The sequence below is a fragment of the Bradyrhizobium sp. SZCCHNPS1003 genome (assembly GCF_032381555.1).
Taxonomy (GTDB): domain Bacteria; phylum Pseudomonadota; class Alphaproteobacteria; order Rhizobiales; family Xanthobacteraceae; genus Bradyrhizobium.
This window is the reverse complement of sequence record NZ_JAUHIU010000017.1, coordinates 1-112,850: the sequence shown is the minus strand read 5'-3', so window position 1 is coordinate 112,850 and position 112,850 is coordinate 1. Positions and strand designations below refer to the sequence as shown.

Annotated in this window: 108 protein-coding genes and 1 tRNA gene (1 of these 109 running past the window's edge); 63 read left to right on the top strand and 46 right to left on the bottom strand. The window is 65.8% G+C overall.

Annotated elements, in window-relative coordinates:
• Positions 1–487, top strand: the 3' portion of a protein-coding gene (locus QX126_RS25970; protein ID WP_315754567.1) for a DnaJ domain-containing protein. The gene continues 230 nt to the left of window position 1, outside the view; only the last 487 of its 717 coding nucleotides appear in the window; its start codon lies beyond the left edge, outside the window; it ends in the stop codon at positions 485–487.
• Between the two features lie 236 nt (positions 488–723).
• On the opposite strand, the gene QX126_RS25965 is transcribed toward QX126_RS25970, so the two are convergent.
• Positions 724–2,472, bottom strand: coding sequence for a D-alanyl-D-alanine carboxypeptidase (locus tag QX126_RS25965; RefSeq protein ID WP_315784569.1), 1,749 nt, complete (start codon positions 2,470–2,472; stop codon positions 724–726).
• A gap of 429 nt (positions 2,473–2,901) precedes the next feature.
• Between QX126_RS25965 and QX126_RS25960 the strand changes: the two genes are divergently transcribed.
• Complete coding sequence (locus tag QX126_RS25960) at positions 2,902–3,243, top strand: phasin family protein (protein ID WP_315718372.1); 342 nt, start codon at positions 2,902–2,904, stop codon at positions 3,241–3,243.
• 92 nt (positions 3,244–3,335) lie between these two features.
• Here the strand turns inward: QX126_RS25960 and QX126_RS25955 are convergent, their stop codons facing one another.
• A complete protein-coding gene (locus tag QX126_RS25955) occupies positions 3,336–5,111 on the bottom strand; it encodes a pilus assembly protein (protein WP_315784567.1) in 1,776 nt (591 codons plus the stop codon).
• 503 nt (positions 5,112–5,614) lie between these two features.
• Here QX126_RS25955 and clpS point away from each other — a divergent pair.
• The gene (clpS, locus tag QX126_RS25950; protein ID WP_006611275.1) at positions 5,615–5,947 is read left to right on the top strand and encodes an ATP-dependent Clp protease adapter ClpS; all 333 of its coding nucleotides are present in this window, start codon (positions 5,615–5,617) and stop codon (positions 5,945–5,947) included.
• A gap of 417 nt (positions 5,948–6,364) precedes the next feature.
• Complete coding sequence (gene clpA, locus QX126_RS25945; RefSeq protein ID WP_315784564.1) at positions 6,365–8,752, top strand: ATP-dependent Clp protease ATP-binding subunit ClpA; 2,388 nt, start codon at positions 6,365–6,367, stop codon at positions 8,750–8,752.
• Positions 8,753–8,838: 86 nt separating this feature from the next.
• Here the strand turns inward: clpA and QX126_RS25940 are convergent, their stop codons facing one another.
• The 5 genes from QX126_RS25940 to bla form a co-directional block, all read right to left on the bottom strand.
• A complete protein-coding gene (locus QX126_RS25940) occupies positions 8,839–9,585 on the bottom strand; it encodes a sulfite exporter TauE/SafE family protein (protein WP_315784562.1) in 747 nt (248 codons plus the stop codon).
• 23 nt (positions 9,586–9,608) lie between these two features.
• Positions 9,609–11,036 carry an MFS transporter gene (locus tag QX126_RS25935; RefSeq protein ID WP_315775248.1) on the bottom strand — a complete coding sequence of 476 codons (1,428 nt, stop codon included), beginning with the start codon at positions 11,034–11,036 and terminating at the stop codon, positions 9,609–9,611.
• A gap of 96 nt (positions 11,037–11,132) precedes the next feature.
• Entirely contained in the window at positions 11,133–11,459 is a 327-nt protein-coding gene (locus QX126_RS25930; protein ID WP_315740328.1) for a cytochrome c, read from the bottom strand.
• A 41-nt stretch (positions 11,460–11,500) separates the two neighbouring features.
• The gene (locus QX126_RS25925) at positions 11,501–11,662 is read right to left on the bottom strand and encodes a hypothetical protein (protein WP_315718376.1); all 162 of its coding nucleotides are present in this window, start codon (positions 11,660–11,662) and stop codon (positions 11,501–11,503) included.
• Positions 11,663–11,803: 141 nt separating this feature from the next.
• On the bottom strand, positions 11,804–12,703 hold the full coding sequence (bla, locus tag QX126_RS25920) for a class A beta-lactamase (protein WP_315784559.1): 900 nt from the start codon (positions 12,701–12,703) through the stop codon (positions 11,804–11,806).
• A gap of 94 nt (positions 12,704–12,797) precedes the next feature.
• Here bla and QX126_RS25915 point away from each other — a divergent pair, with 94 nt between their 5' ends.
• Positions 12,798–13,682, top strand: a complete 885-nt coding sequence (locus QX126_RS25915) for a LysR family transcriptional regulator (protein ID WP_315784557.1) — start codon at positions 12,798–12,800, stop codon at positions 13,680–13,682.
• Positions 13,683–13,760: 78 nt separating this feature from the next.
• Here QX126_RS25915 and QX126_RS25910 read toward each other — a convergent pair whose 3' ends face one another.
• On the bottom strand, positions 13,761–14,717 hold the full coding sequence (locus QX126_RS25910; RefSeq protein ID WP_315784556.1) for a helix-turn-helix domain-containing protein: 957 nt from the start codon (positions 14,715–14,717) through the stop codon (positions 13,761–13,763).
• 194 nt (positions 14,718–14,911) lie between these two features.
• Between QX126_RS25910 and QX126_RS25905 the strand changes: the two genes are divergently transcribed.
• The gene (locus tag QX126_RS25905) at positions 14,912–15,928 is read left to right on the top strand and encodes a carbon-nitrogen hydrolase family protein (protein WP_315784554.1); all 1,017 of its coding nucleotides are present in this window, start codon (positions 14,912–14,914) and stop codon (positions 15,926–15,928) included.
• 15 nt (positions 15,929–15,943) lie between these two features.
• On the opposite strand, the gene QX126_RS25900 is transcribed toward QX126_RS25905, so the two are convergent.
• Together QX126_RS25900 and QX126_RS25895 are read right to left on the bottom strand one after the other, a co-directional pair.
• Positions 15,944–16,405 (bottom strand): PEGA domain-containing protein, encoded by a 462-nt coding sequence (locus QX126_RS25900; RefSeq protein ID WP_315740324.1) that lies wholly within the window; start codon positions 16,403–16,405, stop codon positions 15,944–15,946.
• Between the two features lie 114 nt (positions 16,406–16,519).
• Positions 16,520–17,455 (bottom strand): glycine reductase, encoded by a 936-nt coding sequence (locus QX126_RS25895; protein WP_315784553.1) that lies wholly within the window; start codon positions 17,453–17,455, stop codon positions 16,520–16,522.
• A 142-nt stretch (positions 17,456–17,597) separates the two neighbouring features.
• On the opposite strand from QX126_RS25895, the gene QX126_RS25890 reads away from it, so the two are divergent.
• The 8 genes from QX126_RS25890 to nadC all read left to right on the top strand — a co-directional run bounded on the left by QX126_RS25890 (position 17,598) and on the right by nadC (position 24,817).
• Positions 17,598–18,614, top strand: a complete 1,017-nt coding sequence (locus tag QX126_RS25890) for a transglycosylase SLT domain-containing protein (protein WP_409999124.1) — start codon at positions 17,598–17,600, stop codon at positions 18,612–18,614.
• A 129-nt stretch (positions 18,615–18,743) separates the two neighbouring features.
• Positions 18,744–19,490 carry an AzlC family ABC transporter permease gene (locus QX126_RS25885; protein WP_315784549.1) on the top strand — a complete coding sequence of 249 codons (747 nt, stop codon included), beginning with the start codon at positions 18,744–18,746 and terminating at the stop codon, positions 19,488–19,490.
• The gene (locus tag QX126_RS25880) at positions 19,487–19,831 is read left to right on the top strand and encodes an AzlD domain-containing protein (protein ID WP_315784547.1); all 345 of its coding nucleotides are present in this window, start codon (positions 19,487–19,489) and stop codon (positions 19,829–19,831) included. The genes QX126_RS25885 and QX126_RS25880 overlap by 4 nt, the downstream gene beginning before the upstream one ends.
• Positions 19,832–19,909: 78 nt before the next feature.
• The gene (gene tsaA / locus QX126_RS25875) at positions 19,910–20,392 is read left to right on the top strand and encodes a tRNA (N6-threonylcarbamoyladenosine(37)-N6)-methyltransferase TrmO (protein WP_315784545.1); all 483 of its coding nucleotides are present in this window, start codon (positions 19,910–19,912) and stop codon (positions 20,390–20,392) included.
• A 15-nt stretch (positions 20,393–20,407) separates the two neighbouring features.
• A complete protein-coding gene (locus tag QX126_RS25870) occupies positions 20,408–21,367 on the top strand; it encodes an NrtR DNA-binding winged helix domain-containing protein (protein ID WP_315784543.1) in 960 nt (319 codons plus the stop codon).
• 68 nt (positions 21,368–21,435) lie between these two features.
• Positions 21,436–22,422, top strand: a complete 987-nt coding sequence (gene nadA / locus QX126_RS25865; RefSeq protein ID WP_315784541.1) for a quinolinate synthase NadA — start codon at positions 21,436–21,438, stop codon at positions 22,420–22,422.
• Entirely contained in the window at positions 22,419–23,972 is a 1,554-nt protein-coding gene (locus QX126_RS25860) for an L-aspartate oxidase (protein ID WP_315784539.1), read from the top strand. The genes nadA and QX126_RS25860 overlap by 4 nt, the downstream gene beginning before the upstream one ends.
• The gene (gene nadC, locus QX126_RS25855) at positions 23,969–24,817 is read left to right on the top strand and encodes a carboxylating nicotinate-nucleotide diphosphorylase (RefSeq protein ID WP_315784537.1); all 849 of its coding nucleotides are present in this window, start codon (positions 23,969–23,971) and stop codon (positions 24,815–24,817) included. The genes QX126_RS25860 and nadC overlap by 4 nt, the downstream gene beginning before the upstream one ends.
• Here the strand turns inward: nadC and QX126_RS25850 are convergent, their stop codons facing one another.
• From QX126_RS25850 to QX126_RS25835, 4 genes are all read right to left on the bottom strand, one after another.
• Positions 24,818–25,243, bottom strand: a complete 426-nt coding sequence (locus QX126_RS25850; RefSeq protein ID WP_315775233.1) for an HIT family protein — start codon at positions 25,241–25,243, stop codon at positions 24,818–24,820.
• A gap of 60 nt (positions 25,244–25,303) precedes the next feature.
• Entirely contained in the window at positions 25,304–26,512 is a 1,209-nt protein-coding gene (locus tag QX126_RS25845) for a GNAT family N-acetyltransferase (protein ID WP_315784535.1), read from the bottom strand.
• A gap of 115 nt (positions 26,513–26,627) precedes the next feature.
• A complete protein-coding gene (locus tag QX126_RS25840) occupies positions 26,628–27,380 on the bottom strand; it encodes a glycerophosphodiester phosphodiesterase (protein WP_315784534.1) in 753 nt (250 codons plus the stop codon).
• 75 nt (positions 27,381–27,455) lie between these two features.
• A complete protein-coding gene (locus QX126_RS25835) occupies positions 27,456–27,923 on the bottom strand; it encodes a RidA family protein (protein WP_315784532.1) in 468 nt (155 codons plus the stop codon).
• Between the two features lie 205 nt (positions 27,924–28,128).
• Here QX126_RS25835 and QX126_RS25830 point away from each other — a divergent pair, with 205 nt between their 5' ends.
• Complete coding sequence (locus QX126_RS25830; RefSeq protein WP_315784530.1) at positions 28,129–28,986, top strand: cell envelope integrity EipB family protein; 858 nt, start codon at positions 28,129–28,131, stop codon at positions 28,984–28,986.
• A gap of 8 nt (positions 28,987–28,994) precedes the next feature.
• Here the strand turns inward: QX126_RS25830 and QX126_RS25825 are convergent, their stop codons facing one another.
• Both QX126_RS25825 and QX126_RS25820 read right to left on the bottom strand, forming a co-directional pair.
• Positions 28,995–30,302 (bottom strand): DNA polymerase IV, encoded by a 1,308-nt coding sequence (locus QX126_RS25825; RefSeq protein WP_315784528.1) that lies wholly within the window; start codon positions 30,300–30,302, stop codon positions 28,995–28,997.
• Positions 30,299–30,598: a DUF3572 domain-containing protein gene (locus QX126_RS25820; RefSeq protein WP_315740308.1), complete on the bottom strand. Its 300-nt coding sequence runs from the start codon at positions 30,596–30,598 to the stop codon at positions 30,299–30,301. The genes QX126_RS25825 and QX126_RS25820 overlap by 4 nt, the downstream gene beginning before the upstream one ends.
• 217 nt (positions 30,599–30,815) lie before the next feature.
• Between QX126_RS25820 and QX126_RS25815 the strand changes: the two genes are divergently transcribed.
• From QX126_RS25815 to QX126_RS25785, 7 genes are all read left to right on the top strand, one after another.
• Positions 30,816–31,181: a response regulator gene (locus tag QX126_RS25815; protein WP_008964019.1), complete on the top strand. Its 366-nt coding sequence runs from the start codon at positions 30,816–30,818 to the stop codon at positions 31,179–31,181.
• A 12-nt stretch (positions 31,182–31,193) separates the two neighbouring features.
• Entirely contained in the window at positions 31,194–32,615 is a 1,422-nt protein-coding gene (locus QX126_RS25810) for a PleD family two-component system response regulator (protein ID WP_315775224.1), read from the top strand.
• A gap of 1,258 nt (positions 32,616–33,873) precedes the next feature.
• Complete coding sequence (locus QX126_RS25805; RefSeq protein WP_315784526.1) at positions 33,874–34,305, top strand: hypothetical protein; 432 nt, start codon at positions 33,874–33,876, stop codon at positions 34,303–34,305.
• Positions 34,306–34,708: 403 nt separating this feature from the next.
• Positions 34,709–35,077, top strand: a complete 369-nt coding sequence (locus tag QX126_RS25800) for a DUF1127 domain-containing protein (RefSeq protein ID WP_315784524.1) — start codon at positions 34,709–34,711, stop codon at positions 35,075–35,077.
• A gap of 537 nt (positions 35,078–35,614) precedes the next feature.
• Entirely contained in the window at positions 35,615–35,953 is a 339-nt protein-coding gene (locus QX126_RS25795; protein WP_409999123.1) for a DUF1127 domain-containing protein, read from the top strand.
• A gap of 264 nt (positions 35,954–36,217) precedes the next feature.
• Positions 36,218–36,916, top strand: a complete 699-nt coding sequence (locus tag QX126_RS25790; protein ID WP_315784520.1) for an aspartate/glutamate racemase family protein — start codon at positions 36,218–36,220, stop codon at positions 36,914–36,916.
• A 102-nt stretch (positions 36,917–37,018) separates the two neighbouring features.
• A complete protein-coding gene (locus QX126_RS25785) occupies positions 37,019–37,243 on the top strand; it encodes a hypothetical protein (protein WP_315740303.1) in 225 nt (74 codons plus the stop codon).
• 110 nt (positions 37,244–37,353) lie between these two features.
• Here QX126_RS25785 and QX126_RS25780 read toward each other — a convergent pair whose 3' ends face one another.
• The 3 genes from QX126_RS25780 to QX126_RS25770 all read right to left on the bottom strand — a co-directional run bounded on the left by QX126_RS25780 (position 37,354) and on the right by QX126_RS25770 (position 40,552).
• Entirely contained in the window at positions 37,354–38,706 is a 1,353-nt protein-coding gene (locus QX126_RS25780; protein ID WP_315784518.1) for a globin-coupled sensor protein, read from the bottom strand.
• A gap of 232 nt (positions 38,707–38,938) precedes the next feature.
• A complete protein-coding gene (rpmG, locus tag QX126_RS25775) occupies positions 38,939–39,106 on the bottom strand; it encodes a 50S ribosomal protein L33 (protein ID WP_015666342.1) in 168 nt (55 codons plus the stop codon).
• Between the two features lie 120 nt (positions 39,107–39,226).
• Positions 39,227–40,552 carry an LLM class flavin-dependent oxidoreductase gene (locus tag QX126_RS25770; RefSeq protein WP_315784516.1) on the bottom strand — a complete coding sequence of 442 codons (1,326 nt, stop codon included), beginning with the start codon at positions 40,550–40,552 and terminating at the stop codon, positions 39,227–39,229.
• Positions 40,553–40,794: 242 nt separating this feature from the next.
• Here QX126_RS25770 and QX126_RS25765 point away from each other — a divergent pair, with 242 nt between their 5' ends.
• Complete coding sequence (locus tag QX126_RS25765; RefSeq protein WP_315784514.1) at positions 40,795–41,331, top strand: RidA family protein; 537 nt, start codon at positions 40,795–40,797, stop codon at positions 41,329–41,331.
• Between the two features lie 22 nt (positions 41,332–41,353).
• Here QX126_RS25765 and QX126_RS25760 read toward each other — a convergent pair whose 3' ends face one another.
• The 4 genes from QX126_RS25760 to topA are packed head-to-tail and all read right to left on the bottom strand — an operon-like array spanning position 41,354 to position 47,727.
• Positions 41,354–42,112, bottom strand: coding sequence for an NUDIX domain-containing protein (locus QX126_RS25760; RefSeq protein ID WP_315784512.1), 759 nt, complete (start codon positions 42,110–42,112; stop codon positions 41,354–41,356).
• A gap of 41 nt (positions 42,113–42,153) precedes the next feature.
• Positions 42,154–42,597, bottom strand: coding sequence for a DUF983 domain-containing protein (locus tag QX126_RS25755; protein ID WP_315740298.1), 444 nt, complete (start codon positions 42,595–42,597; stop codon positions 42,154–42,156).
• The gene (gene rnr / locus QX126_RS25750) at positions 42,594–44,969 is read right to left on the bottom strand and encodes a ribonuclease R (protein WP_315784511.1); all 2,376 of its coding nucleotides are present in this window, start codon (positions 44,967–44,969) and stop codon (positions 42,594–42,596) included. Before rnr ends, QX126_RS25755 begins: the two co-directional genes overlap by 4 nt.
• 4 nt (positions 44,970–44,973) lie before the next feature.
• Complete coding sequence (topA, locus tag QX126_RS25745) at positions 44,974–47,727, bottom strand: type I DNA topoisomerase (RefSeq protein ID WP_315784508.1); 2,754 nt, start codon at positions 47,725–47,727, stop codon at positions 44,974–44,976.
• A 225-nt stretch (positions 47,728–47,952) separates the two neighbouring features.
• Here topA and QX126_RS25740 point away from each other — a divergent pair, with 225 nt between their 5' ends.
• Positions 47,953–48,162, top strand: coding sequence for a hypothetical protein (locus tag QX126_RS25740; protein ID WP_315740362.1), 210 nt, complete (start codon positions 47,953–47,955; stop codon positions 48,160–48,162).
• 13 nt (positions 48,163–48,175) lie between these two features.
• Here QX126_RS25740 and QX126_RS25735 read toward each other — a convergent pair whose 3' ends face one another.
• Positions 48,176–48,619, bottom strand: coding sequence for a helix-turn-helix domain-containing protein (locus QX126_RS25735; RefSeq protein WP_315740295.1), 444 nt, complete (start codon positions 48,617–48,619; stop codon positions 48,176–48,178).
• 145 nt (positions 48,620–48,764) lie between these two features.
• On the opposite strand from QX126_RS25735, the gene QX126_RS25730 reads away from it, so the two are divergent.
• Positions 48,765–49,538 carry a glucose 1-dehydrogenase gene (locus tag QX126_RS25730; RefSeq protein ID WP_315775218.1) on the top strand — a complete coding sequence of 258 codons (774 nt, stop codon included), beginning with the start codon at positions 48,765–48,767 and terminating at the stop codon, positions 49,536–49,538.
• 75 nt (positions 49,539–49,613) lie between these two features.
• Here the strand turns inward: QX126_RS25730 and QX126_RS25725 are convergent, their stop codons facing one another.
• The gene (locus QX126_RS25725) at positions 49,614–50,225 is read right to left on the bottom strand and encodes an FMN-dependent NADH-azoreductase (RefSeq protein ID WP_315784507.1); all 612 of its coding nucleotides are present in this window, start codon (positions 50,223–50,225) and stop codon (positions 49,614–49,616) included.
• A 97-nt stretch (positions 50,226–50,322) separates the two neighbouring features.
• On the opposite strand from QX126_RS25725, the gene QX126_RS25720 reads away from it, so the two are divergent.
• Entirely contained in the window at positions 50,323–50,721 is a 399-nt protein-coding gene (locus QX126_RS25720; protein ID WP_315740292.1) for a helix-turn-helix domain-containing protein, read from the top strand.
• A 3-nt stretch (positions 50,722–50,724) separates the two neighbouring features.
• Here QX126_RS25720 and dprA read toward each other — a convergent pair whose 3' ends face one another.
• The 5 genes from dprA to QX126_RS25695 all read right to left on the bottom strand — a co-directional run bounded on the left by dprA (position 50,725) and on the right by QX126_RS25695 (position 56,349).
• Complete coding sequence (dprA, locus tag QX126_RS25715; protein ID WP_315784505.1) at positions 50,725–51,843, bottom strand: DNA-processing protein DprA; 1,119 nt, start codon at positions 51,841–51,843, stop codon at positions 50,725–50,727.
• A gap of 63 nt (positions 51,844–51,906) precedes the next feature.
• Positions 51,907–53,307 (bottom strand): patatin-like phospholipase family protein, encoded by a 1,401-nt coding sequence (locus tag QX126_RS25710; protein WP_315784503.1) that lies wholly within the window; start codon positions 53,305–53,307, stop codon positions 51,907–51,909.
• A gap of 136 nt (positions 53,308–53,443) precedes the next feature.
• A complete protein-coding gene (plsY, locus tag QX126_RS25705; RefSeq protein ID WP_315784501.1) occupies positions 53,444–54,040 on the bottom strand; it encodes a glycerol-3-phosphate 1-O-acyltransferase PlsY in 597 nt (198 codons plus the stop codon).
• 30 nt (positions 54,041–54,070) lie between these two features.
• Positions 54,071–55,372 carry a dihydroorotase gene (locus QX126_RS25700; RefSeq protein WP_315784500.1) on the bottom strand — a complete coding sequence of 434 codons (1,302 nt, stop codon included), beginning with the start codon at positions 55,370–55,372 and terminating at the stop codon, positions 54,071–54,073.
• A gap of 23 nt (positions 55,373–55,395) precedes the next feature.
• On the bottom strand, positions 55,396–56,349 hold the full coding sequence (locus QX126_RS25695; RefSeq protein ID WP_315740287.1) for an aspartate carbamoyltransferase catalytic subunit: 954 nt from the start codon (positions 56,347–56,349) through the stop codon (positions 55,396–55,398).
• A 106-nt stretch (positions 56,350–56,455) separates the two neighbouring features.
• Here QX126_RS25695 and QX126_RS25690 point away from each other — a divergent pair, with 106 nt between their 5' ends.
• The 3 genes from QX126_RS25690 to QX126_RS25680 are packed head-to-tail and all read left to right on the top strand — an operon-like array spanning position 56,456 to position 59,696.
• A complete protein-coding gene (locus tag QX126_RS25690) occupies positions 56,456–57,226 on the top strand; it encodes a M15 family metallopeptidase (protein ID WP_315784498.1) in 771 nt (256 codons plus the stop codon).
• Between the two features lie 23 nt (positions 57,227–57,249).
• Positions 57,250–58,893 carry an acyl-CoA dehydrogenase family protein gene (locus tag QX126_RS25685; protein ID WP_315784496.1) on the top strand — a complete coding sequence of 548 codons (1,644 nt, stop codon included), beginning with the start codon at positions 57,250–57,252 and terminating at the stop codon, positions 58,891–58,893.
• On the top strand, positions 58,890–59,696 hold the full coding sequence (locus QX126_RS25680; protein ID WP_315784495.1) for a CPBP family intramembrane glutamic endopeptidase: 807 nt from the start codon (positions 58,890–58,892) through the stop codon (positions 59,694–59,696). The genes QX126_RS25685 and QX126_RS25680 overlap by 4 nt, the downstream gene beginning before the upstream one ends.
• A 10-nt stretch (positions 59,697–59,706) precedes the next feature.
• Here the strand turns inward: QX126_RS25680 and QX126_RS25675 are convergent, their stop codons facing one another.
• The 3 genes from QX126_RS25675 to QX126_RS25665 form a co-directional block, all read right to left on the bottom strand.
• Positions 59,707–60,630, bottom strand: coding sequence for an AEC family transporter (locus QX126_RS25675; protein WP_315784493.1), 924 nt, complete (start codon positions 60,628–60,630; stop codon positions 59,707–59,709).
• A 4-nt stretch (positions 60,631–60,634) separates the two neighbouring features.
• Entirely contained in the window at positions 60,635–61,120 is a 486-nt protein-coding gene (gene ruvX, locus QX126_RS25670; RefSeq protein ID WP_315775206.1) for a Holliday junction resolvase RuvX, read from the bottom strand.
• Positions 61,121–61,267: 147 nt separating this feature from the next.
• Positions 61,268–62,110, bottom strand: a complete 843-nt coding sequence (locus QX126_RS25665) for an oxidoreductase (protein ID WP_315784491.1) — start codon at positions 62,108–62,110, stop codon at positions 61,268–61,270.
• Positions 62,111–62,159: 49 nt separating this feature from the next.
• Here QX126_RS25665 and QX126_RS25660 point away from each other — a divergent pair, with 49 nt between their 5' ends.
• Positions 62,160–62,759 (top strand): TetR/AcrR family transcriptional regulator, encoded by a 600-nt coding sequence (locus QX126_RS25660; RefSeq protein WP_315784489.1) that lies wholly within the window; start codon positions 62,160–62,162, stop codon positions 62,757–62,759.
• 174 nt (positions 62,760–62,933) lie between these two features.
• Here QX126_RS25660 and QX126_RS25655 read toward each other — a convergent pair whose 3' ends face one another.
• Together QX126_RS25655 and QX126_RS25650 are read right to left on the bottom strand one after the other, a co-directional pair.
• Positions 62,934–63,881: a cyclase family protein gene (locus QX126_RS25655; protein WP_315740280.1), complete on the bottom strand. Its 948-nt coding sequence runs from the start codon at positions 63,879–63,881 to the stop codon at positions 62,934–62,936.
• Positions 63,882–64,109: 228 nt separating this feature from the next.
• A complete protein-coding gene (locus QX126_RS25650) occupies positions 64,110–65,000 on the bottom strand; it encodes a LysR family transcriptional regulator (RefSeq protein WP_315740279.1) in 891 nt (296 codons plus the stop codon).
• Between the two features lie 104 nt (positions 65,001–65,104).
• On the opposite strand from QX126_RS25650, the gene QX126_RS25645 reads away from it, so the two are divergent.
• The 9 genes from QX126_RS25645 to QX126_RS25605 all read left to right on the top strand — a co-directional run bounded on the left by QX126_RS25645 (position 65,105) and on the right by QX126_RS25605 (position 73,332).
• On the top strand, positions 65,105–66,091 hold the full coding sequence (locus tag QX126_RS25645) for a nitronate monooxygenase (RefSeq protein WP_315740278.1): 987 nt from the start codon (positions 65,105–65,107) through the stop codon (positions 66,089–66,091).
• 9 nt (positions 66,092–66,100) lie between these two features.
• Positions 66,101–67,177 carry a nitronate monooxygenase family protein gene (locus tag QX126_RS25640; protein WP_315784487.1) on the top strand — a complete coding sequence of 359 codons (1,077 nt, stop codon included), beginning with the start codon at positions 66,101–66,103 and terminating at the stop codon, positions 67,175–67,177.
• Between the two features lie 108 nt (positions 67,178–67,285).
• Complete coding sequence (gatC, locus tag QX126_RS25635; RefSeq protein ID WP_315773127.1) at positions 67,286–67,573, top strand: Asp-tRNA(Asn)/Glu-tRNA(Gln) amidotransferase subunit GatC; 288 nt, start codon at positions 67,286–67,288, stop codon at positions 67,571–67,573.
• Positions 67,574–67,643: 70 nt separating this feature from the next.
• Positions 67,644–67,880, top strand: a complete 237-nt coding sequence (locus QX126_RS25630) for a hypothetical protein (RefSeq protein WP_315784631.1) — start codon at positions 67,644–67,646, stop codon at positions 67,878–67,880.
• Positions 67,877–69,352 (top strand): Asp-tRNA(Asn)/Glu-tRNA(Gln) amidotransferase subunit GatA, encoded by a 1,476-nt coding sequence (gatA, locus tag QX126_RS25625; RefSeq protein WP_315784485.1) that lies wholly within the window; start codon positions 67,877–67,879, stop codon positions 69,350–69,352. The genes QX126_RS25630 and gatA overlap by 4 nt, the downstream gene beginning before the upstream one ends.
• Positions 69,343–69,639, top strand: a complete 297-nt coding sequence (locus QX126_RS25620) for a hypothetical protein (protein ID WP_315740273.1) — start codon at positions 69,343–69,345, stop codon at positions 69,637–69,639. Before gatA ends, QX126_RS25620 begins: the two co-directional genes overlap by 10 nt.
• Positions 69,640–69,644: 5 nt before the next feature.
• Entirely contained in the window at positions 69,645–71,123 is a 1,479-nt protein-coding gene (gene gatB / locus QX126_RS25615; RefSeq protein WP_315784483.1) for an Asp-tRNA(Asn)/Glu-tRNA(Gln) amidotransferase subunit GatB, read from the top strand.
• Positions 71,124–72,515: 1,392 nt separating this feature from the next.
• Positions 72,516–72,782 (top strand): hypothetical protein, encoded by a 267-nt coding sequence (locus QX126_RS25610; RefSeq protein ID WP_315740271.1) that lies wholly within the window; start codon positions 72,516–72,518, stop codon positions 72,780–72,782.
• A 196-nt stretch (positions 72,783–72,978) separates the two neighbouring features.
• On the top strand, positions 72,979–73,332 hold the full coding sequence (locus QX126_RS25605) for a hypothetical protein (RefSeq protein ID WP_315784481.1): 354 nt from the start codon (positions 72,979–72,981) through the stop codon (positions 73,330–73,332).
• Between the two features lie 132 nt (positions 73,333–73,464).
• Here QX126_RS25605 and QX126_RS25600 read toward each other — a convergent pair.
• Positions 73,465–73,558 (bottom strand) — tRNA-Ser (locus tag QX126_RS25600).
• A gap of 746 nt (positions 73,559–74,304) precedes the next feature.
• Here QX126_RS25600 and QX126_RS25595 point away from each other — a divergent pair.
• Together QX126_RS25595 and QX126_RS25590 are read left to right on the top strand one after the other, a co-directional pair.
• Positions 74,305–75,834, top strand: a complete 1,530-nt coding sequence (locus QX126_RS25595; RefSeq protein ID WP_315784479.1) for a porin — start codon at positions 74,305–74,307, stop codon at positions 75,832–75,834.
• A 622-nt stretch (positions 75,835–76,456) separates the two neighbouring features.
• Positions 76,457–77,533 (top strand): hypothetical protein, encoded by a 1,077-nt coding sequence (locus tag QX126_RS25590; protein WP_315784477.1) that lies wholly within the window; start codon positions 76,457–76,459, stop codon positions 77,531–77,533.
• A 64-nt stretch (positions 77,534–77,597) separates the two neighbouring features.
• Here QX126_RS25590 and QX126_RS25585 read toward each other — a convergent pair whose 3' ends face one another.
• Positions 77,598–78,119 (bottom strand): MarR family winged helix-turn-helix transcriptional regulator, encoded by a 522-nt coding sequence (locus QX126_RS25585; RefSeq protein WP_315740267.1) that lies wholly within the window; start codon positions 78,117–78,119, stop codon positions 77,598–77,600.
• A 400-nt stretch (positions 78,120–78,519) separates the two neighbouring features.
• On the opposite strand from QX126_RS25585, the gene QX126_RS25580 reads away from it, so the two are divergent.
• Complete coding sequence (locus QX126_RS25580) at positions 78,520–80,049, top strand: porin (protein ID WP_315784475.1); 1,530 nt, start codon at positions 78,520–78,522, stop codon at positions 80,047–80,049.
• A gap of 666 nt (positions 80,050–80,715) precedes the next feature.
• A complete protein-coding gene (locus QX126_RS25575) occupies positions 80,716–82,245 on the top strand; it encodes a porin (RefSeq protein WP_315740265.1) in 1,530 nt (509 codons plus the stop codon).
• A gap of 136 nt (positions 82,246–82,381) precedes the next feature.
• On the opposite strand, the gene QX126_RS25570 is transcribed toward QX126_RS25575, so the two are convergent.
• Entirely contained in the window at positions 82,382–84,733 is a 2,352-nt protein-coding gene (locus tag QX126_RS25570) for a lytic transglycosylase domain-containing protein (protein WP_315784473.1), read from the bottom strand.
• A 310-nt stretch (positions 84,734–85,043) separates the two neighbouring features.
• Between QX126_RS25570 and dapA the strand changes: the two genes are divergently transcribed.
• The 4 genes from dapA (at position 85,044) to QX126_RS25550 (ending at position 87,527) form a co-directional block, all read left to right on the top strand.
• Entirely contained in the window at positions 85,044–85,934 is an 891-nt protein-coding gene (gene dapA / locus QX126_RS25565; RefSeq protein ID WP_315740263.1) for a 4-hydroxy-tetrahydrodipicolinate synthase, read from the top strand.
• 67 nt (positions 85,935–86,001) lie between these two features.
• Positions 86,002–86,418, top strand: coding sequence for a large conductance mechanosensitive channel protein MscL (gene mscL, locus QX126_RS25560; protein WP_315740262.1), 417 nt, complete (start codon positions 86,002–86,004; stop codon positions 86,416–86,418).
• A complete protein-coding gene (smpB, locus tag QX126_RS25555) occupies positions 86,418–86,891 on the top strand; it encodes an SsrA-binding protein SmpB (protein WP_315711387.1) in 474 nt (157 codons plus the stop codon). The genes mscL and smpB overlap by 1 nt, the downstream gene beginning before the upstream one ends.
• Positions 86,892–86,942: 51 nt before the next feature.
• Complete coding sequence (locus QX126_RS25550) at positions 86,943–87,527, top strand: peroxiredoxin (RefSeq protein WP_315784471.1); 585 nt, start codon at positions 86,943–86,945, stop codon at positions 87,525–87,527.
• 17 nt (positions 87,528–87,544) lie between these two features.
• On the opposite strand, the gene QX126_RS25545 is transcribed toward QX126_RS25550, so the two are convergent.
• Both QX126_RS25545 and QX126_RS25540 read right to left on the bottom strand, forming a co-directional pair.
• Complete coding sequence (locus QX126_RS25545) at positions 87,545–88,231, bottom strand: uracil-DNA glycosylase (protein WP_315784469.1); 687 nt, start codon at positions 88,229–88,231, stop codon at positions 87,545–87,547.
• Positions 88,212–88,862: an NYN domain-containing protein gene (locus QX126_RS25540; RefSeq protein ID WP_315740259.1), complete on the bottom strand. Its 651-nt coding sequence runs from the start codon at positions 88,860–88,862 to the stop codon at positions 88,212–88,214. The genes QX126_RS25545 and QX126_RS25540 overlap by 20 nt, the downstream gene beginning before the upstream one ends.
• A 347-nt stretch (positions 88,863–89,209) precedes the next feature.
• Here QX126_RS25540 and rpoZ point away from each other — a divergent pair, with 347 nt between their 5' ends.
• The 13 genes from rpoZ (at position 89,210) to QX126_RS25475 (ending at position 102,326) form a co-directional block, all read left to right on the top strand.
• Positions 89,210–89,602, top strand: coding sequence for a DNA-directed RNA polymerase subunit omega (gene rpoZ, locus QX126_RS25535; RefSeq protein ID WP_006612728.1), 393 nt, complete (start codon positions 89,210–89,212; stop codon positions 89,600–89,602).
• Between the two features lie 169 nt (positions 89,603–89,771).
• Entirely contained in the window at positions 89,772–92,072 is a 2,301-nt protein-coding gene (locus tag QX126_RS25530; protein WP_315784467.1) for a bifunctional (p)ppGpp synthetase/guanosine-3',5'-bis(diphosphate) 3'-pyrophosphohydrolase, read from the top strand.
• An 81-nt stretch (positions 92,073–92,153) separates the two neighbouring features.
• Entirely contained in the window at positions 92,154–92,936 is a 783-nt protein-coding gene (locus QX126_RS25525; protein ID WP_315740257.1) for a pyridoxine 5'-phosphate synthase, read from the top strand.
• The gene (gene acpS, locus QX126_RS25520; protein WP_315758597.1) at positions 92,933–93,352 is read left to right on the top strand and encodes a holo-ACP synthase; all 420 of its coding nucleotides are present in this window, start codon (positions 92,933–92,935) and stop codon (positions 93,350–93,352) included. Before QX126_RS25525 ends, acpS begins: the two co-directional genes overlap by 4 nt.
• 285 nt (positions 93,353–93,637) lie before the next feature.
• Positions 93,638–94,399: a signal peptidase I gene (lepB, locus tag QX126_RS25515; RefSeq protein WP_315740255.1), complete on the top strand. Its 762-nt coding sequence runs from the start codon at positions 93,638–93,640 to the stop codon at positions 94,397–94,399.
• Positions 94,396–95,463 carry a ribonuclease III gene (gene rnc, locus QX126_RS25510; protein ID WP_315775190.1) on the top strand — a complete coding sequence of 356 codons (1,068 nt, stop codon included), beginning with the start codon at positions 94,396–94,398 and terminating at the stop codon, positions 95,461–95,463. Before lepB ends, rnc begins: the two co-directional genes overlap by 4 nt.
• Complete coding sequence (gene era, locus QX126_RS25505) at positions 95,453–96,379, top strand: GTPase Era (RefSeq protein ID WP_315784464.1); 927 nt, start codon at positions 95,453–95,455, stop codon at positions 96,377–96,379. Before rnc ends, era begins: the two co-directional genes overlap by 11 nt.
• 2 nt (positions 96,380–96,381) lie before the next feature.
• Entirely contained in the window at positions 96,382–96,762 is a 381-nt protein-coding gene (locus tag QX126_RS25500) for a hypothetical protein (RefSeq protein ID WP_315740252.1), read from the top strand.
• 145 nt (positions 96,763–96,907) lie between these two features.
• Positions 96,908–97,648 (top strand): DNA repair protein RecO, encoded by a 741-nt coding sequence (gene recO / locus QX126_RS25495; RefSeq protein ID WP_315784462.1) that lies wholly within the window; start codon positions 96,908–96,910, stop codon positions 97,646–97,648.
• Between the two features lie 294 nt (positions 97,649–97,942).
• A complete protein-coding gene (locus QX126_RS25490) occupies positions 97,943–99,691 on the top strand; it encodes a phospholipase D-like domain-containing protein (RefSeq protein ID WP_315740250.1) in 1,749 nt (582 codons plus the stop codon).
• A gap of 30 nt (positions 99,692–99,721) precedes the next feature.
• The gene (locus QX126_RS25485) at positions 99,722–100,768 is read left to right on the top strand and encodes a DUF2278 family protein (RefSeq protein WP_315740249.1); all 1,047 of its coding nucleotides are present in this window, start codon (positions 99,722–99,724) and stop codon (positions 100,766–100,768) included.
• A 151-nt stretch (positions 100,769–100,919) separates the two neighbouring features.
• Positions 100,920–101,906, top strand: a complete 987-nt coding sequence (locus tag QX126_RS25480) for a glutathione S-transferase family protein (protein ID WP_315784459.1) — start codon at positions 100,920–100,922, stop codon at positions 101,904–101,906.
• 9 nt (positions 101,907–101,915) lie between these two features.
• Complete coding sequence (locus QX126_RS25475; protein WP_315784458.1) at positions 101,916–102,326, top strand: ACT domain-containing protein; 411 nt, start codon at positions 101,916–101,918, stop codon at positions 102,324–102,326.
• Positions 102,327–102,348: 22 nt separating this feature from the next.
• Here QX126_RS25475 and QX126_RS25470 read toward each other — a convergent pair whose 3' ends face one another.
• Positions 102,349–103,407, bottom strand: coding sequence for a LysR family transcriptional regulator (locus QX126_RS25470; protein ID WP_315784628.1), 1,059 nt, complete (start codon positions 103,405–103,407; stop codon positions 102,349–102,351).
• A gap of 154 nt (positions 103,408–103,561) precedes the next feature.
• Between QX126_RS25470 and QX126_RS25465 the strand changes: the two genes are divergently transcribed.
• From QX126_RS25465 to QX126_RS25455, 3 genes are all read left to right on the top strand, one after another.
• Complete coding sequence (locus QX126_RS25465; protein ID WP_315784457.1) at positions 103,562–105,223, top strand: acetolactate synthase large subunit; 1,662 nt, start codon at positions 103,562–103,564, stop codon at positions 105,221–105,223.
• Between the two features lies 1 nt (position 105,224).
• Entirely contained in the window at positions 105,225–106,826 is a 1,602-nt protein-coding gene (locus tag QX126_RS25460; protein ID WP_315784455.1) for an FAD-binding protein, read from the top strand.
• A 110-nt stretch (positions 106,827–106,936) separates the two neighbouring features.
• Entirely contained in the window at positions 106,937–107,560 is a 624-nt protein-coding gene (locus QX126_RS25455; RefSeq protein ID WP_315784453.1) for a glutathione S-transferase family protein, read from the top strand.
• A 3-nt stretch (positions 107,561–107,563) separates the two neighbouring features.
• On the opposite strand, the gene QX126_RS25450 is transcribed toward QX126_RS25455, so the two are convergent.
• From QX126_RS25450 to QX126_RS33605, 5 genes are all read right to left on the bottom strand, one after another.
• Positions 107,564–108,352 carry an IclR family transcriptional regulator gene (locus QX126_RS25450; RefSeq protein WP_315784451.1) on the bottom strand — a complete coding sequence of 263 codons (789 nt, stop codon included), beginning with the start codon at positions 108,350–108,352 and terminating at the stop codon, positions 107,564–107,566.
• A gap of 32 nt (positions 108,353–108,384) precedes the next feature.
• A complete protein-coding gene (locus tag QX126_RS25445) occupies positions 108,385–109,146 on the bottom strand; it encodes a glucose 1-dehydrogenase (protein ID WP_315784449.1) in 762 nt (253 codons plus the stop codon).
• Positions 109,143–110,876 (bottom strand): FAD-dependent oxidoreductase, encoded by a 1,734-nt coding sequence (locus QX126_RS25440; RefSeq protein ID WP_315784447.1) that lies wholly within the window; start codon positions 110,874–110,876, stop codon positions 109,143–109,145. The genes QX126_RS25445 and QX126_RS25440 overlap by 4 nt, the downstream gene beginning before the upstream one ends.
• Positions 110,877–110,886: 10 nt before the next feature.
• Positions 110,887–112,098 carry an ABC transporter substrate-binding protein gene (locus QX126_RS25435; RefSeq protein ID WP_315775178.1) on the bottom strand — a complete coding sequence of 404 codons (1,212 nt, stop codon included), beginning with the start codon at positions 112,096–112,098 and terminating at the stop codon, positions 110,887–110,889.
• Positions 112,099–112,352: 254 nt separating this feature from the next.
• Positions 112,353–112,850 (bottom strand): hypothetical protein (locus QX126_RS33605; RefSeq protein ID WP_409999122.1); only part of this gene is annotated, 498 nt, incomplete at its 5' end.

Below are 112,850 nucleotides of genomic sequence, written 5' to 3'. Positions count from 1 at the left end.
CGGCAGCATGTTCGGGCTGGGCGGGCAGCGCTCGTCCGGTCAGAACTCGCGGGTGCGCTCGCAATTCATCGAGATGGTGCTCGATCACGACAGCGGGCAGATGCAGGGCCGTTTCGTCGCCGGCGTCCATGCCGGCCGGTCGCTGGACGAGTTCGATCTGCCGCAGCTCGCCGCGATGACGCCGAGCCTCGATGCCGACAGCGTCGCTCTACTTGAAACTTATCTGGACCGCCGGTTTCCCGCTTGGCGTCAGCACGCGGAGCGCGATGCGGCAGGGCGGCAGGGACGCGCGGCGTCGAGCTCCAAAATGACGGAAGAGGAGGCCTATCAGATCCTTGGCCTGCAGCCGGGCGCGGGGCGAGACGAGATCGGTCGGGCCCACCGTGCGCTCATGAAGAAACTGCATCCCGACCAAGGGGGGTCGACGTACCTCGCCGCCCGGGTGAACGAGGCCAAGGATACTCTGCTTCGTACGCATCACGGCTAACTCCGGCAACGCCACCAACGCCACAACACCGAACCCGCTTTCAACGCAACTTTGTCGACGCCTGCGGCTCTCGCCCTTGCCAGGCACGATCGTTCGTCATGGTGAAAAAGTTCTAGCGGCAAATCCTTGACGAGTGGTTTGCGGCCGTGCGTCCCGATCATCGATCGCGTGGTCCGCAAACGAAAAGGCCCGCGCTGTGTCGCGCGGGCCTCATCGGAACAGGATCGGTGCCGACGTTAGTTGTGCACGGTCATGCAGGAGATGTCGGCGCGCTTCAGCTTCTTGCAGACGGCCTCGGCCTGATCACGATCGAGTCCTGCGAAGCGGGCGCGGATGAGGGTCTTGTCACCCTTCGCGACCGTCTCGGTGAAGGGATCGGCCTTGCTGAGGAGGCCTTGCGCCGAGCTGCGGGCCGCCTCGATCCGCTTCTGGGCCTCGGCCTCGTTGTCCAGCGCACCGACCTGGATGATCCAGCCGCTCCGCGTCACGGAAGGCTTGCTCGGAAGCTCCGCCGCAGCGCTCGCGGAGGCGATCTGCGTCGGTGCCGGCTGGGCCGGAGGCGCCGCATAGGCCATGGCCTGCGACGAGCCTGCCGGCAGGCTGGAGGCAGGCAGCACGCCGAGAATGCCGTTGCCGGTGCCATGGCCCGGCGGCTGCGGCGGCATGTCGGGACGGGAGGCCTCGGCGCGGGTGATCGGCGGCGCCGGCTCGATGGCCTCGACGCGCTGAGCGAAGGGCGCGGGAGCAGGGGCGGCCGGCTGCGGCGCGGCGGTCGCGAGCTTGACCGCGCCGGCCTTGACCTGGACCGTCCTGACCTTGACCGGCTTCATCGGCTCGGTCGAGCCGGGAACGATCGACATCGGCTGGCTCTGGATCACACCGGAGGTCATCGGCGCCGGCTCGACCTTGGCCTCTCGCGGTGCCGCCGGCGGCAGGGCCGCGGTGGCTTCCGAGAGGGTCGAGATGATCTTGGAGGCGCGGCTCGGGGCCGGCGTCTCCGGCGCCGCGGAGGCGAGCTGCACCGTGCCCTGGTTCGGATCGCCGCCGTCGGAGCCGCCGCGCTCGCCGATCGCCGCCACTGTGCGCCGGGTCGCGCCCTTGTCGAGGTTTTCGGCAAGCAGGTTGCGCATGATGGCGTCGCGCGAGCCGCCGCTGCGGCCGCCGAGCACGACGCCGACCAGGTGGCGGTTGCCGCGGCGCAGCGAGGTCACGATGTTGAAGCCGGAGGCGCGGGTATAGCCGGTCTTGATGCCGTCGATGCCCTCGACATTGCCGAGAAGATGATTGTGGTTGCGGATCGACTGGCCGCGATAATTGAACACCACCGTCGAGAAATAGCGATAGTAGCGCGGGAAGCGGTCTTGGATCGCGCGGCCCAGGATCGACTGGTCGCGCGCCGTCGTGATCTGCGCGTCGGCGGGGAGGCCGGAGGCGTTCACATAGGTGGTGCGGCCCATGCCGAGCGAGCGCGCCTTGCGCGTCATCATCTTGGCGAACTCGTCCTCGTCGCCGCCGATCGCCTCCGCGATGACCACGGCGGCGTCGTTGGCCGACCGCGTCACCAGGCCCTTGATCGCGTCCTCGACGCGGATCGTCTGACCGGGGCGCAGGCCGAGCTTGGTCGGCGACTGCTCGGAGGCGTGCTCGGACACCGGCATCTCGGTATCGAGCTTCATCTTGCCGGAATCGAGCCGCTCGAACAGCAAATAGAGCGTCATGATCTTGGTGAGCGAGGCGGGGTGCCGCGAGGCGTCGGGATTGGTCGCCGTCAGCGTCGCGCCGGAATTGCCGTCGACGACGATCGACGCGAACGCCGGGCTGTAGCTGCCCTCGTCATTATGGGGCGAGTGCCGCGCGTGATGCTGCCGATGGCGCCGACGCGCCTCCGCGCTGTCGACCGTGACCACTGCTGCCGTCGCAAGGGTGATCAGTCCGTAGACGCCGACTCGCAACAGGCGCGAGGAAGCCATTTGTTTGCGAAGCATGAAATCCCCGTCCAATTTCTGACGTGATCACCGGCTCGTAAGGCGAAATTGTGCCGAACGCCCCCGTAACCGTGCCTGTCGGACCTCCCGATCGCGCCATGACGCTGCCAAGCATCGAAGGGCTCGAACTGAGGTTTTGTTAAGACGCTGTTTTAGAACAGCTTTACGGTTCGGCCGACGCTGGCCGGGACCACCGGAGAGGTTAGGACGGTCGAGTTGCCAAAGGATTAAAGAAACCTTGCGCCGACGGTCGGTATTTCCGCCGAACTGGCCCGGGTTGGGGCGCCTGACGGTGCATCGAGACCGCAATGCCCGTGATGGTGCATTGCACAAGATTCTTGATTTTTTTGTGCGCTGCACTATATTATGGATGCGTCAGGGAGCCGGGGCTTCCCTGAGGGCGCTCAAAATCAGGGAAAGGAATGCCACATGTTTAAGGTTGAAGACTTTCAGAACTACGGCAAAGAGCAGTTCGAGACCGTCGTGAACTCTGCGACCACCGTGCAGAACGGGCTCCAAGCCATCGCCACCGCGTATGGCGACTACACCAAGAAGTCGTTCGAGGACACCAAGTCGTTCGTCGAGAAGCTCCAGGGCGTGAAGTCGCTCGACAAGGTGCTCGAGGTGCAGACCGAGTTCGCCAAATCGGCCTACGAGACCTTCGTCGCCGATTCGCAGAAGATCGCCGGGCTGTATTCGGATCTCGCCAAGCAGGCGTTCAAGCCGCTGGAAGGCATCGCCGCCAAGTTCACCCCGCCGGCCGCGCACTGACCGTTCGCGCCCTGTAGGGAGCACAAAGCCCGGCTTGCGCCGGGCTTTTTTGTTGGCTGAAGGCGGAGCGCTGTCGGTGCCCGGCGCTTCTGTTATTTGGCAACCCGCAGCTTCGACAATGCGGTGCCGATCGAGTTGAACGTGGTCACGATCTGGCTCGAACTCGTCAGCATGTAGAACTTGTCGGGACTGCTGGCGCAGTTCTGCAGCACGGCCGAGGTCGGATCGGCGGGCGAGCTCGTGTTCACCTGGATCGTGTAGATCGTGTACATCGCGTTGCCCTTCGAATCCTTGGTGTTCTTCAGGTTCGAGCAGAGCAGGGCCTGGCGCGCGTCGATCGGGTTGCCCGAGGCTTGCGACGAGCCGTTGCCGTACTCGGGCCAGCGGTCCTCGGTGTTCAGGCCGTCCGACAGCAGGATGACGACGCGATTATAGGTGGTGTTGACGTCCTCCGCCGGCGCGGCCAGCACGCCGTTCGGAATCAGCGACTGTACGGCCCAGGCAAGTCCGATCGCCTGATTGGTGCCGCCGGTGGGCTGCATGGCGTTGACGGCGCTCTTCAGCGAGCTCCAATTGTAGCTGAGCGGCACGATCTCCGCGAGCTTGGTCGAGGCCGTGCTGCTGCAGTACTGGGTGCTGTTCTCCATGTGCTGGTTGGCCGGGAACAGCGTCGTCACGTCGGAGGTCGCGGGCGACACGGCATTCGCGTCATTGGGCTGGGTGCGGTCGGCGACGCAGCCGGTCCAGGTGCTCTTGGTGTTGGCGATCCAGGTGTGCGTGAAGGTGTTGACCTTGCACACCGTGCTGGATCCGCTTCCCGTGCAACTGCACGTGTTGTTCGGAAGATTGCTGCCGCTGGTCGGGCAGCTGCAGTAGCTGCCGGTGCACCAGTTCACCCGCGTGCTGGTCTGCACGCTGTCCCAGCAGCCGTTGTAGTAGCTGTGCGAGGCGGAGTCGTAGCCCGGGCAGATGTACCCGTTGTAGGTCCCGCTCGACGGGATCTTGGAGGCGCTGGAGCTGCCGGTCGCCGGGCCGCTGGTGCAGGAGAAGTAGGGGAAGCCGTTGCCGGACTTGAACGGACAGGAAGATCCCGGTCCCACCATGTCCCATTGGGATTGCGTGAAACTGCCGTTCGGGATTGCGGCCTGATAGGAGCCATTGGCGGGCTGGATCGTGGGCGGATTCTGCCAGTCGGTCCAGTCGATCCAGTCCTTGGCGAAATTGCTGGCGCCGACGTTCACGACCTTGGCGAATGGAACGACCGAGATGTAGACGTCGCCCGGGGTCTTGGCGAGGGCGCTGAGCTGGTCGATCAGCCCGCCGCTGCCGGCCACGGCGTTCTGCAGCGCGGACATCTTGCCGCTGGACGCCATCGAGCCGGTATTGTCGAGCGCGAGCGCCACCCGCATCTTCACGTCGCCCCAGGTCGATGTCGTTTTGACGCCGAAGTCCATGGTCGGAAAGCCGGCGATCTTCATGAACTGGGTGACGATCTGACCGGAGGCCGACAATTGGATGTTGGAGGCCGATGAGCTGGTCGAGGAGGTATAGCTGGCCGTCACGGTGACGTTCTGCGCGTCCGTGCTGGTGTAGAGCGCCTTGAAATAGGCGCTTGCCTTGGTTCCGACGTCGGCTGCGCTGATGGTGCCCTGCGCCAGGTCGCGCGACAGCATCAGCGAGGTGGAGTCGAGCGCGGCCTGCATCGACGACCGCGCGGCGTTCAGCCGGCTGTAGTCGACGCCTGCGCCGACGAAGGCCAGGATAGGGACGAGCGAGATGGCGAACAGCACGGAGATGTTGCCACCGCGGTCGCAGGCGAACCGTCGGGCGGCGCGGCGGCAGAGTCGAATGAAGGAGACATCGGTCATGTCGCTCACCAATTATGGTTTTCTGCAGGTGTTTTCGGTTCGGCTTCGTCAAGGACGGGTAAATCGAAACCGCGAAACACCGGGCCAATGCCCGCAGCGTGGCGCCGCGCCCGCAACCGAGCTGGTTCCCTGTCAATGCCCGCTGAATGGGCTTTGTAAAATGCGGCCGGTTTGATTAACCTTGCACCTCATCGCCGGGGCAGGGAATCGGTCCTGCCGGAGCGTCGGTCCGTCCTGGGCCTGCGCTTGCGGCAAACCGGTCGCTGACCCATATTCCTGGCGTCGGTCCGACCGGACCGGTCGGCTGGGACAGGCGATCTGGAAAGCAGGACCGGGTGGCGGAAAGCGGCCCGGCAGGGGACAGGTCGGGGCAACCCTTATTGAGCAACCCTCCAAGTTGAGCGACCCTCCAAGGGAAACTCTTTATTGGGGGCCTCGCAGCCATATCTAACGCGTGCAAGATGTCGCAGCCAACTTCCAGATTGAACCGATCCGCGCCCAGGATGAGCAATAACGACAACAAGTCCGGTGGCACCGGTGGCCCGGCAACGTCCGTGATCACCAAGGTCAAGCCGAAGACCAAGCGCCCCAACCTCTACCGCGTCCTGATCCTGAACGACGATTACACGCCGATGGAGTTCGTCGTTCACGTCCTGGAGAAGTTCTTCAACAAGGACGTCGAGGCCGCGACCAAGATCATGCTCCACGTGCACCACCACGGCATCGGGGAGTGCGGCGTCTTCACCTACGAGATCGCCGAGACCAAGGTGACGCAGGTGATGGACTTCGCCCGCAAGCACCAGCATCCGTTGCAGTGTGTGATGGAGAAGAAATAGCCGGCTCCCTCCGCGAAGAGAGCCGCCGACGCGTGCAATAGCGAGCCAGAGGCCGGGGGCTCCGGCTGCTCGGGCGCGCCGGAGAAGTGGCGGTGGCGAATCGGAATCGCAAGTCGCCGCAGATGCAAATTGCTGCAGACGAGGTCGGCGCAATCCGGGCAGGTTTCACGTTTCGCCCGAAGAATTACGGCCGCTCCGGTCCCTATCTCTCCGCGCTGGACCGCCTGCGCCGTTCGGTTGTCGCAAGCCCGATTTGCCGCAATCGGAACGGGTTTTGCATTGACGATCCGGTGAACCCGTAATCGAGCGGCTCGGCCGGTCTTTTGTCGCACTCGGTTATAACTATATTTGACGAAGGTTGTTGTTGCCTGACCGGGCGGCGGCGATCATGATGGCAAGGGGCCACAGAGGACGCGCATGCCGACTTTTTCTCAAAGCCTTGAACAATCCCTGCATCGTGCGCTGGCGATCGCCAACGAGCGTCATCATCAATACGCGACACTGGAACACCTCCTTCTGTCCTTGATCGATGACTCCGATGCAGCGGCCGTGATGCGCGCATGCAGCGTCGACCTCGACAAGCTGCGCGGCAGTCTCGTGAACTACCTCGAAACCGAGTTCGAAAATCTGGTCACGGACGGCAGCGACGACGCCAAGCCGACCGCAGGTTTCCAGCGCGTGATCCAGCGCGCCGTGATCCACGTTCAGTCGTCGGGCCGCGAAGAGGTGACCGGCGCCAACGTGCTGATCGCGATCTTCGCCGAGCGTGAGAGCCACGCCGCGTATTTCCTGCAGGAGCAGGACATGACGCGTTACGACGCCGTCAACTACATCAGCCACGGCATCGCCAAGCGGCCCGGCGTGTCCGAGGCCCGCCCCGTGCGCGGCGTCGACGAAGAGACCGAGACCAAGGGCAGTGAGGACTCCAAGAAAAAGGGCGAGGCGCTGGAAACCTATTGCGTCAATCTCAACAAGAAAGCGCGGGACGGCAAGATCGATCCGGTGATCGGCCGCAACTCCGAGATCAACCGCGCCATCCAGGTGCTGTGCCGGCGCCAGAAGAACAACCCGCTGTTCGTCGGCGAAGCCGGCGTCGGCAAGACCGCGATCGCCGAAGGCCTGGCCAAGCGCATCGTCGACAGCGAAGTGCCCGAGGTGCTGGCGGCGGCGACCGTGTTCTCGCTCGACATGGGCACGTTGCTCGCGGGCACGCGCTATCGCGGCGACTTCGAGGAGCGCCTGAAGCAGGTCCTCAAGGAGCTCGAAGCGCATCCGAATGCGATCCTGTTCATCGACGAGATCCACACCGTGATCGGTGCGGGTGCGACGTCGGGCGGCGCCATGGATGCGTCCAACCTGCTCAAGCCGGCGCTGGCCTCGGGCTCGATCCGCTGCATGGGCTCGACGACCTACAAGGAGTATCGCCAGCACTTCGAGAAGGACCGCGCGCTGGTGCGCCGGTTCCAGAAGATCGACGTCAACGAGCCGTCAGTCGAAGATGCGATCGCGATCCTGAAAGGCCTGAAGCCGTATTTCGAGGACTATCACCGGCTGAAATACACCAACGAGGCCATCGAGGCCGCGGTGCAGCTGTCGTCGCGCTACATCCATGACCGCAAGCTGCCGGACAAGGCGATCGACGTGATCGACGAATCCGGCGCGGCGCAGATGCTGCTGGCCGAGAACAAGCGCAAGAAGACGATCGGCATCAAGGAGATCGAGACCACGATCGCCACGATGGCGCGGATCCCGCCGAAGAGCGTGTCGAAGGACGATGCCGAGGTGCTCAAACATCTCGAGCAGACCCTGAAGCGCGTGGTGTTCGGCCAGGACAAGGCGATCGATTCGCTGTCGGCCTCGATCAAGCTGGCCCGTGCTGGCCTGCGCGAGCCGGAGAAGCCGATCGGCTGCTATCTGTTCTCGGGTCCGACCGGCGTCGGCAAGACCGAGGTCGCCAAGCAGCTGGCGTCGACCCTGGGCGTCGAGCTGCTGCGCTTCGACATGTCGGAGTACATGGAGCGGCACACGGTGTCGCGCCTGATCGGCGCGCCTCCCGGCTATGTCGGCTTCGACCAGGGCGGCCTCTTGACCGACGGCGTCGACCAGCATCCGCATTGCGTGGTGCTGCTGGACGAGATCGAGAAGGCGCATCCGGATCTCTACAATGTGCTGCTGCAGATCATGGATCACGGCCGGCTCACCGACCACAATGGCAAGCAGGTCAACTTCCGCAACGTGATCCTGATCATGACCACGAATGCAGGCGCGGCCGACATGGCCAAGCAGGCGTTCGGCTTCCATCGCTCGAAGCGGGAAGGTGACGACCACGAGGCGATCAACCGGCAGTTCGCGCCGGAATTCCGCAACCGGCTCGACTCCATCGTCTCGTTCGCGCACCTCAACGTCGAGGTGATCGGCATGGTGGTCGAGAAGTTCGTGCTGCAGCTCGAGGCTCAGCTCGCCGACCGCGACGTCACGATCGAGCTGTCGGAGCCGGCCAAGGCTTGGCTGATCCAGCACGGCTATGACGAGCAGATGGGCGCACGGCCGATGGGCCGCGTGATCCAGGAGCACATCAAGAAGCCGCTGGCCGACGAGGTGCTGTTCGGCAAGCTGAAGGGCGGCGGGCATGTCCGTGTCGTCCTCGTCAAGGACGAATCCGGCGTCGAGGAGAAGATCGGCTTCGAGTTCGTCGAGGGCCCCGTCACGCCGAAGTCCGAAGTGCCGGCCGCGCGCAAGCGTAAGCCGAAGTCCGGCGGCGGCTCGAAGGGGCCGGCGCCGAAGGGACCGCTGGTCAAGGCGTAAGCCTGACGCTACGAGATGACTACGAAAGGCCGGCCATCGCGCCGGCCTTTTTCGTTGACGCGAGGTTCTTTGATGCGACGTCCGGCTCAGGCCGGCTTGACGAAGAAATACACCGTCAGGCCGCAGCCGACGGCGATGATGAAGCGGCGCACATGGGCCGGCGGGATGATCTGGCCAAGCCGCGCGCCGACGAAGCCGCCGACCATGGCAGCCCCCATCATCGTCAGCGTCTCCAGCCAATGCACGCGGCCTGAGAACGCAAAGATGGCGGAGGCCGTCATATTCATGAGCGCAGCGAGCAGCACCTTCATGCCGTTCATGGCGCGGATGTCGCGCATGCCGTAGAACACCAGGGCCGCCAGCATCAGGATGCCGATGCCGCCGCCGAAATAGCCGCCATAGATCGCGATCACGAACTGCACCGCCTGGATGGTCAGCGGCCCGAACCAGCGCGCGCCATCCTTCGGCGTAAAGCGCATGCCGAATGCGAACACGCTCGTGGCGAACAGCAACAGCCAGGGCACCAGCCGGCTGAAGGCGGCCGACGGTGTGACCAGGAGCAGCACGGCGCCGAGCGTGCCGCCGATCAGGCTGATGATCGACAGTCGCACGAGGTCGTGGCGCCAGGGCGCCTTTGCGTCGTTCAAGATCTCACGGGAGGCCCAAGCGCTGACGAACTGGCCGGGGCAGAGCGCGACGGTGCTGGAGGCGTTGGCGTCAATCGCGGGAATGCCGGCGGCGAGCAAGGTCGGGAAGGTCAGGAACGCGCCGCCGCCGGCCAGCGCATTGACGATGCCCGAGCCGAAGGCGGCGAGGGCGAGCAGGGCCAGCATCGTCCAGTCCGTTATCGCTGTCACTACTCGCCCTTCAGCCGCTGGCCGTCCTGGACGCGGACGCGCTCGGCGCCGCGGGCGCCGGCCGGCGACAGCCTGAGCATGCTCAGGAACGCGCCGACCAGCGCGAAACCGACCCCGGTCAAGAGCGACAGCCGCGTGCCGTCGGTCGAATCGATCGCGAGAAACATCGCGACCAGCGCCGCACCCGTGGTCTGGCCGAGCAGGCGCGCCGTGCCGAGCATGCCGCTGGCGCCGCCGGCGCGCTCGCGTGGCGCAGCGGCGATCATGGTGCGGTTGTTCGGCGTCTGGAACAGGCCGAAGCCGCAGCCGGCCAGCGCCATGCGCCAGACGATATCCCATGCCGACGGCTCGCGCGGCAGCAGGCCGAGCGCACCGAGCCCGCACGCGAAGATCACGAGACCGATGCCGCCGAGCAGCCCGGCTGGTACGCGCTCGACCAGCCGCCCCGCAATCGGCGCGGTCAGGCCGACCGCGATCGGCCACGGCGTGATCAGCAGGCCCATCTGCACCGGCGAATAGCCGAAATGGCTTTCGAGATAGAAGGGGATCGCGACGAAGGCGAGCATCTGTCCGCAGAACGACGAGATCGAGGTCGCGATCGACAGCGCGAACACTGGAATGCGCAGCAGGTCGAGCGGCAGCAGCGGCGAGGCCATATGGGTCTGGCGCCAGACCAGCCACACGCCGGCCGTGATGGCGACGACGAACTCGATCGCGCAGGTCACCAGCGCCTCGCCATGGCCGAGGCTGTCCACGGCGGCGATCAGGAAGCCGAAGGCGACCGCGCTCAGCGCCGCGCTCTGCCAATCGAACATGTGCGGCGCGCGCGGCGTATGCGGCAGGAAGCGGAAGCCGAAGACGAAGGTGACGATGCCGAGCGGCACGTTGATCGCGAACAGCCACGGCCAGTTGCCGACGGCGAGGATGCCGGCGGCGATGGTCGGACCGAGCGCGGCGGAGACCGCGACCACCATCGCATTGATGCCGATGCCGCGGCCGAGCAGAGCGTGCGGATAGGTGAAACGCACCAGCGCCGAGTTGACGCTGAGGATGCCGGCGGCGCCAAAGCCCTGCAGGATGCGCGCGAGCGTCAGCAGCAGCAGGCTGTCGGCCAGCGCACAGAAGGCGGAGGCAGCCGTGAACAGCACGAGGCCGGCGAGATAGACCCGCCGATAGCCGATGATCTCGCCGAGCGAGGCCAGCGGCAGCAGCGAGATCGTGACCGCGAGCTGATAGCCGTTGACGATCCAGATCGAAAAAGCAGGGCTCGCATTGAGGTCGCGGGCGATCGTCGGCAGCGCCACATTGGCGATCGCGCCGTCGATCACGGCCAGCACGATGCCGAGGGCGATCGTCACGATCGCCCAGGTGCGCTGCGGCAGCGGCAGTCCGTCGGCGTGCAGACCCGTGGTCGTCGGCGTCTTCATGCGGGCTCCGTCCGCAGCCGGGTCGCGGGCAATGGACGGGAACGGGCAACCGCGCCGCACAAGCCCCGTTCCACGCCGGCGGACCGCGCCGCCGCGTCACCGCCGTTTGGGGCGGGCCTGAATGGTCCTGAGATAATTGACCGCGGCTTCCGCCTCGGGCCGCTCGAACTGGAAGCTCGGCATGTCCTTGTGAATGGTCGACAGGCCGGTCTGCAGCCGCTGGGCAAAATCCTCGTCGTAGAGCTTGCTGTCACCGAAGGTCCTGAACGGGGGCGCGTCGGGGTGCCGGCTGGCGCCTGTGAGACCTACCGCATGGCATCGGCTGCAAAGGCTTTGCAAGAGCGCTTTTCCACGCTTCTGCTCGCTGTCCAGCGCATGGCTGGCGGTCGACGCGAACGCCAGCAGCAGGCAGGCGGACCCCATTCGTCGTCTCATGAACTCGTTCTCGCGTGTCTTGCGCCCGGCTACCAGCGGCCCTCGGCCTTGCTATAGGCATATAGGGCGATCAGCCCGATCGTCACCAGGGTCGAGCCGATCAGGACGATCCGGTCCCAGCGCAGCTGTGTCTCGTCGTCCCGCTGCAAGGTCAGCAGGGAGAACAGGGCCTTCATGGCAAAGCGGCGCATCGGATCGATCCCGGCAGCGGCCGCACATTCCGATGACGTGGGCCGGCCGCAGCTTAGCCTGCCCAATCGTTGCGCCGCCATGGCGAACATCTTGGGTCTGATGTCCGGCTTCCGGAGGGGCTCGGAAGCCGGATGGTCGAACTACCCAGCCTGTCCCATCACGACGTCTGCAACCGCCCGCGCGACTTTCGCGATCGTTGCGTTGCGATCCTCGGGAGACGCCTGTGAACCAGTCAGATAGGCCGTGACCAGAACCGGTTTGCGGCCCGGGGGCCAGAGAATGCCGACGTCGTTGGTCGTGCCGCGGTCCCCAGCGCCCGTCTTGTCGGCGACGCGCCAGTCACGCGGCACACCGGCGCGAAGCCGAGTGTCGCCGGTCTTGTTGGCGATCATCCAGTCCGTCAATCGCTGGCGCATATTCGTCGACAAGACCTCGCCAAGGAGCACGCGGCGCAGGTTCTGTAGCATGGCGGCCGGACTGGTCGTGTCGCGAGGGTCGTCGGCCAGCGCCTCGTTGAGCTCAACTTCCCAGCGGTCCAGGCGGCTGATCTCGTCGCCGATCGATCGGGCAAAACGCGTCAGACCCGCAGGACCGCCGATCTGCCGCAACAGGAGATTTCCCGCGGTGTTGTCGCTCTGGGTGAGCGCAGCTTCGCAGAGCTCGGCGAGTGTCATGCCGCGGCCGACGTGCTCCTTGGTCACCGGCGAATATGTTACGAGATCCTTCGCCTCGAACGGGGCGCGCGTGTCGAGATGCAGTTCGCCGGCGTCGACGCGCTTCAGGACAGCCGCGGAAGCCAGACACTTGAACGTGCTGCACATCGGAAAGCGCTCGGCCGAGCGCAGGCCCGCCTCGAACCCGCTTTCGGAGTCGAGGACGGCGATGCCGAGCCGTCCGAGGCTCTCGCGCTCGATGCGGGCGAGTTCCCCTTCCAGATGCGCCCTTCGGTCGGCCGCCGCCTTCGCTGCAGGTGATGGCAGCCCGCTCGCCGCAGCCGCTATCCCGAGGATTCCAAGACCCAGATGCCGTCTCGTCAGCATGTTCATTCTCCAGTGACTGCGCGAACCTGCCGAACGAGGTGACGACTGACAAACGATCATTTATTCGTCGAGCCATGAGCAGAACTTGGTCATCATGCCCATCCGCAGCCATCTCCCTTTGAACGCCTTGCGGGCCTTCGAAGCATCCGCCCGGCATCTGAGCTTCACCAAGGCAGGCTTGGAGCTCAGGGTCACGCAGACCGCGATCAGTCACCAGGTGAAACAGCTCGAGCAGATGTTGGGCGCTCACCTGTTCCGGCGCCTGCCGCGTGGCCTCACGTTGACCGACGAAGCCCTGGCTCTGTTTCCCGTCCTCAACGATGCGTTCAGTCGCATCAGCGGCGCGATCGATCGCATCGAAGCGAAGGGAACCCGCGAGGTCGTGACCGTCGGCTGTGTCGGCACCTTTGCAACGGGATGGCTGTTGCAACGCCTCGACGGTTTTCGAGATACGCACCCCCATATCGACCTGCGCCTCCTCACCAACAACAACCGCATCGATATCGCCGGAGACGGGCTCGACATCGCGCTTCGCTTCGGCGACGGCTCCTGGCACGGCACTGAGGCCATCCATCTGATGTCTGCCCCGCTGTCGCCCGTCTGTCATCCCGATGTCGCGAGTCGTCTGCGCGCGCCGTCGGACCTCGCGGACGAAAATCTCCTGCGGTCGTATCGCGCCGAGGAATGGCCATTATGGTTTGCAGTCGCGGGCGCTCTATGCCCGATGATCCAGGGGCCGATCTTCGACAGCTCCGTCGCGATGGCCGAAGCGGCCGCGCGCGGCGTCGGCGTTGGCCTGGTTCCGATCGCCATGTTCAGCTGCGAGCTCGAGACGGGTCGGCTGGTCCGGCCGTTTGCGGCTGAGGTCGCCGCCGGTTCTTATTGGCTGACCTGGTTGAAGTCGAAAGAACCGACGTTCGGGATGCGTGCCTTTCGTGACTGGCTGGTTGATGCCTTGCGCGCTGATCCGCCGCGCTGACGGCCGGTCGCCACCGCGCACAAGCTGAGGGCGCGAACAGCGCCACGAGGCGCGTGAGGCGGGCGCGTTGCGGCCAGCTCAGCGCTTTACGGCGCTGCGCCGCCACTCGCGCGGCGACAGGCCGAACTGCTCGCGGAACACGCGGCCGAAATGCGAGAGATCGTTGAAGCCCCAGGACAAGGCGATTTCGCTGATCTGACGATGCGCCAGCATCGGCGAGCCGAGATCGCGCCGGCACTGCTTGAGCCGCTCAGCCAGCACGAAGCGCTGGAACGACGTCTCCTCGTCCGAGAACAGATCGTTGACGTAGCGCGCCGATAGCCCGAGCTCGCGTGCGATCTCCGGCAGTGAGAGGTCGGCGTCGGGCAGCCGGGTGCGGATGTGCGCCTTGATGCGATAAAGCAGCGCTGCGCGATGGCTCGAGGCGGGCAGGGGCTGTGTGCGAAGCCGCTCGGCCAAGGTCATGGCGAGCAGGTCGGCAGCCTGGTCGGCCAGAGGTTCGGCATGCTCGGGGCCGATGTGCTCGGCGCGTTCGCAGAGCCTGACGATGAAATCATGGGCGAGCGGCTGCAGCGGGCTATCGGGGCCGAAGCTGATCGCCGTCACGGTCTCCGTCGGGCCGATCCGGCGCTGCAGCATCTCGCGCGGGAGCTTGAACACGATCTGCTTGAACGCGGCGTCGAACTGCAGCTCGTAGGGGCGGGTCGTGTCGTAGATCGCGAACTCGCCGGGCCGGATCACGGTGTCGCGGCCATCCTGAACGACGCCGCCGATTCCCTCTCGCCCGAGCGCGACGAGGACGAAGTCGGCATCCGCCCGCGCGATGCGCTGCGAGGTCCGGTGCACGCGCTGCCGGTCCGAGGCCACCTCGGAGCAGACGGCCCGTCCCAACGCGGTGTGGGTCACCGAGCCCCGAAACGCGCTGCCGAGATCAGACGTGCAGTCGAGGCCGACGTAGACGTCGCAGACGATGTCCTGCCACAGCGCCAGCCGGCGGTGGCCCGGGCTTCCTTCCGTGGTGAACAGGACCGGCATCGCTCCGTCTCCCTCCGCCTCTGTGTCGCGTGGATCGTCGGAAATGCAGCAAGTTCTGGGCCGGCTGGTCTCTCGCTGGCGGCCGCAGTCGAGTTTTCGTTCCCTCCAAGACGAGCGCGAATGATCGCCGAGGTCAATACTCCCCTGCGAATGCGGCGCGCGGCGCCGCCGATCCGGAAGAGGGGAGACGCGGGATGGGACTGGCACATCCGAAATACAAGGTGGCGGTGGTGCAGGCGGCGCCGGCCTGGCTCGACCTGGACGCCTCGATCAAGAAGACCGTCGGCCTGATCGAGGAGGCGGCCGACAAAGGTGCCAAGCTGATCGCATTTCCGGAGGTCTTCATCCCCGGCTATCCCTGGCACATCTGGATGGACTCGCCGGCCTGGTGCATCGGCCGTGGCTTCGTGCAGCGCTATTTCGACAATTCGCTGGCCTATGACAGCCCGCAGGCCGAGGCGCTGCGCGCCGCCGTGCGCAAGGCCAGGCTCACGGCCGTGCTGGGACTGTCCGAGCGCGACGGCGGCAGCCTCTACATCGCGCAATGGCTGATCGGCCCGGACGGCGAGACCATCGCCCGGCGCCGCAAGCTGCGGCCGACCCATGCCGAGCGCACCGTCTATGGCGAGGGCGACGGCAGCGATCTCGCTGTGCACGACCGGCCTGACATCGGCCGGATCGGTGCGCTGTGCTGCTGGGAGCATCTGCAGCCGCTGTCGAAATACGCGATGTATGCCCAGAACGAGCAGGTGCATGTCGCGGCCTGGCCGAGCTTCTCGCTGTACGATCCGTTCGCGCCGGCGCTCGGCGCCGAGGTCAACAACGCCGCCTCGCGCGTCTATGCCGTCGAGGGCTCGTGCTTCGTGCTGGCGCCGTGTGCCACCGTCTCGCCGGCGATGATCGACGAGCTGTGTGACCGGCCCGACAAGCACGCGCTGCTGCATGTCGGCGGCGGCCACGCCGCGATCTTCGGTCCAGACGGCTCTTCGCTTGCGGAGAAGCTGCCGCCGGAGCAGGAGGGGTTGCTGATCGCCGAGATCGATCTCGGCATGATCGGCATCGCCAAGAACGCCGCCGATCCGGCGGGACACTATTCTCGCCCCGACGTGACCCGGCTGCTGCTCAACAAGAAGCCGCTCAACCGGGTCGAGGCCTTCGCGCTGCCGGTCGACGCGGTCACGCCCGGCGAGGCGCAATCGGCGGCTGGCTGACAGGCTTGGTGGGCGCTAGGTCCCGGCCTCCGGTTGTGCCGGCGGCGGGGCCGACCGCCGCGGCGGCCGCTGCGCACGGCCTGCCGGCGCCGCCATGCGCGGCTGCAAGGTGACGATCACCGGGTTTGGCTTGTGGTCGGTCGCCGCGCCAGTCGCGGCGTCCACACCCATGCCGATCAGGCCGCCCGCTAAGATGTTGCCGGCGAAGCCGGCCGCGCCGGTCGCCGGGATGTCCTTGGTCAACGGGATGATCTGGGTCTCGTAGCCCGGCTTTTCGATGGTGACAGAGATGTCGGCATTGCGCTTGGCGACGAACGAGCAGGGCGTCGTGCAGGTCATCGGCGCTTCGAGACCGGCGATCGTGGCCTCGGCCCCGGACGGTGTCGACGCGACACTGATCGTCTCGGTTGTACCCCGCGTTACGGACGCGCAACCTCCCAGCGCGGCGCACAGCGCTACGAACGCTACAACTCTCATTTGGTACTGCCCCCTTGAAACCCGGGGGAACTCAAGCGCAACTGGAGCGGGACGGCAAGCGCAATCAGCATTATCCGAAGAAATTCCCGGGCGAGTTTCACGCGAGTGTGGCTTTCACACCTGCTTTCCACGAACCTGCCGTGCGATCGCCTTCTGCGCATCGAACTCGGCGCGCCGCCGCGCCAGCTCTTCCGGCGCGAGCATGGCCGGATTGCTGTAGTCGCGCTTCCAGCCGTGATCGTCGCTCCACTGCAAAGGCGATTGTACGGTCGTCCGTGCGGCTGGTGAACTCTCGAGGATACGCAAGGCGAGCTCGAGCGTGAAGGCCTGTGAGGCCGCGTCGTGCGGCTTGCCGGCGGAATTGCCGAGCGGAAAATCCGAGAACAGGAAGCGCGGTGCTGCGGCGTGCTCGACGATGTCCTTGGCGCAGCCCATGACGACGGTCGCGATGCCGTTCGCTTCGAGATGCCGGGCCACCAGGCTCACGGTCTGGTGGCACACTGGACAGTTCGGCACCAGCACGACGGCGTCGATCTCGTCGGTGCGGCAGCGCGCAAGAATCTCCGGCGCATCGGTCTCGATCGTCACGCGCTGGCTGCGATTGGTCGGCGCGCCGAAGAAGCGCGGTCCGACCGCGCCGATGCGGCCTTCACCTGCCAGCCTGATGAGCTGTGGAAGCGGAAACCAGGTGCCGGAATCCTCGGCCGAGGTGTGCGCGCGATCATAGGCGATGTGGGAAATGCGCAGGTCGTGCTGCGCCGACGTGTCGCCGTCATAGACGGAGTAGAACTTGGCGCCGCCATTATAGGGCGCGCCGGGGCCTTGATCGCCTTTGGCGGGATCGAACGGCGCGGCCGTGGTGACAACGGTGACGCGCGACTGCGCGAGCGGCTTGCGCAAGGGATGGAACGGCGCCGACGTGTAGTGAGCCCAGCGATAGGGCGTGTCATAGCCGATCGCGAGATAGTAGTCGCGCGTGCGCGCCATGTAGGACAAGGGCGCATCGCTTTCGGGCGCGAAGCCGAGTCTGTCGTCGGTCGGTGCGGTCATCCGTCGCGCTCCCTGCAGGATTTTCGGATTGCTAGCCCGCTCATTCGCTGTGTCAAGGCGCCGCGCGGTGGAACCCCGCATGGTCCTGGGCTTTGTCTGTCGGCAGAATTCCAACCATTGCACCGCGCTCACGATGCTTTCCATGGTTTCGATTGCTCGCATTGCCTGTCTCGGCCTTGCCCTGATCCTCACCGGGCCGTTGTCCGGCGTGGCGGCGGAGCAGGGCTCAGACCGTGACGTTGCCGTGCCGGCTGATCCGAAGGGCGGCGCGCAGCAGGACGCGCCGCACGAGACTGCGAAGCCGGCAGAGGCTGCGGCAGAGGGCCCGGAGATCAAGGCCGAGGAGTCCAAGGAGAGCGGCACCCGCGAGGCGATCTGCCTGATGATCGAATCCGCAGCCAAGGCGAATGATCTGCCGCTCGAATTCTTCGCTCGCGTGATCTGGCAGGAGAGCCGCTTTCAGAGCGATGCAGTCGGGCCGGTCACGCGCAACGGCCAGCGCGCGCAGGGAATTGCGCAGTTCATGCCGGGCACGGCGAACCAGCGCCAGTTGCTCGATCCGTTCGATCCGGTTCAGGCCCTGCCGAAGTCGGCGCAGTTCCTGGCCGAGCTGCGCGACCAGTTCGGCAATCTCGGGCTCGCGGCGGCGGCCTACAATGCGGGGCCGCGCCGGGTGCAGGACTGGCTCACCGGCAAGGGGCAGATGCCCTGGGAGACCCGCAACTACGTTTCGGCCATCACGGGCGCCACGATCGACGAGTGGGCGGCCGCCGGCAGCGGCGGCAAGACGCCGCCGAGCCCGCCGCCGACCTCGTGTCGTCAGCTGATGGCCATGTTAAAGCGCGCGCCGAATCCGTTCGTCACGGAGCTCGAGCAGCATGTGGCGCTGTCGGCCGCGAAACCATGGGGCGTCCAACTGGCTGCAGGCTTCGACCGCAACAAGGCGCTCGCGATGTATTCGCGGGCGATCAAGAGGCTTGGCCCGGTCATCGGCGACCGCGACCCGAGCCTGCTGTCGTCGGTGATGCGCTCGCGCGGCAACCACGCCTTCTACCAGGTGCGGATCGGCACCGAGACACGGGCCGAGGCCGACGCGCTCTGCAGCCGGATCCGCGGGGCCGGTGGCGCCTGCTTCGTGCTGCGCAATCGCTCCGGATAGAGCTCGTGCGGCGCCGCGCGTGGGGATGGTGGGAATGGCTGCGCCGGACGCAGACCCGCGCGCGCCTGATGGCGGTTGACGCGAGCGGCTTTCGCCAGCCTTATCGCGGTTCGTTCCGCTGGGCCGCCCGTGACACTTCCTCCGCTCGATTCGCCGCAATGGCATGGTTCACTGCGCGCCTTCGGCTGGGGGCTGCGCGCGACGTCAGCGACCATCCTGTCAGTGGTGCTGTTCGTCACCTTCATCGGCATCGGCGCGCTCGCCCACGATACCCGTTTCAGCATGCTCTGGGCGATCCTGAGCACGGTACTGGTTTGGGCCGGGCCGGCGCAGATCATCCTGGTCTCCACGCTCGGCTCCGGCCAGACCATTCTGCAATCGGCGATCGCGGTCACGATGAGCGCGATCCGGCTGTTTCCGATGGTGGTGGCGGTGCTGCCGCTGATCCGCTCGCCGCAGACCAAGCGGCGGCACCTGGTGCTGATCGCGCATTTCACCGCCGTGACCCTGTGGGTCGAATGCTATCGCTTCCTGCCGCATGTGCCGCGCGAGCGCCGCATCGCCTTCGTGCATGGGCTCGGTACCGGCCTGATGGGGATTGCGCTGATCGCGACCATCATCGGCTATCTTCTCGCCGCCAACCTGTCGCAGACCTTCGGCGCCGCGGTGCTCTTGCTGACGCCGCTGGCGTTCCTGTTCTCGACCCTGCGCAACGCCAGGGAGCTGGCCGACGTGCTCGCGCTCGGCCTTGGCCTCGTGCTGTATCCCGTGGCGGCCCAGCTCAACAGCGGCGTCGATATCCTGGTCAGCGGCGTCGTCGCCGGAACGCTCGCGTTCGGCGCGCACAAATGGCGCGAGCGGCGGGGGCCGGCATGAGCGACTTCATCGGCGATTGGCATGCGCTCGTGGTGCTGCTGGTGGCGGGCGTGATCCCCAACCAGATCTGGCGCCTGCTCGGGCTGTGGTTCGGCAGCGGGCTCGACGAGGGCTCGGACCTGCTGATGTGGGTCAAGGCGGTCGCGACCGCCATCTTGGCTGGGGTCATCGCCCAGATCCTGGTGCAGCCGCCGGGCGCGCTCGCCAGCGTGCCATGGGGCCTGCGCTACGGCGCGGTCGTTGCCGGCCTTGCGGCCTTCATGGCGAGCCGCCGCTCGATCTTTGCCGGTGTCGTCTGCGGCGAGGCCGTCATGCTGGCCGGCAAATGGTGGTTCGGCTGAGTTGCGCGATCTTGCGCAACCGCAATTGCGGTGAGCCGAGGTTCGGATAGATTGCCGGGAAGACCCAAGGACTCCGCAATGACCACTGATACCGATCTCCGCCCGGGAGAAGTCGCCGTCGACGCGCCCCAGCCGCGCGACGCCACGCTGTATTTCATCGGCCGCATCCGCACGCCCTGGACCTCGCGGCTCGAGACGCCGCGGCAGGGCAGCTTCGAGGGGCCGGTATGCCGGCTCGAGATTTTCGAGCCCTGGGTCCCGGCGCTGCAGGGCATCGACGCCTTCAGCCATCTCCAGGTGCTGTACTGGCTCAACCGGGCGCGCCGGAATCTCGTGAAGCAGAGCCCGCGCCATCATGACGGCGAGACCCGGGGCACCTTCGCGCTGCGCTCGCCGGTGCGTCCCAATCCGATCGGCGTGTCGACCGTCCGCTTCGTCGCGTTGGAAGGCAACACCGTGCTGGTGCGCGGTCTCGACTGCCTCGACGAGACGCCGCTGATCGACCTGAAGCCGGATCATTGCGCGTTCACGCCGGCGGCGGCTGGTGAGGATGACAAATAGGACCGACGGATCCGGATGTCGAAGGTGAACAAGCGGCCGCAGAAGACGGTGACAGCTCAGGATGCGATCACGGCGGACCTCGTCGCCGTGCTGGTGGCGGTGACCGACGGCCATCCGAAGATCATGACGATCGAGCACGCTGCGGCGCTGCCGAGCGGACCGTTTCAGTTCGCGCACCGCTCGCTGCAGATGGGCCTGCGCGCCTGGGTCAAGGCGCAGACCGGCCATCCGCTCGGCTATGTCGAGCAGCTCTACACCTTCGCCGACCGCGGTCGCGGCGGCGATCCCGAGGCGCCGCATCGTATCTCCATCAGCTATCTCGGCCTGACACGCGAGGAAGAGGGGCGCGAGGGCGCGGATGCGCAATGGTCGTCATGGTACGACTACTTCCCGTGGGAGGATCATCGCGACGGACCGCCGACGATCCTGGCCAAGATCATCGCGCCGAAGCTGAAGGCCTGGGCGCGAGCCGCCGACCAGCCGGCGCTGCAGAAGACAAGGTGGCAGCGCGCCGCGATCACTTTCGGTCTCGATGGCCGCGAGTGGAACGAGGAATTGGCGCTGCAGCGCTATGAGCTGCTGTACGAGGCTGCGCTGATTCCCGAGAGTACGCGCGAGAAGGAGGCCCGCCAGGCGGAGGTGCCCGGCCGCGCCATGATCGGTGATCACCGTCGGATTCTCGCTACCGGCATTGCCCGTCTGCGCGCCAAGATCAAATACCGGCCGGTCGTGTTCGAGTTGATGCCGGAAGAATTTACACTGCTGCAATTGCAGCGCAGCGTCGAGGCACTGGCCGGCCGGCTCGTGCACAAGCAGAACTTCCGCCGCCTCATCGAGCAGCAGGAACTGGTTGAAGAGACAGGCGCAATTGCTGCCGACACGATCGGTCGGCCGGCCAAGCTGTTTCGCTTCAGGCAGGGCGTTCTGGCCGAGCGGGCGGTGGTCGGAACCAAGCTGCCGCTCTCGCGGTCTTGATCTCCCGCTCTTGACAAGGCTTATGCTCAGGATAAGTATAAGGCATCTTATGCTCACGGAGAGTATAAATGGCCGAGCTTGTCCTGCCTGCCGTCGCGCCGAATGCACCGCTTGCTGAGCGTCTGAGGCGGGTGATCCCGCCGCCGGAATGGGCCGTCTTCGAGGACGACGTCGAAGCCATTCTGGCGCTGAAGCGCCAGCGCAATGCCGTGGTGCTGGCGCACAACTATCAGACGCCCGAGATCTATCACGGCGTCGCCGACATCGTCGGCGACAGCCTGCTGCTGGCGCGCGAAGCGACCAAGGTCGATGCCGAGGTGATCGTGCTCGCCGGCGTCCACTTCATGGCCGAGACCGCCAAGCTGCTCAATCCTGACAAGACGGTGTTGATCCCCGACGTAAAGGCGGGCTGCTCATTGGCGGAATCGATCACCGCCGACGACGTGCGGCTGATGCGCGCGCGCCACCCGGGCGTGCCGGTGGTCGCCTATGTCAACACGTCGGTGGCGGTGAAGGCCGAGTCCGACGTCTGCTGCACGTCCGGCAACGCACGCGCGGTCGTCGAGTCGCTCGGCGTCGATCACGTCATCATGCTGCCGGATGAATATCTCGCGCGGAACGTCGCCGCACAGACAAAGGTCAGGATCACGGCCTGGAAGGGGCATTGCGAGGTGCATGAGCGCTTCAGCGCCGATGACGTCCGCACGCTGCGCGACAACCATCCTGGTGTCACCGTGCTCGCGCATCCGGAGTGTCCGCCCGAGGTCGTGGCGGAGGCGGACTTCGCCGGCTCGACCGCGGCGATGTCGGACTTCGTCGGAGCAAGGAGGCCGGCCCGCGTGGTGCTGCTGACGGAATGTTCGATGAGCGACAATGTCGCCGTGCTCCATCCCGACATCGAGTTCATCCGCCCCTGCAATCTGTGCCCGCACATGAAGCGGATCACCCTGAAGAACATCCGCCACGCGCTCGAGACCAACACGCACGAGGTCACGATCGATCCCGCGATGGCCGAGCGCGCGCGGCGCTCGGTGGAAAGGATGCTGGCGTCATGAGCATCGATGTTTCGGCGTTGATCGGCCGTCCCGTGATCATCGGCGGCGGTGCCGCAGGTCTGATGACGGCGCTTGCGCTTGCACCCGAGCCCGTCGTGCTGTTGTCGAAGTCGCCGCTCGGCGCGGAGGCGTCGAGCATGTGGGCGCAGGGTGGACTGGCCGCGGCGGTTGGCGATGACGATGATCCGGGGCTGCATCTGAAGGACACGCTCGCCGCCGGAGCGGGATTGTGCGACGAGGCCGCTGCGCGCCGCATCATCGAAGCAGCTCCGGCCGCGGTCGAGCGCCTCGCGCAGCTTGGCGTTGCGTTCGACCGAGGTGCGGATGGACGTTGGCGTCTGGGCCTGGAGGCCGCACACAGCCGCAACCGGATCGTGCATGCGACCGGCGACGGCACGGGACGCGAGATCATGCGCGCACTGATCGTGGCTGTGCGGCGTTGTGCTTCGGTGACCTTGCTCGAAGGCGTCGAGGCGCGCCGGCTGATTGTCAATGACAACGCGATCCAGGGCGTGGCTGCGGCGCGCGGCGGTGAGGCTCTGATCCTCGGCACGACACGCGTCGTGATCGCAACCGGCGGCATCGGCGGCCTGTTCCTCGACAGCACCAATCCGGCCGGCTGTTTCGGCCAGGGCCTCGCGCTCGCGGCGCGGGCTGGTGCGGTGCTGTCCGACCTCGAATTCGTGCAGTTTCACCCGACGGCGTTCGACGGGCCGTCGCGGCCGCTGCCGCTGCTCACCGAGGCGATCCGCGGCGATGGCGCCGTCCTGATCGACGACACTGGCACGCGCTTCATGGCCGACGAGCCCGGCGCTGAGCTGGCGCCGCGCGACGTGGTGGCGCGGGCGGTATGGCGCCGCCGTGCGCAAGGCCACCGCGTGTTCCTCGATGCGCGCGAGAAGCCTGGCAAGGATTTCGCTGCGCGCTATCCCGTGATCAGCGCCTTCTGCCGCATGGCGGGCATCGATCCCGCGCGCGATCCGATCCCCGTGCGGCCGGCCGTGCACTATCATATGGGCGGCATCGCTGTTGACGCGATGGGACGCAGCACGGTCGAGGGCTTGTGGGCCTGTGGCGAAGCCAGCCGCACCGGCCTGCACGGCGCCAACCGGCTCGCCAGCAACTCGCTGATGGAAGCGATCGTCTGCGCGCAATGGGTGGCCGAGAGCGTGGCCGGCGCGCCGCAGCATGCGGGCAAGCCGTGCGAGGTGGCGGCAATTCCGCCGGCGTCCGATCCGTCCGCCGTGCGGTCGCTGTTGTCGCACGCGCTCGGCGTGATGCGTGAGCGCGGCGCGATCGCTGCTGCTGTCCGCAGCCTTCTTCCGCTGGCAGAGCAGGCCGGGCCCATGGCTGACCCGGCGCTGGTCGGCCTGATGCTCGCGGTCGCGGCCCATGCGCGGGAGGAGAGCCGCGGCGCGCATTTCCGCTGCGATCGTCCGGACACGCTGCGCGTCGCGCAGCCGTCCAGCTTCACTCTGTCCGAGGCGGTCGCCGTTGCACGCGACATTGTCGAGGCGGAGCAGACGCCGTTCAGGAGCGCAGTGCCATGACTCTCAATCCTCTCTCGTCCTTGCTCTACGAGCCGCTGGTGCGCATGGCTCTGCTCGAGGATCTCGGCCGCGCCGGCGACATCACCACCGATGCCATCGTCCCCGCCGAGCAGCGCGCCTCGCTGAAGCTGAGGGCGCGCCAGCACGGGGTGATCGCAGGTCTCGATGTGGCGCGCTGCGCCTTCCAGACCGTCTCGCCGGACGTGCGCATGGAGATCGTGCGACCGGACGGCAGCGTCGTGACGCCGGGAGACGCGATCGCGACCATCAGCGGCCCGGCACGGGCGCTGCTGACCGGCGAGCGCGTCGCGCTCAACTTCCTCTGCCGTTTGAGCGGGGTCGCCAGCGCGACGGCGTCCCTGGTCGCCGCGGTGAAAGGGACCAAGGCGCAGATCGTCTGCACCAGGAAGACCACGCCGGGCCTGCGCGCGCTGGAGAAATATGCGGTGCGCGCGGGTGGCGGCGGCAATCACCGCTTAGGGCTCGATGACGCCGTGCTGATCAAGGACAACCACATCGCCATCGCCGGCGGCATCAAGGCTGCAATCACACGCGCAAAGGCCCATGCCGGCCATCTCGTCAAGATCGAGGTCGAGGTCGATACTCTGGCGCAGCTCGAGCAGGCGCTGACGCTGGGCGTCGATGCGGTGCTGCTCGACAACATGACGCCGGCGGAGCTCGAAGCCGCCGTCGGCATGATCAGCGGCAAGGCCATCGCGGAAGCCTCGGGCCGGATCACCGTGGAGACCGCACCCGCGATCGCCGCGGCCGGCGTCGACCTGATCTCGGTCGGCTGGATCACGCATTCGTCGGCCGCGCTGGACATCGGGCTCGACGAGGCGTGATCAGCCCTTGAGCACGGCGATCAGCTTCGCGGCATTCTCCTCCAGCACCTTCGGATCTTCCTTACGGCTCGCGGGCGGCAGCAGGGAATCGCCGTTGTGGCGCGGCATGATATGGACGTGGAGGTGGAACACCATCTGCCCGCCGGCATGCTCGTTGAACTGCTGCACGGTGATGCCGTCGGCGGCGAACGCGGTCTTGGCGGCGCGCGCGATGGTGCGCACGGCACGGCCGACGTGGAGATAGTCCTCCTCGGTGATGTCCAGGATGTTGCGTGCAGCGGCCTTCGGGATCACCAGGGTGTGGCCGGGCACGCGCGGCATGATGTCGAGGAACGCCAGCACGTGGTCGTTCTCATAGACCTTGGTGCAGGGGAATTCGCCGCGCAGGATCTTCGCGAACGGATTGTTGGGATCGTAGGCGGTCATGGGCAGTCCCTTAAGCGGTTCCTCTTGGTGCGCCTTACTCTCACCGGCACGTGTCGCCGGTCAAGACGGCTCGTCCATCCCTTTCCGGAACGGTCCGGATTCGGCGAGCTCGCGGCCGGCCTCCTCGACATAGGCGCGCTCGCGCTTGAGATAGTCGTCGATGGCCCGGCGCAGGCCGCGGTCGGCGATGTAGTGCGCGGAGTAGGTGGTCTGCGGCAGGTAGCCGCGCGCGATCTTGTGCTCGCCCTGGGCGCCGGCCTCGACCACCCCCAGCTTGTGCTGGATCGCGAAATCGATCGCCTGGTAGTAGCAGACCTCGAAATGCAGGAACGGGTGATGCTCGATGGCGCCCCAGTTGCGGCCGAACAGCGTGTCCGAGCCGATGAAGTTGATGGCGCCGGCGATCCAGCGTCCGTCGCGCTTGGCCATGACCAGCAGCACGTCTTCGGCCATGGTCTCGCCGATCAGCGCGAAGAACTTGCGGGTCAGATACGGCCGGCCCCATTTGCGTGAGCCGGTCTCCATGTAGAAATCGAAGAAGGCGTCCCAGGCATCCTCGGTGATGTCCTTGCCGGTCAACCAATGGATGCTGATGCCGGCGCCGAGCGCATCGCGGCGCTCGCGCTTGATCGCCTTGCGGTGGCGCGAATTCATCGTCGCCAGGAAATCGTCGAAGCTGGAAAAACCCTGATTGTGCCAGTGGAACTGCTGGTCGGTGCGCTGCAGGAAACCCTGCGCTGCAAGCAGCTGCCATTCGGATTCACGGGCGAAGGTGACGTGCACCGACGACGCCTCGCTGATCCCGCACAACGCCTTCAGGCCCTGGGCGAGGGCGTTGCCTATCAACTCCCGGTCCTGGTCGGCGCGGATCAGCAGCCGCGGCCCACTGGCAGGCGTGAATGGGACGGAGACCTGGAGCTTCGGATAATAGCGCCCGCCGGCGCGCTCATAGGCATCAGCCCAGCCGCGGTCGAAGACATATTCGCCCTGCGAGTGGGACTTGAGATAGCAGGGCACGACGCCAAGGACCTCGTCACCCATTTTCGCCACCAGATGGCGCGGCGCCCAGCCGGTGCGCAGGGTGGCCGAGCCGGAGGCTTCGAGCGCCGAGAAAAATGCGTGTGAGATGAACGGATTGTAGCCGCGACCGCAGGCGGGAGATGAGCCGGGACTCACGCGACCGTCCGGATTGGCACAGGCGTCCCATGCTGCAGCCGGGATTTCGCTGACCCCGGGGACGGCTTCGAGCGTGATCTCAGGTGATGCCATCGAGTCCTTGAAAGTCGAGTCCTTAAGAGAACCTAACGAGCGGCGTCCCGGCGGCGACGCTCGAATGGCCGGTCCCTCAAGATCGTGCATCGCAGCAGCGAGTTCAAGGCCGGCGTCACGTCTCCGGCGTAAACCCTTCGAAGATCATCTGATCCGCATAGCGGGCTGCGGCGGCGCGCTGCTCGGGGGTGCGGACGGTCCAGGTCAGCAGCGGGCAGCCGAACACGTTGCGCGCGATCCAGGGGGCAGGCGCAGGCAGCTGCTCGACCCAATAGGCGACGAAATGCGGCTGGCTGCTGAAGCCATGCTTGAGATGCAGCATGCTGTCGCGTTGCGCCTGGGTCAGCTTGGCCCAGTAGCCGTCCTCGTAGCTGCGCTGGGCGACGATGCCGCGCGTCAGCTCCGGCATGGTTTCGCGCAGCGCCAGCACCTGGTCCGGATCGAACGACATGCCGACCACCGGCCCGGAATAGGACGTCAGCACCTCGGCCATGCGCCGGACCAGCCGGTGATCGCCCTGGAACGTGCTCTTGACCTCGACGACCAGCGGCACGCGCCCGGCGATCAGGTTGCAGAGGTCGCCGAGCGTCATCATGTGCTCGTCGGTCTGCTTGAACTTGATCGCTTTCAGCTCAGCTGCGGTCTTCTCGATCAGCGGGCCGGTGCCCTCGGTGAGGCGTCCGAGATCATAGTCGTGATGCACCATGGCCTCGCCATCGGCCGACAGCTGGATGTCGCATTCGATGGCGAAGTTGCCGGCCACGGCGCCGCGCGCGGCGGCCGGCATGTTCTCGATGATGCCGCTGACAGCATCATGCAGGCCGCGATGGGCGACGGGGCGGGCCGTCAGCCAGTCAGGTGCGCGCATTCGCCCCGTCCATTTTGCTGGCGCATGATCTCGTCGGAAAACCGTTTCGCACTTTTCCGGATCATGCGCTCTCTCTCATTCAACCTCGAACACGCCTTCGACTTCCACCGCCGCATCGGACGGCAGGGCCGAGACGCCGACGGTGGTGCGGGCGTGGCGGCCCTTGTCGCCGAACGCTGCGACCATCAGGTCGGAGGCGCCGTTGAGCACCTTGGGCCCGTCGAGGAAATCGGGCGCCGAATTGACGAAGCCGCCGAGCCGGACCACGCGCACGACCTTGTCGAGATCGCCGACCGCCGCCTTGACCTGGGCGAGCAGGTTGATCCCGCAGCCCTTCGCGGCCGCATAGCCGTTCTCGATCGACACGCCGCCGCCGAGCTTGCCGGAGGCGATCATCTTGCCGTCGGCGCCGAGGCAGACCTGGCCCGACACGAACAGCAGGTTGCCGGTGCGCACGAACGGGACGTAATTGGCCACCGGCGCCTTTGGTGCCGGCAGTGTGATGCCCTGTGCCGCCAGGTTCTGTTCAACCGTACCCGCCATCTCAAATCCCCGTTCTGTCGCCTGAAAGCCCGTCCCGTGCCGGACCGCGGCCCTGTTTGGCGCAGTTGCCAGTGACATGCAAGCAGCCAGCACCGACGCGATTCCGGCGCTTTAAGCGCACGTTTCCGTGAGACAGCCGCAGTTGCGACGCAATGCAGCGATCTCTAATGTGACGGTTCAGCGATACGTCCTCCGAGGAAAACTCATGGCTCATTCGTTCCGACTGTCGATGGGAGCGCTCGCCGTGGCGGCGATCACATTCGGTCCGGCGCCGGCCGAGGCTGCGGTGCCGTTCCTGCCGCATCAGGCGCTCTATGACCTGAGCCTGGTCAAGTCGCGCGGGTCGAGCCCCGTCAATAGCGCGCGCGGCCGCATCCTCTACAATTTTTCCGGCAATGCCTGCAACGGCTACACCTCGGAATTCCGCCAAGTGTCGGAGCTCGATCTCGGCGAGGGCAAGGTGACCCTGAGCGACCTGCGCTCGACTGCCTGGGAGGACGGCGCCGGCAAGAGCTATCGCTTCAAGATCGACTCGCGCATGAACGATCAGGCCTCCAGCCCGGTCGACGGCATCGCCGAGCGCACCGGCGATCACATCACCGTCAAGCTCAAGCAGCCGGAGGCGAAGACCTTCACGCTCGACGGCTCGACCGTGTTTCCGACCGAGCAGATCCATCGCATCATCGCCGCCGCGCGCGAGGGCAAGTCGCTGCTTGAGCTGACGGTCTACGACGGCTCGGACAATGGCGAGAAGGTCTACAACACGCTGACCGTGATCGGAGCAGCCGTGTCGGCCGACAAGGCGGCCGCCAAGCCCGATGCCTCGACTGACAACGACGAGATGAAGAAGATGACGCGCTGGCCGGTAACGGTCAGCTATTATGACCGCGACGCCAAGCGGGCCGAGGGCGAGCAGACGCCGGTCTACGCGATGTCGTTCGAGCTGTACGAGAACGGCGTCTCGCGCGCGCTCGTGCTCGACTACAATGATTTCGTCATCGCCGGCGCGCTCGGCAAGTTCGACGTCAAGGACGCGAAGGACGGCAAACCCTGCGGCAATTGATCGGGGCGTCATTCCGTCTGCTCCGGGCCGTCATAGGCGATGCCGCGGATCACCGCGGCCTGGCCGAACTTCTTGCGTAGCGCATCGATCGCGCGCTCGGCCGAGGCCGAGCGGCGGTCGAGCATGTCGGTGTCGGAGGCCTCCGAGCCCGGGCGCAGCGCGCTGACGCCGGCGCCCATCAGCCGGAACGCCGTGCCGTCGGTCTCGCGCGCCAGCATCTCCTTGCAGATTGCGAAGATCTTGCCGGCGAGCTGCGTCGGCGCCGCGATCGATTGCGAGCGGGTGCGCTGGCGGAAGTCCGCGGTCTTCAGCTTCAAGGTGACGGTCGAGCCGGCGAGCTGGCTCGCCTTCAGCCGCGACGAGACCTTCTCCGACAGCCGCCACAGCATCTTTTCCAGGGTCGCGTAGTCGCGGATGTCGGTGTCGAAGGTGGTCTCGCTGGAAATCGTCTTGGCGCCGCGGTCGGCCACCACCTTGCGGTCGTCGATGCCGCGCGCCAGCCGCCACAGCCTGCGGCCGTCGCCGCCGAACTGCTTCATCAGCTCGATCTCGTCGGCACGCTGCAGGTCGGCGATGGTGCGGAAGCCCTGGTTCGCCAGCCGTTGCTGCGTGGCGGGACCGACGCCGAAGATGAAGCCGACCGGCTTGTCGGCCAGCATGTTGCGCGCTTCCTCCTGGTCGAGCGCGGCGAAGCCGCGGGGCTTGTCGAGGTCGGAGGCGATCTTGGCGAGGAACTTGTTGCAGGACAGGCCGACCGAGACGGTGATGCCGATGGTCTGCTCGACCTCACGGGCGAAGCGCGCCAGCACCTTTGCGGGGACCATGCCGTGGACGCGCTCGGTTCCGGAGAGGTCGAGGAACGCCTCGTCGATCGAGAGCGGTTCGACCAGCGGCGTCAGCGCCTGCATCGCCTGGCGCACCTCGCGGCCGACCCGGACGTATTTCGCCATGTCCGGAGGAATGACGACCGCCGAGGGACACAGCTCCAGCGCCTTGAACATCGGCATCGCCGAGCGCACGCCATAGGTGCGGGCGATGTAGCAGGCCGCCGACACCACTCCGCGCTTGCCGCCGCCGATGATGACGGGCCGGTCGGCGACCTCGGGATTGTCGCGTTTCTCGACGGTCGCATAGAACGCGTCGCAATCGATATGGGCCAGCGTCAGCGCGGGCAGGGCGCGATGGCGGACGAGGCGCGGCGAGCCGCAGGCCGTGCAGCGGCGCGCGCTGTCATCCAGATCCGTCAGGCAGTCGCGGCAGAAGCAGGTCGGCCCGCTGACCGCGCGCGACGCTCCTTCTGGCGCGGAAGCGGTCACGGCACGTCGCGCTCCCACTGCCGGTCGCCCAATACCTGCCGCGCCGCCATGATATTGGTCGGATGTAACTTGGAGCTGGCGGCAAAAGCCTTTACCGTCTCGTCGTCGCGCAGCACGAAATCGAGCACGCTGACCAGGAAATTGGGGTCGGCGGCCGAGGATCGCAGCGTCTCCGGCCCAATCCCGGTCTCGGCCAGGAACCGGCCCAGCCGCTCCGGTTCGCCGGCCAGGAAGCCGAGGGCCTGAACTGCAACGATTTCAGCGACTTCGCGCGGATTTCGAACGGGCTTTTTCAACGGCGGATTTGCCTTTCCGTTAACTTGTCGGCTCTACTTTGCGCCCATCATGCCCGAGTCTTCGGAATGGGTTCAAGCAAGTGGAAACCATCTCGGGGAAAGATCGAATACCGACTTAACGGGTTAGAACGAATCTGGGGCTAGTTTGAATTAGATGAGTAGCGGTGGACAGGCGTCCGCCAGAGGGCATGCCGGTGTCAGTGATTCGGAGGGGCGGATGGGCAAGACCGTCCTGATCGTGGAGGACAACGAGCTCAACATGAAGCTCTTCCGCGATCTGTTGGAAGCCCACGGGTACCAGACGTCCGGGACGTCCAGCGGCGTGGAGGCGCTCGACATCGTGCGCCGGACCCGCCCCGATCTGATCCTGATGGACATCCAGCTGCCGCAGGTCTCGGGCCTGGAAGTGACGAAATGGATCAAGGACGATCCGGATTTGCGTGCCATCCCGGTGGTGGCAGTGACGGCCTTTGCCATGAAGGGCGACGAGGAGCGCATCCGCGAGGGTGGCTGCGAAGCCTATCTTTCCAAGCCGATCTCGGTCGGAAAATTCATTGAAACGGTACGCCGCTTTATCGGCTAAGGAGTTTCTGCAGTGTCCGCGCGTATCCTTGTGGTCGACGACGTCCCGGCCAACGTCAAGCTGTTGGAGGCGCGGCTGTCGGCCGAGTATTTCGACGTGCTGACCGCCGCGAACGGCGCCGAGGCGCTGCAGATCTGCCAGCGCGCCGAATGCGACATCATCCTGCTCGACGTCATGATGCCGGACATGGACGGCTTCGAGGTCTGCCGCCGGCTGAAGTCGAATCCGGCCACGCATTTCATTCCGGTGGTCATGGTGACGGCGCTCGACAGCCCGTCCGACCGCGTGCGCGGCCTGGAGGCCGGCGCCGACGACTTCCTGACCAAGCCCGTCTCCGACGTCGTGCTGATCGCGCGCGTGCGCTCGCTGACCCGGCTGAAGATGATGACCGACGAGCTGCGCATGCGCGCGCTGACCTCGCTCGAGATCGGCGTGCAGGCGCCCGAGCGCAATGCGGTCGCCGACGGCGGCAGGGGCGGCAAGGTGCTGCTGGTCGACGACCGGCCGTCGTCCTACGAGCGGCTCGGGCCGATGCTGGCGACCGAGCATGCCGTCGATGTCGAGACCAATCCCGCCGAGGCCGTGTTCAACGCCGCCGAAGGCAATTACGACCTCGTCATCGTCTCGCTCGATCTGAACGACTACGACGGCCTGCGGCTGTGCAGCCAGCTGCGCTCGCTGGAGCGCACCCGGCACGTGCCGATCCTCGCCATCGCCGAGGCGGAGAACAATTCGCGGTTGCTGCGCGGCTTGGAAATCGGGGTCAATGACTATCTCTTGCGCCCGGTCGACAAGAACGAGCTGATGGCGCGGGCGCGCACCCAGATCCGCAAGCGCCGTTACACCGACCACCTGCGCGACAACGTGCAGAACTCGATCGAGATGGCGATCACCGACGCGCTGACCGGCCTGCATAATCGCCGCTACATGGAGACGCATCTGGCGACCTTGGCCGACCAGGCGGCGAGCCGCGGCAAACCGCTGGCGCTGATGATGCTCGATATCGACTACTTCAAGTCGATCAACGACAATTACGGCCACGATGCCGGCGACGACGTGCTGCGCGAGTTCGCGATGCGGGTGCGCAAGTCGATCCGTGGCATCGATCTCGCCTGCCGCTATGGCGGCGAGGAGTTCGTGATCGTGATGCCCGAGACCGATCTGCACGTCGCCGGCATGGTCGCCGAGCGGCTGCGGCGCTCGGTCGCCAACGAGCCGTTCTCGGTGCACAAGGGCGAGAAGCGCATCGAGGTCACGACCTCGATCGGGCTGTCGACCCTGGAGCAGAAGGGCGAGCCGATCGCCGACGTCATGAAGCGCGCCGACACCGCGCTCTACCGCGCCAAGAACGAGGGCCGCAACCGCGCGGTGGCGATCGCCCCCGTGCATCAACCGGCGCCGTTCCTGCCGCAAGCCGCCGGCCGCGGCCGCTGAGGGGCAGGGCGGCTCCGATCTTTCTGTCCTCGGCTGAAGCTGCGGCGCATCTGTCCAACGGCCTCCATCTGCCATCGAGTCGCTCCGGGCCTCGTGCTTCGAGACGCGCCGCAAGCGGCGCTCCTCAGCATGAGGGTTGAGAGCTTCGCCAAGACCTATCCAAGACGTATCCAAGACCTCTCCAAGATCGCACCAAGACCACGGACCTCGTCCTGAGGAGCGCGCCGCAGGCGTGCGTCTCGAAGGACGGCCAAGCGCGCAGGTCATCGGGCGTGCGTACGACGTCGCTGCGCCAAAGTAACGGCGGGGTAGGCCGGCAGGCTTCCGTACATGACATGTCGTCCTCGCCGCGCATCCCGCGCCCGAGCTTTGCCAGTCAAAACCCTCTTCAAGAACAGAGGGCGCAGGGAAGGCCGGGTGCTGGTCGCACCCATGGTCCGCGTGCAACAAAAAGCACGCGGCAGAACCACAGGTACGAGCCGGACATCCGGCCCTCCCTGCGCGATGGCTTTACGGCCTACTCCGTGCTCTCCCCGGGGACCGGCGTTCTTGCCCCCGTCGCGAGCGCGCTCGAAGCACACGCCCACTTGGCCTCAGCATCGGGAGACCAGGACCACACGGCTTCACCGTGCGCATCAGGATGTTCGTCCGCGCGGACAAGCCACGCTGCACCCCGACACGCCCACCGCAGCCCACCTCACGCTCGTGACGATCGCGATGCGCCCCTCGTGGCGAGGTGGGATGGGCGACGTGTAGCATGTATTCTGAAAAAAAGAAAGTGAGAAATGCGGGTCGGAGAGCGGCCACGGCGATCACGTTGAGATTATTTGAGAAGTTCGTATTTCGGAGCAGGACAGTCCCGGAGACTGCCGAGGACAGGATCGACTTCCGATCGCGCGAAGCTCTAGGATGACCAATGATTTTCACGCTGGCGTTGATAGGCTTACGAGCTTCAGTTATCTCGTGCTAACATGCGTTACCAAGGTCATCCGCGATCTCAGGGGAAACAGATGAGGCCGCTTCGTATTGGCGCTCTGACTGGTGGGTTGATGGTGTGCGGACTCCCGATCCTTCACGTCTTCGGCGTCGAAGCCAACCCCTTTGTGATGGGACTGTTGGGAGGTGTTGCCGCCTGGTTGGCTGGCTTCATCGAGGATCGTTTCATAGCCACTCGGGCAGTGCCGTAGGGTGGATCTGCGCGGCGTGATCCGCTGGAACACCTGCGAGGCGATATCGGGCCAGTTGGAACAGCATCACGATGCTTGACCATATCTCCCGGGCAATCAACGAAACACAGGTCGTCGCTGCTTTGCTCGATGATGAGCAGCGGCGTGCGATGGCGATGCTGCTACGCGATCGTCTCGGTGTGAATGTTCTTGGTCACGTGCCCTGGGACGATTCCGAGGCGCCCCAGGGCCTGCACAGGACGGACGGATGGCAACTGATCCCGACGTATGTCGGCAGGCGCGAATGTGTGATGATTGTGGCGGGGGCGAGCGCGTGTTGGACATTCCGTAACGGGGCGGATCTGCTACGTGTCCTGGAGGAGTGCCCGCCAATGGAATTTTACGTCTCCGACAAGGACGCCAGTTACCTCCTCTGCTGTAATCACCACGACGTCGTCATCGGTTGGGGCGATGCTGCGGGGTGGGTTGCAAGGGGATGCCCCGAACGTCGGCTGGGCGGATAAACTGCGTAGGGCGGATTAGCGCAGCGTAATCCGCCGCTTGTCCGCCCGTGTAATGGCGGATTACGCTGCGCTAATCCGCCCTACGACACGTCGCAAACTCATCGGTTCGAAATACCCGCCTCAGAGATGTGCCATCATACGGAACAGCTCTTGATTTTATCCGATATTGGTGGTATCCAGGTCCCATGAGCACATCGATCCGCATCGTCAACTTCGATCACATGACCGGCTTCGGCCGGGCCATGGAAGGAGTCGCGCGCTAGGAGATCGACGACGCGATGTTCTCACCAGGCCCCGCCGGCATCGGACGGGGCCTTTTGTTTGGCCACGCTCCCTGCCGGCATAACAGCAGGAGCACAGGATGCCACCCCATCAGACCAACGCGACGATCGACGCTGCGCATGTGTCAGGGCTCAACGTCGATCTCTCGATCGCATCAGTCACTGGCGCGATCAGCAGCGTGCAGCCATCGACGCAGTCCGAAGCGTCGATCGCAGCCTTGCGAGAGATGTTGTCGGAAAAGGACGCGGCCGGTCCGCCGGCCACGCCGACTTGGCTGGTCATCCGCCTGATCGGCTGGTGCTGGCGCGCCCTTCAAGAACGGCAGCGCCGCAAGACTGTGCGAGACAGCCTGTATGAGCTGAGCGAACGCGAACTCACGGATATCGGCATCACGCGTGCCGAGATCGAGCACATCGCCGCGCTGCGGATGCTCGAGAGCCTGAGGGACGACCCACGATATCTGGGCGGCGTCTCGCGGAGGGGAATGTAGTCGGTCGCCGGCCGTGGCGATGCAGGGACGGTCGACCAACAGCGCGAGATGGTCGTCGCGACGTCATTGCGAGCGTCAGCGAAGCAATCCAGGGTCCCGCACACGACGCTGGATTGCTTCGCTGCGCTCGCAATGACGGAGGGGAGATCGCGCTTCCTTCTGGACACTTTCTGCCGGAGACGTCGTGTGCGCGGAGTTCGGCAGAACACAAGCCTCGCATAGGTGCTCATCTGCGAGCGCAGGAACTACATGCCTTGATCTGGCGCAATCATCGTGGTAGCTACAAACCATGATCAATGTCGTGCGCCGCTCCAACCGCAAACATACGACCCGCTGCAGCCGGGCCGTGGGAGGAGTCGTGCGCTAGGTTTTCGACGACACGATCATTCCACCAGGCCCCGCCGGCATCGGACGGGGCCTTTTTTGTTGGCCACGCTCCCTGCCGGCACCACACAGCAGGAGCATCCGATGCCGCCTCAGACCAACCTCCCTGCCGAGATCGCGCGCGATGGCGCCGCTCCCGGTCTCGATCGTCCCATGGCCGCAGCGACGAACGCTGTGCGTGGCGTGCAAGCCGCGCCGCGACCGTCCGCGTCCATCACGGTGCTGCGTGATGCGGTGTCGGAAAAGGACGCCGCCGGGCCGCCGGGCGCAGCAGCGCCGGGATTGCTCGGCCGGCTGGCGCGCTATTGGCTGGTGTTTCAGGAGGGCCGCCGGCTCAGGCGGATGAGAGTCGATCTGCGTGACCTGAGCGAGGCGCAACTGATTGATATCGGCCTGACTCGAGGCGACATCGACCACATCGCCGCGCACCGCGCTCTCGAACGGTTCAAGCGGAGCACGGCGCATCTGATGATGTCCCGCGGCGTGATGTAGCTGCGCGCGAGCCGGCGCTCGACGTTACGGTGGTCGTCGGCAGGGCGGATCTGCGTGATCCGCCCTCGCGATGCCATGGCTTGTTCCAAAGCGCGGGCTTGCCTGCTCAGCGAGCCGTTGCCACAACGTCCTTGCGCGCGCAGCGACGCAATCCAGAGTCCGTCTGCGGGACGAGCCTGGATTGCTGCGTTCGCAATGAGGGAGGAGAGATCGCGCGTCTCTCGACCATCATCCGCGGAGAATCGCGAGAGGAGGCCATGTCAGATGACGCAACATATCGGGATCGTCGGCTGCTCCGCCGAGGGCGCCGCGCTTTGCTATCGCACCATCTGCAAGGAGGGAGCCGGCGTCCTCGGGCCGCATGCGCATCCCGAGGTGTCGATGCACACGCCGTCGCTCGCCGACTACGTGACATGTCTCGATCGCGGCGATCTCGCAGGCGTGGCCGAGCTGATGCTGGCCTCGGCGCGCAAGCTCGCGGCGGCCGGCGCGGATTTCCTGATCTGCCCGGACAACACCATCCACCAGGCGTTGCCGCTCGTGCTGCCGCGCTCGCCGCTGCCGTGGCTGCACATCGCCGATGAGGTCGCCAAGGAGGCGGCGAGGAGAGGCTATCGGCGTGTCGGCATCACCGGCACGAAATGGCTGGTCGACAGCAATGTCTATCCCGACAGCCTGGCCGCGAACGGCCTCGCCTTCGAGCGCCCGGACGAGGCCGACCGTATCACGGCGAACCGCATCATCATGGATGAGCTCGTCTGCGGCCGCTTCGAGCCATCATCCATCGCCGCGTTTCAGGCGATCATCGTGCGGCTGAAGGCGCGGGGCTGCGACGCGGTCGTGCTCGGCTGCACCGAAATTCCGCTCATCATCGATGACACCAACTCGTCCTTGCCGACGTTGGACTCGACGCGGCTGCTCGCCCGCGCCGCGCTGTCGCACGCGTGTCCGGTTGCGGTCTGAGGAGCGGACCAGCGCAGGGCGATGCGCGGCCGTTCTGCATCGAACGTCGTCGGAACCGCCCGCCGCCGCAGGCGTTTGTCTGGGCCCCAAGGAGGAGGCCCGATGAAGAAGCTGATGTTTGCGGTTGCCGTGTCGCTGTCCGTTCTGCCGTCATTCGCGCTGGCCCATATGGGCACGCCGCAGGAGCAGAAGGCGTGCGCACCCGACGCCAAGCGCTTCTGCCGCACTCAGCTCGGCGACGACTTCGGGGTCCAGAATTGTCTGACGCAGAACCGGGCCAAGCTGAGCAAGCGCTGCGCGGCGGTGTTCCAGAGCCACGGGATGTAGCACGCCTGGTGCGTCCGGCGGATCAGCCCAGCGTGATCCGCCGATCTTACGGCGCGGAAGAGTGGCTATGACGCTCGCGCTGATGCGCTCGACGGTTCAGCTGAACACGGCTACGCCGCGCGCACCTTGCGCAGGAACTTGTCCAGCTCGTCCTTGAGGTGATCGCTCTCCCGCGACAGCGAGTGCGCGGAGGACAGCACCTGGGACGAGGCGGTGCCGGTGGCGCTGGCCCCCTTGCTGACGTCACCGATGTTGCCGGCGACGCGCGCGGTGCCGCCGGCGACCTCCTGGACGTTGCGCGAGATCTGCCCCGTCGCCGCGCCCTGCTGCTCGACGGCGGCGGCGATGCCGGCGGCGATCTCCGAGATCTGCTGGATGGTGCCGCCGATCTGCTTGATCGAGGCGACCGAGGACTGCGTCGCGTTCTGGATGCCTTCGATCTGCTGACCGATCTCCTCGGTGGCCTTGGCGGTCTGCGACGCCAGCGCCTTGACCTCGGAGGCAACCACCGCGAAGCCGCGGCCGGCGTCGCCGGCGCGCGCCGCCTCGATGGTGGCGTTCAGCGCCAGCAGGTTGGTCTGGGCGGCGATCGAGGTGATCAGCTTGAGCACGTCGCCGATACGCTCGGCGGTGCGCGACAGCTCGCTGATGCCGACGTCCGTCTGCTCGATCTGGCGCACGGCCTCCTTGGCGATGGTGGTCGATTCCCTGACCTGGCGGCCGATCTCATGGACCGAGGAGGTCATTTCCTCCGCGGCCGAGGCGACCGATTGCACGTTGGTCGAGACCTGGCCCGAGGCGGAAGCGGCGCTGGACGACAGCTGCTGGGTCTGCTCGGCGGTCTTGGTCAGCGTGTTGGCCGAGACCTCGAGCGTGCGCGCGTCGGCATGAACCTTGTTGATGATCTGGCCGACGGTGGCTTCGAACTCGTCGGCCATGCGCTGCATCGCGACGTGCTGCTCCGTCTTGGCCGCATCGAGATAGACCGAGATGGCGAGATCCATGTCGATCATCGCCGCCTTGGTGATCGCAGCCTGCAGTGCGGCCTTCTTCTCGCGCGCCGACTGGCCCCCGAACCAGCCGTCCGCGATCTCCGTCTCGATCGCCTTCTGCAGCCCGGTGACGATCAGCGAATAGCCGGCGATGTACCAGCGCGGCTCCAGCCCCATCCGGTTGTGGGCCATCCCGATCCGGGTCACCGACTTCACATAGGCATCGTCGAACTTCGCGGTCGCCAGCGACATCCAATGATCGTGCTGGGCCTGCTTGGCGTGCCGCATGGCGGCCGGGGTGGAGAACATCTTGGCGAGATGCGGGTACTTGCCGACATGGGCGTAGAACTGCTCCAGCAGCCCAGGCAGCACCTTGCCGATCAGCGGCCGCAGCTCCCGCAGCGCCTCTCTGGTCGCATTGTCGATGCCGATAAAATCGAGACGGGATTGCAAAGTCTGAAGATCGGTCATCGCTGGTCTGCCGGTAAGATAAGGAGGGAGACGCTGCGAGACTCGCGGGTGCGTCGCTACCCCAAAATCGCACAGGTTTGGTTGATGGCTCCTTAAGTCGGGAACGGAGATTCGACCGCGGCGAGTGGACCGATCCGATGCGGGACGGCTCCGGCCGCATCCAGTGGCTGCATCGCGCGCAATAAAAAACGGGGCCGAAACGGCCCCGTTGAAGTCGCAGCAGACCGCGATCTTACTTGATCTTGGCTTCGCGGAATTCGACGTGCTTGCGCGCAACCGGGTCATACTTCTTCTTGACCATCTTGTCGGTCATGGTGCGCGAGTTCTTCTTGGCAACGTAATAGAAGCCGGTGTCGGCCGTCGACACGAGCTTGACCTTGATGGTGACCGCTTTGGCCATGTCTTGAACCTCTGGAATCGGGATCGGGGGTGGGCACCGGCCAAAGAGGGGGCGCCGTTGGCCGGCAACCTACCCAGCCAGCCCCCAAAGTCAAGGTTTGAGGGCCAGATTCTGGGGGCCCTAGGCCGCGAAGAAGCGGTTTTTCGGTCTGGGCAGGCCGAGATTGTCCCGCAAGGTCGGCCCCTCATACGCCGTCCGGAAGATCCCGCGGCGCTGCAGCTCGGGAATCACCTTGTCGACGAAGTCGTCGAGCCCGGCCGGCAGGAACGGGAACATGATGTTGAAACCGTCCGACCCACGGCTTTCCAGCCACTCCTGCATCTGGTCGGCGATCGTCCTCGCGGTGCCGACGAAGGACAGACCGCCATAGCCGCCGACCCGCAGCGCCAGTTGCCGTACCGTGAGCTTGTCGCGCGCGGCGACATCGACCAGGCGCTGGCGGCCGCTCTTGGAGGCGTTGGTCTCGGGGATATCAGGCAGCGGGCCGTCGGGATCGAAGCCGGAGGCGTCGGTGCCGAGGATGACCGAGAGCGAGGCGATGGCGCTGTCGTAATGCACCTTGCTGTCGAGCAGAGCGCGCTTCTCCCTGGCCTCGTCGACGCTGTCGCCGACCACGACGAAGGCGCCGGGCAGGATCTTCAGATGCTCCGGATCGCGGCCGACCTTTTCCATGCGGCCCTTGATGTCGGCATAGAGCTTTTGTCCGTCGGCGAGGCTGCCGCCGCCGGTGAACACGGCCTCCGCCGTCTCGGCCGCGAGCTGCTTGCCGTCCTCCGAGGCGCCCGCCTGCACGATGACGGGCCAGCCCTGCACGGGACGGGCGATGTTCAGCGGGCCGCGGACTTTCAGATATTTGCCCTTGTGATCGAGCACATGCATCTTGTCGGGATCGAAGAACAGACCCTGCTCGACGTCGCGCACGAAGGCATCGTCGGCGAACGAGTCCCAGAGGCCGGTGACGACGTCGTAGAACTCGCGGGCGCGCTTGTAGCGCTCGGCGTGCTCCATGTGATCGTCGAGGCCGAAATTCAGCGCGGCGTCCGGATTGGACGTCGTGACGATATTCCATCCGGCGCGGCCGCCGGAGATGTGATCGAGCGAGGCGAAGCGGCGGGCGACGTGATAGGGCTCGTCGAAGGTGGTGGATCCCGTCGCGATCAGCCCGATATGCTCGGTGACCGCCGACAGCGCCGAGAGCAGCGTGAACGGCTCGAACGAGGTCACGGTGTGGCTGCGCTTCAGAGCATTGATCGGCATGTTCAGCACGGCCAGGTGATCGGCCATGAAGAAGGCGTCGAACTTGCCGGCCTCCAATTTCCGGATCAGCTGCTTCAGATGCGCGAAGTTGAAATTGGCGTCCGGCCAGGCGCCGGGATAGCGCCACGCGCCGGTGTGGATGGAGACCGGGCGCATGAAAGCGCCGAGCTTGAGTTGACGTGGGGCCATGAAGGGTCGTCCGCGGATGGTTGCTGTCTTGGGCAGATAGGAACTCGGCCCATGCGTGTCAGCAATCGGCGGCAGAACACGATTTCGTTTTTGGTGGCGGACGTAGCACGCTCATTCCAATGACGTGCCGAGCAAGCGATCCAAACAACGGTGTCATCCCGGCGAACGCCGGGATCCATACTCCGTGAAGGGAATGTGAGGCACAGTCTCGACCATCCGGGCCGATCGAAAGATTCCGCGGTATGGGTCCCGGCGTTCGCTGGGACGACACTTTGTTGTGGGGGGGGCCGCCCACTCGCCGCGACCAGCATCCACCGAGTATCCTGCCCCTCTGGCAGGGACGAACGGCAACAGTGCCTTTCGGACTCATTCACAAGGGAGCCATCGGCGTGTCAGACCGGCTGAACATCTCCTCAGGCTATCCGTTCGAGGACGTCTATGGCTATGCGCGCGCGGTCCGCGTTGGCGAGCAAATCTTCGTCTCCGGAACGACTGCGCGCGGTCCTGATTTGGATCGCGACGTCTACGCACAGGCGCAAAGCGCAATCGGCCTTATCGCCGAAGCGCTGCAGAAGGCGGGAGCGGAGCTCCGTCACGTGGTGCGTACGGTCGTGTACTTGACCGACATGGCGGATACCGATGCGGTGGCCCTTGCGCATAGCGAAGCGTTCGGGACGATTCGGCCTGCGAGCACGCTCGTGAAGGTCGCAGGTCTCACGCCTGCGACGGCGCGCGTCGAGATCGAGGTGACCGCGATCATTCACGACCGAGCATCGTAGCGGCGCTATCCCGAGGATTGCCTCAACCGCCCAGCACGTCCTTCTGCATCTTGCCGCCATAGAAATGGAAGAACGGCACCGGCGCGTCGTGGCGGAGCGGGCCGGTGGCGAGGCGGCGGTCGAGCTCGTGGAGAACGTTCCTGGTCATCGGGTGCAGGTCGGCGAGCGGCTTGGAGCCGAGCTCGACCCAGACCAGCTCGACCAGCTCGGCATCGGCGTGGATCACGCCGTCGACGCGGTGGGTGATGGCTGAGGCATCGGCGGTGAAGAAGCGGGTGTCGAAGCGTTTGATGCGGCCGGGCGGGGTGATGGCGCGGGCGATCAGGAACAGGCCGGAGGGATCGGGCAGGAGGCCGGCCTGCGCGAATGGCGCCCAAGGACCTTCAAGCTTCGGTGCGGGGCCGTCGACCCTGCGTCCCAGGCAGAGACCGGTTTCCTCGCAGGCCTCGCGGATCGCGGCGACGGCCAGCGACTTCGCGCGCGACGCCGTCGTCTGTGGCTTGCCCTTGAAGAGGTTGGCTTCGAGTTCGGCCGGCATCGACGCGGCGACCGGAATGCGGTGATCCGTCTTGTCGACGCGGCCGCCCGGAAAGACGAACTTGCCGGGCATGAACACGACCTTGTCGTGGCGCTTGCCGACCAGCACCTTCGGCACAGCGCTGCTGCGATCGACCAGGATCAGCGTCGCCGCATCCCTTGGCTTGGTGTAGGGATGGTGGTCCGCTTCCTTCTTGGCGGGCTTGCCCGCCGGCGCGCCGGTCGCCTGTGCCGTCTCGCTCATGTCCTCCCCGCCTTTTTCTTGCTCGTCGATCGGTCGAATGCTCACACCGGTGGAATGCCCTCCACCGGATTGTCGTCGAATCCGTGCATGCGGAACGCCCATTGCAGCCCGACGACGGCGCCCTTGACCGGCTGAATCAAGGCGAGCGCGGCGACCAAGGTCACCGGCAGATAGATCGCGAGTTGCAGCGCCACCGGCGGCGCGTAGTTGGTCTCGATCGAAAGCACCAGCGGCACGATGATGTGGCCGACGATGACGATCACGAGATAGGCGGGAAGATCGTCGGCGCGATGGCCGGAAAAATCCTGGCCGCAGCGGTCGCAGTTGTCGGCGACTTTCAGGAAGGCGCGGAACAGCTTGCCCTCACCGCAGCGCGGGCAGCGGCAGCGCAGGCCGCGCTTCATCGCGGTCCAGACGTCGCGCTTCTCGGCGAGGCCGGTGTCACGTGTCCAGGTTTGCGGCATTGCGTGGGGCGTTGAACTCATGGCGTCCATGATCTGCCTTTCTTCGATGTGCCGGGCTTGCGTTTTGCCCCTGCCTTTTGGCTTTTCTTGCGGCTTTTTTCTTCGTGCTTCGGACGAGCCTCGGATTTGGCCCGCTTGGTCGCCTTGCTCTTCGCCTTGACGGTCGTCTTGCTCTTCGACCGGTCGCGGCGGCCATGCCGCGAAACGAGGACATCCGCCTGGGTCAGGAGCTCGAAGCGCAGCGCGCCAGCCACCGGCTGAGCTTCTACCAGACGCACGTCGACGACGTCACCCAGCCGGTGCATGGCACCGCTGCGCTGGCCGATCAGCGCGTGCCGCGTCTCGTCATAGTCGAAATATTCCGTGCCGAGGGTCCTGATCGGAACCAGGCCGTCGGCGCCGGTCTCGTCGAGCTTGATGAACAGGCCCGCGCGGGTGACGCCGGAGATGCGGCCCTGGAAGGTAGCGCCGATGCGGTCGGCCAAGTGATGGGCGATCAGCCGGTCGGCGGTCTCGCGCTCGGCCTTCATCGCGCGCCGCTCGGTGACCGAGATCTGCGCCGCGACCTCGGCGAGATGATCCGGCGTCTCGCTGTCGGGCAGGGCGCCGTCGCCGAGGCCCAGCGCGCGCAGCAGGCCGCGATGCACGACGAGGTCGGCATAGCGGCGAATGGGCGAGGTGAAGTGGGCGTAGCGGCGCAGGTTCAGCCCGAAATGCCCGTAATTGTCGGTCGAATATTCCGCCTGCGCCTGCGAGCGCAGCACGACCTCGTTGACGAGATGCTCGTAGTCCTGGCCCGCGACCAAGGTCAGCACGCGGTTGAACAGCGACGGCCTGAGCGCGCCGCTCTTGGCGAAGGGCACGTCGAGCGTCTTCAGGAACTCCTGCAGCGCATGGATCTTCTCCACCGTCGGCTCGTCATGCACGCGGTAGATCAGGGGCAGCGCCTTCTTCTCCAGCAGTTCGGCCGCGGCGACGTTGGCCGAGATCATGAACTCCTCGATCAGCCTGTGGGCGTCGAGGCGCTCCGGCACGACGACGCGATCGACGGTGCCGTCGGCCTTGAGCAGGATCTTGCGCTCGGGAATGTCGAGGTCGAGCGGATCGCGCGCGTCGCGGCCGCGCTTGGCGACCTCATAGGCCGCATAGAGCGGCTTCAGGATCGGCTCGAGCAGGGGGCCGGTGATGTCGTCCGGCTTGCCGTCGATCGCGGCCTGCGCCTGCGCATAGGAAAGCTTCGCGGCCGAGCGCATTAGCACGCGGTGGAACGAGTGCGAGCGCTTGCGGCCGTCGGCGCCGAGCACCATGCGTACGGCGAGCGCGCCGCGCGCCTCGCCCGGCACCAGCGAGCAGAGATTGTTGGAGATGCGCTCGGGCAGCATCGGCACGACGCGATCGGGGAAGTAGACCGAGTTGCCGCGGATCAGCGCGTCGCGGTCGAGCGCCGATCCAGGACGGACGTAATAGGCGACGTCGGCGATGGCGACGTGGACAATGAAGCCGCCGACATTGTTCGGATCGGGGTCGGGCGCGGCATGAACGGCGTCGTCGTGGTCCTTGGCATCGGGCGGATCGATCGTGACCAGCGGCAGCTCGCGCCAGTCCTCCCGGCCCTTCAAGGTCGCGGGCTGCGCGGCTTCGGCTTCCGCGACGGCTGCCGCGGAGAAGTCCATCGGGATCTCGTGGGCATGGATCGCGATCAGGCTGATCGCCTTCTCGGTGGCGACCGAGCCGTAGCGCTCCTTCACGCGTCCTGCGGGCAGGCCATAGCCGCGGCCACGCAGCAGGTCGACGCTGATGAGATCGCCGTCCTTGGCGTCCTTGGTGTCGGCGGGGGCGATGGAGAGCTCGCGGCCAGCCTGCTTCTTGTCGACCGGAATGAGGCGGCCGCCGCCGCCGGGATTGCTGCGGAAAATGCCGAGCACGCGCGGCCGCGCCTGATCGAGCACCTTGAGTACGCGGCCGCGATAGGCCACGCCTTCGGCGTCCTTGATCGGCTCGACCCGCAGCAGCGCGCGGTCACCGACGCCGGCGGCCGAGCCCGGCCCGGCATGACGCGGCGTGTGGATGCGGATGCGCGGCGGCTCGGACTGTTCGGCCTCGTCCCATTCGGCCGGCTTGGCGATCAATTCGCCGTCGCTGTCGCGCCCGGTGATGTCGGCGACCAGCGTGGCCGGCAGGGTCGCGGTCTCGACGACCTTCTTGCGGCCGCTCTTCTTCACCGTGCCGTCGGCGACGAGCTCGCGCAGCAACTGCTTGAGCGCGACGCGATCGGCGTTCTTCAGGCCGAATGCGCGGGCGATGTCCTTGGTGCCAACCTTGCCCGGATTGGCGCGGATGAAGGCGACGATGGCCTCCCGCGAAGGGAAGCCGATGTCGCGCTTTTGGGTCATTTTCTCATCCGCGGGCCTTGCCGGCGCTTTTCTTGGGCGTCGCCTTGGTCGCAGGCTTGGCCGAGGTCTTGGCGGCCTTGGCGACCGGCGCACGCGCCTTGCTGGTGGAGTCTGATTTCGGTTTGGCGGCCGCCTTCTTCGCCACGGCCTTTTTCGCCGGCTTCGGCGTGTCGTCGTCACCGCCGGTCTTCGGCTTGGCCTTGCTGGCAGCCTTGGCCGGCTTCGCAGCCTTGCCCTTGGCCTTCTTGCCGCCGCCCTTGGCGGCGCGCTCGTCGAGCAACGCAATCGCCTCCGCCAGCGTGATCGTGTCCTTCTCCTTGTCGCCGGGAATGGTGGCGTTGACGCCGCCTGCGGTGACATAGGCGCCGTAGCGGCCGGCCTTGACGGCGACGGGGCCGAGCGACGGATGGTCGCCGAGCGCCTTGCCGGGATCGGCGCCGAAGCGCTTGCTCGGTCCCTTGGCGATCTTCTCGGCGATCAGGGTGACGGCGCGGTTGAGGCCGATGTCGAACACCTCGTCGCCCGCCTCCAAGCTCGCATAGGTCTTGTCGTGCTTCACGAACGGCCCGAAGCGGCCGAGATTGGCGATGATCGGCAGACCCGTCTCCGGATGGATGCCCACCTCGCGCGGCAGCGACAGCAGCTTCAGCGCATAGTCGAGCTCGAGGCTGGCGGGCGATGTTCCCTTCGGGATGCCCGCGCGCTTCGGCTTCTCGCCTTCGGCGTAATCCTTCTGCTCGCCGAGCTGGATGTAGGGCCCGAAGCGGCCGGCCTTGACGACGACGTCGAGGCCGGTGTCCGGATCCTGGCCGAGCACGCGATCGGCCGTCGCCTCGCTGTCGGCGGCGAGCGGGCGGGTGTAGCGGCATTCCGGATAGTTCGAGCAGCCGACGAAGGCGCCGAACTTGCCGGCCTTGAGGTTGAGCCGTCCGGTGCCGCAGGTCGGGCACTGCCGGACATCGCCACCGTCGTCGCGCGGCGGATAGATGTGGGGCCCGAGCATCTCGTCGAGCGCGTCGAGCACCTGCGCCACGCGCAGGTCCTTGATGTCGTCGACGGCGCCGATGAAGCCGGTCCAGAAATCCTTCAGGACCTGCTGCCAGGCGATCTCGTTGTTGGAGATGCGGTCGAGCTGCTCCTCGAGATCCGCCGTGAAATCATACTCGACGTAGCGGCGGAAGAAGTTCTCCAGGAACGCGACGACGACGCGGCCCTTGTCCTCGCCGTGCAGCCGCTTCTTCTCGAGCTTCACATAGCCGCGGTCCTTCAGCACCTGTAGGATCGAGGCATAGGTCGAGGGTCGGCCGATGCCGAGCTCCTCCATGCGCTTGACCAGCGAGGCCTCGGAGAAGCGCGGCGGCGGCTCGGTGAAATGCTGGGTGACCGCGAGATTCTGTCGCTTGAGCGGCTCGTTCGGGCTCATCTGCGGCAGGCGGCGGCCGTCCTCGTCCTCCTCGTCGTCGCGGCCTTCCTGATAGAGGGCGAGGAAGCCGTCGAACTTGATGACCTGGCCCGTCGCGCGCAGCTCCAGGGTGCGGGCGCCCGCCTTGGCGATGATGTCGACGGTGGTGCGCTCCAGCTCGGCGGATTCCATCTGGCTCGCGATCGTACGGGTCCAGATCAGCTCATAGAGCTTGGCCTGGTCGTCATCGAGCCGCTTGCGTAGATCGGCCGGCTTGCGCGACAGGTCGGTCGGGCGGATCGCTTCATGCGCTTCCTGGGCGTTCTTGGCCTTGGCCTGGTACTGGCGCGGGCTCTCCGGCACATATTTGTTGCCGTAGATCTCGCCGATCACCTTGCGGGCCTGGGTGATCGCCGAACCGTCGATCTGCACGCCGTCGGTTCGCATATAGGTGATGAGACCGGTGGTCTCGCCGCCGATGTCGATGCCCTCATAGAGACGCTGCGCGATGCGCATCGTGTGCGCCGGCGCGAAGCCGAGCTTGCGGCTCGCCTCCTGCTGCAGGGTCGAGGTGGTGAAGGGGGCCTGCGGGTTGCGCCGCGCGGGCTTGGCGTCGACGGTCGCGACCGTGTAGCTCGCCGCGTTGAGCGCGGTCTTGAAATCCTCGGCTTCGGCGCCGGTGCCGATGTCGAGCCGCTGGATCTTCTTGCCGTCGGCGCCGACGAGGCGCGCCTCGAAGGTGTCACCGCGCGGCGTCGCCAAGGTCGCGATCAGCGACCAGTATTCGCGCGGGACGAACTTCTCGATCTCGAGCTCGCGATCGCAGACGAGGCGCAGCGCGACCGACTGCACGCGCCCGGCCGAGCGGGCGCCCGGCAGCTTGCGCCACAGCACGGGAGAGAGAGTGAAGCCCACGAGGTAATCGAGTGCGCGGCGCGCCATGTAGGCGTCGACCAGCGCGCCGTCGATCTGGCGCGGATGCTTCATCGCCTCCGAGACGGCCTGCTTGGTGATGGCGTTGAAGACGACGCGCTCGATCTTCTGATCCTTGAGCGCACGCTTCTCCTTCAACACCTCCAGCACATGCCAGGAAATCGCTTCGCCCTCGCGATCAGGGTCGGTGGCGAGAATCAGCCGGTCAGCGCCCTTCAGCGATTTGGCGATATCGTTGAGTCGGCCGGCCGCCTTGGGATCGATCTCCCAGATCATGCGGAAATTCTCGTCCGGATCGACGGAACCGTTCTTGGCCGGAAGGTCGCGGACATGACCGAAAGAGGCCAGAACCTCGTAGGAGGAGCCCAGATACTTATTGATCGTCTTGGCCTTGGCAGGCGACTCCACGATGACGATATTCATGTATTTCCAATGGCTTAGTGGAAGGATTGAAGCTGGCTTCGCGGGATTCGCGCCGGCTGCGTTGACCCGAACATGGGTGGTGAGGGGGTTCCTGTCAAATCGAGGGATGTTGAAAGGCGATTGCGTTCGACCGGCGAAGTACCTATCAGGTTGTACGGAGCACGATGAGAATCGTGCTCTTTTGAGGTTGTTTTTCGTCAAATTCCTTATGCTGGGTGACGGTTGTTGGCCAAGGCAGTGGACAAAAGCGACCCGGACGTCGAGGTGACGGTGGAGGATCCCGACGCCGCGGCGGCGCTGATCGCCGAGGTGACGGCCAGCCTGTCGCATCTGGCGCAGCGTCATCACCTCGACATGCTCGACTACCTGCTGCGCATGGCGAACCTGGAGGCCGAGGAGCATCTCAGGCTGCGCAGCCGCCACAGGCTCTGCTGACGGCCGGCCGCGCTCAGCGCGGGGCGAGAGCGGTTTCCTCCGGCGCCAGCGTCCGGCCGTCCTCCGCAGTCAGCAGCAGCTTGCGAACCGGCCTGCGGTTCGCGCGGTCGACGAGCGCGGTGGCGATCTCGTCCGGGTGCTCGTCGAATTCCTCGCTCCACTGTCGCAGTGCGACCAGGATCGGAAACAGGCCGCGGCCTTTCGGCGTCAGCACGTAGTCGCGATAGGAGCTGCCATCCGCGGCCGGCTCGGTGGTCAGGATGCCACGATCGACCAGCGCCCGCAGTCGCACCGTAAGGATGTTCTTCGCCATGCCGAGGCTGCGCTGAAATGCGCTGAAGCGGCGCACGCCGAGAAAGGCATCGCGGATGATCAGCAGCGACCACCAGTCGCCGATCGCATCTAGCGACCGCGCGATCGGGCAGGCGTCGCCTTCCAGGCTCGTGCGCTTGACCATCACGTCATCCTTGTCCTGTCGCCCGCGGGGCGCGGCCGGTACTCCGGCGCACCCGCGTCAGGTCACGCCCTTGTGTGGTTGCATTATAAAACCGACTGGCCTATGTCGTCTATCGGTTTAATTATGCAACTATTTGGAGGCGGGCGTGAGGCTTGCAAACAAGACGGCACTGATTACCGGCGGCAGTAGCGGCATCGGGCTTGCGACCGCCCGGCGCTTCGTCGCGGAAGGCGCCAGGATCGCGATTACTGGGCGCGATGCCGGGCGGCTGGAGGCTGCGGCGCGCGAGCTCGGGCCGAACGCGCTGGCGCTGGTGGCCGATGCCACCGACATCGCCGCGACCGAGGCCGCGGCCGCCCGCGCCGCAGAGCGCTTCGGCAAGCTCGACATCCTGTTCGCCAATGCCGGCATCCCCGGCGCGACCCCGGCCGGAGCAACCAGGCCCGAGGTGTTCGAGCAGGTGATCCGCACCAATCTGACGGGCGTGTTCTTCACCGTTCAGGCGGCGCTGCCTCATCTCAAGGACGGCGCCTCGATCATCCTCAATGGCTCCGTGATCTCGGTGCTGGGCAATCCCGGCTATTCGGCCTACGCCGCGAGCAAGGCCGGGGTGCGCGCGATGGCGCGGGTGCTGGCGTCGGAGCTGTCGCCGCGCGGCATCCGCGTCAACGTGGTTGCGCCGGGCGCGATCCGGACGCCGATCTGGGGCGCCGCGGTCGCGACGCCCGAGGCTGAGAAGATGTTCGAGGCAAGGATCGCGGCGACCACGCCGCTCGGCCATATCGGCGAGCCGGAGAATATCGCCAGCACCGTGCTGTTCCTGGCGTCGGACGATGCCGCGCACATCCAGGGGCAGGAGCTGTTCGTCGATGGCGGCGCCACGAGCTCGCCGGCCGGTGCGCCGATCTATCGGGGGTAGGCGCCAGAGAGCAGCATGTGGCGAGGTCTCGTCACGGTGAGAGACGGTGGCTGCCGGCGGCAGCCACCGTCTCGATCAGGCAGCGAGATCGCCGGCCGTCTGAAGCGCCGTCGCGAGCGCCTGCTCGCGCTGCTCCGGCCCGATCTGGACACCATCGGCCGCGATGAATGTGAGATCCTTGACGCCGATGAAGCTGAAGACCCCGCGCAAATAGGTCTCCAGATGTTCGAAGGCGGCCATCGGCGTATCCGCGCCATAACGGCCGCCGCGCGAGATTGCGATGATCACGCGCTTGTCGCCGGCGAGCCCTTCCGGGCCGTTCGGGCCATATTTGAAGGTCTTGCCCGCGACCGCGATGCGGTCGATCCATGCCTTGAGCTGGCTCGGGATGGAGAAATTGTACATCGGAGCCCCGATCACGACGGTATCGGCGCGGAGAAACTCCTCAAGGACCGCCTGACCGGACGTGATGTCCGCCTCGATGGCTGGATCCGCTGCCGCTCCTCCGCGCATGGTCGCGACATGCGCGCCAGACAGATGCAACAGCGGTTCTGCGGCGACATCCCGATAGGTGACCTCGAGGCCCGGCGTCAGCTGGCGGAGCCGCGCGACGATTGCGGCGGACACCTGACGGCTGACGGAGTGGGGGCCGAGCACGCTGGAGTCGACATGAAGGAGTTGGGTCATCGGTCAGTCACCTTGGTATTGGTTTGTAACTGGCGCACTATGAGTGACTGTGCTGTAACTCCACAAGAACGCACATTTTTGAAACTCGGGCACAGCCATGACACCTGCGAACAGCCCTGATCCTGACCTGCCGGCGGAGCCGGAGCACAATGATTGCCGGGGCGTCGCCTCGATCCTGGCGCGCGTCGGCGACAAATGGAGCGTGTTCGTCATCATGATGCTGCAGGACGGGCCGAAGCGCTTCAACGAGCTCAAGCGCCTCGTGGGCGGCATTTCCCAGCGCATGCTGACCCTGACGCTGCGCGGCCTCGAACGCGACGGGCTGGTGACGCGCACGGTGTTTCCGACCATCCCGCCGCGGGTCGACTATGAATTGACCGATCTCGGCCGCGGCCTGTCGCAGCCCGTGCAGGCGCTCGGGCACTGGGCCATCCAGCACCAGGAGCAGATCGAGCGGGCACGAACGCACTTCGACGCACGCAAGGATGCCGACTGAGCGCTAGGTGAGTGACACCATCCCGCCGCCGTGGCGCTCCAGGCGGCCGGCCAGCTCCAGCTCGAGCAGCACCATGCGCAGCACGGCGGGTGACAGACCGCTGATCCGGATCAGGTCGTCGATCGAGACGGGCGTCGGGCCGAGCAGGGCTGTGATCTGCGCGCGGTCGTGGCTTTCGGGATCGGGGGCGAACAACTCCTCGTCCGGCTCGCGCAGCGAAAAGGGCAGCGGCCGCTCCATGATCGGGCCGACGGCCTGGATGATGTCGGCGGCTTCGGTGACGAGCGCGGCGCCCTGCTTGATGAGATCGTTGGTGCCCGCGCAGCGGGGATCGAGCGGCGAGCCCGGGACGGCGAAGACCTCGCGGCCCTGTTCGCCGGCCATGCGCGCCGTGATCAGCGAGCCCGAGCGATGCGCGGCCTCGACGACGACGACGCCGAGCGAGGCGCCGGAGATCAGCCGGTTGCGGCGGGGAAAGTCGCGGGCGCGCGGCTCGTGTCCGAGCGGCATCTCGGAGATTGCGGCGCCGCTGCCACTGATGATGGCGCCGAGCAGGTCGACGTGCTCCGGCGGATAGATCCGGTCGTGGCCGCCGGCGAGCACCGCGACCGTGCCGCTGCCGAGGCTCGCGCGATGGGCGGCCTGATCGATGCCACGGGCGAGGCCGGAGATGATGACGAAGCCGGCCTGACCGAGCTCATGGGTGATCTGGCCGGCGAATTTGAGTCCGGCGGCGGAAGCGTTGCGCGAGCCGACGATGGCGATCATCGGGCGCATCAACGTCTCGCGGGCGCCGCGCACCGCGAGCAGCGGAGGCGCATCCTCGCAGGCGGCGAGGCGGGGCGGATAGCCGTCCTCGTCCGGCGCCCGCAGTTCGACGCCTTGCCGTTTGCAGGCTTCGAGTTCGGCCTCGGCTTCGCCGACCGTGCAGATCCGGCCGGCTCCGGCCGCGCCGCCGCGGCGTGCCAGATCGGGCAGCCGGTCGAGCGCTACGCGCGCGGTGCCGAAATGGTCGAGCAGCGAGCGGAAGGTGCGCGGGCCGACATTGTCGGACCGGATCAGGCGCAGCCGGTCGCGCCGCTCGGTGTCGCTCAGCTCGATCGTCGTGTTGATGGCATCCACGCAAAGCCCCCTTTTACCGGGGACTAGAATGGAGCAACCCGAGGACGCAGGGAAGAGGGCGCGCTACGCCGGCGCGACGTCGCGTACATTCTCGGACGCGGACATCGGAGACGACAGCGCCGGCTGATCGCCCTGGATGGCCGGCGTGGTGCCGACCGGAGCCTCGCGCAGCCAGCGCTCGGCGGCGTCGCGTCCGCGCTGGTACAGCAACTCGATGAAGCTGCTGCCGAGATCGGTCGCATCGCGCTGAGCCAGGGCCTCGATCTCGTCCTCGGCGGCAAGCCGATGAACGCGCGGCGGATGCAGGCCGTCGCTGCGTGCCCATTCGAGCGCCGCGAGCTCGGCGTTCAGGACCGCATTGCCGGCGATCTGGTCGAGACGGCGATCGATCGCGGCCGAGGTCATCGGGACATTGCCGTCGCGCGCGGGCGTGACCTGAACGACCAGCAGGTCGGCGGCGCTGGACTCATGCGCGATCTGGATCAGCGGCGGATTGGTGAGGTAACTGCCGTCCCAATACGCCTCGCCCTCGATGTCGACAGCGGCGTGCAGTTGCGCGGGACAGGTGGAGGCGAGCAGCGCATCCGGCGTGATGCCGGCATTGCGGAAGATCTGCGGCAGGCCGTCACGGGCCCGGGTCGCCGCGATCAGCAGGCGGGGCGCGGCCGGGCCCTGCACGGCGTCGAAATCGATCGTCTCAAGGAGGATGTCGCGGAGCGGGTCGAGATCGAGCGGGTCGGCGCGTCCGCCGCGCAGCCCCGCACCGAACGACACCGAGCTGCTCGCCGGCGAGTACGCGCCGATCACCAACAGCGATCGGAACGACGCCTCCTCCATCAGCCGGGTCCAGAACAAAGCGAGCCGGTTGCGGGCTTCGTCGCGGCCGCCCTTGGCGAGCCCGCTCGCGAGCAGCGCGGCGTTGACCGCGCCGGCGCTGGCGCCGCTGATGGTGTCGAAATCGCAACCGGGCTCCTCGAGCAGGCGATCCAGCACGCCCCAGGTGAAGGCCGAGAACGTTCCGCCGCCCTGCAGGGCCAGCGACAGCTTGCGCGGCGGCCACGTCCGGGGTGGTGGCGGCAGCGTGACCGTTGCGATCGTCTCCGCAAGCGTTCGCTCGGGCGTCTCTGCAGCTTTGGTGTCGCTGATCACGGGCGCGCTCGTGGCCGTCATGATCATCTCGGTAACGGCCGGCGCGACATCGGCTCGTTCCGGCGCAGGGTGCGGTTCGGATGCTTCGGTGGATGGTGCCACGTTCGGCATGATCGGCGCAGCGGGCGCGATCGCCTCAGGCGTGGGCGCCGGGTCTGTAGCGGCCGTGATGCCGGTCGACCAGATCTCGGCGGCCGAGAGCAGCAGGCTGGCGTTCGATCGGGCCGGGGCCGCCTTCTGCTGCGCCGGAGCCTGATCAGTACGGTCATCGTGCGTGGCCGACGAACCGCTGGAATTGGTCTTGCGTAACCACATGCAGGAATCATGACAGGCAATCATGATTCACGCCAGAGTCCCGCGTTAACTTATTAGCTGATGAATCGCCGGTGTTGCTGCGCAGCCGCTGTGAAATCAGGGCGCAACACAGGTTTTCCGTATTTGTCCGGAGTGATTACTTCTTCGCCCCGATCTTGCTCTCGGTGCCCGACTGCAATCGCTTGATGTTTTCGCGATGCATGTAAACGAGCAACAGTGTGAGCAAGGTGAACAAGGCGGCCAGCGCGGTGTGACCGAAAGCCCACAGCACGATCGGCGTCAGCACGCTGGCGACGAGTGCCGCGAGCGATGAGTAGCGGAGCGCGAACGCGGTGGTGAGCCACACCAGGCAGAAGAAGATGGCGCCGGGCCAGAACAGGCCAATCAGAATACCGATGTAGACCGCCACGCCCTTGCCGCCGCGGAACTTCAGCCACACCGGGAACAAGTGGCCGAGGAAGGCGCCGAGGCCCGCGATCATCGCGGCATTCGGGCCGCCGAGATAGCCGGAGATGATGACTGCGGCCGTGCCCTTCAGCGCGTCGCCGAGCAGGGTTGCTGCCGCGAGCCCCTTGCGTCCGGTGCGCAGCACGTTGGTGGCGCCGATATTGCCGGAGCCGATGCTGCGCAGATCCTGCGTGCCGGCCAGCCTGGTCAGGATCAGGCCGAACGGGATGGACCCCAGGAGATAGCCGATGATGAGAGCGAGGGGCAGGAAGGCTTCGGAACCCATCACACCACTCCTTCCGAGCTTGGCCTTGCGTCAGACATGTTCGAACACGGTGCGGCCGCCGACGATGGTGCGGACCACGCGGCCGGTGAAGCGGGCTTCGTCGAACGGCGTGTTCTTGCACAGCGATTTGAGGTCGGCCGGATCGAGGATCCAGGGCACGTCGGGATCGATCACGATGACGTCGGCCGGCGCGCCCGCCCGCAAGGTGCCGCCGGGCAGGCCGAGCAGCTCGGCGGGCCGGGTCGACATCGCGCGGATCAGGGTCGTCCAGCTCAGCTCGCCATTGTGTACGAGCCGCAGCGCCGCCGGCAGCATGGTCTCAAGGCCGACCGCGCCGCTCGCAGCCTCCGCGAACGGCAGCCGCTTGACCTCGACGTCCTGCGGCGTGTGGTCCGACATGATGACGTCGATCAGGCCCGAGGCCAGCGCCTCGACCAGCGCGCGGCGGTCGACCTCGGTGCGCAGCGGCGGCGTCAGTTTCAGGAAGGTGCGGTAGGGGCCGATGTCGTTCTCGTTCAGGGTGACGTGGTTGATCGAGACCGACGCGCTCACCGTGAGGCCTGCCTCGCGGGCCCGCCTGAGGATGTCGAGCGAGTCGATCGAGCTCAGCGCTGCCGCGTGATAGCGTCCCTTGCTGAGCGCCACCAGGCGCATGTCGCGTTCGAGCACGACGGCTTCCGCTGCGGGCGGAATGCCGTAGAGGCCGAGCCGAGAGGCAAACTCGCCTTCGTTCATGACGCCTTCGCCGACGAGATTGGGATCCTCGGTGTGATGCACGATCAGGGCGTCGAAATCCCGCGCGTAGGTCAGCGTGCGGCGCATCACCTGCGCGTTCATCACGCTGGTATGGCCATTGGAGAAGGCGACCGCGCCGGCAGCGCGCAGCAGCCCGATCTCGGTCATCTCCTCGCCGCGCAGGCCCTTGGTCAATGCCGCCATCGGCTGGATGTTGACGATGGCGGTGTCGCGCGCGCGGCGCAGCACGAAGTCGACGGTCGCCGAGTTGTCGATGACCGGCTCGGTGCCGGGCTGGCAGATGATGGTGGTGATGCCGCCGGTCGCGGCGGCCTGGCTGGCGCTGGCGAAGGTCTCGCGATGGCCCAGACCCGGCTCGCCGACGAAGGCGCACATGTCGATCAGGCCGGGGGCCACGATCTTGCCGGCGCAGTTGACGACGTCGGTGCCCTCGGGCACGCCGGCGGCGCCGATGCCGCGCTTGAGGTCGCGGATGACGCCGTCGGCGATCAGCACGTCGCCGGGGCCGTCGAAGTCGCGGGAGGGGTCGATCACGCGCGCATTGGCGAGCAGGATCGGACGGCGGTCGGTCAGCATGGCGTTTTGTCCCGACTTCTGTATCACGCGTTGGGCAGGTTGCGGGCCAGTGCTTCGAGCACGGCCATGCGCACGGCAACCCCCATTTCGACCTGTTCCCGGATCAGCGATTGTGCGCCATCGGCAACGATGGACTCGATCTCGACGCCGCGGTTCATCGGTCCCGGATGCATGACCAGCGCGTCTGGCTTGGCGTAAGCGAGCTTCTTCTGATCGAGCCCGAAATACTGGAAATATTCCGACGACGACGGCACGAACGAGCCGTTCATGCGCTCGCGCTGCAGCCGCAGCATCATGACGATGTCGGCGCCGTTGAGGCCCTCGCGCATGTCGCGCGCGACCTCGACGCCCATCCGCTCGATGCCGGGCGGCAGCAGCGTGGAGGGCGCGACGATGCGGACGCGGGCGCCCATCGTATTCAGCAGCAGGATGTTGGAGCGCGCGACGCGCGAATGCAGCACGTCGCCGCAGATCGCGATCACCAGCCCCTCGATGCGGCCCTTGTTGCGGCGGATCGTCAGCGCATCGAGCAGCGCCTGGGTCGGATGCTCATGCGCGCCGTCGCCGGCATTGATCACGGAGCCATCGACCTTGCGAGCCAAGAGCTCCACCGCGCCGGAGGCGTGGTGACGGACCACCAGGATGTCCGGATGCATCGCGTTGAGCGTGACCGCTGTGTCCATCAGGGTCTCGCCCTTGCGCATGGACGAGGACGACACCGACATGTTCATGACGTCGGCGCCAAGCCGCTTGCCCGCGATCTCGAACGAGGACTGGGTCCGCGTCGACGCCTCGAAGAACAGGTTGACCTGGGTCCGGCCGCGCAGCACGGTGCGCTTCTTGTCGACCTGACGATTCAGTTCGACATACTCCTCGGACAGATCGAGGAGACCGGTGATGTCGTGGGCGGAAAGGCCCTCGATTCCCAGCAAATGCCGGTGCCCGAGGACGAAAGTCGATTTCGGAGAGGTTGCCATTAAAGCCAGAGCTATAGGCGCGGTTTCCATGGGGGGCAAGGCCGAAAGCCGGGGTTCCGAGTTATCCCCCGTTCCGTCTTTCGAGCCTCTCAGGGGGCTCCAAACCATGGGCTGGCGGGCCATCGCCGGACGAGGTCCGCTCCGATATGCCCTGATCCTGCTGGCGGCGATCGTGCCGGCTTGTGCGGGCGCGTTGCCGTTCGATTTCGTCTATCTCCGCGACATCGACCCGACGATCCTTCAGGACATCCGTTATGCCGGCAGCAACAATTTCGTCGGCCGCCCTTTGCCGGGCTACGAGGCGGCCGAATGCGTCGTGACGCGTGACATGGCGCGGCGGCTGCAGGCCATCCAAGCCGAGCTGCGGCCGCGCGGCCTGTCGCTGAAGATGCTCGACTGCTACCGGCCGGTGCGTGCCGTGGCGGAGATGCTGGCCTGGTCGCAGGACGGCGTCGAGACCACGGCCGGTCGCCGTTACACTCCGCGCATTGCCAAGCAGGACCTGTTCCGTCTCGGCTACATCGCCGTGCGTTCGAGCCATTCGACGGGTGCGGCGCTCGATCTCACGCTGGTCGAGCTCGCGGCGGATAATTCGGCGGTGTTCGACCCGGCCAAGGACTACGCGGACTGCACCGCGCCCGCAGCGCTACGCGCGCCCGAGGGCAGCGTCGACATGGGAACCGGCTACGACTGTCTAGATCCCAAGGCGCATACCGCCGCGCAAGGATTGACGCCCGAGCAGCGGCGCTGGCGCGATGAGCTGCTCTCGGCCATGGCGCGGCAAGGTTTTGTGAACTATGCCAAGGAGTGGTGGCACTTTTCGCTGCCGGGCGCTGGCGCGACCACTTATGTTTTTCCCATTCGGCCGCGCCGATGATCGATCTGTAGCAGGGCACGGCCATGACGCAGTCTTCCTTCGCGACCCATGAGGTCTTCAACCAGTCGCCGCCATTCGAGGACGTCAACCTGTTCACGGCAGACCAGCCGCTGGTCGACGCGGTGAAGGCCAATGGCGGTGCTGGCGCCGAGCAGGAGCTGTCTGCGTTCGGTGCGCTGTGGGGCTCGGCCGAGATGGCCGAGCAGGGCCGGCTCGCCAACGAGAACACGCCGAAGCTGCGCAGCTTCGACGCCAAGGGCTTTCGGCGAGACGTCGTCGAATTCCATCCGGCCTACCATGCGATGATGTCGCGCTCGGCCGCGGCCGGCCTGCACAATTCGACATGGACGGCAGAAGGCCAGCCCGTCGGCGGCTGCTCGGAGGTGGTGCGCGCCGCGAAGTTCTACATCGCCTCGCAGGTCGAGAGCGGGCATCTGTGTCCGATCACGATGACGCGGGCCTCGGTGGCGGCGCTGGCCGCCCAGCCGGATCTGCTGGCAAGAGCGATGCCGGTCATCGCGACTGATGACTACGATCCGGCGTTTGCGCCGTGGTGGCAGAAGCGCGGCATGACGCTCGGCATGGGCATGACCGAGAAGCAGGGCGGGACCGACGTGCGCGCCAACATGACGCGCGCTGAGCGCACGACCGATGGCTATCGCATCACGGGGCACAAATGGTTCATGTCGGCGCCGATGTGCGACGCCTTCCTGGTGCTGGCGCAGGCCGAAGGTGGCCTGACCTGTTTCTTCATGCCGCGCTTCAAGCCGGATGGCTCGGTGAACGCGATCCAGTTTCAACGCTTGAAGGACAAGCTCGGCAACCGCTCCAATGCCTCGTCGGAGGTGGAGTTCGTCGGCGCCTATGCGGAGCGGGTCGGCGACGAGGGCAGGGGCATCAGCACCATCATCCAGATGGTGCAATTGACGCGGCAGGATTGCGCGATCTCGTCGGCCGGCCTGATGCGCTCGGGGCTGGCGCACGGGCTGCATCACGCGCGCCACCGCAGCGTGTTCCAGAAGCATCTCGCCGACCAGCCGCTGATGCAGGCGGTGCTCGCCGACATGGCTCTCCATGTCGAGGCGACGGTGGCGCTGGTGATGCGGCTGTGTCAGGCGTTCGATCGTGCGCCTCTGTCGCCGCGGGAGGCGAACTACGTGCGGCTGCTGACGCCCGCGATCAAATACTGGGTGTGCAAGAGCGCGCCGCCGTTCCTGTATGAGGCGATGGAATGCCTCGGCGGCAACGGCTATGTCGAGGACGGCATTCTCGCGCGCCATTTCCGGGAGTCGCCGGTCAATGCGATCTGGGAGGGCTCGGGCAACGTGATGTGCCTCGACGTGCTGCGGGCGCTGGCGCGCGAGGCGGAGGCGGCCGCGCACGTGCTGATGCAACTGAAGGCAGCGACCAGCGGGCTTCCCGGCGCGGCGGAGGCGCTCGCTTTCATCGAGACCGGCTTCCGCCGGCCGGATTCCGAGCGCGTTGCCCGGCTTGCGGTGGAGAAACTGGCGCTGCTCGCCGCCTGCGCCGCGCTCAACGTGGTCATGCCTCGCCATGCCGAACTGTTCGCCGCCACGCGGCTCGCCGCCGTGCATCCGAGCATGTATGGCGCGGTCGATCTCGATCCCGCCGATATCCGTGCCTTGCTGGAGCGCGCCCTGCCTTGACCGATTCTCCTGAAGCCGCCGTCGCAGACTCGCTCGATCCGGCCAATCCACCACAACAGGTCGCGCCTGCGAAACACCAGCCGCGCACGCTCGGCTTCTGGTGGACCGCGCTGTGGGGCTTCGTGATCTTCATCGCGCTGTTCGCCGGCCAGGCTGCGGTGGTCGGCTATTTTCTGCTGATGCGGGACGGGCCGACCGATGCCGCTGCGCTGGTCCACATCGCCAGCCGCGGGCTGACCTTGTCGCTGTCGGTGATCATGGGCCTGCCGGCCGTGCTGCTGGCGGTCTATTTCGCCGTCCGTCACACCCGCACGCCCTTCGCCGAATATCTCGGCCTGCGCTGGACGTCGTGGAAGTATGTCGGCATCGGCATCGTGGGCATGGTGGTGATCGTCGTCGCCTGGGACCTGATGTCACGAGCGACGGGGCGCGAGGTCTCGCCGGGCTTCATGTTGGACGTCCTGAAGACGGCCAAGGGCGACGGCACGGTCTGGCTGATGGTGCTCGCCTTCTGCGTTGCGGCGCCGCTGTCCGAGGAATTGTTCGCGCGCGGCTTCCTCTATCGCGGCTGGTCGGATTCGTTTCTGCGGGTGCCGGGCGCGATCGTCCTGTCGTCGCTGGTCTGGACCGCGATGCATCTGCAGTACGACTGGTACTTCTTCCTCGAGGTGCTCGCGCTCGGCCTGTGGTTCGGCTATCTGCGCTCGGTCAGCCATTCGACCTGGCTGACCGTCGTGCTGCATGGCCTCAACAACCTCGCCGCCACCGTGCAGACCATGTGGCTCGCCAGCGGCCACTCCTGAGCGGCGGTGTTCAGCCGGCCCAGGCGATCGCGAGCGGCATGGTCAGCGCCGCCAGCACGGTTTGCAGTGAGATGATCTGCGCCAGCAGCGGCGCGTCGCCGCCCATCTGCTTGGCCAGCACATAGGCGCTCGGCGAGGTCGGCACCGCCGCGCAGATCGCGACCACGATGAGGCTCGGGCCGGTGACGCCGAACCATCCGGCGAGCCCGATCGCGAGGAGAGGCATCAAGACCAGCTTGAGCACGACGCCGAGCGCGGCGGCCGGGCCGGCGCGGCGCAAACCTTCGAAGTGCAGGCCGGCGCCGGTCACCAGGAGGCCGATCGGCAGCGACGCCTGGCCGAGCGCGTCGGCGGCATCATGCCAGAGTTTAGGCAGTGGCACCCGCGCGACGTTGAGCGCGAGGCCGAGGACGCAGGCCCAGATCAGTGGATTGCGCACGATGGTGGCGAGGATCTCGCGGAGCGAGCGGCGGTTCGGCGAGGCATAATGGGCGAGCACCGCGACGCTGAACACGTTGACCATCGGGATGATCGCGATCATCCCGACCGACGCCACCGCAAGGCCGGTGGGGCCGAACAGGCTGGCCGATACGCTGAGCGCGACGTAGGTCTGCCAGCGCGTCGCGCCCTGGAAGATCGAGGTGAAGGCCGGTCCGTCGACGCCGGCGCGCGCGAGCAGCGGCCGCAGGGCGAGGCAGAGCGCGGACATCGCCAGCATCGCCAGGAACAGCGCACCGCCGATGCCGGCCACCGGCACCTTGCTGAGATCCGCCTTGACGAGGCTCTGCAGCAGCAGGGCGGGGAACAGCACGTAGTAGGTCAACCGCTCCAGCCCGTGCCACTGGGTATCGAGCCGCATCAGGCTGCGCCGCAGGCCAAAGCCGACCACGATCAGCAGGAACACCGGCGCCAGCGCCGCGATGACGGGGCCCATGCGACTACTGACCCGAGCGGCGCAGCGTCGTCAGCCGGTCGAGCGCACCCTGCAGGATGAAGATCGCCGCATGCGTATCGATCACCTCGGCGCGTTTGGCGCGGCTGACATCCATGCCGATCAACTCGCGCTCGACCGCCGCCGTCGACAGCCGCTCGTCCCACAGGCCGATCGGCAGGTCGGTAAGGCCGGAGAGATTGCGCGCGAACGCCCGGGTCGATTGCGCCCGCGGCCCCTCGCTGCCATCCATGTTGATGGGCAGGCCGAGCACGAAGCCGACCACCTTGCGCTCGGCGCAAATGGCAAGCAGCCTGATGGCATCGGCCTTGAAGGCCTTGCGCTGGATCGTCTCGACGCCGGTGGCGAGCCGGCGATCGGGATCGGACACGGCGACGCCGATGGTCTTGGTGCCGAGATCGAGGCCGACGAGCGCGCCGCGCTCGGGCCAGCGGCCGGCGGCTTCGACAAGGGGGAGAATGGGGGCGGGCATGGCAATGCGCTTAACACGCAGGCGCGTGGCGAGCCAGCAGGTGAGGGCGTGCATCGCTTCGCCGCCCCGATGAAGCTCGCGCACGCGAGTCGACCGGCCCAGATGTCGAGCGTTGCAGTCTTTCCCGGATGCGCCGGCTTCGGATCATCAAGCGAAGCTGGTGGAGCGCGAGAGCTTGTTCCAGGCACTCACTTCGGCTTTCATGCCCTCGATCTTCTGCTCGACCAGGGCCAGCGCGTCCTCACCGAGGAACAGCCGTACAGGCGGTTTTTCGGCTTCCACGAGGGCAAGCAATGCCTGTGCGGCCTTCGCGGGATCGCCGGGTTGGTTTCCGCTCTTGGCCAATCGGGCGGCGCGAATCGGATCCATGACGGCGTCGTAGTCGGAAATGCTGCGTGGCGTGCGATCCATGGACCGTCCCGCCCAATCGGTCCGAAACTGACCGGGCGCAAGCGCAATGACGCGAATGCCGAAGGCGGCCACTTCCTTGCCGAGCGACTCCGAGATGCCCTCCAGCGCGAACTTGCTGCCGCAATAGAAGCTGATCCCGGGCATGGTGATGAAGCCGCCCATGGAGGTCACATTGACGATATGGCCGCGCCGCCTCGCGCGCATCCCCGGCAACACGGCCTTCATCATCGCGACAGGGCCGAACACGTTGGCGGCGAACTGCCGCTGCAGATCGTCGAGCGAGGACTCCTCCAGCGTGCCCTCGTGACCGTAGCCGGCATTGTTCACCAGTACGTCGATCGCGCCAATCTGCTTCTCGGCCTCTGCCACAGCAGCCGGGATTGCATCGAAATCCGTAACGTCGATCACGAGAGGATGAGCCTTGCCCGCTGCAAGCGCGGCAAAAGCCTCGGCATCGCCGACCCTTCGCACGGTCCCGATCACCCGATGGCCGGCGGCCAGCGCGCCCTTTGCGAACGCTCGGCCCAAGCCCGAGCTGACGCCAGTGATGAGGAAAATCTTCGAATCGGCAGCCGCCATCGTACAACTCCGCATGACAAGGTTATCTATATCATGATATAGATACTGCATGGCACGTGGCAAGACCGAACATTCATCCAGTGGCATGAGAGGCGAGCCGCTTCGTCGGCACGTCCTCGATGCCGCAGAGCGGCTTCTCCGTCAGGGCAGGGCCGATTTCTCGATGCGGGACCTTGCCGCTGAGGCGGGGGTCAGCTTCGCGACGCCGTTCAATCAGTTCGGCAACAAGGCCGCGATCATGCAGGCTCTCTCCATACGTCGGATCGACACCATGGAGGTGCGGTACGCCGCCGCGCCACCATCGAGAGATGCAAATGCCCGCGTGCTATTGGCTATTGATACGGCGGTGGCAGTGATGTTGGAGAATCCAGACGTGAACCGGACCGTGATGGGATGGCTGGGTGCCGCCCAGGCTTCGCCCGGTCAGACGCTGTCCCGATCCACTGCCTTCTGGGCACTGGCCTTGGGGAAGGGAGAGGGACTGAGGGCCGGCCGGCGAGAACAAGCCCTGCGCTGCCTTCCAGAGCAACTCGCCTTCAGTTTCCGCGGCGTGTTGTCCTTCTGGACTGCGGGCGAATTGTCGGATGCGGCGCTCGCCCCGCGTGCGCGAGACATGGCGAGCGCCTTGTTGCTCGGCTACCTAAATTGACGTCCGATAGGGGCGGCTTGATCGACTGACCCGCCGATCCCGGGTCTCTGTCGGCCAGCTTCAGGCGCGCCTGCGGCGGGCTCCTTGTCCAAGGTTTGCTTTCGCAGGACGATTCCCGACTCCTCGTGAGGACGCGGCGCTCCCGGGATGCCCTCACGAGGAGATCGGCGGAGCTTAACGGATCGCGATCGGGTTGATCATGCCCTGGACGCCGCCGCGCCAGCGTGGCTGGCCGAGCACAAACAGGAACTCGTAGCCCTTGTCCTTGGCCAGTTCCGCCGTGTCCATGTTCTCCAGGATGTAGGTCCCGTTCATGGCGAGCAGGATCTGGTGCACCTCGAACAGGTTCGACGACTCGAACGGGATCGCCTCCACCGCCCAGTTGTCGGCGCCGACTGCGACCACACCCTTCGAGGTCAGGTATTTGGCGCCTTCGACGCCGAGACCGGGTTCGCCGGCGCCGTAACGCTTGTCGTCCTTGCCGATCAAACCAAGCCAGCCGGTGTGGAAGATCACGATGTCGCCCTGGCGGATCTCGACGCCCTGCTTCTTGGCAGCTTCCTCGATCTCCTTGACGTTGAACGCCGTGCCTTCCTTGACCACGTCGGTGTTGTAATAGGCGGCCATGTCGAGCAGCACGCCGCGCGCCACCAATGGCGGCACCTTCTCGATGCCGAGCTTCTTCAGGCCGGTCGGATCGGCGAAGTCGAGCAGCTTGTTGCCGTTGTAATAGACGTGCTCGATGCCGAGATGGCCGAGCCCGTCGATCTGGCTGCCGACGCCGACCCAGCCTTCGACGATGTCGTCATTGTAGGTCGCCTTGTTCGGGCCGAGGCCGGGAATTCCGGCCTGGCCCGGCTGCACCACGGTGATCTTGAACGAACGCGGCGGATAGGCCGGCGTCTTGGAATCGACGATCATGCCGAGTGGGTAGGTCTTGCCGGTCTTCACCAGCGAGGCGGCTTTGACCACGAGCTCCGGCGTGATGTAGTTGGCCGCGCCGATCTCGTCCTGTGGGCCCCATTTCGATTTCGTCCAATCCGGGGTCTTGTCCTGGGCATTGGCCGTCCCGATCGCACCCATCATGGCAATCGAGCAGCACAACACGAACGCGTTGCGCATCGCATTTCCTCCGACATGTTGACGTTTGTTGTGTTTCGCGCTGGCCAGCGCCACATCCTAACGTAGTAGAGGATGGCGCGACAAAATTATTTTCGCGCGCGTGCGCTGCACAGCGCCCGAAAGTCGCATCGGTCGAAATGGCCGCGTTTCATGGTCGAGAACGTCATTTCGCGCAATGGAATGTGACGCTCGCCGGCAACGTTCAGTACAATCTCCGGGTGAATCCGCTCAAGCCGCGATGTCGTGATCCCGGCCGGCGAGGCCGGCCATGAAGGCCGAGAGCGCGCTGCTGCGATGCGCCGCGCGGCGATGGATGAACAGTGTTTCGACCTTTGCATGAACTGCATCGAGCGTGTGCAGGCTGACGCTGCCGATCATCTCGTTGCGCGTCAATACGGCGCGTGGCAACAGCGCGACGCCCATGCCGGCGGTGACGCAGCCGATCATGCCGTCGAGCGTGCCGAGCTCGATGCGCGCTGCCGCGGGCCAGCCGAAATCGTTGAAGACCTGCTCCAGCCGCTGCCGGTAGGTGCAGCCGGCCCTGAACACCAGCGCCGTCGGACCGGACGCCGTTGTCGCCGCACGCAGAGCCGGCAGGCTTTCGAAGCGCCGGGCCGTCACCAGCACCAGCTCTTCCTCGAAGGCGATGATGCCCGAGAGATCGGGATGGTCGATCGGGCCGGCCACGAAGGCACCCTCGAGCGTCCCGTCGAGCACTGCGGCCACCAGCTCGGCAGTTGGCGCCGTGCGCAGGCCGAGGGCGACCGCCGGGAAGCGTCGATGAAAATCCGCGAGCAGCGTCGGCAGCCGCACGGCGGCGGTCGTTTCCATCGAGCCGATCATCAGCGGTCCCTTGGGATCGCCGTCGTCGCGCGCCGCGAGCAGCGCTTCGCGCGACAGCGCCGCGATCCGGTCGGCATAAGGCAGCAGGCGCAGTCCGGCATTGGTCAGGGTCATGCCGCGGCTGTGCCGCTCGAACAATGCGGTGCCGACCTCGGCCTCCAGCGCCTTGATCCGCTGGGTCACGTTGGACTGCACCGTGTTGAGGGCTTCCGCCGCGCGCGTGATACCGCCGGTGCGCGCAACAGCCGCGAAAGTCTGGAGGTCGCTCAGCTCCACGGCCAATCTCCGTTTTGAATCTGCGATGGCAGAGTTCTCAAGTATTCATTTTGAGAGAATGTTAGCCGCGCCTAAACTCGCCGTCCAGAGATGAGGAGACTGTGATGCCGCTACGGACGGCGCTGACAGAAGGGCTCGGCATCAGCCATCCGATCCTGCTGGCGCCGATGGATGGGATTGCCGATGCGCGGCTGGTGCGCTCGGTCAGCGGCGCCGGCGGCTTTGGCATTCTGGGCGGCGGCTACGGCAATCGGACGTGGCTCGCGCATGAAATTGCGGAGCTCGAAGGCCTGCGCGCGCCGTTCGGCATCGGCTTCATCACCTGGTCGCTGGCCAAGCAGCCCGATCTGCTCGACATCGCGCTCGCCGCGCGGCCTGCGGCGATCATGCTGTCGTTCGGCGATCCCGCGCGCTTTGCGCCTGATATCAAGTGTGCCGGTGCGCTGCTGATCTGCCAGGTGCAGAGTGAGGTGATGGCGGAGCAGGCGATTGCGGCCGGGGCTGACATCCTGATCGCGCAAGGAACCGAGGCGGGTGGTCATGGCGCGTCGCGGACCACGCTCGATCTCGTGCCGGCGATCGTCGACCTCGCGGCCGGCCGCTTGCCTGTGGTGGCTGCGGGCGGTCTCGCCGATGGCCGCGGCCTTGCGGCGATGCTGATGCTGGGGGCGGAGGGCGTGCTGCTCGGCACGCGCTTTTATGCCAGCCGGGAGGCTGCCGGCGCCGACGAGGCCAAGCGGCGGATCTGCGCGGCAAAATCCGGCGAGACCGTGCGCGGCATCATCTTTGATCTGTCGCGCAACAATGTCTGGCCAGCGCCGTTCACCGGCCGCTGCCTGGTCAACGATCATGCGCGCCGCTGGATGGGACGCGAGGTCGATCTGCTGCAGCAGGTCGAGACCGTCTCGGCCGACTATATGAAGGCACGCGCCAACGGCAATTTCGACATTGCAGCGGTCATCGCCGGCGAGGCGGTCGGTCTGATCCATGATATCCCACCGGCCGGCGAGATCGTCGCGCGCATCGTCAGCGAGGCCGAGCACATTCTTCAGGGACGGCGCAATTCATCCGCCGTCTCAGCCGAGCAATAGGAGCAGACCATGTGGCCCGATCGCCGTTTCGCTGATCTCGTCAAGACCGACCATCCGATCGTGCTCGCCCCGATGGCGGGCGTGGCCGACGCCGAGCTTGCGATCGCTGTGGCCGAAGGCGGCGGGTTGGGGTCGCTGGCGTGTGCGATGATCTCTGCCGACAAGATGCGCGAGCAGGTCAACATCTTCCGCCAGCGCATTGCCGCGCCGATCAATGTGAATTTCTTCTGCCACACCGCGGTCGAGGCCGATGCGATCAGCGAGGCCGGCTGGAGGCGGCGGCTGGCCTCCTACTACCGCGAGTACGGCATCGATCCCGATGCGGAGGTCCAGGCGGCCAATCGCGCGCCGTTCGATGAAGCGATGTGCCTTGCCGTCGAGGAGCTGAAGCCGGAGATCGTCAGCTTCCATTTCGGCCTGCCTGAGCCCGGGCTGCTCGCGCGCGTGAAGGCGACCGGCGCGGTCGTGCTGACGTCGGCGACCGTCGTGCGCGAGGCGGTCTGGCTGGAGCGGAACGGCGCCGACATCATCATTGCGCAAGGTGCCGAGGCGGGCGGCCATCGCGGCATGTTCTTGACAGACAAGCTCGCCGAGCAGGTCGGCACGTTTGCTCTCGTGCCGCAGATCGTGGACGCCGTGAAGTTGCCGGTGATCGCGGCCGGCGGCATCGCCGATGCGCGCGGCATTGCCGCTGCGTTCGCACTCGGCGCCTCCGGCGTGCAGATCGGCAGCGCTTTTCTGCGCAGTCCCGAATCCAAGGTCAGCGTGCCGGCGCGCGCGGTGCTGGCCGCCGCCAGCGACGAATCGACCGTCATCACCAACGTGATGACCGGTCGGCTCGCCCGCGGCGTCGCCAACCGGGTGATGCGCGAGGTCGGGCCGATCTCGCCGGATGCACCGGCCTTTCCGCATGCGGCGACGGCGCTCGGACCGCTGAAAGCCGCAGCCGAGAAGCAGGGCCGGGTCGATTTCACCAATCTCTGGGCCGGGCAGGCGCTCCCGCTTGGGCGCGAGATGCCGGCGGCCGAACTGACGCGGAGCCTGGCCGAACAGGCTCTGGCGCGGCTGCGGAGCATGGCGGGCTGACACCTCGGGCGGGATGTTGCCCCAGGAAAGTCCAACGGCTGCCGGTTGCGGCGCGAAAGCGGGCTCTGCTATAGGGCGGGTTCACCTTGTCCCGTGAGGCCCTATATAATGTCGGTCGATGCCGCCACCGTCCGCCGGATCGCGCAATTGGCGCGGATCGCTGTCACTGACGCCGAGGTCCCGCATCTGCAGGGCGAACTCAATGCGATGCTGGATTTCGTCGAGCAGCTGTCGGAGGTCAATGTCGAGGGCGTCGAGCCAATGACCTCGGTGACGCCGATGGCGATGAAGAAGCGTCAGGACGTCGTCAATGACGGCGAGATCGCCGACGACATCGTCAAGAACGCGCCGGCGACCGAGAACCACTTCTTCCTCGTGCCGAAGGTCGTGGAATAGCCAAGGGGTTGGATTGGTCGCTGCTCCGGCGCGATCGACCCGAGCCGTAACCGACAAGCGAGCCAACGCCATGTGCCTGCTCTGCGACGATGAAGCGGCCTACAAGGCCTATATGGACTATCTCGACGCGATGGAGCGGCAGGGCAAGGCCGCCGATCCGGACAAGGCCGTGAACGAGATTCTCGACCAGCTCGAAGCGGCCGCCAATATCAAGAAAGCCTCCCCTGCGAAGAACAAGTTCTTCGCGGACGACCCGGCCGACGACAAGACGCTTTCTCCTTTCTTCTGCAGCCCGATCAACAGATGACCGATTTGACTTCGCTGACGCTCGCCGAGGCCCGCAAGGGCCTCGCGAGCAAGACCTTCACGTCGCTCGAGCTGACCGACGCTCATCTCAAGGCCATCGAGGACGCGCGCGCCCTCAACGCCTTCGTGATGGAGACGCCGGATCAGGCGCGCGCCATGGCGCGCGACGCCGACGCCAGGATCAACAAGGGCGAAGGCGGGCCGCTGGCCGGCATTCCGCTGGGGATCAAGGATCTGTTCGCCACCAAGGACGTCCGCACCACGGCGTGCTCGAAGATCCTCGGCAATTTCGTGCCGCCTTACGAGTCGACCGTGACCTCGCAGCTCTGGCGCGACGGCGCGGTCATGCTCGGCAAGCTCAACAATGACGAGTTCGCCATGGGCTCGTCGAACGAGACCTCGTGCTTCGGCCCGGTCGGCAACCCGTGGCGCCGCGAGGGCTCCAACACCACCTTGGTGCCGGGCGGCTCGTCCGGCGGCTCGGCTTCGGCGGTGGCCGCGCTGCTCTGCATGGGCGCGACCGCAACCGACACCGGCGGCTCGATCCGCCAGCCGGCGGCGTTCACCGCCACTGTCGGCATCAAGCCGACCTATGGCCGCTGCTCGCGCTGGGGCATCGTCGCCTTCGCCTCGTCGCTCGACCAGGCCGGGCCGATCGCGCGGACGACCCGGGATGCGGCGATCCTGCTGCGCTCGATGGCCGGCCACGATCCGAAGGATACGACCTCGGTCGACATCCCCGTGCCGGACTACGAGGCGGCGATCGGCAGGTCGGTGAAGGGCATGAAGATCGGCATTCCCAAGGAGTACCGGCTGGACGGCATGCCGGCCGAGATCGAGAAGCTCTGGAGTGAGGGTGCGGCGTGGCTGAAGGCGGCCGGCGCCGAGCTGGTCGAGGTGTCGCTGCCGCACACCAAATACGCGCTGCCGGCCTATTACATCGTGGCGCCGGCCGAGGCGTCCTCGAACCTCGCCCGCTACGACGGCGTCCGCTATGGCCTGCGCGTGCCGGGGAAGTCCATCGGCGAGATGTACGAGAACACCAGGGCCGAAGGGTTTGGCGCCGAGGTCCGCCGCCGCGTCATGATCGGAACCTATGTGCTGTCGGCCGGCTATTACGACGCCTATTATCTGCGCGCGCAGAAGGTCCGCACCCTCATCAAGAAGGATTTCGAGGACTGCTTCGCCAAGGGCGTCAACGCCATCCTGACCCCGGCGACACCGTCGGCCGCCTTCGGCATCGGCGAGCAGGGCGGCGCCGACCCGATCGAGATGTATCTCAACGACATCTTCACGGTGACCGTGAACATGGCGGGACTGCCAGGCATCGCCGTGCCCGCCGGCAAGGACAGTCAGGGGCTGCCGCTCGGGCTGCAACTGATCGGCCGTCCGTTCGACGAGGAGACGCTGTTCTCGCTCGGCGAGGTCATCGAGCAGGCGGCGGGACGCTTCACGCCGGTCCGGTGGTGGTAAGCGTCGCCGATTTCAAGACGAGCCTCGCGGGCGACGCGCCCGCGGCCGGACTGTCGCCCGTGCTGACCGGCCTGTGGTGGCTGGCGAAGGGCGACTGGGACCGCTCGCACAAGATCATTCAGGACGAGACCGGCCGCGACGCGGCCTGGGTGCACGCGCATCTGCATCGCGTCGAAGGCGATCTCGGCAATGCCGCCTACTGGTATCGGCAGGCCGGGCAGCCCGTCGCCAAGGATGCATTGGATATTGAATTTGAGCGGATCGTCTCCGCGCTGATGGGGAGTTGAGGGCCATGACGGCAACCAGCGGCAAGCTGATGAAGGGCGCCACCGGCGACTGGGAGGTCGTGATCGGCATGGAGATCCATGCCCAGGTCACCTCGAAGTCGAAGCTGTTCTCGGGCGCCTCGACCGCGTTCGGCGGCGATCCCAACAGCCACGTCTCGCTGGTCGACGTGGCGATGCCGGGCATGCTGCCGGTCATCAACGAGGAGTGCGTGCGGCAGGCCGTGCGCACCGGGCTCGGGCTGAACGCCAAGATCAACCTGCGCTCGGTGTTCGACCGTAAGAACTATTTCTACCCCGACCTGCCGCAGGGCTATCAGATCAGCCAGTACAAGGATCCGATCGTGGGCGAGGGCGAGGTCGCGGTCGAGCTCGACGGCGGCAAGACCGCCACGATCGGCATCGAGCGCCTGCACCTCGAGCAGGATCCCGGGAAGATGCTGCACGACCAGTCGCCGTCGCTGTCCTATATCGACTTCAACCGCTGCGGCGTGGCGCTGATGGAGATCGTCTCCAAGCCGGACATCCGCGATGCCGAGCAGGCCAAGGCCTATGTGACCAAGCTGCGCTCGATCCTGCGCTATCTGGGCACCTGCGACGGCGACATGGAGAAGGGAAGCCTGCGCGCCGACGTCAACGTCTCCGTGCGCAAGCCGGGCGGCCCGCTCGGCACCCGCTGCGAGATCAAGAACATCAACTCGATCAATTTCATCGGCCAGGCGGTCGAGGCCGAGGCGCGGCGCCAGATCGAGATCATCGAGGACGGCGGCGCGATCGAGCAGGAAACCCGGAGGTTCGATCCCGACAAGGGCGAGACGCGCTCGATGCGGTCCAAGGAGGAGGCGCACGACTACCGTTACTTCCCGGACCCGGACCTGTTGCCGCTGGAGTTCAGCCAGGCCTTCGTCGACGAGCTGAAGGCGGGCCTGCCGGAGCTCCCGGACCAGAAGAAGGCGCGCTTCATTGCCGATGTCGGCCTCTCGCCCTATGACGCCTCGGTGCTGGTGGCCGAGCGCGAGAGCGCGGCGTTCTATGAGAGCGTGCTGGAGGCGCTGTCCGACCGGGCGCGCGACGGCAAGCTCGCCGCCAACTGGGTGATCAATGAGCTGTTCGGCCGGCTCAACAAGGAGGGCCGCGACATCGCGTCCTCGCCGGTGTCGGCTTCTCAGCTCGCCGCGATCGTCGCGCTGATCGGCGAGGGCACCATCTCCGGCAAGATCGCCAAGGACCTGTTCGAGATCGTTTGGAGCGAGGGCGGCGAGCCGCGCGAGCTGGTCGAGAGCCGCGGCATGAAGCAGGTGACCGACCTCGGCGCGATCGAGAAGGTGGTCGACGAGATCATCGCCGCCAATCCGGACAAGGTGGCGCAGGCGAAAGCGAAGCCGCAGCTGGCCGGCTGGTTCGTCGGTCAGGTGATGAAGTCGTCGGGCGGCAAGGCCAATCCGCAGGCGGTCAACGACATCCTGAAGAGCAAGCTCGGCATCTGAAACGGCGATCGCTCGTCTTCGTTCCAGCGGCGCGCACACGGTGCGCGCCGTTTTGTTTGACCCGACGACTTCGCGAATCGCTGCGCGCGATTCGCAAAAAAGCCACCATTGCCGAGCGTTCGAACGCACACGAGGGCGTGTGCAATGAAAATTTTTTCGTTGCCAAAATTTACGACTCAGAGTCCGCGCGCCGCCTTCATCGTGCGAGTCCGCGCCTTGCGATGTGCACGCCGCCACTTTCGCGCTGTCATGTAGCAGTTCAGAAAATGCTTGCAGCGTAGGCTTTTTCTGCAATGTCTATCAGTAGCGCGCTTGGCGTCGCGCGCAGCCGCGTGCGCGTTTGCGATGTCGAACCTCGCACTGCTTCGCGCGTTGCGTCAGCCGCGTGCGCGCGCGCCTGTCAACACTTCCTTAAGCCGGAAGCTGTTTTTTTTCACTCGTTGGTGTATCGATGAGGAGTGCAGCTCGATTCCCGAGTGCACGCATCGACTAAGCCATCTCACATCGGAGGGCAACATGGCCAAGAAAGCGAAGAAGGCGAAGAAGGCAGTGAAGAAGGTCGCGAAGACCGCGGCGAAGAAGACTGCCAAGAAGACCAAGAAGGTCGCCAAGAAGAAGTAACTCTCGCAGTCCTTGCGAGATGAGTCCGGCAGCTGATGCCGGCACGTCGTTGGAACGCAGGTCGGCATAGCTCCTCGCGAGCCGGGCAGATCTCCTGAAGCTCCAACAGACGATAGAGGGTGTCGGCGAGACATCAGGTCAACGGTCGGATCGAACTCGAGAGCGGCTTCGCTCGCGGTGCGGTCCGGCAGAAGAAACAGGATTTCTTCGTTCGGTGCAGATCGCGTTTCCGGTCTGCAATCTCACGAGCGGCTATCAGCCAGAGTGGGATCTGATCCTGACGTGTTCGCCGACGCCCTCGATCCCTGAGCACCGCGCCTCCGGCGACTGCGTGCCTCCCAGTCTCCCATAGACGAACGACCTTATTAGCAGCTCGGCGTACTCGTGCCGCAGTGCGCTACGCAATCTCCCGCACCCTGTGTCAAGACGTGTCCGGTCCCAGTGCGGCTGTTGACCGCCTGCGTGGTGCGCTCCGCCCCGGAGCGGTGAAGCGCTTTCGCGGATGGTTAGGGGTTTGCCAAACAGAACGGTAAACCGCTCTTTGCCGAGTTGAAGAATCCATTTCGAATCAATGCATTGAAGCCGTCCCGGGAAAATGCGGGGTTCCGCGTTCAGGGCTCGTTCAGCACGATGTTTAAACTGCCTTTCAAACTTGATCGGTCATCCTTCGCGCATAAGCCGCGAGACGGCATGGGGATAACCAGGCGTTGAACAGTTGGACGGGGGCGTGCTCGGGTGACCGGCCGCCTCCTCGGGCGAAGGAGAGCGACGATGTTTCAGGGACAACTCAATTTTGATGATGTGACCACTGCGGAGCAGGGCGCCAGCGGCGATGTCCTGTTCGAGCTCGGCATGCTCTATGCGAGCGGTCGCGACGGTGCGGTCGATCTGATCGCCGCGCACAAATGGTTCAATCTCGCCGCCCTCAGGGGGCGCGTCGACGCCGTGGCAATGCGCCGCGAGGTCGCCGAGCAGATGTCGGATGCCGAGATCGCGACCGCGCAGCGTGAGGCGCGCGCCTGGATGACCGCGCACTGAGCGAACTCGGCCGCGACTTGGCGGATCTCGCTTTCGGTGCGAGCCATGCCGCACGAGCCAGTTCGCCGGCCGCGAACCGGGAGCGCTGGGGTGACCCGCGCCCGATCGTTCATTCTCGTGGGAAGCGGGCCTCGTCGCGCGCCTATGAATCTCCTATCTGTCGTCCGATGTGACGCAGGCAGGTGGGATTGATGGCATGGGCCAGGCACGGCGACAGGCGCGGCGGCAAGAGCTGATCGACTGCCATGACTGCGGCAGCGGCGTCTCCTTCAGCGCGGTGGCGTGCCCGCATTGCGGATCGACCGAGCCGGCCGGGCCTGCGGTGCAGAGCCGGCGTGAGTTGAAGCGTTTGCGGGTCGAGGCCCACAACGACCGCCGCCTCGTCGTGGTGACCGTGCTCTGTGCGGGCCTCGGCGCCATCTACGGTGCCGTGATGGGAGCAGGAGGCGCGGCGTCATGGTGGGCTGCGCTGGGCTATGGCTTCGTCGGCACCGTCATCGGCGTGCCCGCCGCCTTCGTGATCAATATCAGCCGTGGCCTGTTCGATTGAGCCCGCGCGTGATCGCGCGGCAACCGTGATCACGGCGGCCACGGTCCGTTGCGATCCGGCAGGTGCGTGAACGGCTCGGCTTTGATGCGGATGATCAGGGGGAGGGGGCTGCTGGCCGCGCCGACGGGCGGCTGGCGGAGACGGAGGGATTCGAACCCTCGATAGGGCTTTACAACCCTATAACGGTTTAGCAAACCGCCGCCTTCAGCCACTCGGCCACGTCTCCAGCGAGGGTCGGTATGCCCGACGCCGCGCTGAGCCGCAAGCGGCAGATTGCATGCGGTTTCGAAATCCTCACAGGGCTGCGTCTTCGCCGGATCGGCCCCGGACGGTGATCTCCACCGTTGGCGATCGATCCGAGCTGAGCCTGCCGTTTGATCGGACGCGGCACGGCATGGAAGTCGACGGGCGGCGCAGGCCCTCTCGATGGTCCCTGATATAGAGCGTCACCAATATAGAGGGTCGCCTGGAACGACGGGCCGGTGGCAGGGGGCGCAGAGGGCATTGTCCTCCGGTCCGATTCTCGTTCAGCGCCTTGGCTGGATTCGTGGCCCCGTGCCTGACTTGGGGCGGGTTCCTGGCGGGCGAGTGCTCGCAGCCCTGAACACCCAAAATTGCGTTGTGACAAAACGATAACATAAACAGCAAGTTAGGTGTTCCCGCAGAACCACGGTCGCGTGCCTTTTGTGCAACACCAGTCCGAAAAGGCGCCGCCTGGGCGCCGCAATGATGGTTCCTTTGTTGCGTGTGCAAAGGCCTTCGGTAATTCTGCTCACACGACGAAGGGGGGCATCCCGACGTCGTCCCGTTTAGGTCGTTCGCTCAAGTCCCTCGCGTTCATGCGGGTGTGTCCCATAGCGCGAAGCGGCTGAGCGACGGGTCGAAGAGGGATAACGGTACCAACCCCAAGGGTGTCTCTCACCCAGCGGAGGCGGAACCTTCCCTGACTGAGCAACTTGGAGGTTTAACATTATGAACACGATCAAGAGCCTTGTCCTGGGCTCGGCGGCCGCTCTCGTCGCCATGTCCGGGGCTCAGGCAGCTGACCTTCCGATCAAGGCCAAGGCGGTCGAATATGTGAAGGTCTGCTCGCTTTACGGCGCCGGTTTCTACTACATCCCCGGCACCGACACCTGCATCAAGCTGGGCGGCTACCTGCGTGCTGAAACGTCGTTCGCCAGCAACGGCCAGTACAACAACGCCGTCAACGGCGTTGCCGGCGGCATGAACCGCCACAGCAACTACTACTACAGCCGTGCTCGTCAGGACCTCAACATCGACACGCGCACCGCGACCGAGTACGGCGTGGTTCGTACCTATGCCGATCTGACGTTCACCTGGACCAGCGGCACCTACGCCGGCTCGGGTTCGGCGACCGGCGCAACCGCCTACTCGACGGCTGGCGCTCCTGGCGCACAGGCCGACGGCAACATCGCGCAGGGTGGCCTGGGCGTGTACTACGCCTTCATCCAGTTCGCTGGCTTCACGATGGGTAAGGCCGTGTCGCAGTTCGACGCGCCCTGGACCAACTACCCCGGCAACAACTTCGACGGCCTGTGGGGCGGCGGCGGCACCGTGACCGGTGTCAACCAGTTCACCTACACCGCCGACTTCGGCTCGGGCATCACGGCTGCGATCTCGGCGCAGGACGCGACCCAGTACTACACGACGAACCTGTGGAACGTGTCGGGCATCACTGCAGCCAGCATCGTTGGCGGCTCCTACGGCACCAACTCGTTCGGCGGCAACGTTGCTCCGGATATCGTCGGCATGGTCCGCGTCGACCAGGCCTGGGGTCTGTTCCAGGCGTCGTTCGCGGCGCATGACAACCACACCGGCTACTACGGCGCCACCGAGCTCACCGGTCACCCGGCTGACAAGTGGGGCTGGGCGGCTCAGCTGGCCTTGTCGATCAAGAACATCCCGACCGGCCCCGGCGACACCATCAACATCCAGGGCGTCTACACCAACGGTGCGAGCCGTTACAACGCTCAGAGCCTGGTGCCGACCACCTACGCGATGTACGGCGGCAGCAGCACGGCTGGTGTCTACGGCACGCTCGGCTTCGCTGGCGTCAGCGACTCGGTCTTCGTGACCGGCGGTGAGCAGCAGCTGACCACGACCTACGGCTTCCGTGGTGCTTACACCCACAACTGGAGCCCGACCTGGAACTCGGCGATCTACGGTTCGTGGGCTGCCGTGAGCTACAACAACACTGCCAAGGGCCTGATCTGCGGCAGCGCGGCGATGGGTGCGATCGCGGGCGCAGGCTTCACCTGCAACCCCGACTTCAACATCTCCTCGCTCGGCTTGATCACCCGTTGGACCCCGGTCAAGAACCTGACCTTCTCGGCCGACGTGGCCTGGACCAACCTGGACCAGAAGTACTCGGGCAACATCGCGTACCCGGGTTCGGCCACGGTTTCCAAGCCGGCGGCGACCTACCAGCTCAAGGACCAGAACTCGGTGTCCTTGCTGCTCCGCGCTCAGCGCAACTTCTGATCCTGATCGTCTGATCGGGTTCAAGAGCCCCCGGCAGGAAACTGCCGGGGGTTTTTGCTGTTTGTGACAGCGCATTCCGGCCCAGCACCCGAGTCAGGCTCGCTCGAAGATCGATGCAAGATCGGCAACTGAGACAAATCAAAATCGACGGCTGAGGTAATGAGGAGGATTCCGAACGCCTCGTTGATCGAAAATCACTTTCTTTTCAGTAACTTGACAGTCTGTCGGTATTTTTTTTAAATTGGTGTTGAAAACAGATGAGTTGATAAGCTAATTTTGTCACGCGCTGATAGCGATCCCTCCTCAAGAGGACACTGCCGATCCAAGTTCGACGATCATATGATGTTAGACTCCACGAAACCTCTGGCGATGCCCCGCCGGAGGTTTCTTCATTTCAGGATCTCCTCGTCGCCCGGTTCCTGAGGTTGGCTTTCGGTTGCAACGTACCGGTGCAACCGCTGCGCGTCAGCGCAAAGCATCCATCGTAGACCAAAGGTCGGAGCAAAATTCCTTGCGCATCGGCTTGACCGGGAAATCCCGGGTGGTCACGATGACCGCCAGATGACGGGGCCACACCGTCACGCCAGCGAGGAATCAGTCCAAGATGAGTTCGGAAGGCTCTGTGGGAGTGCTGCGTCCGTGGTCCGAGCAAGACGATCTGGCGGGCGCCATCACGCGGTTGCTGGAGGCGCGGCCGGAGGGCCGGGCCGAGCTTGCGGAATGTCTGGCGGTTGCGCAGCGGATCGACGCCAGCGACGACGAGTCCTGGTATCGCGAGTGGATGCAATGCGCGGATGCGATGAAGGCTGCCGCCGCCGACGCTGTGAGCAGCGGCCGTCCCGAGCTGGCGTTGCGCAAATGGTCGCGCGCGGTCGATTGTTATGAGGCTGCGGCCTGTCCGTTCAGCAGCTCACGCTCCCGCCAGGCCGTCGTGCTGTCCCGCATGCGCGAATGTGCGCGCGAATTCCTGCGCTGCGCCGATCCGCCAGGAGAGGTCGTCACGATTCCCTGGCGCGCGGACTATTCGCTCGAAGCCTATTTCCTGCCGGCGCGCTGCGGGGCAGGCAGGGCGCCCACCGTCATCTGCATCGGTGAGCCCGGCCGTCGCAAGGAAACCTCCCTGTTCAAGCTTGCAGCCCATGCGGAGCAGCGCGGCTTGGCGTTGCTGGTGGTCGATTTGCTGGGCAGCGGACCGGACTGCCGTTTCGAGGAGATCGTCGGCCGTCGCGATCTCGAATCAGCCATCGCGAGCGTGACGGACTACGTGACGTCCCGTGATGACGTGGACGAAGGCCGGATCGCGATCCTGGCCGACGACTGGAGCTCGTCCTTCGTCGCGCGCGGCATCGCACTCGATCCGCGTTATGCTGCGGCGGTCTGCGACGCCGGCTTGTGGGACATTCACGAGCGCGTCTTCCTGTCGCGCCGACCCGGTGCGGGCGAGCGGGGCAGGCTGTCGATCGCGACCGATGGGCTGGCGGCGCGGCAGATCATGTGTCCGCTGCTGGTGACGGTGCCGGAGGGTGGCTGGCTTCGAGCCGACATCGCAACCCGGCTGATCGCGCAGATCAAGCGCGAGCACCCGGACATCACCCTGAAGATCGTCTCCAGCGCGGGCGCCGATTGGCTCGAAGCCGATGCCTTCGTCTTCGACTGGATCGCCAAGCGTCTGGCGGGGTCTCCGCGGCCTCCAGGCTGACGCGACCCTATGTCTGCGCTCGCTGCCTGTAAGAGGCGGTCGGGCCGTGACCGCCTCGGGGGCCTCAGAGCCCCATCGTGAGTCGCGCGCTGGCCTTTTCGAAACGGTCCTTGAGGCCAGCCAGCTTGTCCGTGAAGGTCGCGAGCTCACGAGCGTCGAATTCCTCGAAGATGAAGCCGAAGATCTGCGCTTGCTGAGCTTCCAGCTCGGCGAACTGCTCCGATGTCTTGGCGGTGAGCGACATCCGGACCACGCGCGCATCGTTGGGGGCGGGCTTGCGTTCCATGAAGCCCTTCTTCTCGAGCAGCTTCGACTGCGTCGTGACGAAGGAGGGGTCGACGTGCAGCCGCTTGGCCGCCGCATTCACGGCAACTCCCTCGCCTTGATCCAGTTCGGAGATCGCCATCAGGATCATCCATTGGGGGCCACTGATGCCGATTCTCTTGGCCCAGAAGTACCTCAGCTCCTCCAGATGGACGTTGATCGTGGAGATCTCCCTGGCGAAGCGAAGAATGGCGTCGCGATTCTTCGGCAGATGTTCGGCAGTCTTCGGTTGCGCGTCCGCTTCCACAGGTGCGGCAGACATGTTCTTCAAGGGCGCCATTGCTCAGGAGTTCCGGTACGAAGCTTGACCCTAAAGAAAAAAAATCCGCAACAAAATCACTTATCTAGGAGGACATCCGTCGTCCCCCGTGCGCTGCACAACAAGCTGCCATTGTGTTGCCCCCAAGACACATTTCGGCTTCATTCAATTACCTGACTGCATAAACTATTTTGCTTACCGAATGAGCGAAGGCATAGTTCCTGGCGACGGTGGGGGGTTACTCGATCGTCCCGTGACAGGTGGTTCGCTTAAGTCCCTCGCGTGATGCGGGTGTGTCCGATGGCGCGAAGCGGCTGAAGCGGTTTTTCGGGAGCGGAGGAAGCGGATCGTCCTGGGGGATCTTGGTCCGGTTCTTTCTCAAAAGAGCAACTTGGAGGTTTAAATGAAGACGGTTAAGAGCCTTGTCCTCGGCTCGGCGGCAGCTCTGCTCGCCATGTCCGCGGCTCAGGCGGCCGACCTTCCGATCAAGGCCAAAGCGGTCGAGTATGTGAAGGTTTGCTCCCTGTATGGTGCGGGCTTCTACTACATCCCCGGCACCGACACCTGTATCAAGCTGGGTGGCTATCTGCGCGCCGAAGTGGTCGCCGGCAGCAACAGCATCTTCAACGGAACGTTCAACGGCCAGGGCGGCGCACACAACCGCCTCAGCAACTACTACACCTCTCGTGCTCGTGAAGATCTGAACATCGACACCCGCACGGCGACCGAATACGGCGTGGTCCGCACCTTCGCCGACCTGACCTTCAGCTGGACCTCGGGCGGCTATGCCGGCACGGGTTCGGCCACCGGTGCGACCGCCTACTCGACGGCGGGTGCGCCTGGCGCTCAGGCCGACGGCAACATCGCGCAGGGCTCGCTCGGCGTGTACTATGCCTTCATCCAGTTCGCCGGCTTCACGATGGGTAAGGCCGTGTCGCAGTTCGACACGCCCTGGACCAACTATCCGGGCAACAACTTCGACGGTCTCGCCGGCGGCGGCGGCACGGTTACCGGCGTCAATCAGCTGAGCTACACCGCTGACTTCGGCTCCGGCATCACGGCCACGGTTTCGGCCCAGGATGCGACTGCCTACTACCAGAACAACCTCTGGAACGTGGCTGGTTCGACGGCGGCTGGCGTGATCGGTGGTGCTTACGGCACCAGCGCCTACGGCGGCAACGTTGCTCCGGACTTCGTCGGTATGGTCCGCGTCGACCAGGCCTGGGGTCTGTTCCAGGCGTCGTTCGCGGCGCATGACAACCATGTCGCTTACTACGGCGCGTCCGAGACCTCCGGCCACCCGGCCGACAAGTGGGGTTGGGCGGCTCAGCTGGCCCTGTCGATCAAGAACATCCCGACCGGACCTGGTGACACGATCAACGTGCAGGGCGTCTACACCAATGGTGCGAGCCGCTACAACATCCAGAGCCTGATGCCGAACAACTACTCGATGTACGGCAGCACGGGTCTGGCTGGCGCCTATCAGAGCATCGGCTTTGCGGGCGTGGGCGACTCGGTCTTCACGACCGGCGGTGAGCAGCAGCTGACCACGACCTACGGTATCCGTGGTGCTTATACGCACAACTGGAACCCGGCCTGGAACACTGCGATCTACGGGTCTTGGGCTGCCGTCCGCTACAACGGCACTGCCAAGGGCCTGATCTGCACCAGCCCCGGCGTTGTCGCGGCCTTCAACGCGGGTTCGACCTGTAATCCGGACTTCGATCTGGCCACCATCGGCCTGATCACGCGCTGGACCCCGGTCAAGAACCTGACCTTCTCGGCCGACTTCGCCTACTCCTGGCTCGACCAGAAGCACTCTGGTTCGGTGACCTCGCCGGCGGTTGCTGCCGTCGCGAAGCCGGCCGCAGTGTACGAGATCAAGGATCAGCAGTCGGCTGTGCTGCTGCTCCGCGCTCAGCGCAACTGGTGATCCAGACCGTTTCATGACGGTTTGACCAGCCCCCGGCAGGCAACTGCCGGGGGTTTTTCTTTGCCTGGCCAGCGCGTGCTCCAGCGCCGAGACCCGCATTCCTCGCCGCTCCGCTCTGTCGCTGACAAACATGCTGCAGACCCGCCCGAGAACCACACCGCGCGGCCACGCGACGCAATGCGATCTGGATGGAATTTCGCGACCGACTCGTGGCCATCCGGCTCAAACATCCGTGAGAGGCGGTCGCCGGGTTCGTTCGGTTCGACCGCACGTTTGAGCCAAGCTTGGCCTGCGTGACCTCGGGCAGACGAGGGCGGGTGCCGCGATGGTCAGGCCGGAGAAGTGGGAGACTCGCGCTCGCCGCCCTTCTCGGCGCCCGTCCTGCTGCATTCCCGCCACGACCGCGACATGCATTCGGCGGCGAAAGTCTTCCCCGACACATTACTCTTGGAGATTTGGCAGCCGTGTGCCGTGCCGCGGCCGCGCCACATGCGTGATCCGGCCGGTCACGAGAATGGTCCGATAAAGCACCAAGTCCGCCTCTCGATCGTTCCGACTGCAACGCTATGCGCGAGCACTGTGGTGCAGCTGGAGACGGGCTGACCGTGGGGGCGGTCGTTCGATGTCGAGCCGGGCCGGTCTGAACTGAGCAATTTGGAGGTTAGTATGAAGACTGTGAGGAGCCTTGTTCTGGGCTCAGGGGCGGCGTTGCTCGCCATGGGTGGGGCTCAGGCCGCCGACCTTCCGATCAAGGCCAAAGCGGTCGAGTATGTGAGGGTCTGCTCCATGTACGGAGCGGGATTCTTCTACATTCCGGGCACCGACACCTGCATCAAGCTGGGCGGCTTTCTGCGTGCCGAAGCAGGCTTCGGTACGAATACGATCTTCCAGAATGCCGTGAACGGCGTCGCCGGCGGGCGAAATCGTCTCAGCAACTACTACACGACGCGTTCGCGTGCCGACCTCAACATCGACACCCGCACCGCGACCGAATATGGCGTCGTGCGCACCTTCTTCGATGGTGTCTTCCAGTGGACCGGGGGCAGCTACGCGGGGACCGGCTCCCCCACGGGCGCGACTGCCTATTCGACGGCGGGCGCGCCTGGAGCGCAGGCCGACGGCAACATCGCGCAAGGCGGGCTCGGTGTCTTCTACGCCTTCATCCAGTTTGCCGGCTTCACCATGGGTAAGGCCGTGTCGCAGTTCGACGCGCCCTGGGCCAACTATCCCGGCAACAATTTCGACGGTTTGACCGGCGGCGGCGGCACCATCACCGGCGTCAACCAGTTCACCTACACCGCGGACTTCGGCTCGGGCATCACGGCCGCGATCTCGGCCCAGGATGCGACGCAGTATTCGCAGTCGCAGATCTGGAATACGGCGGGACAGACGGCCGCCGGCGTGCTCACCGGCAGCTATGGCACGTCGAATTTCGGCGGCAACGTCGCGCCCGACATCGTCGGCATGGTGCGCGTCGATCAGGCCTGGGGTCTGTTCCAGGCGTCGTTCGCGGCGCATGACAATCACGCCGCCTTCTTCGGTGCCAACGAGACGACCGGCCACCCGGCCGACAAATGGGGCTATGCGGGTCAGCTCGCCCTGTCGATCAAGAACATCCCGACCGGCGCCGGCGACACCATCAATCTGCAGGGCGTCTACACCAACGGCGCCAGCCGCTACAACTTCCAGAGCCTCGCGCCGATCAACTACGCGATGTATGGCGGCAGCAACATGGCCGGCGCTTTCCAGAGCCTGGGCTTCGCGGGCGTGTCGGATTCGGTGTTCGGGGCGAATACGCAGCAGCAGTTGACCACCACCTACGGCTTCCGCGGGGCCTTCACCCACAACTGGGATCCGTTCTGGAATACGGCGGTCTACGGCTCCTGGAGCGGCGTCAGATACAACAACACCGCGAAGGGACTGATCTGCAACGGTGCAGGCATGGTCGCTCTCGGCATCACGCCTGCGAATTGCAACCCCGACTTCAACATCTCGACGGTGGGTGTGATCACGCGCTGGACGCCGGTCAAGAATCTGACCTTCTCTGCTGACGTCGCTTGGACCAGGCTGGACCAGAAGTTCACCGGCGTGGTGAACGCACCGGCGGTCGCGGCCGTTGCCAAGCCGGCCACGACCTACCAGTTGAAGGACCAGGACTCGGTCTCGCTGCTGGTGCGTGCCCAGCGCAACTGGTAAGTGCGGGCGAATGGCGAATAGGGAGTAGAGAATAGCGGTTGACGACGTAGCGGAGCCCAGGCTTCGCTACTCGCTACTCGCTACTCGCTACTCGCTACTCGCTACTCGCTACTCGCTACTCGCTACTCGCTACTCGCTACTCCACCACCGCGCCGCGGCGCAGATCGGCCTCGATCTGCAGCCGCGAGCCGCCGCCGAAGCGGGCGCGATAGACCTGCAGGTTCTCCATCACCCGCTGCACGTAGTTGCGGGTCTCCGAGAAGGGGATCAGTTCGACCCAGTCGACGGCATCGACCTTGGGATCGCGCGGATCGCCATAGCGCTCGACCCATTTTCTGACGCTGCCGCGGCCGGCATTGTAGGCCGCGAAGGTCATGATGTACGATCCGCGATAGTCCTCGAGCAGGCCGCCGAGCTCGGCGGCGCCGAGCTGCGCGTTGTAGACCGGGTCGGTCTTCATCCGGTTCAGATCGAAGCTGACGCCCGCGCGCTTGCAGACGTAGCGACCCGCATCCGGCGTGACCTGCATCAGCCCATAGGCCTGTGCCGGCGAGACCACGGCCTGGTTGAAGGCGCTCTCCTGGCGCGCGATCGAGAAGACCACGCTCGGCTCGACCTCCGGTCCCAGCGAGCGGAACGCAGGAATGCCCGTGACCGGATAGGCGTAATGGTCGAACGGCAGCCCGCGATTGAGTGCGGCCTTGCCGACCAGCAGCATCGCTCGCGCATCGCTGTTTCGCGCGGCGATTTCCGCGAGTCCGACCAGCACGTCGGGGTCGCCATTGTCGCCCATGTCAGCGAAGATCGGGATCGCGACCTCGCCCTCGTCGAGCTCGTAGAGCAGCTGCACCGCGCGCACCACCTCGAGCCGCTCGACGCCGCGTCCACGGCCGCTCGGCGCCGCATTGAGGCCGAGCTGCGGCAGGCCGAGCTTCGCGCGCGCCAGCTGTCCGTAATAGCTCGTGGACTGCTCGGCGGCCGACGTATAGGCCGCGCGCGCCTCCTGCATGCGCCCCATCGCTTCTGCCGCGCGGCCCTGCCAATAGCCGGCCCGCGCCAGGGTGGTCGGATTGACGCTGCCGACGCCGATGCGCGCAAAGTGCTGGGTCGCGGTGGCCGGATCGTTGAGGAAACGCAGTGCGATCCAGCCGGCGGTGAATTCCTGCTCGGTCTTGTAGATGTCGCGGTTCGGCAGCGCCGCATCCCGCGCGATCAGATAGGCGCTGCGATATTCGCCGGTGTCGATCATCTTTCGCGCCAGCAGTCGGCGCTCGATCCACCATTCGTCCAGATTGTGCAGGCGGCCGGGATCCTTGGGCGCGTTCAGCATCAGCTGCGCCGCCTCGGCGAATTTTTCGTCGCGCCGCAGCAGTTGGATGCGGCTGAAGATATAGCCTGCATCGCCGTGGAGTTCGCGCGGCACGGCTTCGAGCAGGCTCTGGCTATTGGAGGCTTTGCGGTAGGTCGCGATTCGCGCTTTTGCCAGCGCCACGTGGCCCGAGCCAAGCCGCCGGGCAGCGCGCATGGCGGCCTCGTGCTCGCTGCCATACAGCAGCGTGTCCATCCGCGCCTTGTGATCGCCGCCGGACAGCAGGGCACCGTACTGGTCCAGGATGTTGTTCTCGGTCTCCTCGGACATCGCGTCGTTGCGCCAGGCATCGCGCACCAGGCGCTCGGCATTGGCGCGGTCGCCGCGATTGAGCATCACCCGGGCCAGCGCGAACTTGCCCTTGGCCGACAGCGGCGATTCGTTCTCGAACCAGGACCACACCACGGCATCGTCGCGCTTGTCGTCCCACAACGCGGCCTCGAGCCGGCGCCGCAGGAAGGTCTGCGACGGCCAGGACGGGTTGGCGGCGATGAACGCGCGGTAGCGCTCCACGCTGGCATTGTTGTTGTCGCTGCGCAGGATCACCCACTCCGCGAGCTTGCGCGCCACGGGATCCGAGATCGCCTGCACGACCTCGGTGGCATCGCTGGGCTTGCGCTTGCGGACGAGCTCGATCACGTTTTCGAGCGCCTCCTTGTCGGATTGCGAGGTCGAGGACGTCGCGGCGATCGCAGCCGGCACCACAGGCTTGCGGGAGACGGGCAGGGCGGCATGCTGGCGGGCCGGCAGGCTCGCAGCCGCCGCGCCGGGGGTGATGTCCTTCGGTGCCGCGCGCGCCGTCTCGCCGGCGCCTTTGGGGCTGCTCTTGACCTCGGCCTTCGCTTCGGCCCGCGCGTCGACCTCGCTCTTGGTCCCGGCGGCCTCGTGGGTATTCGTCTTCGGAACCGCGCTGCGCGCGATCGGACGCGCCTTCGGCACCGGAACCTTGGCCGCGGGAGCCTTGGATCCCGAAACCTTGGACCCAGCAGCCTGGTCCTTGGCGAGAGCGCTATGTCCGGCGAGAGCCCATCCGAGTGTCAGGCCGGCGGCCAAGGACACCGAGAGTGACACCGACAGGGCGGTCGATCGCAATGCAGTGGCGCGGGCAGAAAAGGGCACGGCGTTCCTTTTGCGGCGGATGACTTCGATCCCCAGACCAACATGGGTCTATCGAAAAGGTGAACAAATCCTAAATATACCGGGAAGGATTGCAACCTGCGCCAACACCGCGGCGAAATCACGACCGAAGGGCGGCGTGCGGGCCGTGGGGCTTCAGCGAAGGGTGATCACGGGCCTCGGCAATGCGATTCGAGCGATCCGTGTGCCTGTTGAGAAGGCAGCCCAACCGCGGGCGGGCCTTCCGCCTCGTCGGCAGACCCGGTATGAAGTGGCTCGTACAGGGGCCAAACGGCGTTTGGGAGGGAGTTTCATGGCAGCCAAGACGAATTTCCGGGGTTCTTTCACCGCCTTGGTCACTCCTTTCAAGAACGGGTCCGTGGACGAGGCCGCTTTTCGCAGCCTGGTGAACTGGCAGATCGACGAGGGCACCAACGGCCTCGTGCCGGTCGGCACGACCGGCGAGAGCCCGACGCTCAGCCATGACGAGCATAAGCAGGTGGTCGAGTGGTGCATCGCCGAGGCCCGGGGACGCGTGCCCGTCGTCGCTGGCGCCGGCTCCAATTCGACCAAGGAGGCGGTCGAGCTCGCCCAGCACGCCGAGAAGGCGGGGGCTGACGCAGTGCTGGTGGTGACGCCCTATTACAACAAGCCGACGCAGGAAGGCCTGTATCAGCACTTCAAGGCGATCAACGATGCGATCGGCATTCCGATCATCATCTACAATATTCCTCCGCGCTCGGTGATCGACATGTCCGTCGACACCATGAAGCGCCTGTTCGAGCTGAAGAACATCGCCGGCGTGAAGGATGCTACCGCGAGCATGGTGCGGGTGTCGCAGCAGCGCGCCGCGATGGGCGAGGAGTTCAACCAGCTCTCGGGCGAGGATGCGACGATCATCGGCTACATGGCGCATGGCGGCCATGGCTGCATCTCCGTCACGTCGAACGTCGCGCCGCGGCTGTGCTCGGAATTCCACCAGGCCTGGCAGAAGGGCGATGTCGCAACGGCGCTGAAGATCCACGATAAGCTGATGCCGCTGCATACCAATCTGTTCATCGAGTCCAACCCGGCGCCGGTGAAATACGCGCTGTCGCTGCTCGGCAAGATCGAGGAGAAGCTGCGGCTGCCGATGGTGCCGGTGTCGGAGCCGACCCGGGTCGCGGTGCGCGAGGCGATGGTTCATGCCGGATTGATCAACTAGGTTCCGAGGGAGCTCGGGATCGGCGAAGGTCGCGAGGATTTCTCGCAAGTTTGAGGGGGACGCGAGCATGTTGAAGGAATTCCGTGAATTCGCGATGAAGGGCAACGTCGTCGACCTCGCCGTCGGCGTCATCATCGGCGCGGCCTTCGGCGCCATCGTCACCTCGCTCGTCGCCGATGTCATCATGCCGATCATCGGCGCCATCACCGGCGGCCTCGATTTTTCGAACTACTTCATCCCGCTGTCCAAGACGGTCAATGCGGGCAACCTTGCGGACGCGAAGAAGCAGGGTGCCGTGCTGGCCTATGGACAGTTCCTGACCTTGACCCTGAACTTCTTCATCATCGCTTTCGTGCTGTTCATGATCATCCGTGTGATAAACAGGTTGAAGCGGAACGAAGCGGCAGCCCCCGCGGCGCCGGCGAAGCCTTCGGCCGAGGTCGAGCTGTTGACCGAGATCCGTGATCTCCTGAAAAAGTCCTGATGGCTGAAAAGAACGAACCCAAGATCACGGTCGCCGCCGAGAATCGCAAGGCGCGGTTCAACTACGCGATCGAGGACACCATCGAGGCCGGCATCGCGCTGACCGGCACCGAGGTGAAGTCGGTCCGCGGCGGCAAGTCGACGATCGCGGAATCCTATGCGGATTCGCGTAACGGCGAGATCTGGCTGATCAACGCCAACATTCCCGAATATCTGCAGGCCAACCGCTTCAATCACGAGCCGAAGCGGCCGCGCAAGCTGCTGCTGCATCGCAAGCAGATCAACAAGCTGATGGGTGCGGTCGAGCGCGAAGGCATGACGCTGATCCCGCTGAAGCTCTATTTCAACGAGCGCGGCCGCGCCAAGCTGCTGCTCGCCGTCGCCAAGGGCAAGAAGCTGCACGACAAGCGCGAGAGCGAGAAGAAGCGCGACTGGGGCCGCGAGAAGGGGAGGCTGCTGCGGGCCCGCGGCTAACGAGACCTTTGCCGTGCGCTCCTCCACGCCCGAGCCTTGGGAAAGCATCCGATGAATCAGAAGAACCTCTTGGATGTCGACTGGAGCCGGATTCCGGCTCCGACCGACGACGGCGCAGCCGATCATCTGGTTGGGACGATCATTCCCGCGATCGGGCTGCGTGCCACCGACGACACGCTGGTCACGCTGTCGGATCTGCCGGGACGGACCGTGGTGTTCGCCTATCCACGGACCGGCGAACCCGGCAAGGTGTCACTGGTCGAGGACTGGGATATGATCCCGGGCGCGCGCGGCTGCACGCCGCAGACCTGCAGCTTCCGCGACCTGTTCGGCGAGTTGAAATCAGCGGGCGCCGTGCATGTGTTCGGTCTGTCGACGCAGAGCAATGCCTATCAGACCGAGATGGCCTCGCGCCTGCACCTGCCGTTTCCGGTGCTGTCGGACGAGAAGCTCGAGCTCACCAATGCGCTGCGGTTGCCGACCATGGAGATCGCCGGGCTGACCATGATCAAGCGGCTTGCCATGATCGTGGACGCCGCGCGCATCACCCATGTGTTCTACCCGGTGTTTCCGCCGGACAGGAACGCGGGCGACGTGCTGGCGTGGCTGAAGGACAACCGCGCATCTGCCGCGTGAGGGTGGGGTGCGCCGAACTAATCCAGCTCCGCCTTTACGCGCGCGAACACGGCGTGGAACATCTCGGTCGTGAGCACGCCGGTGTTCGTGTTGTAGCGTGAGCAGTGATAGCTGTCGTACAGCCTGATCCTGCCGGCCTGGTGCACGGCGCCATGGCCGAAGGGCGCCGCGACCGCGCGCAAGCCCAGCAGCTTCAGCAGCGTGTCGTGGGAGATGCGGCCGAGCGCGACGATGCTGCGCAGCCGCGGCATCGCGGCGATGGTGGCGCCGAGGAAGCTCCGGCACTGGTTGATCTCGGCCGGCAGCGGCTTGTTCTGCGGCGGCACGCAGCGCACCGCGTTGCTGATTCGACAGTCCACCAGCGTCAGCCCGTCGTCGGGGCGGGCTTCGAACCGGCCTTTCGCAAATCCGTAATGCAGCAGCGTCCCATAGAGCAGCTCGCCGGCGTAGTCGCCCGTGAAGGGACGCCCGGTCCGATTGGCGCCTTGCAGCCCCGGCGCGAGCCCGACGATCAGGAGCCGCGCATCGGGATCACCGAACGACGGCACCGGCGCGTTGAACCACGACGGCTCACGCGCGCGCTGCGCCTCGCGGAACTCCACGAGGCGAGGGCACAGCGGACAGTCTCGATCGGGATTGGTCGAGGACGGGGTGGATGGCGCAGATGTGGCGTCCGTCCGCCGCCTAGTCGTCGAAATCGTCATCGGTGGTGGGGGTGGTCGTGGTGGTGCGTGCGGCCGGTGCGGTCGTGCTGCGCTGGAGGAATTGCGGGGAATGGTGGCGCGGCTCGCGCGGGGCGGGGCGCTCCGACGGGTCGCGGCCGAGCTTGGACTGCAACTCCATGAGGTCGGTGAAGACGTCGGCCTGGCGGCGCAGCTCATCGGCGATCATCGGCGGCTGGCTGGAGATGGTCGAGATCACGGTGACGCGAACGCCGCGACGCTGCATCGCTTCGACCAGCGAGCGGAAGTCGCCGTCGCCCGAGAACAGCACCATCTGGTCGATATGCTCGGCGAGTTCCATCGCATCCACGGCGAGCTCGATGTCCATGTTGCCCTTGACCTTGCGGCGGCCGCTGGCGTCGATGAATTCCTTGGTCGCCTTGGTGACGACCGTATAGCCGTTGTAGTCGAGCCAGTCGATCAAGGGTCGAATCGACGAATACTCCTGATCCTCGATGATCGCGGTGTAATAGAACGCGCGGAGCAGCGTGCCGCGGCTCTGAAATTCCTTGAGCAGGCGCTTGTAGTCGATGTCGAAGCCGAGCGTCTTGGCCGTGGCGTATAGGTTGGCGCCGTCAATGAAGAGCGCAATCTTGTTGGTCGAAGATGACATTCAGTGTCTCGCGTTCAGTTAGATTCTATTTTTGGCGCGACTCCAGTCGGTCGCGCATTCCATTTCAAGATACTGCCAAGGCGTCGGCGGTCCATCTGGTGTGAGGTTACCGCAAACGGGAGTGATCGGGGCAACAAAGGCGCACTTGTGACGACGTAATGAAGCGTTTTCTTGTCCAACGCCCGAATTCCGCGGGTCTGGACGGAGCGCCAGTCAAGGTTGCCGAATTCGGTACACCTTGCCCCTTACCGAAACCTGACGCCAGTTTAGCCTTGCGAAAACCGGCCAGCCTCTATAACTAGCCCAGCATAATCAGCATATTAAGCACACAAAGGACCGGAGCGACAATGGCGCGCGTCACTGTGGAAGATTGTATCGATAAAGTCGACAACCGGTTCGACCTGGTCCTTCTGGCCGCGCATCGCGCGCGCATGATCTCGTCGGGATCACAACTTACAATCGATAGAGATAATGACAAGAATCCCGTCGTCGCACTCCGCGAAATTGCGGATTCGACCATTTCTCCCGAGGATCTGAAGGAAGAACTGGTTCATTCGCTGCAGAAGTTCGTCGAGGTCGACGAGCCGGAGCCGGACACGGTGCCGCTGATCGGCTCGGCCGGTGCCAGCGTCGATGCCGACGACACCGAGGTCGCCGTCGAGCGCATGACCGAGGAAGAACTGCTGAAGGGCCTCGAGGGCCTCGCTCCGCCGGAAGAGCAGCCCGAAGAGGACGAGTGACGGCCTCGTCGCCGTCAGCGCGCGCTCCAGTTCACTTGTGAGATTGTGAAGGCCCGGACCGCGTCCGGGCCTTTGCATTTGAACGTGATTCCGTGATTACCATAGGGCTGCGGCCAGCGCCTGCCGTCCGGCAGATTTGGTCACGAAGATAAAGGTTTAGTCATTTTCCATGGTGGTTTCGGGCCACATTCCTCAGCAGATGCAGGCGGCGGCCGAATCGGCCGCGTTGGCGCCTCCGCCGCCGGCTGAGCGGCCGCGGCCGCAGAAGCCGCGCTCCCGCATGATGCGGCAGTACGATCTGGTGGAACGGGTCCGCTCCTACAATCCGGATACGAACGAGGATCTCCTCAACCGCGCCTATGTGTACGCCATGAAGGCGCATGGGTCGCAGACCCGCGCGTCCGGCGACCCGTATTTTACGCATCCGCTCGAGGTCGCGGCCATTTTGACCGACCTGAAGCTGGATGACGCGACCATCGTCGCGGCGCTGCTGCACGACACGATCGAGGACACCGAGGCGACCCGCGCCGAGATCGACCGCTTCTTCGGGCCCGAGATCGGCGCTCTGGTCGAGGGACTGACCAAGCTGAAGCGGCTCGAATTGGTCTCGCGCGAGGCCAAGCAGGCCGAGAACCTGCGCAAGCTGCTGCTCGCCATCGCCGACGACGTGCGTGTCCTGCTGGTCAAGCTCGCGGATCGCTTGCACAACATGCGTACGCTCGAATTCGTGCCCGAGACGTCGCGCCGGCGCATCGCCGAGGAAACGCTCGACATCTATGCGCCGCTGGCGGGCCGGATGGGCATGCAGGAGATGCGCGAGGAACTCGAGGATCTCTCGTTCCGGACGCTCGACCCGCAGGCCTACAGCGTGGTGATGCAGCGGCTCGATGCGCTGGCGGAGCGCAACCGCAATCTGATCGGCGAAATCGAGAGCCAGCTGGCGCGCAAGTTTCGCGACCATGGCCTGACGGCCCGGGTGTTTGGCCGCCGCAAACGGCCGTTCTCGATCTGGACCAAGATGGAGCGCAAATCGATCGGGTTCGAGCAGCTCTCCGACATCTTCGGCTTCCGCGTGATCATGCCGGATCTCGAATCCTGCTATCGTGCGCTCGGTATCGTGCATACGACCTGGCCGGTCGTGCCGGGCCGTTTCAAGGACTACATCTCGACGCCGAAGCAGAACGACTATCGCTCGATACACACAACCGTGATCGGCCCGGGCAAGCAGCGCGTCGAGCTGCAGATCCGCACCGAGGACATGGATCAGATCGCCGAGCTCGGCATCGCCGCCCATGCCTTCTACAAGGACGACATCGGCTCGCCGACCGAACGGCTCAAACGCGAATCGAACGCATTCGCGTGGCTGCGCCACACCATCGGCATCCTCTCGGAGAGCGCAAATCCGGAGGAGTTCCTCGAGCACACCAAGCTGGAGCTGTTTCACGATCAGGTGTTCTGCTTCACGCCGAAGGGAAAGCTGATCGCGCTGCCGCGCCACGCAAACGTGATCGACTTCGCCTATGCCGTGCATACCGACGTCGGCAACAGCGCGGTCGGCTGCAAGATCAACGGCAAGTTCGCCGCGCTGTCGTCGGAGCTGCAGAACGGCGACGAGGTCGAGGTCCTGACCTCGGACGCGCAGTCGGCGCCGCCCTCGGCCTGGGAGACGCTCGCCGTCACCGGCAAGGCCCGCGCGGCGATCCGGCGCGCCACCCGCACCGCCGTGCGCGATCAATATGCCGGGCTCGGCCGCCGCATCGTCGAGCGTCTGTTCGAGCGCACCAAGCTCGAATATGCCGACGACAAGCTGAAAGGGGCGTTGCCGCGCCTGGCCCGCGCCTCGATCGACGACGTGATGGCGGCGGTCGGACGTGGCGAGATCAAGGCCTCCGACGTCGCGCGTGCGATGTATCCGGACTACAAGGAAGAGCGCGTCGTGCGCTACGGCGCCAAGAAGACGGCCGCCGCGCCGGCAGCCAAGGCTGCTGCGCCTGCGGCCGAGCCCCACCGCGGCCCGTTTGCGATCCCGATCAGCGGGCTCAATTCCGGCCTGCCGGTGAAGTTCGCGCCGAACGGTGGCGCCGTGCCGGGCGACCGCATCGTCGGCATCGTGACGCCGGGCGAGGGGATCACGATCTATCCGATCCAGTCGCCGGCGCTGAAGGATTTCGAGGAGGAGCCGGAGCGCTGGCTCGACGTGCGCTGGGATGTCGACGAGACCTCCCCGCAGCGCTTCCCGGCGCGCATTCGCGTCGAGAACGTCAACGAGCCCGGCAGCCTCGCCCAGGTCGCGACCGTGATCGCCGAGCACGACGGCAACATCGACAACATCAGCATGAGCCGCCGCTCGCCTGATTTCACCGAACTCACGATCGATCTCGAGGTCTATGACCTCAAGCATCTCTCGGCGATCATCAACCAGTTGCGCGCCAAGACCATCGTGGCGCGGGTCGACCGGGTGAATGGCTAATCTGCGGGGATGGCAGCGGCGTTCTGCTCCGGGATGCGCTAAACAAGCCGTAGTCTACTCGAAAGTCCTGCGAGCCGGCCCATGTCCGATCCGTCTAAGTCACATCCTCCGAAGCTGCGCCTCGGCGTCAACGTCGATCACATCGCCACCTTGCGAAATGCCCGCGGCGGCCGTAGCCCCGATCCGGTGCGCGCCGCGCTGCTCGCGATCGAGGCCGGGGCCGACGGCATCACGGCGCATCTGCGCGAGGACCGCCGGCACATCCGCGACGACGACATGGCGCGGCTGAAGGCCGAGATCTCCAAGCCGCTGAATTTCGAGATGGCGGCCACCGAGGAGATGGTGCGGATCGCGCTCGCGACGCGGCCGCACGCCTGCTGTCTGGTGCCGGAGCGGCGCGAGGAGCTGACCACGGAGGGCGGCCTCGACGTGGTCGGCCAGCACAAGGCGCTGGCACCGGCGATCGCCCGGCTGAGCGATGCCGGCATCCGGGTCTCGCTGTTCATCGCCGCCGACCCGGCGCAGATCGAGATGGCGGCCCGGTTGCGCGCGCCCGTGATCGAGATCCACACCGGCGGCTGGTGCGATGCCATCACCGACGGCCATGATGACAAGGCGGCTGCCGAGTGGGAGCGGATCGTGACCGGCGCCCGGCTGGCCTATGCGGCCGGGCTCGAGGTCCATGCCGGACACGGGCTCGACTATGCCACCGCCGAGCGGATCGCGACCCTGCCGGAGATCGTCGAGCTCAACATCGGCTACTTCATGATGGGCGAGGCGCTGTTCGTGGGTTTGCCCCAGTCGGTGCGGACCATGCGCGCGGCGATGGATCGCGGCCGCGCGCGGCTGGGGACATCAGCATGATCATCGGCATCGGCTCCGACCTGATCGACATCCGCCGGGTCGGCGAGGTCATCGGGCGCCATGGCGAGCGCTTCCTGAACCGCATCTTCACCGCGGCCGAGCGCGCCAAGGCCGAGCGGCGGGCCAAGAACGAGAAGATGGTGATCGCCACCTACGCCAAGCGATTCGCCGCCAAGGAGGCCTGCGCCAAGGCGCTCGGCACCGGAATCCGTCACGGGGTGTGGTGGCGTGACATGGGGGTGGTGAATCTGCCCGGGGGCAGGCCGACCATGCAGCTTACGGGTGGCGCGGCCGAACGGCTCAAGGCGCTGACGCCTGAGGGCCACGAGGCCCGCATCGACCTGTCGATCACCGACGACTGGCCGCTGGCGCAAGCCTTCGTCATAATTTCGGCGGTGCGCCGCGAGACATCCTGATGGGCGGCCGCCCCGCAGGAAAAACAAAAATGCGATTGATTCCAGTGAGTTATATAGTTTTGATACGGCGATTGATTGCGCGGCCCCGCGCAGTCGTCTAAAACCCGCCGGATTGAACCGGCTGCATCACGGGCGGATTCTGGGTCAAACCGGAGTTGGCCTTAACCACCAGAATCAGGACAGACTCCCTTAAGCCGCGGAACGGTATGGTGTTCGCGGGCGGAGGGGTGTTCGGCAACGGCTGGCGAATCGTCGGACCATTCGCCAAGGGACATTGAAAGAGCGATGAGCGTGACCTCCGGAACCAAGACTGAGAGCGGCCTCGGTGAAACCGTTCGCGTCGTCGTTCATGCGCTACTGATTGCGCTGGTGATCCGCACCTTCCTATTCCAGCCGTTCAACATCCCCTCCGGATCGATGAAGGCGACCCTGCTGGTCGGCGACTATCTGTTCGTATCGAAATATTCGTACGGCTATAGCCACTACTCGATTCCGCTGTCGCCGCCGCTGTTCTCGGGCCGCATGTTCGGCTCGGAGCCGAGCCGCGGCGACATCGTCGTGTTTCGTCTGCCCAAGGACGACACCACCGACTACATCAAGCGCGTGATCGGCCTGCCTGGCGACCGCATCCAGGTGCGCGAAGGGCTGCTCTACGTCAACGACAAGCCGGTGCAGCGCGAGCGGCTCTCCGATTTCATCGGCGAGGATCCCTGCGGGCAGCCCGACTCGACCGCGCGCGTCAAGCGCTGGAAGGAGACCCTGCCGAACGGCGTCAGCTACGAGACGCTCGACTGCGTCGACAACGGCTATGTCGACAACACCGCGGTGTATACCGTGCCGGCCGGCAACTTCTTCATGATGGGCGACAACCGCGACAACTCGACCGACAGCCGCTTCCTCAGCCAGGTCGGCTACGTGCCGTTCGAGAACATCGTCGGCCGCGCGCAGCTGATCTTCTTTTCCATTGCCGAAGGCGAGCATGCCTGGGCGTTCTGGCGCTGGCCGGTATCGGTGCGCTGGAATCGAATCTTCAAATTCGTCCGATGATCGACGACTCACCCGAAATCCAGACGACGCAGGCTGCCGCATCGAGCCCGCAACCCGGCACGGGTGCGCTGGAGGCGACGCCCAAGGCCGCGTCCCGGCCGAAGTCCGAGATCAAGCCTGAGCAGAAGAGCGAGCCCAAGATCGAGTCGAAGACCGATTCCAAGACCGATCCGAAGCCGAGCTTCAAGGCGGATACGAAGACCGTCGAGTCCGAATCGGCGATCGCGAGCCCGGACGCGGCGGACACGGCCCAGCTTGTTGCCGAGACCGATCCCGACGGCAAGCCGCGCAGCAAGGCGAAGGGCAGTCGCCGCACCAAAAGCGCGGGAACCGGCGCGGCCAAGGGCGCCAAGGCCGCGGACAAGGCCGCCAATGCCGCGATCGAGGCGCGCATCGGTCATCACTTCGCCGATCCGTCACTGCTCAGCACCGCCTTCACCCACGTCTCGGCGCTGAAGTCGTCCAAGAAGCGTGGCGACAGCTATCAGCGGCTCGAATTCCTCGGCGACCACGTGCTCGGCCTGATCGTGTCCGACATGCTGTACCGCTCGTTTCCGAGCGCCGACGAGGGCGAATTGTCGAAGCGGCTGGCCGATCTCGTGCGCAAGGAGAGCTGCGCCGACGTTGCCAAGTCGCTCGGCCTGCTCGACGACATCAAGCTCGGCGCGGTCGGCGCCGGCGCCGGGGCGCGGTTGCGCAAGTCGGTGCTGGGCGACGTCTGCGAGGCGGTGATCGGCGCGATCTTCCTCGACGGTGGCTACGCGGCCGCCGCTGGATTCGTCGAGCGCAACTGGACCGAGCGCATGCACAAGCCGCGGCGCCCGCTGCGCGATCCGAAGACGGTGCTGCAGGAATGGGCCCAGGGCAAGGGCCTGCCGACCCCGGTGTACCGGGAGGTCGAGCGCACCGGCCCGCATCACGATCCGCAGTTCCGCGTCGCCGTCGATCTGCCGGGCCTGGAGCCCGCTGAAGGCGTCGGTGGCTCCAAGCGGGCGGCAGAAAAGGTGGCGGCATCGGTCATGATCGAGCGCGAAGGCGTCAGCGGCGGCAGCAATGACGGCTGAACAGCAATCAGTGCCGGCTGTCCAGACCCGCTGCGGTTTCGTTGCGCTGATCGGCGCGCCCAACGTCGGCAAATCGACGCTCGTCAACGCGCTGGTCGGCTCCAAGGTCACGATCGTCTCGCGCAAGGTGCAGACGACGCGAGCGCTGATCCGCGGCATCGTCATCGAAGGCGCGTCTCAGATCATTCTGGTCGACACCCCCGGAATTTTCGCGCCGAAGCGCAGGCTGGACCGCGCCATGGTCACGACGGCCTGGAGCGGGGCGCATGATGCCGATGTCGTCTGCGTGCTGCTCGATGCCAAGAAGGGCATCGACGACGAGGCGCGGTCCATCATCGACAAGGCGGCCGCGGTCGCGCACGAGAAGATCCTGGTGGTCAACAAGGTCGACCTGGTGCCGCGCGAGAAGCTGCTGGCGCTGGTCGCGGCTGCCAACGAGAAGCTGTCCTTCGCGCGCACCTTCATGATCTCGGCGATCTCGGGCGACGGAGTCGACGATCTCAGGCGGGCCTTGGCGGAGATGGTGCCTCCCGGTCCGTTCCACTATCCCGAGGACCAGATGTCGGACGCGCCGATGCGGCACCTCGCGGCCGAGATCACCCGCGAGAAGATCTATTCGCATCTGCATCAGGAGCTGCCGTATCAGTCCACCGTCGAGACCGACAGCTGGACCGAGCGCAAGGACGGTTCGATCCGGATCGAGCAGACGATCTTCGTGGAGCGGGACAGCCAGCGCAAGATCGTGCTCGGCAAGGGCGGCGCGACGATCAAGTCGATCGGCGCGCAGTCGCGCAAGGAAATCTCAGAGATCACCGGTGTGCCGGTGCACCTGTTCCTGTTCGTGAAGGTCCGCGAGAACTGGGGCGACGATCCCGACCGCTACCGGGAAATGGGGCTCGAGTTCCCCAGGGAATGACAATGAGCGTGCCGCGCAACGTGTTGTGGTTCGAAGTGCTGCTCTACATCTCGCTGATGCTGGATGCGTTGTCTGTTGCCGTCTCGGATCGGACGCCGACCTTCGACATGACCGAGGACATGATCACCGCGCAGACCGTGCTCAACGGGGTGGTCATCCTGCTGCTGTTCTATTTCGTCTATCTGGCGGCGCAGCGCCGCAAGAACTGGCCGCGCTGGGTGCTGCTGGCGGCGCTGGTGCTGTCCGACATCTCCCTGGTGCAGGTGATTGGTCAGAAGGGCATGACGCTCGATGCCGGCATCGAGGTCATCTCCTGCGCGCTGACGACGATGGGATTGTACTACTCGTTCACGGGCGATGCGCGCGGCTGGTTCAACGCGTGACACGGCTGGGCTGATGTCGCCGATCATGCGGAATTTGCGACCGCGCGCGACGCCTCGCGCGTGACGCGATCCGGACGTCTTGCGCTGTGCTGGATGCTTTCGCTTCGCTCGCAATCACGGTGTTTGCCGAGGGACCGCTCGCTTCATGGAATGGACCGACGATGGCATCGTGCTGGGCGTGCGGCGGCACGGCGAATCCTCGGCCGTCGTCGAGTTGCTGACCCGCGAGCATGGCCGGCATCTCGGTCTCGTGCGCGGGGCCAGCGGCAAGCGCATGCGCCCGGTGCTGCAACCGGGCAACACGGTGCGCGCGATCTGGCGCGCGCGGCTCGACGAGCATCTCGGCATGTACGCCATCGACGCGCTGACCTTGCGGGCGGCGGGGCTGATCTCCGCGCAACACGGCGCCTACGGCGTGACGCATCTTGCCTCGCTGGCCCGGCTGTTGCCGGAGCGCGATCCGCACGAGGAGATGTATCTGCGGCTCGAACATGCGCTCGATGATTTCGAGGATGCGGGCGGCGCCGCCGTCCACATCGTACGCTTCGAGCTGGCGATCCTCGCCGAACTCGGCTTCGGGCTCGATCTCGACTCCTGCGCTGCGACCGGTGAGACCTCGGACCTGATCTACGTATCCCCGAAGTCGGGCGGCGCGGTGTCGCGCACGGCCGGCGCGCCATGGGCCGACCGGCTGCTGCCGTTGCCGCCCTTCCTGCGCGAGAGCGAGCAGGGCCATGGCTGGTCGCAGCAGGATCTTCTCGACGGTTTCCGGCTGACCGGCCTGTTCCTGCTGCGTCACGTGTTGGAGCCGCGCGGGCAGGGGCATTCCGACGCCCGCGAGGGCTTCATCAACGCCGTGACGCGGGCTAGGCCCGCCCCGCGATAGGGCTCGGTTTTCAACGCTCGTCGTCATGTGCCCTCGCGCTTGTTCGCCAACGTCGAGACTGACGACACACGCGCCGGCATCACGGCAAAGCTGATCCGGATACCGTCTCCGACTGTGACGTCATTCACATCCGCCTTCACATGACCGACGTAGGATCATGCAACAATCCTGGTTGATGACAAGTTTCGCATCATTTTGAGGTTGCGTCGTCCGCGGCTCATGGCGAAGATTGTAGTCCTTCGGCGAGATGCGTTTCGTGCGCGCCTTTTTTCATCACCGTGGGGCATTTCGATCATGAGCGATTTCGAGAACAGCAAATCCAGCAACGGGTTCACGTCCAAGCTGTGGCGTGGAGAGCGCATGACGATGATCGGCTTCGACGTCGCCGAGCCCGAACCCGATCTGGTCGGATTCTCGATCGAGGTGAAGTCGCCGGGCGCGCGGGATTTTTCCCAGTTGCGCAACAGGATCGCGTTTTCCTATCCGGCCGGGGCCGGCGCGGAGGTCGACGGCAACCGGAATTTCCCGTCGACCGAGGCGCCGTTCCAGAAATTCCGCTGGATCCATTTTCCTTACCGGCCCAAGGACGGAGTCTATACGTATCGCGTCGCCAAGCAGCACATGCGCAACGACGGCACGCTCGTGGCAGGGACCAGCCTCTCGCTCGACATCACGCAGAGCGCCGTGACCTATGATGGCCTCATCGACATCGGTTTCACCCGCAACTTCGCCTCGTCTCAGGCCTATCGCGATCAGTTCGGCAACAATGCCGAGATCATCCCCGTCGAGAGCCGCGACGGGCCGAGCTTCGAGAAGCTCGACCTCGCCAACGAGGCCGGCGACAGCGTCTACGAGTGGCTGGGGTTCGAGGCCTACGACCTCCTGTTCGGCTTCTTGAAAGAAGCCCTGGCGGATCCCGGGCTCACGCTCGACGTGATGGCCTATGACCTCAATGAGCCCGACGTGATCGGTCTGCTGGAGCAGTTCGGCCCGCGGCTGCGCGCGATCATCGACGACTCCAACGCCAAGGATAACAGCCACAAGCTGCCCGGCAGCGCGGAATCGCGCAGCGCCAAGCGCTTCAAGCAGGCGGGTGCTGCCGTGCTGCGCACGCATTTCAGCAATCTCCAGCACAACAAGGTCCTGATCACGCGCCGCAACGGCAAGCCCGAGAAGGTGCTGTGCGGCTCGACCAATTTCACCTTCCGCGGCCTCTATATTCAGGCCAACAACATGCTGGTTTTTCATTCGCCTGATGTCGCCGGGCTGTTCGGCGAGATGTTCGACATCGCCTTCGAGGACCCCTCGGCCTTCCGGACGAATGATTTTTCCAAGAAGTGGCACGCCGTCCACACCGAGGGAAAGCCGACCGTACAGCTCTGCTTCTCACCGCATCAGGCCACTGATCTCTCGCTCAATCCGATCCGGGCCGCGATCGATCAGGCCACCTCGTCGGTGTTCTACTCGGTCGCATTTCTGAGCCAGCTCGGTGACGGTCCGACCAAGGAGGCGTTCGACCGCGTGATGGAGCGGCCGATCTTCAGCTACGGTACCGTCGACAAGCGCGGCGCCCTGGAGCTGCGCAAGCCCGACGGCTCGATCGGTCTCGTCGATTTCGCCTATCTCGCGAGCAAGGCGCCGGAGCCGTTCCGCAGCGAATGGTCCGGCGGCAAGGGCCGTAACATCCATCACAAGTTCCTGGTGACCGATTTCAGCCTGCCGACCGCGAAAGTGTTCACCGGATCGAGCAACTTCTCGCCGAGCGGCGAGAAGGGCAACGGCGACCATCTCATCATGATCGAGGACCGAAAGATCGCCACGTCCTATGCGATCGAGGCCACCCGCGTGTTCGATCACCTGCAGTTTCGCAACCGGATGCGCGACGCGTTCCACGGCAAGTCCGAGCGGCAGCGCGCTGCATCCGCGCCTGCCGCGATCACGCTGCGCAAGCCGACCGCATTGTCCGGCAAGCCGGCCTGGTTCGAGCGCTTCTATGTCGAGGGGTCGCAGGCCGAACGCGATCGATTGCTGTTCTCGTCCTAGATATCGTTACGGACAGAGTTGGAGACGACCATGCCATTGAACGACTATTCGCTTCTCAAGGGTCGGCCCATCAACAATCGTCTGGCGACGGGAAGCAGTCCGCACTATCAGGTGCAGGTCTCCGCCGACGGTGAGCTCTATCGCATCGCCATCAATGTCCGCTCCCAGGATGGCAGCGAGGTCGAATTCCTGGTCCGCTCGCGCTTCGAACATCCGATCGTCGATGGCCTGAAGGCGTTTTCGGAAGGGCTGCATCCATTGGAGAGCAAGCCCGGCGGCGTGGCGCTCGACTTCATCCGGGGCAATCTGATGCAGCCGTGGGAGCTGAAGCCGCTGCCGCTGTCGGCCGCGGGCCCCGACAACGATCTCAACGAGAAGATCGACGCCTACGTTCAGCGCGCCATGTCGGACGAGACGGCTCTCATCTACGCCTTCGGCGTCGCATGGGGACCGGAGGACAAGGCCGACCGCTATTTCGGCTTCAAGCCAGGCCGCGGCATCCACGACATCCATTTCAACCAGGGCAATCCGCCCGGCAAATACGCCAAGGACAACGGTCCCTGGCAGGATGGCGGACTGCTCTTCGAGTTTCCCGACCAGCAGCAATGGGTCGCCGTCTTCCTGAAATTCCAGACCCAGGCCTGGCATTCGGACGATGCCAGCGGAGGGGTCATCCTTCCGCCCGATCCCGATCACCCGAACGCGCCGCATACGCCTCCCGACCGTGACCACATTCCGCCGCTCGACGTGCCCGATGGGCTGGTGCGGATCATCGCGGCCTATGTCAACGACGTGCGCACGCCGGAGCAGGAGACGGTCACGCTGCTGAACACCGCCGATGTCGACGTCGATCTCACTGGCTGGCAGATCAAGGACAGGCAGAAGAACGCCATGCAACTGAGCGGCACGATCGCGCGCGGCGCCACCTTGGTGGTGCCCATCGTCGCGCCGGTCGCGCTGTCGAACCGCGGCGGAATCATCACCCTGTTGAATGCCGCGGGCGTGAAGGTGCACGGCGTCTCCTATACGCGGGAACAGGCGGCGCAGCCGGGCCGCACCATCCCGTTCCAGTCGTGACCGCGTGTTTCGGCGGAGCCGTGCCTTGAAGCGCGGGCTCTCCGCTGGCGCAGCGGCGGAGCGATGTGTACTCCTGTCATGCGAGGGGCCAAGGCAAAAGGGCGGCACATTGCGGCCCTCCGCCCAGGCCACGCTGTGGGAGGAGAGCGTCATGGGAGTCCTGGTCGACGGCCAATGGCACGACGTCTGGTACGACACGGCGGCGTCCGGCGGCCGTTTCATCCGCAAGGATTCGGCGTTCCGTAGCTTCGTCACGGCTGACGGCCGTCCGGGCCCATCCGGCACCGGCGGCTTCGAGGCCGAAGCGGGCCGCTACCATCTTTATGTCAGCCTGGCCTGCCCGTGGGCTCACCGCACCCTGATCATGCGCGCGCTGAAGGGGCTCGATGACATGATTTCGGTATCGGTCGTGCACTGGCTGATGCGCGAGCAGGGCTGGACGTTTGCCGAGGGGCCGGGCGTCGTGGCCGACAGCGTCAATCACGCCGGCCTTCTGCATCAGGTCTACACCGCCGCGGAATCGCATTATTCCGGCCGCGTCACCGTGCCCGTGCTCTGGGACAAGCAAAACCGCACCATCGTCAACAACGAGTCATCCGAGATCATCCGCATGCTGAACTCGGCGTTCGACGGCGTCGGCGCCAGGCAAGGTGACTATTATCCGCAAGCCCAGCGCGATGAGATCGACGCCATCAATGTGCGCGTCTACGACACGCTGAACAACGGCGTCTACAAATGCGGCTTCGCGACCACGCAGGGAGCCTATGAGGAGGCGATCGGGCCGCTGTTCGCCACGCTCGACTGGCTGGAGGAGCGGCTGTCGACCCGCCGCTTCCTGCTCGGCGACACCATGACCGAGGCCGACATCCGGCTGTTCACGACCCTGATCCGCTTCGATTCCGTCTATGTCGGCCACTTCAAGTGCAACATCCGCCGCATCGCCGACTATCAGCATCTTTCAGCCTACACGCGCGATTTTTACCAATGGCCGGGGATTGCCGCGACAGTGAATTTTGAGCACATCAAGCGGCACTACTACGAGAGCCATCGCACCATCAACCCGACCGGCATCGTCCCGGTCGGGCCGCTGCAGGATTTCACCGTGCCGCATGGGCGCGAGCGCCTCGCGGCGAACTGACGAGGATCCATGGCGGGCGAACCCAACCTCGATACGCTGCTGCGCACGATGGCTCCGGAGCTGCAGGACGGCGTATTCGTGTTCTGCACTGTCGATACGCATCACGACATCCCGGTCGAGCTGACGCCATTGATGCTGTTTCGAGAGCGCGAAGGGATCACGCTGATCGTCCGGTGCGAGGACGCCGAGCAGGTCGGGCTGCCGTATCAGTTCGTCGCGCGCCTGATCACGCTGTCGGTGCTATCAGCGCTCGATGCGGTCGGCTTCCTCGCCGCGGTCACGACCTGCCTCGCAGGGGCGGGCATCAGCGTCAATGCTGTCTCGGCCTTTCATCATGATCACCTGTTCGTCCCGGAAGCGCGGGGAGAGCAGGCGATACGGCTTCTGCAGGAGCTGTCCCGCAGCGCGGCCAGCAGATGATTGCGCAAGGCCGGCGACCGAGTCAGGCTTTGCCCCTGGTGGGATGACGCGATTGGCTACGTCCGGTTGTGCTCGGCTTCTTGCGTGGGACGGGTCGAGACCGATGCGTGTCACGTGCGGCGCGGGGAGCTGGCGGCCGGCGTGGTCCGGTCAGCGTTCGCGCAGCTTGCGCGCGCACCAGGTCCATCAGCATCATCGCTGCGGGCGATAGAGTCCGTCCCTTCAGCCGCAGGATGCCGAACTGCGCCATCAGCAGGTCCGACGCGCGAGGCTCTTTCAGTTCGGCCACGTTGAGGCGGACCAACTGCCCGGACGCCAGCTCGTGGGTGAGCACGGCATCGCCGGCGACGAGCACGATGTCGGAGCGAATGGCCATTTGAATCAGCAGGCTCGCGTTCTCGGATTCGAGCGCGACGTCGAAGCCGCGGCCCTCCGGCGCAGCGATGAGCGCTTCCAGGCGCCTGCTGAATTCCGGTGGCAGCGCAACGGAAGCGAAGTGCTGGCCGGCGAGCTCGCGTGCCGAAAGCTCCCGTCGGCGCGCCAACGGATGAGTCGCCCGACAGTAAAAGTGTCCTGGAAGGCCGCCGAGCGGCTCGATGTCGAGGCTGTCGTCGGCGCGGATGTCGGTGATGTGCGCGAGGAAGAAATCGAGCTTTCCTTGCTGCAGCACCTCCATCAGGGCGCGCCAATTGTCCTGCACCACGATGATGCGCACGGACGGGTGCTCCGAATACAGCCGCGCCATGGCATCCGGCAGAAGCGTCAGCCCGGTGAACGCGCCGACGCCCACCGTCACCTCGCCGGCATCTCCCGAGCGCAGCAGGCGCATCTCGCGGCCGAGGTCGTCTGCGCTCGACAGGAGCGAGCGGGCCCGCGCCACCAGTCGCTCGCCGACCGGTGTGATCTCCACCGAGCGCGAGCTGCGGTCGAACAGCCGCATCCCGGCGGCGTCCTCCAGGGTCTGCAAGCTGCGGCTCAGCGCCGACTGCGTGACGTGGGCGCGCTGGGCCGCCCGGGCGAAATGCCGCTCTTCCGCGAGGTAGACCAACTGCTGCAGCTGGCGCAGGGTGGGGGTGTACATCGATGCACCGAAATCATTGATCAAGCCATAACAATTCATTGGATTTCTGAGACCGTCAATTCCAAAATGGCGCAAATATAAACAGGGGAAATGCCATGGCGGGGCCGGCCAAGTCGCCCCGAGCTGCGGCAGTTTCCCCGCAACAGGCTTTCTCATGCCCAACGGCGCACAAGCTCTGATACGGACCCTGGTCAATTCCGGCATCCGGGTCTGCTTCACCAATCCCGGCACCTCCGAGATGCATTTCGTCGCCGCGCTGGACTCCGCGCCGGAGATGCGCGCCGTGCTGTGCCTGTTCGAAGGGGTGGCGACCGGTGCTGCGGACGGCTACGCCCGGATGACCGGCACGCCCGCGGCAACGCTGCTGCATCTCGGTTGCGGCCTCGGCAACGGCCTCGCCAATCTGCACAATGCGCGCAAGGGCAAGGTGCCCGTCGTCAACATCGTCGGCGACCACGCCACCTATCATGTCCCTTATGACGCGCAGCTCCAGTCCGATATCGAGACCGTCGCGCGCAACGTCTCGCCGGAATTCGTCTGGACCTCACAGGTGACGTCGGAGCTGTGCCGCGACGCGGTGGCGGCCGTGAAGGCGGCGTGCTCCTGGCCCGGGCAGGTCGCGACGCTGATCCTGCCGGCCGACGTGTCCTGGGGTGAGGGCGGCGTCGCCGAGCCGGCGCCGGTGATCGAGCCGCCGGCGGCCGCCGACGATTCCGCCGTGCAGGCCGTCGCCGCGGCGATCAAGGCGGGCGGCCGCAGCGCGCTTCTGCTCGGTGGTACGGCGCTGCACGAGGAATCGCTGCTGGCGGCCGCGCGCATCGCCGCGGCCTGCGGTGTGAAGGTCTACGCCGAAACCTTTCCGACGCGCATGCAGCGTGGAGCCGGCCTGCCGGCCGTCGAGCGGATCGCCTATCTCGCCGAGATGGCGCAGATCCAGCTCAAGGAGATCGACACGCTGATCCTGGTCGACGCCAAGGCGCCGGTGTCGTTCTTCGCCTATCCCGGCAAGAAGAGCTATCTGCCGCATGACGGCTGCAAGGTGCTGACCTTGTCGACGCCGGCGCAGCACGCCGCGTGCAGCCTGACCAGGCTTGCCGCCGCCCTGGAGGCCGGGCGCGCCACGCCGGCGTTGTCACCGGCCTCGCGGCCCGGACGTCCGCGCGGCAAGAAGCTGACCGCGGAAAAGGTCTGCAAGGCCGTGGGTCATCTCCTGCCCGAGAACGCCATCATCGTCGACGAGGCGATCAGCTCCGGCCTGATGCTGTCGAAATTCACCGCGGGCGCGCCGCGCCACGATCTGATCACCTTGACCGGCGGCGCCATCGGGCAGGGGCTGCCGAATGCGATCGGGGCGGCGATCGCCTGTCCGGACCGGCCGGTGATCGCGCTGATCGGCGACGGCAGCTCGATGTACACGATCCAGTCGCTGTGGACGATCGCGCGCGAGCGGCTCAACGTCACCGCCGTGATCTTCAACAATGCGTCCTACTCGGTGCTCAACGTCGAGCTGGAGCGGGTCGGCGCCGAGGAGATCGGACCGAAGGCGCGGGCGCAGCTCGACCTTCACGGACCGGTCCTCAAGCTCGCGCAGATCGCCGACGGCATGGGCGTACGCGCGACCCGCGTCAGCACGCCGGACGAATTCATCAGCGCGTTGCAGGGGGCGCTGGCGCGGCCGGGGCCGCATCTGATCGAGGCCATGGTGCCGCCGGCGCTGACCGGCCTCAAGCTGAAGCTTTTGCCGCACCTCTTGGGATCGCTCGACCGCGTTCCGCTGCCGGTGGCGCGGATGCTCAAGCGCAAGATCGCGCCGTGACATGAGCGCGACGCTGCAATCCGATGTCGTCATCGCCGGCGGCGGTCTCGCCGGCATCGTCACCGCGCTGGAGGCACTGCGCGCCGGCAAGTCGGTGACGATCGTGGACCGGGACACGCCCGAGCGGTTCGGCGGGCTGGCGCTGTGGGCGTTCGGGGGCATGGCGCTGGTCGGCACGCCGTTGCAGGCGCGCATGAAGATCCCGGATACGCCCGAGATCGCGTTGCGCGACTGGATCAGGTTTGGCGAGCTCGATGCCGCCGAGCACTGGCCGCTGCAATGGGCGCGCTACTACGTCGCGCATTCGCGCAGCGAGGTCTACGACTGGCTGCTGTCGCACGGCCTGACCTTCATGCCGGCGGTGAACTGGGTCGAGCGCGGCCGGCACGGCGACGGCAATGCGCTGCCGCGCTATCACATCGTCTGGGGCACCTCGCAGCGGCTCACGCGCGTGATGATCGAAGCGATGCGTGTGGCCGATAGCGGCGGCCGGCTGACGGTGCTGCACCGTCACCGCGTCGTCAGCCTCGATCGCGCTGCCGGCGCCGTATCGGGCGTGGTTGCCGTCAACGAGGAGACGGGCGCCGAAATCCGCATCGCCGCGCCGCTGACGGTGCTGGCGATGGGCGGTCTCAATGGCAGCCACGAGGAGGCCCGCGCCAATTGGCTGAAGAGCCGGCCGCTGCCGCAGGCGATGCTCAATGGCGCGCATCCGTTCTCTGATGGCAAATTGCATCACCACGCGGCCGAGGCGCTCGGCGCCGAGATCACGCATGCCGGCGAGATGTGGAACTACGCCGCCGGCATCCCGCATCCGTTTCCGCATTTCGACGGCCATGGCCTGTCGCTGGTGCCGTGCAAATCGGCACTGTGGCTCAATCACAGGGGCGAGCGCATCGGGCCCGAGCCGCTGGTGACCGGCTTCGACACCCATGATCTGTGCCAGCGCGTCGCGGCGCAGGAGAAGCCGTATACGTGGCATCTGTTGAACTGGCGCATCGCCGCCAAGGAGTTCGCCATCTCCGGGGCCGAGCACAATCCGCGCATCCGCGACCGGCAGATGCCGATGTTCCTCAAGGAGACCCTGTTCGGCAATCATCGCCTGGTCAGGCAGATGCAGCGCGAGAGCCGGCATTTCCTGGTCGACGAGACGCTGGCCGGTCTCGCCGCCAAGATGAATGCGCTGACCGGCACCGGCGACGTGAAGCCGGAGGTGCTGCAGGCCACCGCCGACGCCTTCGACGCGAACTTTGGGAATGGCGACAAGCTCCACAACGACGACCAGTTGCGCCGCATCCTGCACGCGCGGCAATGGGGGCCCGACAAGCTCCGCACCTGCAAGCCTGCGCCGCTGCAGGCGCCGGGCGCCGGGCCTTACATCGCCATTCACATGCAACTCATCACCCGCAAGAGCCTCGGCGGCCTCAAGACCGATCTGCAGAGCCGGGTGCTCGACACCACGGGTGCGCCGATCGGCGGCCTCTATGCGGTCGGCGAAGCGGCCGGCTTCGGCGGCGGCGGCGCGTCGGGCAAGCGTTCGCTGGAGGGGACGTTCCTGCCGGGTTGCATTCTCACCGCACGGGCGGCGGTGCGCGCAATGTGACGCTACGGGAACCGTACGAGTCGACGGAACCGTCGCTGAATTTTTGCTCCGTCGCTGTCGATCCGGTGCTGCTACGTTCGTCTTCAAGGCACAGGAGATGGAGACCCGTCATGAAGATCTACTGGATCAAGGCCCAGGCGCCGCGCCGCGTGCTGGCGCTGGTGAAGCATCTCGGCGTTCCCGCCGAGTTCATCGACATCAGCCGCGGCCTGAAGACGCCGGAGTTCGCCGCGCTCAACCCCAACATGAAGGCGCCCGTGCTGGTCGATGGCGACACCGTGCTGTGGGAGTCCACCGCCATCATGGCGCACCTCTGCATTCGCGAGAGCTGCGACATGTGGCCGGCGCGCGATCCGCAGGAGCAGATCGAGGTGCTGCGCTGGCTGGCGTGGAACGACTGCCATTGGGCGCCGGCGGTCGGACCGTTCTATTTCGAGCACATCGTCCGAAAGACGTTCGGCCTCGGTGTGCCTGACCGTGCCGCGCTGGCCGGCAAGGTCGCCAACCTGAAGACCTTCGCAGCCGTGCTCGATGCGCATCTGCGGGCGCGCAGCCACATCGCCTGCGACCGGCTCACCATCGCCGATTTCGCGGCGGCCTCGATGGCGACCGACTGGCGCGAGGCCGAGATGCCGATGGAGTCGTTTCCGAACATCGTGCGCTGGCTCGATGGCCTGATGCGGCTGCCGGCGTGGGCCGAGCCGTGGCCGGAGAAGCGCTCCGTCGCGGCCTGAGGCTCACGGCTGCGCGATGCCGTGGCCGAGCTGCTTGGAGATCTCGGCCGCGCAGGCGCGCAGCCGCGTCGCCAGCGGTGACTGCCAGCCGGCGTCGAAGGTGCCGGCCGGGCCCATCGCGGTGATGACCAGTGCGACGTGGCCGGCGTGATCGAACACCGGCGCGGCGAAGGCGTTGACGCCGGGCAGCGGATCGCCGACGGCGCGCGCCAGCCCCTGCGCGCGCACCTCGGCCAGCATCTCGGCGACCTTCGGACTCTTCGGTGAGCGCTTGGGATTGTAGCCGACACCGAGACGATCGAGGCCGGTGTCGAGCGCGGCCTTCACGGTCTTGGGCGGCAGGAACGCCGCGAACGCGCGGCCCGTCGCGGTCTCCAAGAGCGCCATGATCGAGCCGACGCGCATCACGATGTGCACCGGATGGCTCGGCTCCTCCAGCCGCACCACGGTCGGGCCGTTGGTGCCCCACACGGCGAGCGACACCGCGTGATCGATGGCCCCGGCGAGCGCGGCGATCTTCGGCGTCGCGATCCGGACCGCCGACAACCGCCGCAGGCTGATCAGGCCGAGCTCGAGCGCGAGCGGGCCGATCTCGTAGCGTCCGGTGGTTTCGTCCTGTTCGATCAAACCGATGCGCGAGAAGCTGACGAGATAGGGATGCGCCTTGGCCGGCGGCAGCCCGGCCTCGCGCGCGAGGTCGCGCAGCATCATCGGCTCGCCGCTGCGCGCCAGTGCCTGCAGCAGGGTGCCGCCGACCTCGATCGACTGGATGCCGCGGCTTTCTCGTCCCATGTCTCGTTGTGCCCCCTGGTCCGGCGCCGTGCCTACACCGCCAGGAAGCCGCCGTCGACCGGCAAGGTCACGCCGTTGACGTAGGACGCCATGTCCGAGACCAGGAACGCCACGGGGCCCGCGAGCTCCTCGGGCTGGCCGACGCGGCCGAGCGGCGTGCGGCTCATGAAGCCGGCGAGCCGCTCGGGATCGTTGCGGGTCGACTCCGTCATCGCGGTGGCGATCACGCCGGGCGCGATCGCGTTGACGCGGATGCCGTCGGCGGCGAGCTCGCGCGCCAGCGCCTGGGTCAGCGACTTCACGCCGCCCTTGGAGGGCGAGTAGCCGAGCGTGTTGCTGATGCCGATGAACGAGGCGACGGAGGCGATGTTGACGATGGTGCCGCGCGTCGCGCGCAAGGCGGCGAGAAACGCGTAGGTGACGTTGAACACGCCGTTGAGATTGACGTCGAGCACGCGCTGCCAGTTCTGTGGCGCGCGGGCTGAGTCGATGCCCTCGCGAATGATGATGCCGGCGTTGTTGACGAGGATGGAGATGGCGCCGACCTCGGTGCGCAACTGCGCCGCCAATGCGGTGCAGCTCGCGGCGTCGGTGACGTCGAGCCGATGTGCCCACGCCTTGCGGCCGTGACCGCGGATCTCGGCGGCGCAGCGCTCGGCGCCGTTCAAGTCGATGTCCGTGATGACAACATCGGCGCCGCGGCCGGCGAGCCCCAGCGCAATCGCGCGGCCATTGCCGTGCGCCGCGCCCGTCACCAGCGCGAGCTTGCCGGCCAACATCTGACTGTCGCTCATGCGGCGCTCCTTTGCCTGGCGCGTTCGGCGAGATGCCGGCCGGCAATGTAGCCGAAGGTCAGCGCCGGGCCCAGCGTGATACCGGCGCCGGGATAGTTGCCGCCCATGATGCTCGCCATGTCGTTGCCGGCGGCATACAGCCCCTCGATCGGCTGGCCCTGCGCATCGAGCGCGCGGGCATGCTCGTCGGTGCGGATGCCGGCATAGGTGCCGAGATCGCCGATCACCATCTTGATCGCGTAGAACGGCCCGTCCTTGATCGGCGCCACGCACGGGTTCGGCCCGTGCAGCGCATCGCCCTGGTAGCGATTGTAGGCGCGCGAGCCCTTGCCGAAGGTCGGATCCTGGCCCAGCGCCGCATCGGCGTTGAAGGCGGCGACGGTTGCTTCCAGCGCCATCGCGTCGATGCCGGCCACGCGCGCGAGCTCGGCGAGCGTTGCGCCGCGCTTGAGATAGCCGGTGCTGAGATGGTGGCCGAGCGGCATCGGGAACGGCGGCACGCAGCCGAGGCCGTAGCGGCGCAACGAGCGGTGATCGGTGATCAGCCAGGCCGCGATCTCGCGGCCGGGCTTGGCCGCCTTGACCATCGCCTGCACGAAGTCGTGGTAGGAATTGCCTTCATTGGCGAAGCGCACGCCGTCCGCGGTCACCGCGATCACGCCCGGCTTGGCGCGATCGATGAAATGCGGCATCACGCCCTTGCTGCCGTCCTTGCGCGTGGTGACGGAGACCGGCACCCAGGCCGCCGCATGCGGCAGGCCGTCCTCGACCCGGCCGCCGACCGCTTCCGCCAGCCGCAAGCCGTCGCCGGTGTTGCCGACAGGGCCGGGCGACACATGCTCCTGGCCGGTCGGCGCATGCGGAAACATCGCCTTGCGTCGTTCGACGTCATGCGGGAAGCCGCCGCAGGCAAGCACCACCCCGAGCCGCGCATTCACTCGGATGCGCCGGCCCTGCCGCGTCACCACGGCGCCGCGCACGGCATCGCCGTCGCGGATCAGCTCCGCCACAGGCGACGACAGCCACAGGGGAATGCCGAGATCGAACGCGGATTTCGCCAGCCGCCCCGCCAGCGCGTTGCCGTTGGTGAGCGTCATGCCGCGGCCATGGCGCAGCACGTCCAGCGCATGTTTCGACAGCCGCTTGGCGACGTAGAACGCTGACGCCAGCGACTTGGTCGCGCGCATGAAATGGATGATCTCCTTGCCGGAGCCGAGCATCATGCCGAACACGGTGAGCTCGGGCAGCGGCTGGCCGAGATCGTTGACGTGATCGCCCAGCTCGCGGCCGTCGAACGGCCGCGTCACCATCGAGCGGCCGCCCTGCGTGCCGCCCGGCGCCTCCGCGTGGTAGTCAGGGAAGGTCAGCGGCATGTCGAACTTGAGTGCCGTCTTGCCGATGAAGAAGTCGACCGCCTCCGGGCCCTTGCTCAGGAACGCATCGACCCGCGCCGCATCGAAACTGTTGCCGGCTTCATGACGCAGATAGCTGCGCGCCAGCTCGGGCGGCTCGTCGATGCCCCACGCCTTCGCCAGCGAGGTCCCGGGGATCCACAGCCAGCCGCCGGAGCGCGCGGTGGTGCCGCCGAACCGCGGCTCCTTTTCGGTGACGAGGACCTTCAGCCCGGCATGGGCGGCGGTAACCGCCGCCGACAGCCCGGCGCAGCCGGAGCCGACCACCAGCACGTCGCAGTCGTAGACGTCGCCATTCTTGTCGTCGGCACCGGTCATGGCAGCGCTCCTACTTCTTCAGCAGCGGGCACTTGGACTCGGAGACCGGCCGGAACGCGTCCTCACCCTTCACGGTCTTGACGATCTCCAGATAGTCCCACGGCTCCTTCGACTCCGACGGCTTCTTGACGCGGGCGAGGTACATGTCGCGGATGACCCGGCCATCCTCGCGCAACTTACCGCCGTGAACGAAGGCGTCCTCGATCGGCAGCTCGCGCATCTTCGCCATGACAGCCTTGGGATCATCGGTGCCGGCCGCCTTGATCGCCTTGAGATAGTGCAGCACCGAGCCGTAGACGCCGGTCTGGATCATGGTCGGCATCACCTTGGCGCGGGCGTAGAACTTCTTCGACCAGGCGCGGGTGGCCTCGTCCATCGCCCAATAGGACGCCGTGGTCATGTAGGTGCCCTGCGCGGCCTCGAGCCCGATCGCATGCACGTCGGTGTCGAACATCAGGAGGCCGACCAGCTTCTGGCCGCCCTTGACCAGGCCAAACTCGCCGGACTGCTTGATCGCGTTGTCGGTGTCCTGGCCGGCATTGGCGAAGGCGACGACGTCGGCCTTGGAGCTCTGCGCCTGCAGCGCGAAGGAGGAGAAGTCGGCGGTGTTGGTCGGATGCTTGACGCCGCCGAGGATGGTGCCGCCGAGCTCCTTGATGAAGCGTGTGGCGTCCTTCTCCAACTGCTGGCCGAAGGCGTAGTCCGCGGTGATGAAGTACCAGGACTTGCCGCCCTGGCCGATCACGGCCGAGGTCGTCACCTTGGACAGCGCATACGTATCATAGGTGAAATGCACGGTGTTCGGGCTGCACAGCTCGTCGGTCAGCGAGCTCGCGCCGGGACCGGACAGCAGCGCGATCTTGTTGCGCTCGCGCACCATGTTGTGCACGGCAATCGCGATGCCGGAGTTGGGGATGTCGACGACGGCGTCGACCTTGCCGTTGTCGAACCAGTCGCGCACGACCGTCGTTCCGACGTCGGTCTTCATCTGGTGATCGGCGCTGATGATCTCGATCGGCTTGCCGAGCACATTGGGGCCGAACTCCTCGACCGCCATCTTGGCCGCCTCGACCGAGCCCGGCCCGCTGTTGTCGCGTCCCCAGCTCGAGAGATCGGTGAGTACGCCGATCCGCACCACGTCGTCAGAAACCTGGGCTGAAGCGCCTGTCGCGATGAATGATGTCGTTGCCAGGAACGCGCAGGCGAGCAGCTGCCGTCGCATGAAGATCCTCCCCGTTTTGCTCCGCTCTGTCGGCGGTGATGGGAATTAGACATTGACGAATAGATTTGTCAATTGCGAACGAGTGGGACGTGGCGCAGCGGCCGGGGGATAGAAGATGGAGGCCGGCGGCGCGTCAGGCGCGATCCGACGTCCTCATGGTGAGGAGCGCCGCGTGCGGCGCATCTCGAACCAAGAGGTCCCGAAGTGAGCGCATTGGGAATGCTTTACGACTGTAGGAAAGCCTGTGATCCGCTCTACATGCGCGGCATGATCTGCAGTTCGAGCAGCGCGAGCCGCTGCATCGCGGTGACGTCGCGCTCGCCGGCCTTGGCGGCACGCAGCACGGCTTCCGCAAGCAGGTTCACGTTCGTCGAACTCACCGGCTCAGGCAGCGCGGCGACCGACGCGTTGAGGGCTTCGGTCATCAGTGCGATGACATCAGGCGAAAAGGACGCATCGGAAAAATTCTTCATGCAAAGATGCCCGCCAGCAGGTCGTGCTTCGGTTGATATCGCATACGCATTACGTTGATGCGGAGAGAACGCGCCTTGGGCGCTATCGGTTCCCGCGGTTGCGCTGAGCTGCGTGGTCCCGCTTCTGATATGCAGAATTGCGCGATCTCCCATGCGCCAATTGCCCGTCGAGCCAATCTGCCGCAGTCCGCACGGCTTGTGTCGTCGAGGCTGGGCAAGAATCCGAATTAGGGGGGTGAGAGGGCTCGGCGCGGTGCAATTTCGAGCCATGACTGCATC

Excerpts from the sequence above, each read along its gene's own strand:
- QX126_RS25965 (WP_315784569.1), bottom strand. The coding sequence starts at position 2,472 with ATGCTTCGCAAACAAATGGCTTCCTCGCGCCTGTTGCGAGTCGGCGTC.
- QX126_RS25960 (WP_315718372.1), top strand. The coding sequence starts at position 2,902 with ATGTTTAAGGTTGAAGACTTTCAGAACTACGGCAAAGAGCAGTTCGAG.
- QX126_RS25955 (WP_315784567.1), bottom strand. The coding sequence starts at position 5,111 with ATGACCGATGTCTCCTTCATTCGACTCTGCCGCCGCGCCGCCCGACGG.
- clpS (WP_006611275.1), top strand. The coding sequence starts at position 5,615 with ATGAGCAATAACGACAACAAGTCCGGTGGCACCGGTGGCCCGGCAACG.
- clpA (WP_315784564.1), top strand. The coding sequence starts at position 6,365 with ATGCCGACTTTTTCTCAAAGCCTTGAACAATCCCTGCATCGTGCGCTG.
- QX126_RS25940 (WP_315784562.1), bottom strand. The coding sequence starts at position 9,585 with ATGCTGGCCCTGCTCGCCCTCGCCGCCTTCGGCTCGGGCATCGTCAAT.
- QX126_RS25935 (WP_315775248.1), bottom strand. The coding sequence starts at position 11,036 with ATGAAGACGCCGACGACCACGGGTCTGCACGCCGACGGACTGCCGCTG.
- QX126_RS25930 (WP_315740328.1), bottom strand. The coding sequence starts at position 11,459 with ATGGGGTCCGCCTGCCTGCTGCTGGCGTTCGCGTCGACCGCCAGCCAT.
- QX126_RS25925 (WP_315718376.1), bottom strand. The coding sequence starts at position 11,662 with ATGCGCCGCTTTGCCATGAAGGCCCTGTTCTCCCTGCTGACCTTGCAG.
- bla (WP_315784559.1), bottom strand. The coding sequence starts at position 12,703 with ATGCTGACGAGACGGCATCTGGGTCTTGGAATCCTCGGGATAGCGGCT.
- QX126_RS25915 (WP_315784557.1), top strand. The coding sequence starts at position 12,798 with ATGCCCATCCGCAGCCATCTCCCTTTGAACGCCTTGCGGGCCTTCGAA.
- QX126_RS25910 (WP_315784556.1), bottom strand. The coding sequence starts at position 14,717 with ATGCCGGTCCTGTTCACCACGGAAGGAAGCCCGGGCCACCGCCGGCTG.
- QX126_RS25905 (WP_315784554.1), top strand. The coding sequence starts at position 14,912 with ATGGGACTGGCACATCCGAAATACAAGGTGGCGGTGGTGCAGGCGGCG.
- QX126_RS25900 (WP_315740324.1), bottom strand. The coding sequence starts at position 16,405 with ATGAGAGTTGTAGCGTTCGTAGCGCTGTGCGCCGCGCTGGGAGGTTGC.
- QX126_RS25895 (WP_315784553.1), bottom strand. The coding sequence starts at position 17,455 with ATGACCGCACCGACCGACGACAGACTCGGCTTCGCGCCCGAAAGCGAT.
- QX126_RS25890 (WP_409999124.1), top strand. The coding sequence starts at position 17,598 with ATGGTTTCGATTGCTCGCATTGCCTGTCTCGGCCTTGCCCTGATCCTC.
- QX126_RS25880 (WP_315784547.1), top strand. The coding sequence starts at position 19,487 with ATGAGCGACTTCATCGGCGATTGGCATGCGCTCGTGGTGCTGCTGGTG.
- tsaA (WP_315784545.1), top strand. The coding sequence starts at position 19,910 with ATGACCACTGATACCGATCTCCGCCCGGGAGAAGTCGCCGTCGACGCG.
- QX126_RS25870 (WP_315784543.1), top strand. The coding sequence starts at position 20,408 with ATGTCGAAGGTGAACAAGCGGCCGCAGAAGACGGTGACAGCTCAGGAT.
- nadA (WP_315784541.1), top strand. The coding sequence starts at position 21,436 with ATGGCCGAGCTTGTCCTGCCTGCCGTCGCGCCGAATGCACCGCTTGCT.
- QX126_RS25860 (WP_315784539.1), top strand. The coding sequence starts at position 22,419 with ATGAGCATCGATGTTTCGGCGTTGATCGGCCGTCCCGTGATCATCGGC.
- nadC (WP_315784537.1), top strand. The coding sequence starts at position 23,969 with ATGACTCTCAATCCTCTCTCGTCCTTGCTCTACGAGCCGCTGGTGCGC.
- QX126_RS25850 (WP_315775233.1), bottom strand. The coding sequence starts at position 25,243 with ATGACCGCCTACGATCCCAACAATCCGTTCGCGAAGATCCTGCGCGGC.
- QX126_RS25845 (WP_315784535.1), bottom strand. The coding sequence starts at position 26,512 with ATGGCATCACCTGAGATCACGCTCGAAGCCGTCCCCGGGGTCAGCGAA.
- QX126_RS25840 (WP_315784534.1), bottom strand. The coding sequence starts at position 27,380 with ATGCGCGCACCTGACTGGCTGACGGCCCGCCCCGTCGCCCATCGCGGC.
- QX126_RS25835 (WP_315784532.1), bottom strand. The coding sequence starts at position 27,923 with ATGGCGGGTACGGTTGAACAGAACCTGGCGGCACAGGGCATCACACTG.
- QX126_RS25830 (WP_315784530.1), top strand. The coding sequence starts at position 28,129 with ATGGCTCATTCGTTCCGACTGTCGATGGGAGCGCTCGCCGTGGCGGCG.
- QX126_RS25815 (WP_008964019.1), top strand. The coding sequence starts at position 30,816 with ATGGGCAAGACCGTCCTGATCGTGGAGGACAACGAGCTCAACATGAAG.
- QX126_RS25805 (WP_315784526.1), top strand. The coding sequence starts at position 33,874 with ATGCTTGACCATATCTCCCGGGCAATCAACGAAACACAGGTCGTCGCT.
- QX126_RS25795 (WP_409999123.1), top strand. The coding sequence starts at position 35,615 with ATGGCCGCAGCGACGAACGCTGTGCGTGGCGTGCAAGCCGCGCCGCGA.
- QX126_RS25790 (WP_315784520.1), top strand. The coding sequence starts at position 36,218 with ATGACGCAACATATCGGGATCGTCGGCTGCTCCGCCGAGGGCGCCGCG.
- QX126_RS25785 (WP_315740303.1), top strand. The coding sequence starts at position 37,019 with ATGAAGAAGCTGATGTTTGCGGTTGCCGTGTCGCTGTCCGTTCTGCCG.
- QX126_RS25780 (WP_315784518.1), bottom strand. The coding sequence starts at position 38,706 with ATGACCGATCTTCAGACTTTGCAATCCCGTCTCGATTTTATCGGCATC.
- rpmG (WP_015666342.1), bottom strand. The coding sequence starts at position 39,106 with ATGGCCAAAGCGGTCACCATCAAGGTCAAGCTCGTGTCGACGGCCGAC.
- QX126_RS25770 (WP_315784516.1), bottom strand. The coding sequence starts at position 40,552 with ATGGCCCCACGTCAACTCAAGCTCGGCGCTTTCATGCGCCCGGTCTCC.
- QX126_RS25765 (WP_315784514.1), top strand. The coding sequence starts at position 40,795 with ATGGGTCCCGGCGTTCGCTGGGACGACACTTTGTTGTGGGGGGGGCCG.
- QX126_RS25760 (WP_315784512.1), bottom strand. The coding sequence starts at position 42,112 with ATGAGCGAGACGGCACAGGCGACCGGCGCGCCGGCGGGCAAGCCCGCC.
- QX126_RS25755 (WP_315740298.1), bottom strand. The coding sequence starts at position 42,597 with ATGAGTTCAACGCCCCACGCAATGCCGCAAACCTGGACACGTGACACC.
- rnr (WP_315784511.1), bottom strand. The coding sequence starts at position 44,969 with ATGACCCAAAAGCGCGACATCGGCTTCCCTTCGCGGGAGGCCATCGTC.
- topA (WP_315784508.1), bottom strand. The coding sequence starts at position 47,727 with ATGAATATCGTCATCGTGGAGTCGCCTGCCAAGGCCAAGACGATCAAT.
- QX126_RS25735 (WP_315740295.1), bottom strand. The coding sequence starts at position 48,619 with ATGGTCAAGCGCACGAGCCTGGAAGGCGACGCCTGCCCGATCGCGCGG.
- QX126_RS25725 (WP_315784507.1), bottom strand. The coding sequence starts at position 50,225 with ATGACCCAACTCCTTCATGTCGACTCCAGCGTGCTCGGCCCCCACTCC.
- QX126_RS25720 (WP_315740292.1), top strand. The coding sequence starts at position 50,323 with ATGACACCTGCGAACAGCCCTGATCCTGACCTGCCGGCGGAGCCGGAG.
- QX126_RS25710 (WP_315784503.1), bottom strand. The coding sequence starts at position 53,307 with ATGTGGTTACGCAAGACCAATTCCAGCGGTTCGTCGGCCACGCACGAT.
- plsY (WP_315784501.1), bottom strand. The coding sequence starts at position 54,040 with ATGGGTTCCGAAGCCTTCCTGCCCCTCGCTCTCATCATCGGCTATCTC.
- QX126_RS25700 (WP_315784500.1), bottom strand. The coding sequence starts at position 55,372 with ATGCTGACCGACCGCCGTCCGATCCTGCTCGCCAATGCGCGCGTGATC.
- QX126_RS25695 (WP_315740287.1), bottom strand. The coding sequence starts at position 56,349 with ATGGCAACCTCTCCGAAATCGACTTTCGTCCTCGGGCACCGGCATTTG.
- QX126_RS25690 (WP_315784498.1), top strand. The coding sequence starts at position 56,456 with ATGGGCTGGCGGGCCATCGCCGGACGAGGTCCGCTCCGATATGCCCTG.
- QX126_RS25685 (WP_315784496.1), top strand. The coding sequence starts at position 57,250 with ATGACGCAGTCTTCCTTCGCGACCCATGAGGTCTTCAACCAGTCGCCG.
- QX126_RS25675 (WP_315784493.1), bottom strand. The coding sequence starts at position 60,630 with ATGGGCCCCGTCATCGCGGCGCTGGCGCCGGTGTTCCTGCTGATCGTG.
- ruvX (WP_315775206.1), bottom strand. The coding sequence starts at position 61,120 with ATGCCCGCCCCCATTCTCCCCCTTGTCGAAGCCGCCGGCCGCTGGCCC.
- QX126_RS25665 (WP_315784491.1), bottom strand. The coding sequence starts at position 62,110 with ATGGCGGCTGCCGATTCGAAGATTTTCCTCATCACTGGCGTCAGCTCG.
- QX126_RS25660 (WP_315784489.1), top strand. The coding sequence starts at position 62,160 with ATGGCACGTGGCAAGACCGAACATTCATCCAGTGGCATGAGAGGCGAG.
- QX126_RS25655 (WP_315740280.1), bottom strand. The coding sequence starts at position 63,881 with ATGCGCAACGCGTTCGTGTTGTGCTGCTCGATTGCCATGATGGGTGCG.
- QX126_RS25645 (WP_315740278.1), top strand. The coding sequence starts at position 65,105 with ATGCCGCTACGGACGGCGCTGACAGAAGGGCTCGGCATCAGCCATCCG.
- QX126_RS25640 (WP_315784487.1), top strand. The coding sequence starts at position 66,101 with ATGTGGCCCGATCGCCGTTTCGCTGATCTCGTCAAGACCGACCATCCG.
- gatC (WP_315773127.1), top strand. The coding sequence starts at position 67,286 with ATGTCGGTCGATGCCGCCACCGTCCGCCGGATCGCGCAATTGGCGCGG.
- QX126_RS25630 (WP_315784631.1), top strand. The coding sequence starts at position 67,644 with ATGTGCCTGCTCTGCGACGATGAAGCGGCCTACAAGGCCTATATGGAC.
- gatA (WP_315784485.1), top strand. The coding sequence starts at position 67,877 with ATGACCGATTTGACTTCGCTGACGCTCGCCGAGGCCCGCAAGGGCCTC.
- gatB (WP_315784483.1), top strand. The coding sequence starts at position 69,645 with ATGACGGCAACCAGCGGCAAGCTGATGAAGGGCGCCACCGGCGACTGG.
- QX126_RS25610 (WP_315740271.1), top strand. The coding sequence starts at position 72,516 with ATGTTTCAGGGACAACTCAATTTTGATGATGTGACCACTGCGGAGCAG.
- QX126_RS25605 (WP_315784481.1), top strand. The coding sequence starts at position 72,979 with ATGGGCCAGGCACGGCGACAGGCGCGGCGGCAAGAGCTGATCGACTGC.
- QX126_RS25595 (WP_315784479.1), top strand. The coding sequence starts at position 74,305 with ATGAACACGATCAAGAGCCTTGTCCTGGGCTCGGCGGCCGCTCTCGTC.
- QX126_RS25585 (WP_315740267.1), bottom strand. The coding sequence starts at position 78,119 with ATGTCTGCCGCACCTGTGGAAGCGGACGCGCAACCGAAGACTGCCGAA.
- QX126_RS25580 (WP_315784475.1), top strand. The coding sequence starts at position 78,520 with ATGAAGACGGTTAAGAGCCTTGTCCTCGGCTCGGCGGCAGCTCTGCTC.
- QX126_RS25575 (WP_315740265.1), top strand. The coding sequence starts at position 80,716 with ATGAAGACTGTGAGGAGCCTTGTTCTGGGCTCAGGGGCGGCGTTGCTC.
- dapA (WP_315740263.1), top strand. The coding sequence starts at position 85,044 with ATGGCAGCCAAGACGAATTTCCGGGGTTCTTTCACCGCCTTGGTCACT.
- mscL (WP_315740262.1), top strand. The coding sequence starts at position 86,002 with ATGTTGAAGGAATTCCGTGAATTCGCGATGAAGGGCAACGTCGTCGAC.
- smpB (WP_315711387.1), top strand. The coding sequence starts at position 86,418 with ATGGCTGAAAAGAACGAACCCAAGATCACGGTCGCCGCCGAGAATCGC.
- QX126_RS25550 (WP_315784471.1), top strand. The coding sequence starts at position 86,943 with ATGAATCAGAAGAACCTCTTGGATGTCGACTGGAGCCGGATTCCGGCT.
- QX126_RS25545 (WP_315784469.1), bottom strand. The coding sequence starts at position 88,231 with ATGACGATTTCGACGACTAGGCGGCGGACGGACGCCACATCTGCGCCA.
- QX126_RS25540 (WP_315740259.1), bottom strand. The coding sequence starts at position 88,862 with ATGTCATCTTCGACCAACAAGATTGCGCTCTTCATTGACGGCGCCAAC.
- rpoZ (WP_006612728.1), top strand. The coding sequence starts at position 89,210 with ATGGCGCGCGTCACTGTGGAAGATTGTATCGATAAAGTCGACAACCGG.
- QX126_RS25530 (WP_315784467.1), top strand. The coding sequence starts at position 89,772 with ATGGTGGTTTCGGGCCACATTCCTCAGCAGATGCAGGCGGCGGCCGAA.
- QX126_RS25525 (WP_315740257.1), top strand. The coding sequence starts at position 92,154 with ATGTCCGATCCGTCTAAGTCACATCCTCCGAAGCTGCGCCTCGGCGTC.
- acpS (WP_315758597.1), top strand. The coding sequence starts at position 92,933 with ATGATCATCGGCATCGGCTCCGACCTGATCGACATCCGCCGGGTCGGC.
- lepB (WP_315740255.1), top strand. The coding sequence starts at position 93,638 with ATGAGCGTGACCTCCGGAACCAAGACTGAGAGCGGCCTCGGTGAAACC.
- rnc (WP_315775190.1), top strand. The coding sequence starts at position 94,396 with ATGATCGACGACTCACCCGAAATCCAGACGACGCAGGCTGCCGCATCG.
- era (WP_315784464.1), top strand. The coding sequence starts at position 95,453 with ATGACGGCTGAACAGCAATCAGTGCCGGCTGTCCAGACCCGCTGCGGT.
- QX126_RS25500 (WP_315740252.1), top strand. The coding sequence starts at position 96,382 with ATGAGCGTGCCGCGCAACGTGTTGTGGTTCGAAGTGCTGCTCTACATC.
- recO (WP_315784462.1), top strand. The coding sequence starts at position 96,908 with ATGGAATGGACCGACGATGGCATCGTGCTGGGCGTGCGGCGGCACGGC.
- QX126_RS25490 (WP_315740250.1), top strand. The coding sequence starts at position 97,943 with ATGAGCGATTTCGAGAACAGCAAATCCAGCAACGGGTTCACGTCCAAG.
- QX126_RS25485 (WP_315740249.1), top strand. The coding sequence starts at position 99,722 with ATGCCATTGAACGACTATTCGCTTCTCAAGGGTCGGCCCATCAACAAT.
- QX126_RS25480 (WP_315784459.1), top strand. The coding sequence starts at position 100,920 with ATGGGAGTCCTGGTCGACGGCCAATGGCACGACGTCTGGTACGACACG.
- QX126_RS25475 (WP_315784458.1), top strand. The coding sequence starts at position 101,916 with ATGGCGGGCGAACCCAACCTCGATACGCTGCTGCGCACGATGGCTCCG.
- QX126_RS25470 (WP_315784628.1), bottom strand. The coding sequence starts at position 103,407 with ATGTACACCCCCACCCTGCGCCAGCTGCAGCAGTTGGTCTACCTCGCG.
- QX126_RS25465 (WP_315784457.1), top strand. The coding sequence starts at position 103,562 with ATGCCCAACGGCGCACAAGCTCTGATACGGACCCTGGTCAATTCCGGC.
- QX126_RS25460 (WP_315784455.1), top strand. The coding sequence starts at position 105,225 with ATGAGCGCGACGCTGCAATCCGATGTCGTCATCGCCGGCGGCGGTCTC.
- QX126_RS25455 (WP_315784453.1), top strand. The coding sequence starts at position 106,937 with ATGAAGATCTACTGGATCAAGGCCCAGGCGCCGCGCCGCGTGCTGGCG.
- QX126_RS25450 (WP_315784451.1), bottom strand. The coding sequence starts at position 108,352 with ATGGGACGAGAAAGCCGCGGCATCCAGTCGATCGAGGTCGGCGGCACC.
- QX126_RS25445 (WP_315784449.1), bottom strand. The coding sequence starts at position 109,146 with ATGAGCGACAGTCAGATGTTGGCCGGCAAGCTCGCGCTGGTGACGGGC.
- QX126_RS25440 (WP_315784447.1), bottom strand. The coding sequence starts at position 110,876 with ATGACCGGTGCCGACGACAAGAATGGCGACGTCTACGACTGCGACGTG.
- QX126_RS25435 (WP_315775178.1), bottom strand. The coding sequence starts at position 112,098 with ATGCGACGGCAGCTGCTCGCCTGCGCGTTCCTGGCAACGACATCATTC.